Annotated in this window: 104 protein-coding genes, 1 tRNA gene, 1 pseudogene and 1 CRISPR repeat array (2 of these 107 running past the window's edge); of the genes and pseudogenes, 57 read left to right on the forward strand and 49 right to left on the reverse strand. The window is 62.4% G+C overall.

Going from position 1 to position 113394, the window contains the following annotated elements:
* The 4 genes in view from glgB to treY are tightly spaced (at most 2 nt apart) and all read left to right on the forward strand, a layout consistent with a single transcriptional unit that may run on beyond the window.
* A protein-coding gene (gene glgB / locus Q0603_RS04915) for a 1,4-alpha-glucan branching protein GlgB (RefSeq protein WP_298722918.1) crosses the window boundary here: on the forward strand, positions 1 to 1402 show its 3' portion. Its footprint begins 746 nt before the window's first position; the window shows 1402 of its 2148 coding nt (coding positions 747-2148); its start codon lies off the left edge, out of view; its stop codon occupies positions 1400 to 1402.
* Positions 1403 to 1404: 2 nt separating this feature from the next.
* On the forward strand, positions 1405 to 3483 hold the full coding sequence (gene glgX / locus Q0603_RS04920; protein ID WP_298722920.1) for a glycogen debranching protein GlgX: 2079 nt from the start codon (positions 1405 to 1407) through the stop codon (positions 3481 to 3483).
* A complete protein-coding gene (gene treZ / locus Q0603_RS04925) occupies positions 3480 to 5273 on the forward strand; it encodes a malto-oligosyltrehalose trehalohydrolase (RefSeq protein ID WP_298722922.1) in 1794 nt (597 codons plus the stop codon). The genes glgX and treZ overlap by 4 nt, the downstream gene beginning before the upstream one ends.
* Positions 5274 to 5275: 2 nt before the next feature.
* A complete protein-coding gene (gene treY / locus Q0603_RS04930) occupies positions 5276 to 8002 on the forward strand; it encodes a malto-oligosyltrehalose synthase (protein WP_298722925.1) in 2727 nt (908 codons plus the stop codon).
* A 36-nt stretch (positions 8003 to 8038) separates the two neighbouring features.
* Here treY and Q0603_RS04935 read toward each other — a convergent pair whose 3' ends face one another.
* Positions 8039 to 8182, reverse strand: coding sequence for a hypothetical protein (locus Q0603_RS04935; protein ID WP_298722927.1), 144 nt, complete (start codon positions 8180 to 8182; stop codon positions 8039 to 8041).
* 199 nt (positions 8183 to 8381) lie between these two features.
* Here Q0603_RS04935 and Q0603_RS04940 point away from each other — a divergent pair, with 199 nt between their 5' ends.
* The 13 genes from Q0603_RS04940 to Q0603_RS05000 are packed head-to-tail and all read left to right on the forward strand — an operon-like array spanning position 8382 to position 22265.
* Positions 8382 to 9236, forward strand: a complete 855-nt coding sequence (locus Q0603_RS04940) for a GntR family transcriptional regulator (protein ID WP_298722931.1) — start codon at positions 8382 to 8384, stop codon at positions 9234 to 9236.
* A complete protein-coding gene (locus Q0603_RS04945) occupies positions 9226 to 10461 on the forward strand; it encodes an ABC transporter substrate-binding protein (RefSeq protein WP_298722934.1) in 1236 nt (411 codons plus the stop codon). The genes Q0603_RS04940 and Q0603_RS04945 overlap by 11 nt, the downstream gene beginning before the upstream one ends.
* Before the next feature lie 57 nt (positions 10462 to 10518).
* A complete protein-coding gene (locus Q0603_RS04950) occupies positions 10519 to 11391 on the forward strand; it encodes a branched-chain amino acid ABC transporter permease (RefSeq protein WP_298722937.1) in 873 nt (290 codons plus the stop codon).
* A 2-nt stretch (positions 11392 to 11393) separates the two neighbouring features.
* Positions 11394 to 12374: a branched-chain amino acid ABC transporter permease gene (locus Q0603_RS04955; protein ID WP_298722940.1), complete on the forward strand. Its 981-nt coding sequence runs from the start codon at positions 11394 to 11396 to the stop codon at positions 12372 to 12374.
* Positions 12367 to 13119 (forward strand): ABC transporter ATP-binding protein, encoded by a 753-nt coding sequence (locus Q0603_RS04960; RefSeq protein ID WP_298722943.1) that lies wholly within the window; start codon positions 12367 to 12369, stop codon positions 13117 to 13119. The genes Q0603_RS04955 and Q0603_RS04960 overlap by 8 nt, the downstream gene beginning before the upstream one ends.
* Positions 13112 to 13813, forward strand: coding sequence for an ABC transporter ATP-binding protein (locus Q0603_RS04965; RefSeq protein WP_298722946.1), 702 nt, complete (start codon positions 13112 to 13114; stop codon positions 13811 to 13813). The genes Q0603_RS04960 and Q0603_RS04965 overlap by 8 nt, the downstream gene beginning before the upstream one ends.
* A 14-nt stretch (positions 13814 to 13827) precedes the next feature.
* Positions 13828 to 15093 carry a 3-isopropylmalate dehydratase large subunit gene (locus Q0603_RS04970; protein WP_298722949.1) on the forward strand — a complete coding sequence of 422 codons (1266 nt, stop codon included), beginning with the start codon at positions 13828 to 13830 and terminating at the stop codon, positions 15091 to 15093.
* Positions 15090 to 15608: a 3-isopropylmalate dehydratase gene (gene leuD, locus Q0603_RS04975; protein WP_298722952.1), complete on the forward strand. Its 519-nt coding sequence runs from the start codon at positions 15090 to 15092 to the stop codon at positions 15606 to 15608. Before Q0603_RS04970 ends, leuD begins: the two co-directional genes overlap by 4 nt.
* On the forward strand, positions 15605 to 16486 hold the full coding sequence (locus Q0603_RS04980; protein WP_298722954.1) for an isocitrate lyase/PEP mutase family protein: 882 nt from the start codon (positions 15605 to 15607) through the stop codon (positions 16484 to 16486). The genes leuD and Q0603_RS04980 overlap by 4 nt, the downstream gene beginning before the upstream one ends.
* Positions 16483 to 18168 (forward strand): hydantoinase B/oxoprolinase family protein, encoded by a 1686-nt coding sequence (locus Q0603_RS04985; RefSeq protein ID WP_298722957.1) that lies wholly within the window; start codon positions 16483 to 16485, stop codon positions 18166 to 18168. The genes Q0603_RS04980 and Q0603_RS04985 overlap by 4 nt, the downstream gene beginning before the upstream one ends.
* Positions 18165 to 20237, forward strand: a complete 2073-nt coding sequence (locus Q0603_RS04990; protein WP_298722959.1) for a hydantoinase/oxoprolinase family protein — start codon at positions 18165 to 18167, stop codon at positions 20235 to 20237. Before Q0603_RS04985 ends, Q0603_RS04990 begins: the two co-directional genes overlap by 4 nt.
* The gene (locus Q0603_RS04995) at positions 20234 to 20848 is read left to right on the forward strand and encodes an isochorismatase family cysteine hydrolase (protein ID WP_298722962.1); all 615 of its coding nucleotides are present in this window, start codon (positions 20234 to 20236) and stop codon (positions 20846 to 20848) included. The genes Q0603_RS04990 and Q0603_RS04995 overlap by 4 nt, the downstream gene beginning before the upstream one ends.
* Before the next feature lie 10 nt (positions 20849 to 20858).
* Positions 20859 to 22265, forward strand: a complete 1407-nt coding sequence (locus Q0603_RS05000; protein WP_298722964.1) for an FAD-dependent oxidoreductase — start codon at positions 20859 to 20861, stop codon at positions 22263 to 22265.
* A 64-nt stretch (positions 22266 to 22329) separates the two neighbouring features.
* Here Q0603_RS05000 and Q0603_RS05005 read toward each other — a convergent pair whose 3' ends face one another.
* The gene (locus Q0603_RS05005) at positions 22330 to 23112 is read right to left on the reverse strand and encodes a MetQ/NlpA family ABC transporter substrate-binding protein (RefSeq protein ID WP_298722966.1); all 783 of its coding nucleotides are present in this window, start codon (positions 23110 to 23112) and stop codon (positions 22330 to 22332) included.
* 194 nt (positions 23113 to 23306) lie between these two features.
* Positions 23307 to 24101, reverse strand: coding sequence for a MetQ/NlpA family ABC transporter substrate-binding protein (locus Q0603_RS05010; RefSeq protein ID WP_298722967.1), 795 nt, complete (start codon positions 24099 to 24101; stop codon positions 23307 to 23309).
* A gap of 351 nt (positions 24102 to 24452) precedes the next feature.
* Between Q0603_RS05010 and Q0603_RS05015 the strand changes: the two genes are divergently transcribed.
* Positions 24453 to 25802, forward strand: coding sequence for a phenylacetate--CoA ligase (locus Q0603_RS05015; RefSeq protein WP_298722969.1), 1350 nt, complete (start codon positions 24453 to 24455; stop codon positions 25800 to 25802).
* 22 nt (positions 25803 to 25824) lie between these two features.
* Here Q0603_RS05015 and Q0603_RS05020 read toward each other — a convergent pair whose 3' ends face one another.
* The 6 genes from Q0603_RS05020 to Q0603_RS05045 are packed head-to-tail and all read right to left on the reverse strand — an operon-like array spanning position 25825 to position 31464.
* A complete protein-coding gene (locus Q0603_RS05020; RefSeq protein WP_298722970.1) occupies positions 25825 to 26562 on the reverse strand; it encodes an aspartate/glutamate racemase family protein in 738 nt (245 codons plus the stop codon).
* Positions 26562 to 27401 (reverse strand): GNAT family N-acetyltransferase, encoded by an 840-nt coding sequence (locus Q0603_RS05025; RefSeq protein WP_298722973.1) that lies wholly within the window; start codon positions 27399 to 27401, stop codon positions 26562 to 26564. Before Q0603_RS05025 ends, Q0603_RS05020 begins: the two co-directional genes overlap by 1 nt.
* An 8-nt stretch (positions 27402 to 27409) precedes the next feature.
* A complete protein-coding gene (locus Q0603_RS05030) occupies positions 27410 to 28252 on the reverse strand; it encodes an ABC transporter permease (protein ID WP_298722974.1) in 843 nt (280 codons plus the stop codon).
* Between the two features lie 2 nt (positions 28253 to 28254).
* On the reverse strand, positions 28255 to 29106 hold the full coding sequence (locus Q0603_RS05035) for an ABC transporter permease (protein ID WP_298722977.1): 852 nt from the start codon (positions 29104 to 29106) through the stop codon (positions 28255 to 28257).
* A gap of 46 nt (positions 29107 to 29152) precedes the next feature.
* A complete protein-coding gene (locus Q0603_RS05040; protein ID WP_298722980.1) occupies positions 29153 to 30454 on the reverse strand; it encodes a PotD/PotF family extracellular solute-binding protein in 1302 nt (433 codons plus the stop codon).
* A gap of 38 nt (positions 30455 to 30492) precedes the next feature.
* Positions 30493 to 31464, reverse strand: a complete 972-nt coding sequence (locus Q0603_RS05045; protein ID WP_298722983.1) for an ABC transporter ATP-binding protein — start codon at positions 31462 to 31464, stop codon at positions 30493 to 30495.
* Between the two features lie 431 nt (positions 31465 to 31895).
* Between Q0603_RS05045 and Q0603_RS05050 the strand changes: the two genes are divergently transcribed.
* Positions 31896 to 32189 carry a hypothetical protein gene (locus Q0603_RS05050; RefSeq protein WP_298722986.1) on the forward strand — a complete coding sequence of 98 codons (294 nt, stop codon included), beginning with the start codon at positions 31896 to 31898 and terminating at the stop codon, positions 32187 to 32189.
* 116 nt (positions 32190 to 32305) lie between these two features.
* Positions 32306 to 33289 carry a transcriptional regulator GcvA gene (locus Q0603_RS05055; protein WP_298722989.1) on the forward strand — a complete coding sequence of 328 codons (984 nt, stop codon included), beginning with the start codon at positions 32306 to 32308 and terminating at the stop codon, positions 33287 to 33289.
* Position 33290: 1 nt separating this feature from the next.
* On the opposite strand, the gene Q0603_RS05060 is transcribed toward Q0603_RS05055, so the two are convergent.
* Complete coding sequence (locus Q0603_RS05060; RefSeq protein WP_298722993.1) at positions 33291 to 34154, reverse strand: TauD/TfdA family dioxygenase; 864 nt, start codon at positions 34152 to 34154, stop codon at positions 33291 to 33293.
* A 174-nt stretch (positions 34155 to 34328) separates the two neighbouring features.
* Here Q0603_RS05060 and Q0603_RS05065 point away from each other — a divergent pair, with 174 nt between their 5' ends.
* The 10 genes from Q0603_RS05065 to Q0603_RS05110 all read left to right on the forward strand — a co-directional run bounded on the left by Q0603_RS05065 (position 34329) and on the right by Q0603_RS05110 (position 44464).
* On the forward strand, positions 34329 to 35342 hold the full coding sequence (locus Q0603_RS05065; protein ID WP_298722995.1) for an ABC transporter substrate-binding protein: 1014 nt from the start codon (positions 34329 to 34331) through the stop codon (positions 35340 to 35342).
* 4 nt (positions 35343 to 35346) lie between these two features.
* Positions 35347 to 36180, forward strand: coding sequence for an ABC transporter ATP-binding protein (locus Q0603_RS05070; RefSeq protein ID WP_298722997.1), 834 nt, complete (start codon positions 35347 to 35349; stop codon positions 36178 to 36180).
* Complete coding sequence (locus tag Q0603_RS05075) at positions 36167 to 37051, forward strand: ABC transporter permease subunit (RefSeq protein WP_298723000.1); 885 nt, start codon at positions 36167 to 36169, stop codon at positions 37049 to 37051. The genes Q0603_RS05070 and Q0603_RS05075 overlap by 14 nt, the downstream gene beginning before the upstream one ends.
* Before the next feature lie 26 nt (positions 37052 to 37077).
* A complete protein-coding gene (locus tag Q0603_RS05080) occupies positions 37078 to 37953 on the forward strand; it encodes a TauD/TfdA family dioxygenase (RefSeq protein WP_298723003.1) in 876 nt (291 codons plus the stop codon).
* Between the two features lie 42 nt (positions 37954 to 37995).
* Complete coding sequence (locus tag Q0603_RS05085; protein WP_298723006.1) at positions 37996 to 39006, forward strand: sulfate ABC transporter substrate-binding protein; 1011 nt, start codon at positions 37996 to 37998, stop codon at positions 39004 to 39006.
* A 2-nt stretch (positions 39007 to 39008) separates the two neighbouring features.
* Positions 39009 to 39863: a sulfate ABC transporter permease subunit CysT gene (gene cysT, locus Q0603_RS05090; RefSeq protein WP_298723009.1), complete on the forward strand. Its 855-nt coding sequence runs from the start codon at positions 39009 to 39011 to the stop codon at positions 39861 to 39863.
* Positions 39864 to 39865: 2 nt separating this feature from the next.
* Entirely contained in the window at positions 39866 to 40750 is an 885-nt protein-coding gene (gene cysW / locus Q0603_RS05095) for a sulfate ABC transporter permease subunit CysW (RefSeq protein ID WP_298723012.1), read from the forward strand.
* An 18-nt stretch (positions 40751 to 40768) separates the two neighbouring features.
* A complete protein-coding gene (locus tag Q0603_RS05100; RefSeq protein ID WP_298723015.1) occupies positions 40769 to 41815 on the forward strand; it encodes a sulfate ABC transporter ATP-binding protein in 1047 nt (348 codons plus the stop codon).
* A gap of 102 nt (positions 41816 to 41917) precedes the next feature.
* On the forward strand, positions 41918 to 43375 hold the full coding sequence (locus tag Q0603_RS05105) for an FAD/NAD(P)-binding protein (protein ID WP_298723016.1): 1458 nt from the start codon (positions 41918 to 41920) through the stop codon (positions 43373 to 43375).
* An 87-nt stretch (positions 43376 to 43462) separates the two neighbouring features.
* Positions 43463 to 44464 carry an ABC transporter substrate-binding protein gene (locus Q0603_RS05110; RefSeq protein ID WP_298723019.1) on the forward strand — a complete coding sequence of 334 codons (1002 nt, stop codon included), beginning with the start codon at positions 43463 to 43465 and terminating at the stop codon, positions 44462 to 44464.
* 142 nt (positions 44465 to 44606) lie between these two features.
* Here Q0603_RS05110 and Q0603_RS05115 read toward each other — a convergent pair whose 3' ends face one another.
* Entirely contained in the window at positions 44607 to 45746 is a 1140-nt protein-coding gene (locus Q0603_RS05115; protein WP_298723022.1) for an FAD-dependent oxidoreductase, read from the reverse strand.
* A 407-nt stretch (positions 45747 to 46153) separates the two neighbouring features.
* Positions 46154 to 51545: a CRISPR direct-repeat array (repeat unit 32 nt; unit sequence GTTTCAATCCACGCCTCCGCGCGGGAGGCGAC).
* A 244-nt stretch (positions 51546 to 51789) separates the two neighbouring features.
* On the opposite strand from Q0603_RS05115, the gene Q0603_RS05120 reads away from it, so the two are divergent.
* Both Q0603_RS05120 and Q0603_RS05125 read left to right on the forward strand, forming a co-directional pair.
* On the forward strand, positions 51790 to 52431 hold the full coding sequence (locus Q0603_RS05120) for an IS1595 family transposase (RefSeq protein WP_298723025.1): 642 nt from the start codon (positions 51790 to 51792) through the stop codon (positions 52429 to 52431).
* Between the two features lie 161 nt (positions 52432 to 52592).
* A protein-coding gene (locus tag Q0603_RS05125) for an IS630 family transposase (protein WP_298723028.1) occupies positions 52593 to 53535 on the forward strand; the annotation gives its coding sequence in 2 pieces (ribosomal slippage) (positions 52593 to 52928 and positions 52930 to 53535; 942 coding nt in all).
* A gap of 26 nt (positions 53536 to 53561) precedes the next feature.
* On the opposite strand, the gene cas2 is transcribed toward Q0603_RS05125, so the two are convergent.
* From cas2 to Q0603_RS05160, 7 genes are all read right to left on the reverse strand, one after another.
* Positions 53562 to 53852, reverse strand: coding sequence for a CRISPR-associated endonuclease Cas2 (cas2, locus tag Q0603_RS05130; RefSeq protein WP_298723031.1), 291 nt, complete (start codon positions 53850 to 53852; stop codon positions 53562 to 53564).
* 3 nt (positions 53853 to 53855) lie between these two features.
* Positions 53856 to 54896 (reverse strand): type I-C CRISPR-associated endonuclease Cas1c, encoded by a 1041-nt coding sequence (cas1c, locus tag Q0603_RS05135; RefSeq protein ID WP_298723033.1) that lies wholly within the window; start codon positions 54894 to 54896, stop codon positions 53856 to 53858.
* Between the two features lie 26 nt (positions 54897 to 54922).
* Positions 54923 to 55567 carry a CRISPR-associated protein Cas4 gene (cas4, locus tag Q0603_RS05140; RefSeq protein ID WP_298723035.1) on the reverse strand — a complete coding sequence of 215 codons (645 nt, stop codon included), beginning with the start codon at positions 55565 to 55567 and terminating at the stop codon, positions 54923 to 54925.
* 3 nt (positions 55568 to 55570) lie between these two features.
* Positions 55571 to 56509: a type I-C CRISPR-associated protein Cas7/Csd2 gene (gene cas7c / locus Q0603_RS05145; RefSeq protein WP_298723038.1), complete on the reverse strand. Its 939-nt coding sequence runs from the start codon at positions 56507 to 56509 to the stop codon at positions 55571 to 55573.
* Positions 56506 to 58338, reverse strand: coding sequence for a type I-C CRISPR-associated protein Cas8c/Csd1 (cas8c, locus tag Q0603_RS05150; RefSeq protein WP_298723041.1), 1833 nt, complete (start codon positions 58336 to 58338; stop codon positions 56506 to 56508). The genes cas7c and cas8c overlap by 4 nt, the downstream gene beginning before the upstream one ends.
* A gap of 4 nt (positions 58339 to 58342) precedes the next feature.
* On the reverse strand, positions 58343 to 59005 hold the full coding sequence (gene cas5c, locus Q0603_RS05155) for a type I-C CRISPR-associated protein Cas5c (RefSeq protein ID WP_298723044.1): 663 nt from the start codon (positions 59003 to 59005) through the stop codon (positions 58343 to 58345).
* A gap of 108 nt (positions 59006 to 59113) precedes the next feature.
* Complete coding sequence (locus tag Q0603_RS05160) at positions 59114 to 61462, reverse strand: CRISPR-associated endonuclease Cas3'' (protein WP_298723046.1); 2349 nt, start codon at positions 61460 to 61462, stop codon at positions 59114 to 59116.
* Between the two features lie 197 nt (positions 61463 to 61659).
* Here Q0603_RS05160 and Q0603_RS05165 point away from each other — a divergent pair.
* Positions 61660 to 62270: pseudogene (locus tag Q0603_RS05165) on the forward strand (integrase core domain-containing protein); the annotation flags it as partial.
* A gap of 723 nt (positions 62271 to 62993) precedes the next feature.
* Here the strand turns inward: Q0603_RS05165 and Q0603_RS05170 are convergent.
* Both Q0603_RS05170 and Q0603_RS05175 read right to left on the reverse strand, forming a co-directional pair.
* Positions 62994 to 63067: transfer RNA gene (locus Q0603_RS05170), tRNA-Gly, on the reverse strand.
* Positions 63068 to 63149: 82 nt separating this feature from the next.
* The gene (locus Q0603_RS05175; protein WP_298723049.1) at positions 63150 to 63914 is read right to left on the reverse strand and encodes a helix-turn-helix transcriptional regulator; all 765 of its coding nucleotides are present in this window, start codon (positions 63912 to 63914) and stop codon (positions 63150 to 63152) included.
* A 444-nt stretch (positions 63915 to 64358) separates the two neighbouring features.
* On the opposite strand from Q0603_RS05175, the gene Q0603_RS05180 reads away from it, so the two are divergent.
* On the forward strand, positions 64359 to 64625 hold the full coding sequence (locus tag Q0603_RS05180; RefSeq protein ID WP_298723052.1) for a DUF1127 domain-containing protein: 267 nt from the start codon (positions 64359 to 64361) through the stop codon (positions 64623 to 64625).
* A gap of 52 nt (positions 64626 to 64677) precedes the next feature.
* Here the strand turns inward: Q0603_RS05180 and Q0603_RS05185 are convergent, their stop codons facing one another.
* On the reverse strand, positions 64678 to 65199 hold the full coding sequence (locus Q0603_RS05185; protein ID WP_298723054.1) for a PaaI family thioesterase: 522 nt from the start codon (positions 65197 to 65199) through the stop codon (positions 64678 to 64680).
* Between the two features lie 118 nt (positions 65200 to 65317).
* Here Q0603_RS05185 and Q0603_RS05190 point away from each other — a divergent pair, with 118 nt between their 5' ends.
* Positions 65318 to 65857, forward strand: coding sequence for a MarR family winged helix-turn-helix transcriptional regulator (locus Q0603_RS05190; protein WP_298723056.1), 540 nt, complete (start codon positions 65318 to 65320; stop codon positions 65855 to 65857).
* A gap of 225 nt (positions 65858 to 66082) precedes the next feature.
* Positions 66083 to 68026, forward strand: a complete 1944-nt coding sequence (acs, locus tag Q0603_RS05195; protein ID WP_298723058.1) for an acetate--CoA ligase — start codon at positions 66083 to 66085, stop codon at positions 68024 to 68026.
* A 96-nt stretch (positions 68027 to 68122) separates the two neighbouring features.
* Here the strand turns inward: acs and Q0603_RS05200 are convergent, their stop codons facing one another.
* Positions 68123 to 70285, reverse strand: coding sequence for an FUSC family membrane protein (locus tag Q0603_RS05200; RefSeq protein ID WP_298723060.1), 2163 nt, complete (start codon positions 70283 to 70285; stop codon positions 68123 to 68125).
* A gap of 108 nt (positions 70286 to 70393) precedes the next feature.
* Here Q0603_RS05200 and Q0603_RS05205 point away from each other — a divergent pair, with 108 nt between their 5' ends.
* Positions 70394 to 70561, forward strand: coding sequence for a hypothetical protein (locus Q0603_RS05205; RefSeq protein WP_298723062.1), 168 nt, complete (start codon positions 70394 to 70396; stop codon positions 70559 to 70561).
* Between the two features lie 21 nt (positions 70562 to 70582).
* Here Q0603_RS05205 and Q0603_RS05210 read toward each other — a convergent pair whose 3' ends face one another.
* From Q0603_RS05210 to Q0603_RS05230, 5 genes are all read right to left on the reverse strand, one after another.
* Positions 70583 to 71353, reverse strand: a complete 771-nt coding sequence (locus tag Q0603_RS05210; protein ID WP_298723064.1) for an SDR family oxidoreductase — start codon at positions 71351 to 71353, stop codon at positions 70583 to 70585.
* 200 nt (positions 71354 to 71553) lie between these two features.
* A complete protein-coding gene (locus Q0603_RS05215) occupies positions 71554 to 72081 on the reverse strand; it encodes a GNAT family N-acetyltransferase (protein ID WP_298723066.1) in 528 nt (175 codons plus the stop codon).
* Between the two features lie 2 nt (positions 72082 to 72083).
* Positions 72084 to 72590 carry a GNAT family N-acetyltransferase gene (locus tag Q0603_RS05220; protein ID WP_298723068.1) on the reverse strand — a complete coding sequence of 169 codons (507 nt, stop codon included), beginning with the start codon at positions 72588 to 72590 and terminating at the stop codon, positions 72084 to 72086.
* 30 nt (positions 72591 to 72620) lie between these two features.
* The gene (locus Q0603_RS05225; RefSeq protein WP_298723071.1) at positions 72621 to 73295 is read right to left on the reverse strand and encodes a trimeric intracellular cation channel family protein; all 675 of its coding nucleotides are present in this window, start codon (positions 73293 to 73295) and stop codon (positions 72621 to 72623) included.
* A gap of 144 nt (positions 73296 to 73439) precedes the next feature.
* Entirely contained in the window at positions 73440 to 74294 is an 855-nt protein-coding gene (locus Q0603_RS05230; protein ID WP_298723074.1) for a sulfite exporter TauE/SafE family protein, read from the reverse strand.
* 243 nt (positions 74295 to 74537) lie between these two features.
* Between Q0603_RS05230 and Q0603_RS05235 the strand changes: the two genes are divergently transcribed.
* Together Q0603_RS05235 and Q0603_RS05240 are read left to right on the forward strand one after the other, a co-directional pair.
* Entirely contained in the window at positions 74538 to 75158 is a 621-nt protein-coding gene (locus tag Q0603_RS05235) for a DUF938 domain-containing protein (RefSeq protein ID WP_298723077.1), read from the forward strand.
* Positions 75159 to 75997: 839 nt separating this feature from the next.
* Positions 75998 to 77131, forward strand: a complete 1134-nt coding sequence (locus tag Q0603_RS05240; protein ID WP_298723080.1) for a PQQ-dependent sugar dehydrogenase — start codon at positions 75998 to 76000, stop codon at positions 77129 to 77131.
* A 40-nt stretch (positions 77132 to 77171) separates the two neighbouring features.
* Here Q0603_RS05240 and Q0603_RS05245 read toward each other — a convergent pair whose 3' ends face one another.
* The gene (locus tag Q0603_RS05245) at positions 77172 to 78035 is read right to left on the reverse strand and encodes a helix-turn-helix transcriptional regulator (RefSeq protein ID WP_298723083.1); all 864 of its coding nucleotides are present in this window, start codon (positions 78033 to 78035) and stop codon (positions 77172 to 77174) included.
* 107 nt (positions 78036 to 78142) lie between these two features.
* Positions 78143 to 79540 (reverse strand): aspartate aminotransferase family protein, encoded by a 1398-nt coding sequence (locus Q0603_RS05250; RefSeq protein ID WP_298723086.1) that lies wholly within the window; start codon positions 79538 to 79540, stop codon positions 78143 to 78145.
* 117 nt (positions 79541 to 79657) lie between these two features.
* Here Q0603_RS05250 and Q0603_RS05255 point away from each other — a divergent pair, with 117 nt between their 5' ends.
* Complete coding sequence (locus Q0603_RS05255; RefSeq protein ID WP_298723088.1) at positions 79658 to 80593, forward strand: alpha/beta hydrolase; 936 nt, start codon at positions 79658 to 79660, stop codon at positions 80591 to 80593.
* Positions 80594 to 80596: 3 nt separating this feature from the next.
* On the opposite strand, the gene Q0603_RS05260 is transcribed toward Q0603_RS05255, so the two are convergent.
* The 11 genes from Q0603_RS05260 to Q0603_RS05310 all read right to left on the reverse strand — a co-directional run bounded on the left by Q0603_RS05260 (position 80597) and on the right by Q0603_RS05310 (position 89203).
* Positions 80597 to 81121: a MarR family transcriptional regulator gene (locus Q0603_RS05260; protein ID WP_298723090.1), complete on the reverse strand. Its 525-nt coding sequence runs from the start codon at positions 81119 to 81121 to the stop codon at positions 80597 to 80599.
* Positions 81122 to 81141: 20 nt separating this feature from the next.
* Positions 81142 to 81534, reverse strand: coding sequence for a response regulator (locus tag Q0603_RS05265; RefSeq protein ID WP_298723092.1), 393 nt, complete (start codon positions 81532 to 81534; stop codon positions 81142 to 81144).
* Positions 81535 to 81643: 109 nt separating this feature from the next.
* On the reverse strand, positions 81644 to 82693 hold the full coding sequence (locus tag Q0603_RS05270) for a chemotaxis response regulator protein-glutamate methylesterase (protein WP_298723094.1): 1050 nt from the start codon (positions 82691 to 82693) through the stop codon (positions 81644 to 81646).
* 33 nt (positions 82694 to 82726) lie between these two features.
* Positions 82727 to 83605 (reverse strand): protein-glutamate O-methyltransferase, encoded by an 879-nt coding sequence (locus Q0603_RS05275; protein ID WP_298723096.1) that lies wholly within the window; start codon positions 83603 to 83605, stop codon positions 82727 to 82729.
* A gap of 22 nt (positions 83606 to 83627) precedes the next feature.
* Positions 83628 to 84170, reverse strand: a complete 543-nt coding sequence (locus Q0603_RS05280; protein ID WP_298723097.1) for a chemotaxis protein CheW — start codon at positions 84168 to 84170, stop codon at positions 83628 to 83630.
* Positions 84171 to 84187: 17 nt separating this feature from the next.
* Entirely contained in the window at positions 84188 to 86449 is a 2262-nt protein-coding gene (locus tag Q0603_RS05285; protein ID WP_298723099.1) for a chemotaxis protein CheA, read from the reverse strand.
* A 42-nt stretch (positions 86450 to 86491) separates the two neighbouring features.
* On the reverse strand, positions 86492 to 86857 hold the full coding sequence (locus tag Q0603_RS05290; RefSeq protein ID WP_298723101.1) for a response regulator: 366 nt from the start codon (positions 86855 to 86857) through the stop codon (positions 86492 to 86494).
* Positions 86854 to 87168 carry an STAS domain-containing protein gene (locus Q0603_RS05295; RefSeq protein ID WP_298723103.1) on the reverse strand — a complete coding sequence of 105 codons (315 nt, stop codon included), beginning with the start codon at positions 87166 to 87168 and terminating at the stop codon, positions 86854 to 86856. Before Q0603_RS05295 ends, Q0603_RS05290 begins: the two co-directional genes overlap by 4 nt.
* Positions 87169 to 87349: 181 nt before the next feature.
* Complete coding sequence (locus tag Q0603_RS05300; RefSeq protein ID WP_298723105.1) at positions 87350 to 87943, reverse strand: hypothetical protein; 594 nt, start codon at positions 87941 to 87943, stop codon at positions 87350 to 87352.
* Between the two features lie 110 nt (positions 87944 to 88053).
* Positions 88054 to 88620, reverse strand: a complete 567-nt coding sequence (locus Q0603_RS05305; protein WP_298723107.1) for a hypothetical protein — start codon at positions 88618 to 88620, stop codon at positions 88054 to 88056.
* A 76-nt stretch (positions 88621 to 88696) separates the two neighbouring features.
* Entirely contained in the window at positions 88697 to 89203 is a 507-nt protein-coding gene (locus Q0603_RS05310) for a hypothetical protein (protein WP_298723108.1), read from the reverse strand.
* Between the two features lie 336 nt (positions 89204 to 89539).
* Here Q0603_RS05310 and Q0603_RS05315 point away from each other — a divergent pair, with 336 nt between their 5' ends.
* From Q0603_RS05315 to Q0603_RS05330, 4 genes are all read left to right on the forward strand, one after another.
* A complete protein-coding gene (locus tag Q0603_RS05315) occupies positions 89540 to 90748 on the forward strand; it encodes a pentapeptide repeat-containing protein (protein WP_298723111.1) in 1209 nt (402 codons plus the stop codon).
* Positions 90749 to 90758: 10 nt separating this feature from the next.
* Positions 90759 to 91406, forward strand: a complete 648-nt coding sequence (locus Q0603_RS05320) for a chemoreceptor glutamine deamidase CheD (RefSeq protein ID WP_298723114.1) — start codon at positions 90759 to 90761, stop codon at positions 91404 to 91406.
* A 26-nt stretch (positions 91407 to 91432) separates the two neighbouring features.
* A complete protein-coding gene (locus Q0603_RS05325) occupies positions 91433 to 91984 on the forward strand; it encodes a response regulator (RefSeq protein WP_298723117.1) in 552 nt (183 codons plus the stop codon).
* A gap of 102 nt (positions 91985 to 92086) precedes the next feature.
* Positions 92087 to 92503 carry a DUF2794 domain-containing protein gene (locus Q0603_RS05330; protein ID WP_298723120.1) on the forward strand — a complete coding sequence of 139 codons (417 nt, stop codon included), beginning with the start codon at positions 92087 to 92089 and terminating at the stop codon, positions 92501 to 92503.
* A 127-nt stretch (positions 92504 to 92630) separates the two neighbouring features.
* Here the strand turns inward: Q0603_RS05330 and Q0603_RS05335 are convergent, their stop codons facing one another.
* The 3 genes from Q0603_RS05335 to Q0603_RS05345 form a co-directional block, all read right to left on the reverse strand.
* The gene (locus tag Q0603_RS05335) at positions 92631 to 93938 is read right to left on the reverse strand and encodes a tetratricopeptide repeat protein (RefSeq protein ID WP_298723124.1); all 1308 of its coding nucleotides are present in this window, start codon (positions 93936 to 93938) and stop codon (positions 92631 to 92633) included.
* Between the two features lie 16 nt (positions 93939 to 93954).
* Positions 93955 to 95439: a M81 family metallopeptidase gene (locus Q0603_RS05340; RefSeq protein ID WP_298723127.1), complete on the reverse strand. Its 1485-nt coding sequence runs from the start codon at positions 95437 to 95439 to the stop codon at positions 93955 to 93957.
* Positions 95440 to 95685: 246 nt separating this feature from the next.
* Positions 95686 to 96411: a Bax inhibitor-1/YccA family protein gene (locus Q0603_RS05345; RefSeq protein ID WP_298723131.1), complete on the reverse strand. Its 726-nt coding sequence runs from the start codon at positions 96409 to 96411 to the stop codon at positions 95686 to 95688.
* 228 nt (positions 96412 to 96639) lie between these two features.
* Between Q0603_RS05345 and Q0603_RS05350 the strand changes: the two genes are divergently transcribed.
* The gene (locus tag Q0603_RS05350; protein WP_298723134.1) at positions 96640 to 97812 is read left to right on the forward strand and encodes a Bcr/CflA family multidrug efflux MFS transporter; all 1173 of its coding nucleotides are present in this window, start codon (positions 96640 to 96642) and stop codon (positions 97810 to 97812) included.
* Here Q0603_RS05350 and Q0603_RS05355 read toward each other — a convergent pair.
* Genes Q0603_RS05355 through Q0603_RS05365 form a run of 3 tightly spaced genes read right to left on the reverse strand, consistent with a single transcriptional unit; the run spans position 97809 to position 101712 of the window.
* The gene (locus Q0603_RS05355; RefSeq protein ID WP_298723137.1) at positions 97809 to 98372 is read right to left on the reverse strand and encodes a class I SAM-dependent methyltransferase; all 564 of its coding nucleotides are present in this window, start codon (positions 98370 to 98372) and stop codon (positions 97809 to 97811) included. The two genes, Q0603_RS05350 and Q0603_RS05355, sit on opposite strands and share 4 nt — an antisense overlap.
* Positions 98373 to 98430: 58 nt before the next feature.
* Positions 98431 to 100944, reverse strand: coding sequence for an FtsX-like permease family protein (locus tag Q0603_RS05360; protein ID WP_298723140.1), 2514 nt, complete (start codon positions 100942 to 100944; stop codon positions 98431 to 98433).
* Positions 100945 to 100956: 12 nt separating this feature from the next.
* Positions 100957 to 101712, reverse strand: a complete 756-nt coding sequence (locus Q0603_RS05365; RefSeq protein ID WP_298723142.1) for an ATP-binding cassette domain-containing protein — start codon at positions 101710 to 101712, stop codon at positions 100957 to 100959.
* A 34-nt stretch (positions 101713 to 101746) separates the two neighbouring features.
* Here Q0603_RS05365 and Q0603_RS05370 point away from each other — a divergent pair, with 34 nt between their 5' ends.
* The 4 genes from Q0603_RS05370 (at position 101747) to cobB (ending at position 105001) form a co-directional block, all read left to right on the forward strand.
* Positions 101747 to 102442 (forward strand): arylesterase, encoded by a 696-nt coding sequence (locus Q0603_RS05370; RefSeq protein WP_298723145.1) that lies wholly within the window; start codon positions 101747 to 101749, stop codon positions 102440 to 102442.
* Between the two features lie 93 nt (positions 102443 to 102535).
* Entirely contained in the window at positions 102536 to 103594 is a 1059-nt protein-coding gene (locus Q0603_RS05375) for an NADP(H)-dependent aldo-keto reductase (RefSeq protein ID WP_298723148.1), read from the forward strand.
* A gap of 74 nt (positions 103595 to 103668) precedes the next feature.
* Positions 103669 to 104298 (forward strand): RNA 2',3'-cyclic phosphodiesterase, encoded by a 630-nt coding sequence (gene thpR / locus Q0603_RS05380; RefSeq protein ID WP_298723151.1) that lies wholly within the window; start codon positions 103669 to 103671, stop codon positions 104296 to 104298.
* Positions 104288 to 105001 (forward strand): Sir2 family NAD+-dependent deacetylase, encoded by a 714-nt coding sequence (gene cobB / locus Q0603_RS05385; protein WP_298723154.1) that lies wholly within the window; start codon positions 104288 to 104290, stop codon positions 104999 to 105001. Before thpR ends, cobB begins: the two co-directional genes overlap by 11 nt.
* Before the next feature lie 79 nt (positions 105002 to 105080).
* Here cobB and Q0603_RS05390 read toward each other — a convergent pair whose 3' ends face one another.
* Positions 105081 to 105485: a metallopeptidase family protein gene (locus Q0603_RS05390; protein WP_298723157.1), complete on the reverse strand. Its 405-nt coding sequence runs from the start codon at positions 105483 to 105485 to the stop codon at positions 105081 to 105083.
* Between the two features lie 42 nt (positions 105486 to 105527).
* Here Q0603_RS05390 and Q0603_RS05395 point away from each other — a divergent pair, with 42 nt between their 5' ends.
* From Q0603_RS05395 to Q0603_RS05425, 7 genes are all read left to right on the forward strand, one after another.
* On the forward strand, positions 105528 to 105917 hold the full coding sequence (locus Q0603_RS05395; protein WP_298723160.1) for a 4a-hydroxytetrahydrobiopterin dehydratase: 390 nt from the start codon (positions 105528 to 105530) through the stop codon (positions 105915 to 105917).
* A complete protein-coding gene (locus Q0603_RS05400; protein WP_298723163.1) occupies positions 105914 to 106528 on the forward strand; it encodes an SCO family protein in 615 nt (204 codons plus the stop codon). Before Q0603_RS05395 ends, Q0603_RS05400 begins: the two co-directional genes overlap by 4 nt.
* A 282-nt stretch (positions 106529 to 106810) precedes the next feature.
* A complete protein-coding gene (phaZ, locus tag Q0603_RS05405; RefSeq protein ID WP_298723166.1) occupies positions 106811 to 108040 on the forward strand; it encodes a polyhydroxyalkanoate depolymerase in 1230 nt (409 codons plus the stop codon).
* Between the two features lie 73 nt (positions 108041 to 108113).
* Complete coding sequence (locus tag Q0603_RS05410) at positions 108114 to 108581, forward strand: YcgN family cysteine cluster protein (RefSeq protein WP_298723168.1); 468 nt, start codon at positions 108114 to 108116, stop codon at positions 108579 to 108581.
* A gap of 182 nt (positions 108582 to 108763) precedes the next feature.
* On the forward strand, positions 108764 to 109111 hold the full coding sequence (locus tag Q0603_RS05415; protein WP_298723170.1) for a hypothetical protein: 348 nt from the start codon (positions 108764 to 108766) through the stop codon (positions 109109 to 109111).
* A gap of 110 nt (positions 109112 to 109221) precedes the next feature.
* Positions 109222 to 109719 carry an HAD-IIIA family hydrolase gene (locus tag Q0603_RS05420; RefSeq protein ID WP_298723173.1) on the forward strand — a complete coding sequence of 166 codons (498 nt, stop codon included), beginning with the start codon at positions 109222 to 109224 and terminating at the stop codon, positions 109717 to 109719.
* A 64-nt stretch (positions 109720 to 109783) separates the two neighbouring features.
* Positions 109784 to 110686 carry an SDR family oxidoreductase gene (locus tag Q0603_RS05425; RefSeq protein ID WP_298723175.1) on the forward strand — a complete coding sequence of 301 codons (903 nt, stop codon included), beginning with the start codon at positions 109784 to 109786 and terminating at the stop codon, positions 110684 to 110686.
* Positions 110687 to 110787: 101 nt separating this feature from the next.
* Here the strand turns inward: Q0603_RS05425 and Q0603_RS05430 are convergent, their stop codons facing one another.
* Positions 110788 to 112056, reverse strand: coding sequence for a 3-deoxy-D-manno-octulosonic acid transferase (locus Q0603_RS05430; RefSeq protein WP_298723179.1), 1269 nt, complete (start codon positions 112054 to 112056; stop codon positions 110788 to 110790).
* A gap of 140 nt (positions 112057 to 112196) precedes the next feature.
* On the opposite strand from Q0603_RS05430, the gene Q0603_RS05435 reads away from it, so the two are divergent.
* Positions 112197 to 112970: a crotonase/enoyl-CoA hydratase family protein gene (locus Q0603_RS05435; RefSeq protein WP_298723182.1), complete on the forward strand. Its 774-nt coding sequence runs from the start codon at positions 112197 to 112199 to the stop codon at positions 112968 to 112970.
* Here Q0603_RS05435 and mutY read toward each other — a convergent pair.
* Positions 112927 to 113394, reverse strand: partial view of an A/G-specific adenine glycosylase gene (mutY, locus tag Q0603_RS05440; RefSeq protein WP_298723185.1) — the end only. The gene runs 639 nt beyond the window's last position; the window shows 468 of its 1107 coding nt (coding positions 640-1107); its start codon lies off the right edge, out of view — the gene reads right to left on this strand; it ends in the stop codon at positions 112927 to 112929. The two genes, Q0603_RS05435 and mutY, sit on opposite strands and share 44 nt — an antisense overlap.

The following is a 113394-nucleotide window of genomic DNA, read 5'->3' on the forward strand; positions in this document are numbered from 1 at the left end:
GGCTGAGGACAATCGCTGGCTGACCTATCGCGAACTGGCGGAGCAGTTGCCGGCCTATGCTGCCGATATGGGATTTACCCATGTCGAATTGCTGCCGGTGATGGAGCATCCATTCGACGGGTCCTGGGGATACCAGCCGACGGGCCTATATGCGCCGACGAGCCGCTTCGGCCCGCCGGAGGATTTCGTCGCTTTCGTCGATGCCTGCCATGCGGCGGGGCTTGGTGTGATCCTGGACTGGGTGCCCGGACATTTCCCGGATGATCCGCATGGCCTGGGCTGGTTCGATGGCACTGGCCTCTATGAGCATGCCGATCCGCGGCAGGGCCGCCATCTGGATTGGGGTACGCTGATCTACAATTACGGCCGCCGCGAGGTTGTCAATTTCCTTCTGGCGAATGCGATCTTCTGGCTCGACCGCTACGGGATCGATGGCTTGCGCGTCGATGCGGTGGCTTCAATGCTTTATCTGGATTACAGCCGGCCGCAGGGTGGCTGGGTGCCAAATGCCCATGGCGGGCGCGAAAATCTCGATGCCATCGCCTTCCTGAGGCAGGTCAACACGGCCGTCTTCGGCGATTTTCCCCATTCGACCACCATGGCCGAGGAATCCACCGCCTGGCCACTGGTATCCCAGCCGGTCGAGATGGGCGGGCTGGGCTTCGGCTTCAAATGGAATATGGGCTGGATGCACGACAGTCTGCATTACATCAGCCGCGATCCCATCCACCGCAGCCATCATCACGGCGAGATCCTGTTCGGGCTGCATTACGCATTCTCGGAAAATTTCGTGCTGCCGCTCTCGCATGACGAGGTCGTGCATGGCAAGGCCTCGCTATTAGGCCGCATGCCCGGCGATCAGTGGCGGCGATTTGCCAATATGCGCGCCTATTTCGGCTTCATGTACGGGCATCCCGGCAAGAAGCTTCTGTTCATGGGCGGGGAATTCGCCCAGGAGCGCGAATGGAATCACGACCAAAGCCTGGACTGGCATCTGCTGGACCAGCCTGAGCATCGCGGCATCCAGAATCTGCTGCGGGATTTGAACCACCTTTATCGGGAGCTTCCTGCCTTGCATGAACTGGATTGTGAAGCATCGGGTTTCCAATGGCTGATCACCGATGACAGTGCCCATAGCGTCTTCGCCTGGCTGCGGCGGGGGCGGAAGGTCGAGGATGTCTGCCTGGTGGTAGTGAACTTCACCCCGGAAATCTGGCACGACTATCGCGTACCGGTTCCTGCGACAGGAAGTTGGCGCGAACGGCTGAATACGGATTCGGCTTTCTATGGCGGCAGCAATTGCGGCAATGCAGGCGTCGTGGTCACGCAGGACGGCGAATACGGGCCTGAGTTGCGGCTTGAAATTCCGCCGCTGGCCGCCCTGTTTTTCATGCCGGGCTGACCATGCGGGTCAAAGCAGGCTATGCCGATACATTGGGCGCGACCTGGGACGGCCGCGGGGTCAACTTCGCACTCTTTTCCGCCAATGCCGAGAAGGTCGAACTCTGCCTGTTCGACAGCCAGGGGCGGCGGGAGCTGGAGCGCGTGCCGCTGCCGGAACGCACGGATGATGTCTGGCATGGCTATCTGCCGGACGTCTCGCCGGGACAGCAATATGGCTATCGCGTCTATGGTCCCTATGATCCGGCACGCGGCCATCGCTTCAATCACCATAAACTGCTGCTTGACCCTTATGCCAAGCGCGTAGCCGGACGGCTGGTCTGGTCGGATGCACATTTCGGCTACCGGGCCGGCAGCCCGCGAGCCGATCTGTCCTTCGACCGCCGCGACAATGCGCGCGGCATGCTGAAATCCGTCGTCATCGACGAGGCGTTTACCTGGGGCAACGACCGGGCGCCAAGAATCCCCTGGGGCAAGGCCATCTTCTATGAAGCGCATGTGAAGGGGCTGACCAATCTGCGGGAGGATATCCCGCCGGCCTGGCGCGGAACCTTCCGGGGCCTGGCGGCGCCCAAGATGATCAAGCATCTCAAGCGCCTGGGCGTGACCTCGCTGGAGCTTCTTCCCATCCATGCCTTCATCGACGACCGGCATCTGGTGGAGCGAAGCCTGAAGAATTACTGGGGCTACAACACCATCGGCTTCTTTGCGCCGGAACCGCGTTACGGATATGAGAACACGCCGGCGATCCTGAAATCGACCATCGCGCGGCTGCATGACGCCGGAATCGAGATCATCCTCGACGTCGTCTACAATCACACGGCCGAGGGCAATCAACTAGGGCCGACATTGTCGTTCCGCGGCATCGACAACGCCGTCTATTACTGGCTGCGGCCCGACAATCCCCGCTATTACGAAGACTTCACCGGCTGTGGCAACTCCCTCAACCTGACCCAGCCTCATGTGCTGCAGATGGTAATGGATTCCCTGCGCCACTGGGTCCAGAACTATCACGTCGATGGTTTCCGCTTCGATCTGGCCACGACTTTGGGGCGCCAGCCCGATGGCTTCAACCGGCAGGCGGCGTTCTTCGCCGCCGTGCGGCAGGACCCGGCGCTGTCGCAGATAAAGCTGATCGCAGAACCCTGGGATCTGGGGCTGGGCGGATACCAGGTCGGCGGATTTCCGGATGGATGGTCGGAATGGAATGATGCCTATCGCCAGAACCAGCGCAGCTTCTGGCGCGGCGAGAAGGGGCTGATTGGCGACCTCGCCAGCCGGATGACCGGCTCTGCCGATATCTTCGATCATCATGGCCGCGGTCCCCGCAGCAGCGTCAATCATGTCACCGTCCATGACGGTTTCACGCTGATGGATCTGGTCAGCTACGAGGAAAAGCATAACGAAGCCAATCGCGAAGAGAACCGCGATGGCAGTGATCACAACATCAGCAGCAACAGCGGCGTTGAGGGGCCGACGGATGATCCCGAGATCAACAGGGCCCGCCTGCGGCTGCGCCGTAATATGCTTGCCAGCCTGATTCTGGCGCAGGGTGTTCCGCTTCTTCTGGCAGGCGACGAAGTCGGCAACAGCCAGGGCGGAAACAACAACACCTATTGTCAGGATAACGAGATCGGCTGGATCGACTGGGAGAAGCTCGGCGATAGAGAGCAGGACCTGTCCGATTTCATCGGCGAACTGGTCAAGCTGCGGCGCCGCTTCCCCCAGCTTGCCACGCAGCGATGGATGGTCGGCGGCAAGCCGGGGCAACGCAATGCCATTCACTGGTTGCGGCCCGATGGCACGGAGATGAAGCAGGATGACTGGTATTTCCCCGACGCCCGTTTCCTTGCCTATTCTATTGGACCGCTGGATGCGTCCGGCGTGCCGATCCTGATCGTCATCAACGGATCGGCTGAGGCGATTGCTTTGAAGCTGCCCTCTTGGCGTACTTACGCCGGCTGGCGATGCGCTTTTTCAACCGCGACCGGCGATGAAGCGCCGTTCCGCGGCATGCTGGAGCCCGGCGAGACCTTCGCCGCACCAGACTGCTCGATTTCGGTGCTGGAGGGCATCGCATGAGCGGCGAGCTATTCGGTCCGCGTCTCCTGCCCGACGGCGGCGTGGAATTCCGCCTCTGGGCGCCAGCGGCAAGGCAGGTCGATCTGGTGATCGCCGAGCCTCGGCCGATGACACCAGCGGAGGACGGATGGTTCAAGCTGGCGGTTAGCGATGCCGGGCCCGGGACGCGCTACCGGTTCCGGATCGATGGTGAGCAACTCGTTCCCGATCCCGCATCGCGCTATCAGCCGGAAGATGTCGATGGTCCGAGTGAAGTGGTCGCGCAAGACTTCGACTGGAAAGCCAGCGACTGGCGCGGCCATCCCTGGGGCGAGGCAGTGTTTCTTGAGCTGCATCTGGGGGCCTTCTCCAAGGAAGGCACATACCAAGGCGCGATGGCGCATCTCGATCATCTGGTCGAAACCGGCATCACGGCAATCGAGCTGATGCCGCTGGCTGATTTCGCCGGCAGCCGCAACTGGGGCTATGACGGCGTGCTCCTCTATGCGCCGGATTCCAGCTATGGCCGTCCGGAGGATTTAAAGGCGCTGATCGATGCGGCACATCAGCGCGGACTGATGGTGTTTCTCGATGTTGTCTACAATCACTTCGGCCCGAAGGGAAATTACCTCCACCAATATGCGCCGGACTTCTTCTCCAGGGATCATCAGACGCCCTGGGGCGGCGCCATCGATTACCGGGTCCCGCAGGTCCGCAGTTTCGCCATCGAGAACGCCTTATACTGGCTGCGAGAGTTCCGCTTTGACGGCTTACGGCTCGATGCCGTCCATGCCATCCGTGAGCTCGGCTCGCCATCTGTTCTGGAATCGCTAAGCCATGCCGTGGGCAGGTTTGCCCGCCAAAGCGGCCGGCATATTCACCTCGTTTTAGAAAACGACGATAATGCGGCCACTTTGCTCAATCCGGCCGAGGATATTCCGGATGGCCGCTATCGCGCCCAGTGGAACGACGATTATCACCATGCCTGGCATGTCCTGCTGTCCGGAGAGCAGGTCGGCTATTACGAAGATTATGCGACCGCGCCGCAGGGATTTCTGGAACGGTGCCTGAGTGGCGGTTTCGCGTATCAGGGCGAGGTTTCTGCGCATCGCGGTGGCGAACTGCGTGGCGAACCGACAGACGCGCTACCCAGCACCGCTTTTGTGAACTTCCTGCAAAATCACGACCAGATCGGCAACCGGCCCTTCGGCGAGCGGCTGGAGGCTCTGGCGCCGCCAGAGGCTATCGAAGCAGCCTTGGCAATCACGCTGCTGTTGCCCATGATCCCGCTGCTGTTCATGGGAGAAGAATGGGGCGCCAGGCAGCCGTTTCCCTTCTTCTGCGATTTCTCTGGCGATCTCGCGCAGGCCGTGGAAGAAGGGCGGCGCCGGGAATTTGCGCCCATCTACAAGTCACTGCCGCCGGGAAAGGACATTCCCAGCGCTTTGGCTGAGTCGACTTTTCTTTCCACCAAGCTGGATTGGAGCGAGCCTAACGGGAAGGGGAAGGCGCGTCTTCAGCTTGTGCGCCATCTGCTGAAGATGCGACAGAAGTTCATCGCACCACGCCTAAAAGGTCATCCGCAGCAATCCAAAGATGTGCGAATCAAGGATGGCGTGGCGGCGGGAACCTGGATCCTCGGCGACGGTAGCAGGCTGCATCTGCGGGCCAACCTCACCGGACGCGAGACCGTAGCGCCATCCTGGCCGTCGGGTGCCACCGCGATCTGGCCCGTGCAGGAGAGTGGTCAGGCCGATCCATCGGCGCGGCTTTCGCCCTGGTCGGTGGTCTGGCTGCTTGAGGCGGTCTGACGATGGTTTCGGTGCCCAATGCCACCTACCGGCTGCAACTGACTGAATCCTTCACCCTAAACGATGCCGCGGCCTTGGTTCCTTATCTGCAGCGACTGGGGATCAGTCACGTCTATCTCTCCCCCATCCTGCGGGCACGCAGCGGCTCGACCCATGGTTACGACGTCGTCGATCCCAACCAGATCGATCCTCGCCTGGGCGGCGAAGAGGGATGGGCGCAGCTTCGCGCCGCTCTGACCGAGGCGGGGATGGGGGCGATCCTCGATTTCGTGCCCAACCATATGGGCATCGGCAAAGCCGACAACGATTGGTGGCTGGATGTGCTGGAATGGGGAATGGCCTCCCCTTATGCGCGCTTCTTCGACATCGATTGGCATCGCCCGGAAGGGCGTGCGAGGCCGGTTCTCGTTCTGCCAATCCTTGGAAAACCTTACGGCGAGGCGTTACGCGATGGTGACATCCAGCTGAAGTTCGACCGCGAAAGGGGCAGCTTCTCCTTCTGGTATTTCGAGCATCGCCTGCCGGTGCGCGTGAAGGATTATCTGACTATTTTGCGCCCTCTCTCGGCTTCGGTCCAAAATGCGCGGACACTTGTGGAGCAATATGAAAAGGCAGGGACGGGCCGTGACGCCGGCCAGAGGCTGAAAGCCGCTATGGCTGGATGCGCGGAACTGGGCGATGTTCTGACGGCCGAGCTGAAGAAATGGAATGACAAAAAGCAGCGCTCCGATCTGCACCGGCTGCTGCTCAGGCAGCACTACCGGCCCACCTTCTGGCGCAGCGGCACTGCCGCGATCAATTACCGCCGCTTCTTCGACATCAACGATCTAGCAGGACTGCGCATCGAGGATGCCGGCGTCTTCGATGCCGTTCACAAGCGGATATTCGAATTACTCGGCGGGGGCGGCATTCAGGGCATTCGCCTCGATCATGTCGATGGCCTGCAGGACCCCATTGCCTATTGCCGGGAACTGGGGGAGAGATCCGCCCGGATTGCTCCGGCGCCCTACATCCTGATTGAGAAGATATTAGGCGAGCATGAATCGCTGCCGGATTTCCCGCACGTCGCGGGAACGACGGGTTATGAATGGATGAATGTCCTCTCGCAGGTTCTGCTCCAGGGCGCGGGCATGCCGCGGCTGGAGCAGACCTGGCGCCATTTCACAGGCGAGAGGCGTCCCATCGACGAAATAATCGCAAAGGCCAAGGCGGAAACGCTGACCAATCTTTTCGATGCGGAATTCACCACGCTGATCCGGCTGCTGCATCGCATAGCCTTGGCAAGGCCGGACAGTCAGGACTTTTCTGCGGAGCAGCTGAGCGCTGCACTTCGTGCCTATATCATTGCCCTGCCGGTTTACCGGACCTATATGTCGCTCACGCGCGAGCCCAGTGCTCAGGACCGAGCGATTATCGAAAACGCCATTGTCGAAACCGGGTATCAGCTGCCCGGCATCGATTCATTGCTGCTCGATTTTCTGAAAGACCTTCTGTCTCTGGATTTGGTGCGCCGGCCGAAGAGCGGCTACAGCCGGCGCCGGGCGGCCAGCTTCGTTGCCAGATTGCAGCAGCTAAGCGGCCCGGTGATGGCCAAGGCGATGGAGGATACCAGCTTTTATCGCATCCCGCGTTTGCTGGCCTTAAACGAAGTCGGCGGCCATCCGGGCGCACCGGCCATGGAGCTTGCGGATTTCCATGTCGCCTATCGGCGGCGCATTGCGCAGCAACCCTATGGCCTGACGGCCACAGCTACCCATGATACCAAGCGCGGCGAGGATGCCCGCATGCGACTGGTGGCACTCTCGGAACTGGCCGATGAGTGGAGTGAACTGGTTGCGCAATGGAAGCACTGCAACGCTGGTCTGATCGAGACGATCGGCGGCAAGCCTGCGCCCTCACCAGTGCATGAATATCTTCTCTATCAGGCCCTGCTGGGCGGTTGGCCAGTTGACGGTGCACACGAGGATTTCCCAGAGCGTTTCAGCGCCTATGCCGTTAAAGCCGCGCGGGAAAGCAAACTGGAGACCTCATGGCGCGATCTCAATGGCCCCTATGAGGAGACCCTGGTGCGATTTGCCAAGGCTCTGGCCAGCGGCGATCCGGCTTCGGAATTCACAAAAAGCTTCAAACCTTTTGCGGAGCGCGTCGCGTTGCTGGGCGCGCTGAACAGTCTCAGTCAACTGGCCTTGAAGATACTCCTGCCTGGCGTGCCCGATATCTACCAGGGCACGGAATACTGGGATCTGTCCTTCGTCGATCCCGACAACCGCTGCCCCGTCGATTACGCCGCGCGCCAGCGACAGCAAGCAGAACTGATGTCGCCCGGTCAGCTTGTGCAGCATTGGCAGGACGGGAAAATCAAGTTCGCACTGCTGCAGCACCTTCTGCGCCTGCGCGCTGCCAATCCCGAACCGTTCCGGGAGGGTGATATGCAGTTGCTGCAGGTTACGGGCACTTATGCGGACTCCGTCGTTGCCGTAGCCCGGCGGCACAAGGACACTTGCGTCGTCATTGTCGCCGGCAGGCATATGAGTGCGCTGACCGATCAGGGGCGTCACTGGCCCGATGCGGCTGCCTGGGGCGATGCCGCAGTGGTTCTGCCGGATGGCCAGTTTCGGGATCTGCTCGGCGGGAAGAGCTGCAAAACCGGCAAGGCCGTGCTGTCAGAGCTGATGTGGCCCTGGTCGGTTGCTGTGCTTGGCAATGATGGGTTCCGCACCGTGGAATAGCAGCAGGTTATACGGGCCGCTGCGGTCACTATTAATTCAGCTGTAACGCGGCTCTACTTCATTTGCCGACATGGCCGCGTGGACGCCTGCATGCTGCGGGATATCGGAATCCATCAGTGCCGGATCGATCGCAGCGTCCACCTCGGTCTTAAAACGATGCGTTGCCGCCACCGAAATCATGGCGCCAACCAGGAATATGCTTATACCAGCCCATTCCGCGGCCAGAGCGCGCAAAAAATAGTCAATTTCAGAAGGATGATTCGGGCCTCGGCGCCCGCCGCCATTCAAGGCGGTGACGAAGCGGACGCTGGCTATAGTAGATATTGACTCCGTTCATAATGTCATATCAGTATAACAATAGACGGAGCGGGGGCAGTCGATGACCAGGGCAATTTATTCAGATGCGATCAGCGAGCGTTTGCCCACGCCGCTCTATCACCAGATTTTTCTTATTCTGCGCGGCCAAATCCAGGAAGGCCGTCTTCCGCCTGGCGCACTGGTTCCGGGCGAAGAGGAACTGGCGCGGCAATTCAATGTGTCGCGAATCACCGCGCGCCGTGCCTTGGCGGAATTGGCAGCTGAAGGCCTGGTGACGCGTGGCCGGGGCCGGGGGACGCATGTCACCGCCCGTAACGATCCGCCGCCGGTCCGCGCCGGCGTCGAGGGATTGCTGGAAAATCTGCTGGCGATGGGTCTGAAAACCCAGGTCAATCTTCTGGAATTCGCCTATGAACCGGCTCCGCCCGACGTCGCGGCAGCGCTGCAGATCCAGGCTGGTGAAGAAGTGCAGCGTGCGGTGCGCGTACGCTCGCTCGAAGCCGGGCCTTTCTCCTACCTGACGACATACGTACCGGCCGCTATCGGCCGAAAGTTCTCGCGCAAGGAGCTTGCGAGCCAGCCCATGCTTGCATTGCTGGAGCAATCCGGCGTGAGAGTCGGTGGCGCCGAGCAGACGATCGCGGCGACGCTTGCGGATGCTCGGGTTGCGCCGCTGCTGAAAACCGCCGTTGGCGCCCCGTTGCTGCGCATCAGCCGTGTTGTGCAGGACGTTGCCGGTCGGCCGGTGGAGTACATCGTCGGCCTGTATCGGCCGGATCGCTATCAGTTCCGCATGAGCCTCGACCGCGTCCGTGGCGAGGAACAAAACACCTGGTCGGCGCGCGTGGCGCCGGCGGCAGGGGGAAATAGGCCGCCACGCACCAAATCTCGCAGGGAGAAAATTCATGACCGCTGACAAATCTGTATCGCATGTATCTCGCCGCCATTTCCTCGCCGGCACTGCGGTTGGCGCCGCTGCCGGCATCGTCGGCTTTCCCGCCATCCTCAAGGCGCAGCCGAAGAGCATCAAGGTTGGTATCCTTCATCCGGTGACCGGACCGATCGCGCCGTCGGGGCAGCAGAGCCGCCTCGGCGCCAAGCTGGCGATCGACACCATCAACGCCAATGGCGGTATCTCTTCGATGGGCGGCGCCAAGCTGGAGCCGATCTATGCCGATGCGCAGTCCAAGCCCGATGTGGGCGCGGCGGAAGTCGAGAAGCTGAACGAAGCCGGCGTGTCGGCGATCATCGGCCCCTTTGCCTCGGGCATCGCGCTGGCCACCACGCAGGCCGCTGCCAAGCACGGCATTCCGCACATCGTCGACGTCGGCGTCGTTGATCAGGTGGTCACCCGTGGCCTGACCAACACCTTCCGCTTCGGCCCGGGCCTGTCGAAGATCGTCGATACGGCGATGGAGAACCTTGTCACCCTGAACAATCAGGCGGGCAAGCCGGCCAAGACCGTGATGATCGTGCATGAAGAATCGGCGTTCGGTGCCGGCATGGCCAAGACGCTGAATGAGAAGCTGCCGGCTCTCGGCTTCGAGGTGGTGGAAACCATCTCCCATGCCAACCCGACCCGCGACTTCAACAACATCGCGCTCAAGATCAAGGGCCGCAATCCGGACCTCCTGATCCCCTCGAACTACTACAATGAATTCGTGCTGCTGGCCCGCACGCTGCGCCAGCAGAAGATTCGCCCGAAGGCGATCTATGCCGTGCTGGGCGGCGCTGCGTCGCAGTATCGCTTCGTGCAGGAATTCCCGGATGCGGCTGAATTCGTGATGGATTGCAATCACTGGTTCGATCCGCGCAACCCGGTCGCGCTGGAGCTGAAGAAGAAGGTCGAAGCGGAAAAGGCGTTCTTCTCCTACGAAGTCTTCCTCAACTACGAATGCGTCCGGCTGCTGGCCGATGCGCTGGAACGTGCGGCGTCGGCCGACCGCGGTGCGATCACCCAGGCGCTGGCGGCCTCAGGCTGGAGCAACCACTTCATGCCCTATGGCCCGACCAAGTTCGTCAACGGCCAGAATGTCGGCGCGGCTCCGGTGAATACCCAGGTCCTGAACAAGGACATCAAGGTGATCTTCCCGACGGAATTCGCCAACGCCAAGCCGGTCTTCCCGGCGCCAAAGGCCTGATCCATCCAGGTGGCGGCGCCGGCTTCCGGCGCCGCCGCTTCAAGTGCGCGTGACTCGATGCTTGAACTCTCAATCCTGCTGCCTGCGATCCTGAACGGCCTTACGACCGGGGCGATCTATGCTCTGATCGCGCTGGGTCTGACGCTGATTTATGGCGTGCTGCATATCATCAACTTCGCCCATGGCAGCCTGCTGATGCTGGCGCTGTATGGCGTCTTTTTCCTGCATTCGCTGTTCGGGATTGATCCTTATCTGGCGCTGCCCATTGCGGCGGCGGCTTTGTTCGCTGTCGGCTATGGCCTGCAGCGTCTTATCATCGGCCATGCCAGCCATGGCAAGGATGAGAATATCCTGCTGGTGACGCTGGGCCTGTCGGTGATCATCGAGAATCTCGCCCTCTACCTGTGGCGCTCGGATACCCGCACCATCGACACGCCGTATTCCTTCGAGGTCGTCGACTTCGGGGTAGCCTTCATTCCCGTTCCCAAGGTCATTGCCTTCTTCGGCGCACTGCTGGTTGCAGCCCTGCTCTGGCTACTGATGGCCCGCACCGATCTCGGCCGTGCCATCCGCGCGCTGGCCAAGGAGCGCCAGGGCGCCAAGCTGGTGGGCATCAATGTTGAGCATATCTTCGCCATGTCGTTCGGCATCGGCTGCGCCTGCCTCGGCGTCGCTGCCTGTCTGCTGCTGCCAAGCTTCTATGTCAGCCCGCAGGTCGGCCATGCCTTCGTTCTGGTCGCTTTCACCGTCGTGGTTCTGGGCGGCATGGGAAGCTTTGTCGGTGCGCTGCTCGGCGGTCTTATCATCGGCGTGACCGAGAGCCTGGGGGGGCTGTTCCTGGGCGAAAGCCTCGGCCAGCTCGGGATCTTCCTCATCTTCATCATCGTGCTGCTATTCCGGCCCACCGGCCTGCTGGGGCAGAGGGCCTGATCATGCGCAACCTGACAGCCATCATCCTGTTCTGCCTCGTGCTGCTGCCTGCGCCGCTGCTGATCCAGTCCGATTTCTGGATCACCTGGCTCACGCTTGCGCTGTTTTATGCCTATCTCGGACAGGCGTGGAATCTGCTCGGCGGCTATGGCGGTCAATTCTCCTTCGGCCATGCGCTGTTCTTCGGCACCGGCGCCTATTGCACGGCGATCCTGCAGATTCATTTCGGGCTGAATGCCTGGGGCGGTTTCGTGCTGGCCGCCATTGCCGCCGGCCTGGTGGGCGCGGGCACCGGCTGGCTGGTCTTCCGCTACGGACTGCGCGGCTCCTACTTCGCGCTGGTCACGCTCGCCTTTGCCGAAGTCTTCCGCATTCTCGCCAACAGCTTCGAATTCACCGGCGCGGGCGTCGGCCTGCTGGTACCGCTGCAGCCAGGCTTTGCTCAGATGCAGTTTGAAACCAAGGCTGGTTTCTTCTGGCTGCTGCTTGCCCTGGTTGGGGCTTGCCTGCTGTTCACCTACTGGCTGCAGAATGCCCGTTTCGGCGCCCGCCTGATGGCGGTGCGCGAAAATGAAGATGCGGCGCGCGCGCTCGGCGTCGATCCCTTCGATACCAAGCTGCGGGCCATCACCGCGTCTGGCGCCATCGCCGGGTCGGCGGGTGCCGTCTATGTGCAGCTCTTTCTCTACATCGATCCCAACATCGCCTATGGCCCGGCCATGTCGGTGGAGGCCCTGCTGGTGCCGATCATCGGCGGCCTGGGCACGATTTTCGGGCCGGTGCTTGGCGCTTTTGCCCTGCATGCCATTGCCGAAATCGGCCGTCTGGCCTTCGGCGACGCGCCGGGCCTGAACCTCGTGCTTTACGGCATTCTGCTTGTGCTCATGGTGCTGTTCCTGCCCAACGGCCTGTTCGGCCTTGGCAAGGTAAGTTTCGGCCTGGGCAGCCTGCGCCGCCTGTTCAAGGGAGGCGCCCATGCTTGAGGTCAGCCGTCTCTCCAAGCGGTTCGGCGGCCTGGTGGCGACGAACGATGTCAGCTTCACCATCCAGGAAGGCAGCATTTCGGCGCTGATCGGCCCGAATGGCGCGGGCAAGACCACGATTTTCGCGCAGATATCGGGTTTTCATAGGCCCGATGCCGGGGATATCCGCTTCAACGGCCGGTCGCTGGTTGGTCTGACGCCGGAGAAGATTTGCCTTCTCGGCATCGCTCGCACCTTCCAGATCGTGCAGCCTTTCGCCGGCCTGAACGTGCGTGAGAATATCGCCGTCGGCGCTCATTTGCGCCGGGCCGGCCGCCGCGCGGCTTTGGAGCATGCCGAAGCCATCGCGCATCGCGTCGGCCTTGGGCCGCAGCTTGATAAGCCTGCTGCGGCGCTCACCGTTGCCGGACGCAAGCGGCTGGAACTGGCCAAGGCGCTGGCCACCGATCCCAAGCTGCTGCTGCTGGACGAGGTGATGGCCGGTCTCAATCCGGCCGAGATCGACGAGATCATTCCAATCATCCGCGGCATCCGCCAGTCCGGCGTCACCATCCTCCTGATCGAGCATGTGATGCGTGCCGTTATGAATCTGTCGGACCATGCCTGGGTGCTGAACAACGGCGCCTTGATCGCCAGCGGCACGCCTTCGCAGATTGCCGCCAATCCGCAGGTGATCGAGGCTTATCTCGGCCATGGCGCCGCCGCGCGCATGCAGGCTCAGATCCAGGAGGCCCGCCATGCTTGAGGTGCGTGGATTGCATGCGGGTTACGGTCAGGTCGCCGTCCTGCGCGGCGTCGATCTGGATGTCGCCAAGGGTGAAATCGTCGCACTGCTGGGCGCAAATGGCGCCGGCAAGTCGACGCTGAACAACAATCTCTGCGGCATCTATGGGCCGACGGCGGGCCGGATCCGCTTTCTCGGCGAGGATATCTGCGGCGCAGCCACCGACCGCATCGTCGATGTCGGCCTGATCCAGGTGCCGGAAGGCCGACGGGTTTTCCCGAACTTGAGCGTTCAGGACAATCTAGAACTCGGCAGCTATCGCCGCGGCCGCAAGAACCGCGCCCGCAATCTTGAGCGTGTCTACGGCATCTTTCCGCGCCTGAAGGAGCGGATGAACCAGCTTGCCGGCACGCTGTCGGGCGGCGAGCAGCAGATGCTGGCCATTGGCCGGGGGCTCATGGCGGATCCGGAATTGCTGATCCTGGACGAGCCATCGCTCGGCCTCTCGCCGCTGCTGGTGGAAGAGATGTTCGGCCTGATCCAGAGGCTCAACCAGGATGGCCTGTCGATCCTGCTGGTCGAACAGAATGTCGTGCAGTCGCTGGCGATCGCCCATCGCGCTTTCGTGCTGGAGCATGGCGTCATCGCCATGTCGGGACCTGCGGCGGCACTGATGAACGATCCGGGGCTGAAGGCCTCGTATCTGGGGATGTAAGTATGGTTCAAGGAATGACATTAGCCGAAAAGCTGGTGGCCCGCGCGGCGGGAGTGACCCAGGTTCGGCCAGGCGAGGTGGTCATCGCCAAGGTTGACCTTGCCATGATGCATGATTCCGGCGGGCCACGCCGCGTCGCGCCCATGCTGGAACGCCTTCAGGCCAAAGTCTGGGATCCGAACCGTGTGGTGGTGATCTCGGATCACTTTGTGCCGGCGGTGGATGCGGAAAGCGCCAGCATCCTCGATCTCACCCGCAAGTGGGTGAAGGCGACCGGGGTGACGAAGTTCCACGACATGCAGGGCATCTGCCACGTGGTACTGCCCGAACGCGGCCATCTGCGGCCCGGCATGTTCGTGGTCGGCGGCGACAGCCATTCGCCGACCGGCGGCGCGTTCGGTGCCTATATGTTCGGTGTCGGCGCCACTGAGATGTGCGGCGTGCTGGTGACCGGTGAAATCTGGCTGCGCGTGCCGGAGACCATCCTGCTGCACTGGACCGGCAAGCTGGGCCTTGGCATCTCGGCCAAGGACATGATCCTCGCCATGTGCGCCAAGCTCGGCATGGATGGCGGCCGTTATCAGGCGATCGAGTATGCCGGCGAGACCATCTCCACGCTGTCCATGCAGGAGCGCATGACGCTGTCCAACATGGCGGCGGAGCTCGGCGCGCAGGCCGGTCTGATCGCGCCGGATGAGGTGACGCGCGACTATCTGCTGAAAGCGGGTGTGCCGGCTTCCGAGATCGACATCACGACCTGGCAGGCCGATTCCGGTGCCGCGGTTGCCGAGCGGCATGATTTCGATGCCTCGACCCTTTCGCCCATGGTCGCGGCGCCGCATAGCCCCGCCAACAGCGCGGCAGTCACTGAACATAAGGACGTGACTATCCATCAGGCCTATATCGGTGCCTGCACCGGCGCGAAGATCAACGACCTGCGCATGGCCGCCAGTGTGCTGAAGGGCCGCAAGGTGGCGAGCAGCACGCGGCTGCTGATCGCGCCGGCCTCGACGCGCACGACCGCGGAAGCTGCCGCCGATGGCACTTTGGCCACGCTGACCGAGGCGGGCGCCATCCTGCTGGCTTCCGGCTGTGGCGCCTGCGCCGGCTACGGTGCCGGCGTGCTGGCCGAAAACGAGACCTGCATTGCCTCCACCGCGCGCAACTTCAAAGGCCGCATGGGCGCAGGTTCGTCCAAGGTCTATCTCGGTTCGCCCTACACGGTTGCGGCTTCCGCCATCGCGGGCCGCATCGCCGATCCACGAGAGTTTCTGTCATGACGGCAAGCATCACCGGCCGGGTTTGGAAATTCGGCGATAATATCGATACCGACGTGCTGGCGCCGGGGCTTTACATGAAAGGCTCCATCGCCGAACTGGCGAAGCATTGCCTGGAGGCTGTCGAGCCGCGCTTCGCCAAGGAGGTGAAGCCGGGCGACATCGTCGTCGGCGGGCGCAATTTCGGCATGGGGTCGTCGCGTGAGCAGGCGGTGATGGCTCTGCACGAGCTGGGCGTCGGCGCTGTGATCGCACCGTCCTTTGCGGGCATCTTTTATCGCAACGCTCTTAATCTCGGTTTGCTGGCGCTAGTCTGTCCGGAGGCGGGAAAGATCCGTGCCGATGCAACATTGACGGTCGATGCCGTTTCTGCCCAGTTGCGGGATGCGGAGACCGGCGAAACCTATGCTGCCGAGCCGTTGCCGCCGCATCTGCTGCAGATGGTCGCTGATGGCGGACTGCTGTCATATCTGGAAAAGAAGTTGAGAGTACAACAGTCGAGGGAGGCGCAGGCATGAGTCAGCTGCGCGAGCGTTTACGCAGTGGCGGCATCGTCGTCGCTCCGGGAGTTTTCGATGGCCTGAGCGCGCTGGTGGCAAGCCAGGCGGGCTTCGAGGCCCTGTACCTGTCCGGTGCCAGCATCGCTTATACGCGCTTTGGCCGGTCTGATATCGGTCTGGTTTCGATGACGGAAGTGGCCGACACGCTTGGTGCCATCCGCGAGCGTGTGGAGACACCCATCATCGTCGATGCCGATACTGGCTTCGGCAATGCCTTGAACGTGCAGCGGACCGTGCGGCTGTTCGAGCGCAATGGCGCCTCCGGCATCCAGCTGGAGGACCAGTCCAGCCCGAAACGCTGCGGCCATCTCAATGGCAAGAGCCTGATTTCTGCCGCCGAAATGGTGGGCAAGATCAAGGCGGCGCTGGATGCCCGGAAATCCGAGGATACCCTGATCGTCGCCCGCACCGACGCCATCGGCGTGGAAGGCTTCGATGCCGCGCTGGATCGCGCCGGCCGCTATATGGAGGCGGGCTGCGATGTCCTGTTCGTCGAGGCGCCGCGAAGCCTCGACGAGATGCGCAGCATCACTGGCAGCTTCGGGCAGCACGTGCCGCTGCTCGCCAATATGGTGGAAGGCGGCAAGACGCCGCTGCTCTCTGCCGATGAGCTTGAGAAGATCGGCTATCGCCTGGCGATTTTCCCCGGTGGCCTGACCCGCGCCCTGGCGCATGCCATGACCGCCTATTTTGCGTCGCTGAAGCAGAACGGCACCACGGCGCCCTACCGCGACCGGATGCTAGACTTCTCAGCGCTCAACAACCTGATCGGCACGCCGGAGTTGCTGGAGCAGGGCGCGAAATATGATGCCTCCCGTTACGAGGACCGGCCATGATTGACCCGATTACCCTTGCAGTTCTGAAAGGCCGGCTGGAACAGGTCGCCGATGAGATGGACGCGACCCTGTTCCGCTCCGCGTTCAATCCGATCATCGCCGAGGCGCATGACGCCAGCCACGGCCTGTATCACGCCGAGACGGGTGAGACCCTGGTGCAGGGCAAGTCGGGCCTGCCGATTTTTGTCGGCGCCATGGCTTTTGCCGTAAAAGCCGTCATCGACAAGGCGGCCAAGGATGGCGATCTGGCCGAAGGCGACGTCTACATCTTCAACGACCCCTACGATGGCGGCACCCATCTCAGCGACTTCAAGCTGGTGCGGCCTTTTTTCCGTAACGGGAAAGTCTTCTGCTATCTCGCCTCGGTCGGCCACTGGCATGACGTGGGCGGCAACGTGCCGGGAAACTACAACCCGGTCGCCACTGAAGCTTTTCAGGAAGGCATGGTGATCCCGCCGGTGAAGCTCTATGCCGCCGGAAGGCTGAGGCAGGATGTCGTCGACATCCTGCGGGCGAACACCCGTCTGCCGGACAGCCTCTATGGCGACATGAACGGACAGGTGAATGCGCTCGATCTGGGCGCTCGCCGCCTGGCTGCCCTGCTGGATGAGTATGGCGATGACACGGTTGCCGAAGCGCTGGTGGAACTGAAGAGGCGCGCCGCGCTGCAGTTCCGCAGCCTGCTGCGCGAGCTGCCCGATGGCCGCTATGCAGCCGAGGATTTCCTCGACAATGACGGCATCCGCGACGAGGCCCTGCGTATCGGGCTGGAGATCGTGATCGAAGGCGACACCCTGACGCTGGATTTTACGCGCACATCGCCGGCCTGCGCCGGACCACTAAACATCGCGCGATCCACCGCCATCGCCGCCTGCTATGTCGCGATCAAGCATCTCTTCCCCGACGTGCCGGCGAATTCCGGCGTGCTGGAGCCTGTGAAGTTCGTCATTCCGGAGACAAGTCTGATCAGCGTCAAGGCCCCGAAACCGGTTGGCGGTTATACGGAAACCATTCTGCGCGTGATCGACGTCATCTTCGCGGCCTTCGCCCAGATTGCGCCGGACCGCGTCAATGGCTGCGCCTATGGGACCATCAATGCCCTGTCGCTGGCGGGACATCGCAAGGACGGCCGCCGCTGGGTGATGTTCAGCTTCTTTGGCGGTGGCCATGGCGGTCATCCGCAGGGCGATGGCCTCAACCACGGCAATGCGCCGATCTCGATGGCGACAATTCCGCCTTTGGAGATTCTCGAAGCGGCCTATCCGGTGATGTTCACCGAATGGAGCCTGCGTCCCGATAGCGGCGGTGCCGGCAAACATCGCGGCGGCCTCGGCGCGATCTACGAGATCGAGCTGCTGGAGGAAGAGGCCGACCTCTTCCTGTTCGGCGAACGCGGCAAATACGCACCGGCCGGAGTGCTGGGCGGCCATGCGGCGCAGCGCAACCGCTTCCTCTATCCGCATGCCGGCAAGCTGGTGGAGCCCGCCATGGTCTCCAAGCTGCATAACGCCAAGTTGAAGAAGGGCGAGCGAATCCGGCTCGAAACACCCGGAGGCGGCGGCTATGGCCCGCCATCGGAGCGCAAGCCGGAACGGATCGCCGAGGATCTGCGCCTCGGTTATGTGACAGAAGCGGGAGTTGCCCGTGATTATGGCCGCGATGCCAAGGAGGCAGCGGAATGACCGACCAGACTACTATCCCGCGCTTTGCCGTTGGCGTTGACGTCGGCGGTACGTTTACCGACGTGTTCTTTCTCAACGAGGCCGAAGGCCGCATCGATATCGCCAAGGTGCCGTCCACTCGCGGCGATCAGGCGACCGGCTTCATTGAAGGCCTGCGCAGCAAGGCCGAGCCCAAGCAGATAGCCACTGTCGTGCATGGCACCACAGTCGGCACCAATGCGCTGCTTGAGCGCAAGGGCGCGCGGACCGGCGTGATCACCACACGCGGCTTCCGCGACGTGCTGGAAATGCGGCGCCGCGACCGGCCCAGCACCTGGGGCCTGTGGGGCCAGTTCATCCCGGTGGTGCCGCGCGATCTGCGCCTGGAAGTCAACGAGCGCGTGCTGGCCGATGGCACTATCCGTGACGCCGTTGATCCGGCCGAGGTGAAGCGGGTGGCGCAGGAACTGCTCGCCCGAGGCGCTGAAGCGGTCGCCATCATCTTCATCAATGCTTATGCCAATCCGGAAAATGAACGGGCTGCTCTGGCGGCGGTGAAGGAAATCTGGCCGAATGCTTATGTGACGGCCTCGTCCGACATCCTGCCCGAGATCCGCGAATTCGAGCGCAGCTCAACGGCGGCGTTGAATGCTTATCTGCAGCCGCCGGTGGGCAGCTATCTGCGCAAGCTGGAAAACCGCCTGCAGGGCGATGGCTTCAGCGGTCAGCTTCTCATCGTGCAATCGAATGGCGGCGTGATGAGCGTCGACAGCGCTGCCAGCCGGCCGGTGCGTACCGCGCTCTCGGGTCCGGCCGCCGGTGTCATTGCCTGCCAGCATATCGCGGTCGCGGCCGGTTTCCCCAATGTCGTGACCTGCGACATGGGCGGCACCAGCTTCGACGTGTCGCTGATTGCCAAGGGTGAGCCGGCGATGAGCGCGCAGACCTCGATCGATTTCGGCATGGTGGTGCGGGCGCCGATGATCGAAATCACGACCATCGGCGCAGGCGGCGGTTCGATCGCCTGGATCGACCGTGGCGGCATCCTGCAGATCGGCCCGGAAAGCGCCGGCTCCGATCCGGGCCCGGTAGCCTACGGCCTCGGCAACGACCGTCCGACCGTGACGGATGCCAATGTCGTCATGGGCCGCATCGATGCCGAACGCCCCATCGGCGGCAAGCTGAAGCGGCTGGATGTCGAGGCTGCCAAGGAAGCGATCCGCAAGCATATCGCCGAGCCGCTCGGACTCGACGTCATGGCGGCGGCGGAAGCCATCATCAAGGTGGCCAACTCGCGCATGGCCGGCGCCATCCGGCTCGTCTCCATCGAGCGTGGTCACAATCCGCGCGACTTTGCGGCCATGCCGTTTGGCGGTGGCGGCGCGCTGCATGTCGGCGCGCTGATCAAGGAGGTCGGCCTGGCTTCGGCGCTGGTGCCGCGCTTCCCGGGCGTGACGTCGGCGCTCGGCTGCGTCATCGCCGATATGCGCCATGACTTCGTGCGCACAGTGAACAAGACGCTGGACGACATCGATCCTGCTGTCCTCGACGCGGCGATTTCGGAAGCAGCCAAAGAAGGTATGAGCCTGCTTGATCAGGCCGGCATTGCCTTCGAAGGCCGCTCGGTGCTGGTTGAGCTGGATATGTCCTATCTGGGCCAGACCCATACCGTGGCCGCGGCCTTGCCCGGCGATTTCACCAAGCCGGCCAAGCTTACCCGCGATGGCATCAAGGCTGCGTTCGAGGCGGCTTACACCGCCGCCTTTGGCCGCGTGCTGGAAAAGATCGGCATCCGCGTGCTGAACCTGCGCGTGGCCTGCATCGGCAAGCGTAAGAAGTTCGACCTCAGTCTGCTGGCACCGCCGGCGGAAGGCTCGGTCGAGGCGGCCAAGCGCACTACGCGCAAGGTCTGGCTCGACGGCGCCTGGCATGAGGCCGGCATCTATCGCCGCCTGGAATTGCCGCTTGGGGCCGTCATCCCCGGCCCAGCCATTCTGGAACAGCCTGACACCACGATCCTGATTGAAGCTGATCTCGTCGGCGAGGTGGATCGTTTCGGTAACCTGATCGTAAAGCGGAAAGCGGCATGAGCCTAGGCAAGTTGGATATCAGGCGCACGGCGCTGGTCATCGTCGATCTGCAGAATGATTTTCTGCATGCCAATGGCGCCTATGCGCGCGGCGGCGCCAACCTGCCGGGCGCGGCCGAATTGATCGCCAACATGAAGACGGTCACCGACGCGATGCGCCAGGCTGGCGGCTGGATCATTTCGACCCAGTTCACGCTGGTGCCGGGCCGTGGCGGCGAGCCGCTGATCAGCCCGCACCTGAAGCAGCTACGGCCCTTCCTGCAAAAAGGCGATTTCCTGCCTGGTGCCTGGGGGCACAGCCTGATCGATGAACTGGCGCCGGCCGACTTCGTCGTCGAGAAGGTGGCCTATTCGGCCTTCTATATGTCGCGGCTGGAATTCGTGCTGCGCAAGGCCGGCATCGATACCCTGCTGATCGGCGGCATCGTCACCAATGGCGGTGTTGCCAGCACGCTGCGCGATGCCCATGTGCGCGACTTCCATGCCATGCTGCTGACGGATGGCTGCGCTGCGTTCAGCCAGCAGGCTCACGAAGCCAGCATCGCATCGCTCGGCACGGTGGCGCCGAAGCTGACCTGCGCCGAAGCGGTGTCCCTGATCAAGACAGCATGAGGCTGAAGCCATGAGCAAGGTCCTGCCGGCCGCGGGCGTTGAATTCGCGCTGTCCGTTCCGGTGCTGGTCATCGGCGGCGGCGCCTGCGGCCTGGTCGCAGCCTTGGCGGCGCATGATGCGGGCGCGGAAGTGCTGGTGCTGGAGCGCGATCCATCGCCCAGCGGCTCCACCGCGATGTCTTCAGGCATGATCCCGGCTGCCGGAACCAGCCTGCAGAAAGCGCGCGGGGTGGACGACACGCCGGCGATCATGGCTGCCGATATCCAGGCCAAGGCTCATGGCGAGAACGATCAGGCCATGGTGGATGCGGTCTGCGCCGCATCAGGGCCGACCGTCGACTGGCTGGTGCAGCAGCACAAGGTGCCGCTGAAACTGGTCGAGGGTTTCCTCTATCCCGGCCATAGCAAGCCGCGCATGCATGCGCCGGCCTCACGCAGCGGCGCCGACCTGATTGCGGGCCTGCTGGCTGCGGCAAATGCTGCCGGCATCGACATTGTCTGCGACGCGACGGTGACCACGCTGTTCGCCGATCCGGATGGCCGCGTGCGCGGCGTCGCCTTGTCCCGTCCCGACGGCACGACCGAGCAGATCGGCTGCGATGCGCTGGTGCTGGCCTGCTCAGGTTTTGGCGGCAACGCCGATCTGGTAAAGCGCCATATCCCGGAGATCGCCGGCGCGCAGTATTACGGCCATACCGGCAACCGCGGCGATGCCTTGCTCTGGGGCGAGGCCTTGGGCGCTGCCGTGAAACATCTTGGCGCCTATCAGGGCCACGGCTCGCTGGCCATGCCGCATGCCGTGCTGATCACCTGGGCGCTGATGATGGAAGGCGGTTTCCAGGTCAATGCCAATGGCGAGCGCTTCTCCTGCGAGCATGACGGCTACTCCGAACAGGCGATGCGTGTCATCGCCCAGCCGGGCGGCTTCGCCTGGAATATCTATGACGAACGCCTGCACAAGCTGGGCCTGGATTTCGAAGACTACCGCGATGCCATGAATGGCGGTGCGGTGAAGTCTGCCGACAGCATCGAAGCCTTGGCCGCGCTGTGCGGCATGCCGCCAAAAGCCCTGGCCGCTACCTTGAAGGAGACGCAGGCGCTGGCGGCAGGGCAGGGGCAGGATCGTTTCGGCCGCGACTTCAGCAAGAAGCCGGCCCTGGCGCCGCCTTTCTATGCCGTGAAGGTGACCGGCGCACTGTTCCATACCCAGGGCGGCCTGAGCGTCGATACCGAAGCGCGGGTGCTGCGTCCTGACGGTCAGCCTTTGCCCAACCTGCTGGCCGGCGGCGGGGCCGCATGCGGCCTCTCCGGCCGTGGCCGCGACGGCTATCTGTCGGGCAATGGTCTGCTGATGGCGACCGTGCTGGGCGCCAAGGCGGGCAGGTCGGCGGCCGCGATTGCCGCCGGCAGAAGCTAAAACGTCTTTATCGTTGCCACGAATCTGTAAGGCGCGCCATGGCGCGCCTTACAGCATCGATCCCTTACCAGGTCGGCACGTAAGCACCCTTGAAGCGCTCAAGGACGAACGTCTTCACCGGCTCGGAGTGATAAGCCTCGATGAACTGCTTCACCCAGGGCTTGTCCTTGTCTTCCTCGCGCACGGCGATGATGTTCACCCAGGGGCCGTCCGAGGTTTCCTTGGCAATGGAATCGCGGATCGGATCGAGCCCGGCCTGGACCGCGTAGTTGTTGTTCACGGCAGCGGCGTCGACATCCGGCAGTGAGCGCGGCAGCAAGGCAGCGTCGAGTTCCTTGAATTTCAGCTTCTTCGGGTTTTCCGCGATATCGACGATGCCGGCAGTCACGCCGGCACCCTCGCGCAGCTTGATGACGCCGGCGCTGTGCAGCAGGAACAGCGAGCGCGCGGCATTTGTCGGATCGTTCTGGATGGCAATTGTTGCTCCGGTAGGAACTTCATCAAAGCTCTTGTACTTCTTCGAATAGAAGCCCATCGGCGAGGCGATGGTATAGGCCACCTTGGTCAGCTTCCAGCCGGTGCGGGAAATCTGGTTCTTCAGATAGGGCTCGTGCTGGAACGAGTTGATTTCGATCTCCTTGTGGGCCAACGCCTCGTTGGGGATCACGTAGTCGTTGAACTCCACAACCTTAATCTCCAGGCCGCGTTCGGCCGCAACCTTCTTGACCACGTCGAGGATCTCGGCATGCGGGCCGACGGTGCCGCCGACCCGGATTGGCTGGGCCTGCGCGACCGAAACCTGGAGAAGCGTCGCCGCAAGAGCGGCGGCGAGAAATCTGAAACGCATTGCTGATTGTCTCCTGAGGCTTATCAAAGCGGCATCCCGCTATAGGCCCGCAGCGGCACTGCGTAAATTGACGATCATTTGCGCTTCGATGAGATAACTTTTTACAATCCGCCATGTTGAATTTGCGACGCCTGCAAATAGAAACGGCGCCGGAGTAACCCGGCGCCGTTTGAAGCATTGATCTGATTTTTAGCTCACCAGGTCGGAATGATCGTGCCCTCGAACCGGGCGTTGATGAAATCCTTCACCGGCTGCGAGCGGTAGAGCGCGATGAAGCGCTTGATCCGGGGATCGTCCTTGCGGTCCTTGCGGGCGGCCCAGACGAGATGCCATTTCGACTGCTCGTTTTCCAGCGTGATCGACTCCTTCGGCTTCAGCCCCGCCAGCACGGCATAGTTCAGGGTGACCGTTGCGGCCGCGACATCATCCAGGCTGCGCGGCAGCTGCGCCGCATCCAGCTCGATCAGCTTGATGCCGCGCGGATTCTCGGCGATGTCGATCAGCGTCGCATTCAGCGGCGCATCGGCTTTCAGCTTGATCAGCCCTGCCTGCTGCAGCAGGAACAGCGCGCGCGAAGCATTGCTCGGGTCGTTCGGAATGGCGACCTGCGCGCCTTTCGGCAGATCGGCGGCGGATTTGAACTTCTTCGAATAAAGGCCCATCGGCACCACGATGCTGGCATCCAGCGGCACGATGTCATAGCCGCGCTGCTTCACCTGGTTCTGCAGATAGGGAATGTGCTGGAAGTTGTTGGCATCCAGATCGCCGCGGTTGAGAGCTTCGTTAATCTGCACCCAGTCGGAGAATTCGACGATTTCCGCCTTCAATCCCTCTTTGGCGGCGAGGTCGGCAGTAAAGCGCAGGATGTCGCCATAGGGACCGGCCGATACGCCGATCTTCAAAGGCGGCTGGCTCTGTGCCATGGCGGACAAGCCGGAGAGGACAAGGGCGCCCAGGGTAACGGCGGCAAGGACAGTGCGGCGAAGCATGATGATCGACTCCTGAAATGGCGGCCATCAGGCGGACCGCCGGTTTATCTAGGTCTGGGGTTGGGGCGGCCCAGGATGGCCGTACCTGGACATCGTTGTTCACGCCAATCGCCCTGCGGACAACTGAGAAAAAATATAATCAGCGGAAAGAAGAATTTTCGCCAATGCGGCTTGGCGAAAGTCCGCAGCCCGTGGCTAGAAATAGCCATGCCCGGTTTTACTGCCTGCTGTTGTTCATCCGCACGCGATGGCGCAATGGCGTCATTCTTACGCAGTGGGTTACTGGGAATTTAGCCGCTGCGGGCTAGTTTTCTCCTATTATCGCTCAATCCATCTCACCGAGTTCGCATAATGCAGATTTCAACGACATCCGTGCCGCCGTCGTCGCAGCCCTTTTGGGCGCCTGCGCTGGAAACCCAGAATCGTGCAGCCTGGCAGCAGCTTCAGTTCTCGCTGCTGAAAACCCATCTGCAGCATGCCTATGCCAACTCGCCCTATTACCGGGCCAGCTTCGATGCCGCCGGTGTCCATCCGGACCAGCTCCAGAGCCTGGACGACATCCGACGTTTTCCCTTCATCAACAAGAAGATCCTGCGCGAACGCCAGATGGCCGTTCCGCCCTTGGGCGACATTGTCGCAGTGCCCGAACGCGACATCGTCTATATCGCTGCATCCTCGGGTTCGACCGGCGTGCCCACGGCCTCGCCGTTTACGGCGCAGGATTTCGAAAACTGGATGGATTTTGAAGCACGGCTGTTCTGGTCCTCCGGCTTGCGGCCGGAAGACCGCTATTGCCACTCGCTGAATTTCTCGCTGTTCGTCGGCGGTCCCTGCGTGCTGGGCGCGCAGAAGCTGGGCGCCTTGTCGATCCATGCCGGGACCGTGCCGTCCGAGCGCCTGCTGCAGATTCTGCGGCAGTTTCAAGCGACCGCCATCTGGACGACGCCATCCTACGCCTGGTATCTGGGCGAAACAGCACAGAAGGAAGGCATCGATCTGCATAAGGATCTGGCCGTGCGCCGCATCTTTGTTGCGGGTGAGCCCGGCGGATCGATCCCGGAAACACGCGCCCGGCTCGAAGCGCTGTGGAACGCGCGCATCTACGACTATTACGGCCTGTCCGATATTTTCGGCGCCTGCGCTGGAATGTGCGAAGAACGGCATGGCCTGCACTGGGCCGAGGATCACATCCTGGTGGAAGTGCTCAACCCCGATGGCGAGCCGGTCGCTGAGGGCGAGCGCGGCGAGCTGGTGCTGACGACGTTGAAGAAGGCAGCCCGCCCGCTGATCCGTTTCCGCACCGGCGACATTGTCTCCTTCACCACCGAGCCTTGCCGCTGCGGCCGCACCTCCGCCCGCATGCTCGGCGTGCATGGACGGCTCGATGACATGCTGATCATCAAGGGTGTCAATATCTTCCCCAGCGATGTGGAGGAAGTCGCCCGCAAGGATCGCGATCTGACCGGCGAATACAGGCTGGTGGTTGAACGCGACCGGCATCTCGACATCCTCACGGTCGAGATCGAGCGCCGGCATGGCTTTAACGGCACTGACGAGGAACTGGCCGCGCGCTTCACGCGCCAGCTCAAGTCAGTGACCGGCGTGACCGCGAAGGTCGTGGTGCTGCCGCCCAACACCCTGCCGCGCGCCACCCATAAGGCCAAGCGGGTGGAAGACCGCCGCGGCAAGGTCTGGACCTGAGGCCTGTCCAAACAAAACGGAATTATTGTGGAAGTCTTATTGCCAGTTCAGGCGACAGGCCGATGCTGGCGATCGGCGAGGCAGCAGCGCTAGCGCCATTGGTCGCCGGGCGACCGGCTGCCGCAATGCGTTCCGCCATCTGGATCACCGCCACAACGCTGTCGATCAGCGGCACAGGCACGGAATCCTGAATGCGTGGCACCAGTCCGACCAGTCCTGCCCCAGCCAGAATGACATGATCGGCGCCGGCTTTCGCCGCCGCGTTGCAGGCATCGCTGAGGAGTTTCAGGCTGCCCTCGGGATCGCGGGCAATATCGCCGCCGGTCGGCGCAACCGTTTCCACTGTCGCAAGCTGGCCGCCAAGGCCGCGGCTCGCTGCGAACTCGCGCAGCATCGGCCCCCAACGCTCACCGCCGGTGACGATGCCGAAACGCTGGCCAAGCTCTGCCGCCAGATGCATCGAGCTTTCCGCCATGCCAAGTACGGGAACGGGGCAAATCTCGCGCAACGCATCCAGCCCGGGATCACCGAAGCAGGAGAGAACCACCGCGTCGAAAGTGCCGTCATCAGCCTTTGCCCAGGCATCCAGCGCAGCATGGCCTGCGATGGCGTAACTGCTCCGGCTGGCGACATAGGCGGCGCCGAAACGTCCCGTGACGCCGACCAGTTCGGTATCCGGCGCGGCGTGCTCTTGCGCTACCGCAAGAATCCTGTCTGTTACCGCCTGCGTGGTATTCGGATTGATCAGCAGAAGCCGCATCAGCCCAGCTCGAAGGTCGTGATGCCATACAGGCCGGTCATATCGATCTTTGGCGCGGCGCCTCTGTACATGCGTGCCGTCTCGAAGGCAGGTTTCAGCCCTGCCGCCTCGGCGAGCTTCACCGCTGCCGGATTGGTTTCCGGGACATCAAGAAAGACCGGGCCGCTGCATCCGCCAGCGAGAGAGGCGAACAGCGCTTCAGCGATCTGCGGCGTGGCCGCATAGAGGGGACCGACCTTATGCCCCTCGCGGCAGGGCCGGATGGTGCCCAGCCCCTGCAATTCGCCGTTCTGCACCACCGCCAGGCTGCGATGCCCGGGCGCAGTAAGCCAGCCCGAGAGGAATCCATCGCGCGGCGCGGGAAAGAAACGGCGGTCATAGGCCGTCAGTTTGTCGAAGGAAATGGTGGCCGGATCGGCGAGCGGCAATGCCGGTTTCGCAATCTGAGGATGGCCGCCATAGCGGATGTTGCGATGGGCAAGCTGGAAGCCCGAGCGGCGGTAATTCTCCTGCTGGGCCACCACGCCATCGAGCCCGATGGTGCGCGTGCCCAGATGCGCCAGTCCCGCCTGCCAGACGGAGAAGCCTAAACCCTTCCCGCGCCAGGCCGGCAGCGCGATATAGAAACCGAGAAAGCCGTAAGCCTCGCCATAGCGCACGACGGCGATGCAGGCGACCGGTTCACCGTCCACGACGCCGACCAGGAAGCCATGGGGATCGGCAGCATGAAACAGGGCGGCATCGTTCAGGCCCGGGTTCCAGCCTTCGCGCGCTGCCCATTCGACCGCCATGTCGAGCTGGGCGCGGCTCATCACCTGGATGGAAAAATCCTGTGTCATGGCGAAGTCTATACGCCCTTTCCGGCGTCCGAGCCGTGGCGGGCGCGGCGCCAGCGCAGGAAGGTCACCGCCCCGAGCGCCAGCACGATGATGAGGAAGGAGAAGGCGCTGGTGACGGTGCCAAGCGCATAAAGCACCGGCGTCGTCACGTTGGTGGTCATGGCATAGATTTCCAGCGGTAAAGTATTGTCGGTGCCTGCTGTCATCAGCGTGCGGGCGAATTCGTCGTAAGACAGCGTAAGGCCGAACAGCGCGATGCCGATCAGGCTGGGCAGGGTGATCGGAATCACCACATGGCGGATCACCTGCCAGGGTGAGGCACCGAGGTCGCGCGCCGCTTCCTCGTAGGATTTGTTGAAACGGTTAAAGACGGCGAACATGATCAGCAGGCCGAACGGCAGCGTCCATGTCAGATGCGCGCCCAGCGCCGAGCCGTACCAGGTGGTATCCCAGCCGATAATGCGGAATTGCAGGCCGATGCCCAGGCTGATCAGGATCGAAGGCACGATCAGGCTGGCGATCGCCAGATAGAAAATGACCGATGCGCCGCGGAAGCGGTGACGGAAGGCCAGGCCGCCGGACAGCGAGATCGCCACCGTCAGGAACATCACGATGATTCCAAGGACAAAGCTGCGCGTGAAGCTGCCTGCGAAATCGCCCACCATCTGCTTTTCCAGCAGATTGCGGAACCAGGTCAGCGACACGCCGCGCATCGGGAAGGTCAGCCCGCCTTCCGGTCCCTGGAAGGACAGGATGAAGATGGTCGACATCGGTCCGTAGAGAAACAGGACGAACAGGATGAAGAAGGCGCCCAGCAGGTAGAAGCTTTTCGGTCGCTTGCGGCCATGCATGGCTACAGCTCCCGGCGGATGTCGACAATCCGCATCATCGCACCGACCATCAGCAGCACCAGCGCCAGCAGGATAACGGCGTTGGCTGCCGCGGCGGGGTACTGCATCAGGGAGATCGCATTGGACATCATCAGACCGACCGAGGCACTCTGACCACCGCTCATGAAGCGCACGGTGATGAAATCGCCCATGACGAGGGTGACGACGAAGATCGAGCCGATGGCAATACCGGGCTTGCACAGCGGAATGATGATATTGACCAGAACCTGCAGGCCTCTGGCGCCCGCGTCATAGGCTGCCTCGATCAGCGAGCGGTCGATCCGCATCATTGAGTTGAAGATCGGCACGATCATGAACAGCGTGTAGAGATGCACGAAGGCGAGGATCACCGCAAAATCGGAGAACAGCAGGAATTCCAGCGGCTCGTTGACGATGCCGGCGCCAAGCAGGGCGGAATTGAGCAACCCGTTGCGTCCCAGAAAGGGAATCCAGGAAATCATCCGGATGATGTTGGATGTGAGGAACGGCACCGTGCAGATCAGAAAGCAGGCGGTCTGCCAGGTATCGCTGCGCACATGGAAAGCAAGGAAGTAGGCCACGGTGAAGCCGATCACCAAGGTGACCGCCCAGACAATGGCGGCATAGCGTAGCGTGTTGAGATAGGTGCGCAGCGTGACGGGGCTGCTGAGCAGCTCCTGGTAATTGGTCAGGACGAAATCGGGAATGATGCGGGCGAAATCGTAGTCCCAGAAACTGACCACGATGATGGTCAGGATCGGAACGACCAGGAAGGCGCCGAAGACGAAAGCCAGCGGTGCGACCTGCAGATAAGGGATGTAGCTTTTTGTCCGCATCGGAAATGGCCGTGCGGCTGAAACCGCACGGCCCTCACTTCGCATTTTACGCGGCGATGAACTCGTTCCACTTCTGGACCATGTAGCGGTCCTCGTCCATCACGGCATTCCAGCAGGCGACCTTGCCCATGCGGTCCTCGAAAGAGCCGCCGTCGCGCACCGCGCCCGCTTTCTCCAGCAGCTTGCCTTCCGGGCTGAGGATGTCGGCCTTGGCGGGCTTGCCTTCCATCCAGAAGCCCCACTCATCCTCGCTCATATACTGCTTGGCGGTTTCAAGCACCGCCGAGTAGTAGCCCTGGCGGTTCAGATAGGCGCCGACCCAGCCGGAGAGATACCAGTTGATGTATTCGTAGGCCGCGTCGAGTTCGAGGCCGCTGAGATGCTTGGCGATGCCGAGGCCACCGCCCCAGGCGCGGTAACCTTCCGCCAGCGGCTGGTAAACGCAGGGAATGCCCTTGGCGCGAACGGCGGTGACGGCGGGCGACCACATCGACTGGATGACCACCTCGCCCGAGGCCATCAGGTTCACCGATTCGTCGAAGGTCTTCCAGAAGGCGCGGAACTGGCCGGCCTTCTTGGCCTCGGTCAGGATAGCGATGGTCTTGTCGATCTCGGCGCGGGTCATGTTGCCCTTGTCGCCGTATTTGATCTCGCCCATCGCTTCGCAGATCATCGCGGCATCCATGATGCCGATGGATGGGATGTTCAGGATGGACGTCTTGCCCTTGAACTTCGGGTCCATGATGTCCTTCCAGCTCGTGATCGGACGGCCGACCAGATCCGGACGGATACCGAGCGTGTCGGCGTTGTAGATCGTCGGGATCATGGTCATCCACTGGGTCTGCGACTTGGCGAACTTGGTGGAATCCTTGCCCTCGACGAAGCCCACGGTATGCGGCGCGGTACCCTGCGCGACGGCGCTGTCGGGCTTCAGCTTGCCGTTCAGGAACAGTGGCACGATCTTGTCGACATTCTTGATCCGCTTGGTGTCCATCGGCTGCATCACGCCGGCCGGGAACACCTTTTTGCAGATCCAGTATTCGATATCGGCGATGTCGAAGGATTTCGGCTGGGTCACCGCGCGCTGCGCCACGGCGTCGGAATCGAGCGCCGTCATCTGCAGCGTAATACCGGTATCCTGCTTGCACTTTTCGGCGATGGCATTGAGGTTCGACACGCCGGTGCCGAACTGGCGAAGCGTGATGTTCTTGATGTTCTGCGCCCAGATCGTGGGGAATCCGGTGATGGCGCCGCTGCCCGCCGCCAGGCCGACGCTCGCAGCCGCCCCCTTGAGTATGGTCCGGCGATTTATGCCACGCGCTTTCCCCGTCAACTTGTCCTTAGCCATGTCAGCCTCCGCTGTTATATGCGGCTTTAGCCGCGCCTTTATTCCTCGAGGACATGCACGTCTTCGAGTTTCCACGACACCGTGACCGGATCGCCTGGAGCGACCGGGGCGGTGAAGAACCTGTTTTCGGGTATCGCAACGAGGAAACCGTCCGCCTCCGCCGCGCCATTGCCGGCCCGGCTGACGCCAACATGCACGACGCTGCCGAGATATTCGACGGCACGGACGGTGCCCGCAAAACCGCTTTCTCCCGCCGCCGGCGGAGCAAGCGATGCGCGGTCGGCGCGGACCGAGATCGTCCGTCCATTGTCCTGAAGGATGTTGTGGCCGCCGATGAAGCGGGCGACGAAAGCGGTGCGCGGATGATTGAAAACCTCGCGCGCGGTATCCGCCTGCTCGATCCGGCCTTTATTCATCACCACGACCAGATCGGCGAGCGCCATCGCCTCTTCCTGGCTATGGGTGACGTGGATGAAGCTGATGCCGAGCTCTTTCTGCAGGCGCTTCAGTTCTTCGCGCATCTTGGCGCGCAGGAAGGGATCGAGCGCGGATAGCGGCTCATCGAGCAGCAGAACGCTCGGTCCGGTGATCAGGGCGCGGGCGAGCGCCACGCGCTGCTGCTGGCCGCCCGACAGCTGGGATGGCAGGCGCGCAGCATAATCCTGCATGTCGACCAGCCGGAGCATGTCGAGCGCGCGCGCCCGGCGCTCGGTCTTGCCGACGCCTTTCATCTTCAGGCTGAAGGCGACGTTGTCGACGCAGTCCAGATGCGGAAACAGCGCATAATTCTGGAACATCATCGCCGTGCCGCGCCGTGCTGGCGGCAGGTCGTTGACCACGGTATTGCCGAGCAGGATGTCGCCGTCGCTGACATCCTCGTGGCCTGCAATCATGCGCAGTGTGCTGCTTTTCCCGCAGCCGCTCGGCCCCAGCAGACAGCAATAGGTTCCGGCCGGAATTTTGAGGCTGATGGAATCGACCGCTATGGCCTGGCCATAGCGCTTCGTCACAGCCGCAAGCTCTATATCGCCCCTGTTTGCCAACTTGCCCCGTCCGCAGCGTTTCTACGGCGGGGAGCATTGCAAGCCGGATGCCATTTGTTTGAGGACAAGCAATAAGCGAGATAGGAGCAGTATGGGCGCTGTGCAGATGTCTATTTATTGGGCGCTCGCCTAGGATGCGGGCGTTTTATCGCCGCTTCCGTCTGGTTGAACGCTACGTCAAGCCCGCCAGGGCAAGAATATCGAATCCCGTTTGCGCGTCCGGCAAAGAACTCTCATTCAACTTGAGGGATCGCCTCGTCATTATGAATACAGACTATGCCGCCAGACCAACACACAGGTCCAATACGGGGCTTACACTGGGCTAACCCTGGGCGGCGAGCCGGCAACGCTGATCACGGCCTGGCAGGCGTCGTGCTCACTATGAATGGAGCACACAGATGAGCATCAATCGCAATGGCAACGGCCATAACCAAGATGGCCATATGAAAATCGCGAAATCCTCCGGCCGGTCGTCTGAGCGCCGGCCGGGGTTGCCGCAGCGTCTGTCTGCCGCTTACCGCGCCTTCCTCAATCCCAGGCGCCTGGCCCGGCCGGCGAACGATGATTGCTGCGATTCACGGCAGATCGAGATCGATCCGATGTTCCTCACCACCGAGATGCCAGCGATTACGGATCTGATCGGGCTCAGTTTTCTGCCCTTTGACCGGGATGACTACCGGTCGCCCGACTAAAGGGTGTCTCAGTATATTTCACTAAAAGTAAGTGTGATAGATAAAATTTTACGGTAGACAAAGCGCAATAAACGCTGCTTTACTTTCCGCCCAGTGAAGCGAGAGCAGCCGGACACATGTTGCGTTCCTCCAATGTGGTGAAATTCGCCCCTTCGGGCCTGGGCACGCCGCGTATGACGAGACGACGTCTGCCGCCTTTGGTGTCGCTGCGCACCTTCGAGGTCGTGGCGCGGCATCTCAGCATCATCAAGGCGGCCGACGAACTCTGCGTCACGCCCGCCGCCGTCAGCCATCAGATCCGCACGCTGGAGGCGCATCTCGGCCAGGCGCTGTTCCGCCGTTCTGGCCGCAACATCGTGCTGACCGAAGCGGGCGAGGCCTGCCTGCCCGGCATCCGCGATGCCTTCCAGCAATTAAGCGATGCCATTGCGCAGATCGACACCCTGGCCGAGGGCGGGGTGCTGACAGTCAGCGTCGCGCCGTCCTTTGCGATCAAATGGCTGGTGCCGCGTCTGGATCGTTTCCAGCAGAAATATCCTGCCATCGACGTGCGCGTCGCGGCATCCAATCAGCTGTCCAATTTCACCAGCGACAATGTCGATGTGGCGATCCGCTATGGCGGCGGGCGCTATCCCGATCTTTATGTCGAACGCCTGTTGCCCGAAGCGGTTTTTCCGGTCTGCAGCCCCGAGCTATACGCCAGGCACAAGTTCAAGACGCCAGCCGATCTGCATGACGTCGTCCTGCTGCACGACGACAGCCCGGACGACGACCAGTCCTGCCCGACCTGGCAGATGTGGTTCAGCGCCGCCAAGGTGAAGGATGCCGACTGGAATCGCGGTCCGCGCTTCACGCAGTCAAGCCTGGTGCTGGAAGCGGCGATCCATGGCAAAGGTGTCGCGCTGGCCAAGGCCACGCTGGCTGCTGCCGATATCGAGGCGGGCCGCCTGGTGCGGCTATTCAATGACGAAACGCCGATCGACTTCGCCTATTACATCGTCGGCCCGCAGCGCAAGATGGCGCAGCCGAAGGTCGCGGCCTTCGTCGAGTGGTTGCGCAGCGAAGTGGCAGCGCACAACGCCACCCAAGATAACGAATAGCTCAGGCTACCGAAGCGAAAGGCTGCCAGCGCGGATCGAGCGAACGGATCTGCGTGCGGTGCAGGCGACGTCGTGCCGCCGGATCGAAGGCATCGCGGCGATGCATCACGGCAATGTTGTTCCACAGCAGCAGATCGCCGGGCTGCCAGCGGTGCCGCAGAATATGCGTCTCCTGCACGGCATGATTCCATAGTTCGTCCAGCAGGCTCTGTGCCGCAACCTCATCCAGCTGTTCGACGACGCGGTTCAGACGTCGGCCAAGAAACAGAGAGGGCCGGCCGCTGAGCGGATTGCTAATCACCAGACCATGCCAAGCGCCCGCGCCATCGGCGGTGTTGTGCCGGCGCGTGCCCGCGCTGGTATAGCCTGCATCATGGAAAACCCGATGCCGTCCGATGCTGTTGCGCAGGCCCAGCGGCAGCGAGGCATAAGCCGCTTCCAGATTGAGGAAATAGGTATCGCCGCCGCTTTCGGGCAGCTCGCGCGCATGCAGCAGGCAGGCGATTGGCGGGTTGCTCACATAGGTCATGTCGCTATGCCAGCCCAGTTCGCCATCGCCAAGGCCGCCCAGCGGTTCGCCATCCTGCTTCTTGATGTTGGAGACGACGGCGATCTCCGGATAACCCTCCGCATGCGACTGTTTTGTATCGAAGCTGGGCGCCGGATCGAGCTGGCCGAATTGCCGGCTGAACAGCAGAAGATCGGCATCGGTCAGATCGTGCTGGCCGCGGAACACCACGACATGCGCGTCGCGCCAGGCATTGAACAATTGCTGCCAGATGCGGTCGGACAATCCGCGCCGAAGATCAATGCCTTTGATTTCAATGCCGAAATTGGGCGAGAGCGGCGTGATTGCGAGAACCATGGCCGACCAGTCTCCATTCTGAATAGTGATGCAGTCCCTATGAATTGAGCATGTCCGCGGAATTTTTCACGCAAATTTTTGTTGTCTCAGAATTAAGAACGTTTGCTTTTGTAGTTTCGTCCCGCGGCCCTATCACTGGTGATGCAAATTCATCAGCGAATAAGGGGCCGTCACATGCGCTTGCACTCCCGGTTAGCCGCCGTCGCGGCGATTACTGCGTCTCTCGGCCTGGCAACCGCAGCCCAGGCGGAAGTCCGCGACATCCGCATCGCGCGGCAATTCGGCCTGACCTATCTGCCGCTGCTGGTCATCAAGAACCAGAAGCTGATCGAAAAGCATACCGAGCGGCAGGGCCTGCCGGCTGCCAGCGTGTCCTGGGTTCGGCTCAGCGGCGCGGCGGCCACCAATGACGCCCTGCTGACCGGCAGCGTCGAATATGCCGCGGCCGGCATCGCGCCTCTGATGACGATCTGGGACAAGACGAAGGGCAGCGCGATTGAGATCAAGGCCGTCGGCGGCCTCGATGCCTCCTCGGTTTTCCTCAACACCAACAATCCGGCGGTAAAAACGCTGAGGGACTTCACCGAGAAGGACCGCATTGCGCTTCCGGCCGTGAAGGTCTCGGTGCAGTCGACCATGCTGCAGATCGCAGCTGAGCAGGTCTTCGGCAAGGGCCAGCATGAAAAGCTGGACCATCTGACGGTGGCTTTGCCGCATCCGGAGGCGCTGGTGGCTCTGACTTCGGGGAAGTCTGAGATCACCGCCCATTTCGCCACCGCGCCGTTCAATCATCAGGAACTGGCCTCGCCGGGCGTGCGCAAGGTGATCTCCTCCTATGACATCTTCGGCGGTCCGACCACCGTAAACGTGCTGTATTCCTCCAGCAAGTTCCGCAACGAGAATCCGAAAAGCTTCCGTGCGGTGCTGGATGCGCTGCGCGAGGCTCATGGCTTCATCGCGGAGAAGCCGGCCGAGGCGGCGCGCATCTATGTCGATGAGGAAAGCCCCAAGCTTTCCGTCGAGGAGGTCGAGAAGCTGCTGCGCGACCCGACCACCCGCTACACGATCGAGGCACTGAATACGCACAAATTCGCCGACTTCCTGCATCGCGTCGGGCGGCTGAAGAACAAGCCCGAATCCTGGCGCGACTATTACTTTGCCGATCTGCACGATCAGCCGGGAAGCTGAAGCCATGACGCCGGCAACCGTCTCGAAATTGCCGACGCCGCTGCTTTCGGTCCGCGGGATCACCCTGCAATACAAGACCGACCGCAGCCTGGTTACGGCCGTGCAGCGGGCCAGCTTCGATGTCCACGGCGAGGACCGTTTCGTCCTGCTTGGCCCATCAGGCTGCGGCAAGTCCACCCTGCTCAAATCCATCGCCGGTTTCCTGCCGCCGGTGGAAGGCGAGATCGTCCTCGATGGCGCACCGGTCGCAGCCCCCGGCCCGGACCGCATCATGGTCTTTCAGGAATTCGACCAGCTTCTGCCCTGGAAGACAGTGCGCGAGAACATCGTCTTTCCGCTGGTCGAAAACCGCGTGCCGCGCCGTGTTGCGGTCGAGAAGGCGGATTCGCTGCTCGCCCGTGTCGGCCTGACGAAATTCGCCGATGCCTATCCGCATACCTTGTCGGGCGGCATGAAGCAGCGCGTGGCCATCGCCCGCGCCATGGCGCTGGAGCCGAAGGTCCTGCTGATGGACGAGCCTTTTGCGGCGCTCGACGCGCTCACCCGCCGGCAGATGCAGGATGAACTGCTGCGCCTGTGGGACGAGGTCGGCTTCACGCTGCTCTTCGTTACCCATTCCATCGAAGAAGCAATCATCGTCGGCAGCCGCATCCTGCTGCTGTCGCCGCATCCGGGCCGCGTGCGGGCGGAATTGAACGTGCCTGCCAATCTGCAGCAGGGCGGGGGAGAGGCCCAGAGCGCGCTCGGCCGGCGCATCCACGGGATGCTGTTCGGCGAGGATTTGGGGGAAGAATTTGGTGGCGACCGGTCGTGGAGGCGCGTGCATGGTCACGCTTGAGCGAAGTCCCGCCTTGGTCGAGCGGCCGGAATATGTCCGTCCGGTCGAGCAGGCTCTGGGCGATGTCGAAATCAGCCGCCAGCTCAGCTGGCCCGAGCGCGTCTTTCGCATCGATGCCGTGCGACAGGTTTCGCTGCTGATCCTGCTGGCGGCGATCTGGCAGATCTATGCCGCCGCGGTGAGCAATCCGCTGGTCATCCCGACCTTCCGCGACACGATCGATGCACTGTGGCAGGGCATCGTCGACGGGCCGATCCTGCTGCGCGCCTGGACATCGCTGAAGCTGCTGGCGATTGGCTATGCCGCCGGTATCGCGGTGGCCACGATTCTGACCCTGGCGGCGATCTCGACCCGCCTCGGTACGGATCTGCTCAGCCTGCTCACGGCGATGTTCAATCCGCTGCCCGCCATCGCCTTGCTGCCGCTGGCGCTGCTGTGGTTCGGTCTGGGCGAGAAAAGCCTGATCTTCGTGCTGATCCATGCCGTGCTGTGGCCTTTGGCGCTCAATGCCTATAGCGGCTTTCTGGGCGTGAGCACGACGCTGCGGCTGGCGGGCAGAAGCTTCGGCCTGAAAGGGCCGCGCTATGCCTTCAAGCTGCTCATCCCGGCGGCCTTCCCGACCATCCTTACCGGCCTGAAGATCGGCTGGGCCTTTGCCTGGCGCACGCTGATCGCGGCGGAACTTGTCTTCGGCGTCAGCTCCGGCGCCGGCGGGCTGGGCTGGTTCATCTACGAAAACCGCAACCAGCTTGAAATCGCCAGCGTCTTCGCCGGGCTGCTCACCGTCATCGTCATCGGCCTGCTGGTCGAAAGCGTCATCTTCCGCAGCATCGAACGCATCACCGTCCGGCGCTGGGGCATGCAGCAATGATCACCCGCTAGCAGAGGAGTTCCGTCATGGGTGCATGGCAAACCAAACCCGACTTCGCCTATCGCCGCTTCGATGCACCTCTGGGCGGCGAGATCGTCGGCCTCGATCTGTCCAAGCCGCTGAGCGACGATACCTTCACGGCCATCCGCAACGCTTTTCTGGAATCGCAGGTGCTGGTCTTCCGCAACCAGCATGACCTGACCCCTGAGCAGCATGTCGCCTTCAGCCGCCGCTTCGGCGAGCTGCAGATCCATGTGCTGAAGGAATTCCACCTGCCGGGCCATCCGGAAATCCTGGTTGTCTCCAACGTGGTGGAGAACGGCCGCAAGATCGGCCTGGGCGATGCCGGCCGCTACTGGCACTCGGATCTGTCTTACGTGGCTGAGCCCAGCCTTGGTTCCCTGCTGCATGCCCAGGAACTGCCGGAGGAAGAGGGCGATACGATCTTCGCCAATATGTATCTGGCCTATGAGGAGCTGCCGAAGGAAATCAAGCAGCGCATCGCGTCGCGCCGCGCGATTCATTCCTACACGCTGAAATACGACGCGCTGCGGGCGCTTTCCAATGCCCGCAATCCGCTGACCGAGGAGCAGAAGGCGCAGGTGCCGCCGCAAAGCCATCCGGTCGTGCGCACGCATCCGGAAACCGGCCGCAAGGCACTGTTCGTCAGCGAGGGCTTCACCGCCCGGATCGAGGGCATCCCCGAGGCGGAGAGCGAGGAGCTGCTGAAATACCTGTTCTCGCACTCCACCCAGCCGGCCTTCACCTATCGCCATCGCTGGGAGCCGGGCGACCTCGTCTTCTGGGACAACCGCTGCACGATCCATCTGGCCACCGGCTGTCCGCCAGGCCAGCGCCGCACGCTGTACCGCACCACCGTGAAGGGTGACGTGCCCTACTGAACCGCCGGACCAGACACCGCATAACCAGAAGGAAAAAACGCTATGCGACGCACCATCCTGAAAACCCTGCTGGCCGTGGCTGCCAGTGCTGTGCTGCCGCTATCGGCCGCCAGCGCGCAGGAGCTCACCTTTCTGAACGTCTCCTACGATCCGACCCGTGAACTGTATCAGGCGTTCAACGCAAGCTTCGCCAAGGTCTGGCAGGAGCAGACCGGCCAGAAGGTCCAGCTTCGCCAGAGCCATGGCGGCTCGGGCAAGCAGGCCCGCTCGGTGATCGACGGCCTGGAGGCCGATGTCGTCACCCTGGCCCTGGCTTACGACATCGACGCGATTGCGGAACGCGGATTGCTGGCGCAGGACTGGCAGAAGCGCTTTCCGGATAATGCCTCGCCCTATACCTCGACCATCGTCTTCCTGGTGCGCAAGGGCAATCCCAAGGGCATCAAGGACTGGGACGATCTGGTCAAGCCGGATGTGAAGGTGATCACGCCGAATCCGAAAACCTCGGGCGGCGCGCGCTGGAACTATCTCGCCGCCTGGGGCTATGCCGAGCGCAAGACCGGCAGCAAGGAAGAGGCGCAGAAATTCGTCCAGCAGCTTTACCGCAATGTTCCGGTTCTCGATACCGGCGCGCGTGGTTCCACCATCACCTTTGTCCAGCGCGGCATCGGCGATGTTTTCTTAAGCTGGGAAAACGAAGCCTTCCTGGCGATCAACGAACTGGGCAAGGATAAATTCGAGATCGTCGTGCCCAGCGTCTCGATTCTGGCGGAACCGCCGGTTGCCATTGTCGACAAGGTGGTCGACAAGCGCGGCACGCGCAAGCTGGCCGAGGCCTATATCAAGCACCTCTACAGCAAGGAAGGCCAGGAAGTCGCAGCCAAGAACTACTACCGTCCGCGCAACGCCGAGGTGGCGGCGAAATACGCCGATCTGTTTCCCAAGGTGAATCTGTTCAACATCGATGAGCAGTTCGGCGGATGGACTGCCGCGCAGAAGACGCACTTCTCCGATGGCGGCGTATTCGACCAGATCTACAAGCCTGGAAACTAAGGTTGTCCGCTACCATCTCGCGACTGCCGTTCAAGCCTCAGCCCAGTGTGATCCCCGGTTTCGGGATCACACTGGGTCTGACGCTGTTCTGGCTGACCCTCATCGTTCTGATCCCGCTGGTGAGCCTCTTCCTCAAATCGGCGAGCCTCGGCTGGCCGAGCTTCTGGGAGATCATCACGGCGCCGCGCGTGCTGCTCGCCCTGCGGCTGAGTTTCAGCACCTCTTTCATTGCCGCAGCGGTCAACGGCATCTTCGGCCTGCTGGTCGCCTGGGTGCTCGTGCGCTACGAGTTTCCCGGCCGGCGGCTGGTCGATGCCTTGATCGATATCCCCTTCGCCCTGCCGACGGCCATTGCCGGCATCGCCTTGACGACGCTCTGGGCGCAAAGCGGCTGGCTCGGCGCGCTGGTTGCGCCGCTGGGCATCGAGGTTGCCTTCAAGCCGCTTGGCATCGTTATCGCCCTGATCTTCGTCGGCCTGCCCTTCGTGGTGCGAACGGTGCAGCCGGTGTTGCAGGACTTCAACAAGGAGGTTGAAGAGGCAGCCGAAAGCCTCGGTGCCCGGCCCTGGCAGATCTTCTTCAACGTGATCCTGCCCAGCATCATGCCAGCGGCGCTGGCCGGCTTTGCACTCGCCTTTGCCCGAGCTTTGGGCGAATACGGCTCGGTGATTTTCATCGCCGGCAACCTGCCGATGGTGTCCGAGATCGCGCCGCTGCTGATCGTGATCAAGCTGGAGGAATTCTCCTATCCGGAGGCAACCGCCATTGCCGCCGCGATGCTGGTGATCTCCTTCATCCTGCTGCTCATCATCAATGCCCTGCAGCGCTGGGCCGAGCGCCGCGAAAGGCGGAGGTAGATATGGCCGGTCTTGCTTTCACCGCCCGTCCGCGCAAGCCGGGTGCCAACGGTAAACCGGGGCAGCGCGTGACGCAGGCCGTTCTCATTGGCATTGCCGTGCTTTTTCTGGGCATCTTCATCGTCCTGCCTCTGGCAATTGTCTTTTCGATGGCGCTGAGCCAGGGCTGGGCGGCCTATGTGGATGCGCTGGTGGAGCCTGACGCCATCTCCGCGATCAAGCTGACCCTGCTCACTGCCGCGATCACGGTTCCGGCCAATATGATCTTCGGCCTCTTGGCGGCCTGGGCGATCACCAAGTTCGAGTTCCGCGGCAAAAGCTTCCTGATCACGCTGATCGATCTGCCTTTCTCGGTCTCGCCGGTGATTTCCGGCCTCGTCTTCGTGCTGCTCTTCGGCTTGCAGGGCTGGTTCGGCCCCTGGCTGCAGGAACATGATCTGAAGGTCGTCTTTGCCGTGCCGGGTATCGTGCTGGCGACCATGTTCGTTACGTTTCCCTTCGTTGCCCGCGAACTGATCCCGATCATGCAGGAACAGGGCACCGAAGAGGAGGAAGCGGCGTTCACGCTCGGCGCTTCGGGCTGGCAGACCTTCTGGCGGGTCACCCTGCCGAATGTGAAATGGGCTTTGCTCTATGGCGTCTTATTGTGCAACGCCCGCGCCATGGGCGAATTCGGTGCGGTTTCAGTCGTGTCTGGGCATATCCGGGGGCATACCAATACGATGCCGCTGCATGTCGAAATCCTTTATAACGAATATAATTTCGTTGCGGCTTTTGCTGTGGCATCGCTGCTGGCCCTGCTGGCGATCGTGACCTTGATTTTAAAAAGCGTTCTGGAATGGAAATTGGCGCGCGACCGCAAGCAGCCGATCGTCCATACGGCATAAGAAGGGCAGGACGGGGATATGCGTATTGAAGTCGTCGGCGTCAGCCGGCAATTCGGTGAGTTCAAGGCGCTCAAAGATGTCAGCCTTACGATTCAGTCGGGCGAGCTGGTGGCTCTGCTCGGCCCGTCGGGTTCGGGCAAGACGACCCTGCTGCGTGTGATCGCCGGCCTGGACTGGGCCGATGCGGGCGACATCAAGTTCGATGGTGTCAGCGCTTCGACCCGCAGCGTGGGCGAACGCCATGTCGGCTTCGTGTTCCAGCATTATGCGCTGTTCCGCCACATGACGGTGTTCGACAACGTCGCTTTCGGCCTGCGCGTGCGGCCACGCAAGGAGCGTTACTCCAACGCCGAGATCGAGGCGCGCGTCAACGAATTGCTGCAGCTCGTGCAGATCGACTGGCTGGCCGACCGCATGCCAGCGCAGCTTTCCGGCGGCCAGCGGCAGCGTGTGGCGCTGGCGCGCGCGCTTGCCATCGAGCCGCGCGTGCTGCTGCTGGACGAGCCGTTCGGTGCGCTGGATGCGAAAGTGCGCAAGGAGCTTCGCCGCTGGCTGCGCCGCCTGCATGAGCAGCTTGGCATGACCTCGGTCTTCGTTACCCACGACCAGGAAGAGGCGCTGGAACTCGCCGACCGCGTGGTGGTGATGAACAAGGGCCGTATCGAGCAGATCGACACGCCCGGCCAGCTTTACGACAATCCGTCCACGCCCTTCGTCAGCCGCTTTCTGGGCGACAGTAACGAACTCGATTGCCATGTCGCGGCCGGCTCAGTGCTGCTGCCCGGATTGGATACTTCGGCCTTGCCGCGCGTTTCGGTACCGAATGGACCTGCGAAGCTTTATGCACGGCCGCATGATATTGCGATTTCCGCTGCGGAAGACGGCGAGGCCTGCGTCCGCTTCATCTCTGCTGTGGGCGCCAATATCCGCATCGAGGCCGAACTGCCCGATGGTCGAGTCGTCGAACTGACCCGCACGCGCGAGGAACAGGCGGAAGATCCGGTCGCCGTCGGTGCCCGGGTCGGCTTGCGGCTCTACCGTGCACAGGTCTACCCGGCCGGATAAGTCACTGATTCATTATAGACTAGTTCGGGATCGGCAGAGTTCCATCCGCTCGGCAAAAAATTCTAACTATATTTTCCAGCGCGATTGCGTTCTTCTGGACGCATGACGGAGCCTAGCCTACGCACCATAACCGCTTTACGGATCGCCATCGTGGGCGGCGGTCTCAGCGGTGCCGCCATTCTTCTCTCGCTGCTGCGCCATGGCTGCGCCGTGCCGCTCAGCATCACGGTCTTTGAGCCGCGCGGCGTCATCGGCGCTGGCCTTGCTTATGGCGAAGCCGCTTCCTGGCATCTGCTCAACGTTCCGGCCAAGCGCGCCAGCATGACCGACGACGCCGATCACTGGTGGCGCTGGGCGCGCACCAACGGGCCGCGCCATGGCTGGCAGGACTGCGCCGCTGCCGGTCCGGACAGCTATCTGCCGCGGCGGCTCTTCGGCCATTACGTCACCGATATCGTCTCGGCCGCCATCCGTACGCAGCCGTCGCATATGCGCGTCGATCTCAGCCGCGCGCCGGTGCAGGCGCTGCTGCCGAACCGCGATGGTGGCTATGTGCTGCGCACGGAAGATGGCCGCTTCCACGATGCCGATACGGTGATCCTTGCGCCGGGCGCATGCAGTCCGTCGACGCGGCTTGCGGGGCTTGATGCCATCGAAGGCGATCAATTGGTCGACGATCCATGGGATCTGGATCAGCTTGGCCGCATCCGCCGCAATGCCCATGTCCTCATCATCGGTTCGGCGCTGACCATGGCCGATACGGTTCTGTCACTGCGGCGGCTTGGGCATCGCGGCCGCATCGATGTGCTGTCGCGTCACGGCATCGTGCCGGAAGCGCGGCGCGATGTTGCGGCTGAAGCCTCATGCCTGACGCCCGACATAGCGCAGGAAGGCCTGAGCCGTCTGCTGCGGCGCCTGCGCCAGGAAATCCGGTCCGGCGCGCAGGACTGGCAGGCGGTCTTTGAGGGATTGCGCCCGGAGACCCAGGCCATCTGGATGAATCTGCCGCCTGATGCGCGCCGCCGCTTCGCGCGCCATCTGCGCACCATCTGGGATTCGCACCGCTTCCGCATGCCGCCCTCGACGGCTGAAGAACTGGAAGAGCTGCAGGCCGAAGGCATACTTCGCTTTCATACCGGGCGTCTCATATCTGCAACGGCCAGCGAGACCGGCCTTCGCATCGAATATCGCGAACGGTATGGCAGCGTGCATAAGACGCTGCATGTCCAGGCGGTGATCAACTGTACCGGCCCGCGCGGCAGCCGCGCGGACGCGGACACCGTCTTGCTCGCCTCGCTGCGGCAGGAGGGGCTGCTGCAGGACGATGTCTCCGGCCTCGGCTGGCAGGCCACGCCGCTCGGCAACCTGATCGATGCCGCAGGCCAGGTTCAGCCCCGGCTTTTTGCGCTGGGCCCGCCGCTGCGCGGTACCTTGCTCGAATGCACGGCGATCAACGAAATCCGTCAGCAGGCGGAGTTGCAGGCAAAGGCGATCCTGCAAGGCGCTCAGTCCGGCAAGCCGCTTTCCGCGCAGCAGGCGCTGCGGCCGGAATGGGTCTAAAAAACTAAATTCTTGTTTCAGTAAAACTGAATCATTTTTCGGCGCAGCGCCGACTAGTTTGATCCGAAGCTCAGACGGAGGATCGAAATGGTCAAGTTCTTGCGCGCTGCGACATTGGCTTTGTTTGCCGGCCTGCTGGCATCGCCTGGCTATGCGGAGGTCGGCGAGGTGCGTCTCGCCCGCCAGCTTGGCCTTGGCTATTTGCAGCTTTATGTGATGGAGGAGCTGCGCCTGGTCGAAAAGCATGCCGGACAGCGCGGGCTGAAAGACCTCAAGGTGAGCTACAAGCCGCTCGGCAGCCCGGCGGCGATCAACGACGCGCTTTTGTCGGGCTCCGCGGATTACGGTGCCGCGGGCGTTACGCCCTTCATCATTCTGTGGGACAAGACCCGCGGCAATGCGGAGGTTAAGGCGATTGCCGCGCTGAATGCCCAGCCTGCCTTCCTGAACGCGGTCGATCCGCGCCTGAAGTCGCTGCGTGATTTCAAGGATACCGATCGCATCGCGCTACCTTCGGTGAAACTCTCGCTACAGGCCATTCTGCTGCAGATGGCGGCCGAGCAGGTCTTCGGCCCCGGCCAGCAGAACAAGCTCGATCACATCACGGTGTCGCTGGCGCATCCGGACGGCGTGGCGGCACTGACTTCGGGCCGCACGGAAATCAACGCCCATTTCACCAGTCCACCTTTCCAGTACCAGGAGCTGCAGAACGAAAAGGTGCACCGCGTCCTAAGTTCCTATGAGATCACCGGCGGGCCGGCGAGTTTCAGCGCGATCTGGACGACGGCGAAATTCCGCCAGGACAATCCGAATGTCTATGCCTCGGTCCAGGCAGCGGTGGAGGAAGCGACCTCCTACATCAATGCCAATCGCAGCGAGGCAGCCCGCATTTTCATCAAGCGCGACAATTCCAAGCTGCCGCAGGAATTCATCGAGCAGATGCTGAACGATCCCGACATCATCTATTCGACCGCGCCGCAGAATGTGGAAAAATACAGCGACTTCCTGTTCCGCACCGGTGCGATCAAGGCGCAGCCGAAATGGCGCGACCTGTTCTTTCCCGAGCGGCATGCCGAGAAGGGCAGCTAAAGCAGCGTCAGGTCAGCGTCAGCGGAAGCGTTGCGGAAAGTAAGCGGCGTCGGTGTCGGACGGCTGGTTTTCGCCGATCATGGCGATGACCTTGCGTGCCGATGCCGGCGCCATCGCGATGCCCGAATGGCCATGGCCGAAATTAAAAAAGAATGTCGCGGCTGGCGCTGGACCGACCCAGACAGGGCAGGCCGTCCGGCGTCGAAGGGCGGTGGCCCATCCAGCGCGACAGGCGCGGCGCCGCGCATTGTTTCGCCAGCGCCGGGAACACCTTCGGAAGATAGGACAGAAGTATCTCGGCACGGCGCCAGTCGGGTGGCGCGGTCAGGCTCGACAGTTCCACCTGCCCGGCGACGCGCAGTCCCTGATCTGTCATGGTGATCGCCATCTTGCCGTCCCGCGGCATCACCGGATGGCGCGGCACGTAATTGGGATCGGCCAGCACGATGTGATAGCCGCGCTCGCTTTCCAGCGGGACAAAGTCGCCCGCCTGCGATGCCAGCGGCTGCGACCATGCGCCAGCGCAGACAATGGCGATGTCGCAGGCAAGCAAACCACTGTCATGCCTCACAGCCTTCAGGCGGCCGTCGGCCATTTCAAAACCCGTGACCCGCGCCTGCACGAAGTCAGCGCCACGCTCACAGGCATGCGCGACAAGTGCTGCAACGAAGCCGCCCGGATCGGTCAGATGCGCGCCGTCCTCGACTAGAATCCCGAAGCGGTAATGATCGGCCAGCCCCGGCTCCAGCGCGCGCAGCTCATCCTGCTCGATGGGCCGACAGCGCACGCCGCGCACCTTGCGCAGTTCCCATTCCATCGCCTCCTGCGCAAAGTCATTCCGGTCGGCAAAAACATGCAGCAGTCCGTTGGAGACGACAAAGCGCCCAAGGCCCGCCATGCGTGCCGTTTCACGATAGGCTGAAGGTGCATCCTGCAGAAGACGGTTTCGCGCATCGGCAACCGCCTCGACCTTTTGCATCGAAGCGCCGGCTGCAAGGAAGCGCAGCAGCCATGGAGTCAGCTGTGGCAGATGCGTCCAGCGGATGGCAAACGGGCCCAATGGGTCGGCCAGCATGGCCGGCACCTTGCGCCACAGGCCGGGCATCGACATTGGCAGGATCGAAGCGGGGCTGATCCAGGCACCATTGCCGAAACTGGCGGCCCGGTCGGAGCCGGGCTCGGCCGGATCGATCAATGTCACGCGATGACCGGCGCGCAGCGCCTCAAGCGCGGTGAAGGCGCCGACGATGCCGCTTCCGATCACCAAAACACGCAATGTCATGTAAAGGATTCTGTGATCATGTGTGATACAGTTTACGTGTACATTTTCGTGAGGATTTGTCCCATTTAGCAGCGTAGGGAGCGCGTTGTCTATCGCACTCTGGTAGATTTGGCTCACTTGATCAGGTTGCCAAGAAGGGCAGCTTGATGATGGGTTATCACTTAAGGGAACGATCATCCCCAGTGTCTAGCCGCGCAGCCAGGTAGCTTGGCATCTTAGAGATACTGATTATCCCCAATCACTTTGAAGAGCTTATCCAGCGGCTGGGTTGACATACGCCTATATTACATAGGCGCTACCGTCAGAGTCTTCTCGGCCGTCCCGCGCGGCTATAAAAAACAGGCAAATAACTGTTCTTCTCTGGGCTTGGGGATACGCAGTTCCATTGTCCCAGACCGACGAGTAGCGTTTCAATCCACGCCTCCGCGCGGGAGGCGACCTTTGCTCGATGTCCGTGAACATCGCCAGCCGCATGTTTCAATCCACGCCTCCGCGCGGGAGGCGACGGCATGGGAGCGCTGACATGCTGCTGACCGAAGAAGTTTCAATCCACGCCTCCGCGCGGGAGGCGACCGTCAGAAATGGATGCAATGCGGTCGCAGCCGCAGTTTCAATCCACGCCTCCGCGCGGGAGGCGACTGCTTGCGTTCGTGAACAACGGCGGTAACGGAACGTTTCAATCCACGCCTCCGCGCGGGAGGCGACACGGTGGCATCATCGTCAAGCGCAAGACCAACCCGTTTCAATCCACGCCTCCGCGCGGGAGGCGACGAGCAATCCCGCTCCTTTGGGGACAGGCAATGAAGTTTCAATCCACGCCTCCGCGCGGGAGGCGACGTGAAAAACGGTCACGGATCCGGGCAGCGCAAGTTTCAATCCACGCCTCCGCGCGGGAGGCGACCAGCGAGACACCAAACCCAACCGCGACGCAGGAGTTTCAATCCACGCCTCCGCGCGGGAGGCGACTGGCAATTCGCTGGAAGACGCTTGCGGTTACCATGTTTCAATCCACGCCTCCGCGCGGGAGGCGACTGGACGATTTCGACGATTACGAGCTGACCGTCCTGTTTCAATCCACGCCTCCGCGCGGGAGGCGACCCGTCCCCCGGTCCTAGATAGGAGAGAGAGAATGGTTTCAATCCACGCCTCCGCGCGGGAGGCGACTCGGCGGCGGCCACGTCGAACGCGGCCTGATCGGTGTTTCAATCCACGCCTCCGCGCGGGAGGCGACCAGCGGTGGCTACATCTCCGCTCCGAAGCAGCAGTTTCAATCCACGCCTCCGCGCGGGAGGCGACTCTCGCCGTGACGTCTGAAAATCGCGGCACCGTCCAGTTTCAATCCACGCCTCCGCGCGGGAGGCGACTTCAACGATAAGCCGCGTTTTAAGACCCGCAACAGTTTCAATCCACGCCTCCGCGCGGGAGGCGACCCCATCATGCAGGTCTACATGCGGCAGCTGACCGAGTTTCAATCCACGCCTCCGCGCGGGAGGCGACGGCGGTCGATCATGCGGCCCCTTCCCCGGCATCGGTTTCAATCCACGCCTCCGCGCGGGAGGCGACCTGCGGTGTCGCCGCGGTTCAGGGCCTCAATATCCAGTTTCAATCCACGCCTCCGCGCGGGAGGCGACGCGGGTTTTAGTTTGCCTGACCCGTTTACATGGGAGGTTTCAATCCACGCCTCCGCGCGGGAGGCGACCACCGGACGGGTGCGAGATATTGGATAGTCATTGTGTTTCAATCCACGCCTCCGCGCGGGAGGCGACGCTATACACGGTCTCGCGCTACCTGCAGCCGCAGGTTTCAATCCACGCCTCCGCGCGGGAGGCGACTCTCCGGGTCCTTGTAAGGCATCGTGATCTCCAAAGTTTCAATCCACGCCTCCGCGCGGGAGGCGACCCGTAGTCCCAGCCGGTGTTGCGCTTGACCACGCTGTTTCAATCCACGCCTCCGCGCGGGAGGCGACATTGGAGGGTGAGCCATGACCTACTACATTGTTGTTTCAATCCACGCCTCCGCGCGGGAGGCGACGTGAAGGGCTGACCGTCAACTGACCGCCGATGGTGTTTCAATCCACGCCTCCGCGCGGGAGGCGACTCGGGCTCGCACTCGCTTGCCTTGGTAACGGCAGCGTTTCAATCCACGCCTCCGCGCGGGAGGCGACTTCCCCAGGGCCAGAGCCGTCGCAGCCAGTTGCCGTTTCAATCCACGCCTCCGCGCGGGAGGCGACTGCTTGGCTGGGGTGATCGCCTGATCCCCGACAAGTTTCAATCCACGCCTCCGCGCGGGAGGCGACGCAGGCCAACCGGTGATAGGTCCGGGTGCCGGAGTTTCAATCCACGCCTCCGCGCGGGAGGCGACTTGCTGGCCGCTGGCATGACGCGCGACAACGTTGTTTCAATCCACGCCTCCGCGCGGGAGGCGACCCTCGCCGCCACGCAATCCACCGGATACCGGCTGGTTTCAATCCACGCCTCCGCGCGGGAGGCGACCGCGTCGCGTGCAAGCAATGCGCGCCGCCGCGCGCGTTTCAATCCACGCCTCCGCGCGGGAGGCGACTAGCGGATCCAATGTCACCGGCTTCACACTGGATGTTTCAATCCACGCCTCCGCGCGGGAGGCGACCCCAACCCCACGCTAGCCTCCTTTTGTGCTTATCGGTTTCAATCCACGCCTCCGCGCGGGAGGCGACTCCATGCGCTCGGCCTGGCTGATCGGGTTCCAAAGTTTCAATCCACGCCTCCGCGCGGGAGGCGACATGGGGTATCGAAGGGGTATCGGATGCCCTATCGGTTTCAATCCACGCCTCCGCGCGGGAGGCGACGGACCGCCCGTGTGCTGCCCCTCGATCGGTCGGCAGTTTCAATCCACGCCTCCGCGCGGGAGGCGACTTTTCGAGAGCGGCGAGGTCGTCGAGTGCATCGAGTTTCAATCCACGCCTCCGCGCGGGAGGCGACCACTGCTGGCGAACCCGCGTATGTGGCTCGATAAGTTTCAATCCACGCCTCCGCGCGGGAGGCGACCGCCACCAACGACCATAATGACGGCCTGATCACCGTTTCAATCCACGCCTCCGCGCGGGAGGCGACTTAACTCGGGCGGCTTGAGATACCTGCGCCACCAGTTTCAATCCACGCCTCCGCGCGGGAGGCGACTGGCCAGGCGGGCACTCGATCTTGTCGATACCGAGTTTCAATCCACGCCTCCGCGCGGGAGGCGACAGATCGACCTCGACTCCCTGCTGGACTGGGCGACGTTTCAATCCACGCCTCCGCGCGGGAGGCGACTATCGACGCCAGGGATGAAATCTAAGAAGTCATGTTTCAATCCACGCCTCCGCGCGGGAGGCGACACTCCGCCGCATGAAACGGACTGGCACTCAGACAGGTTTCAATCCACGCCTCCGCGCGGGAGGCGACGCAATGGTGCCAATCGGCAGGGCTCCTATAACCGGGTTTCAATCCACGCCTCCGCGCGGGAGGCGACAGTACCGCCCGGCCAATGGGCCGGTGGTCGCGGCGTTTCAATCCACGCCTCCGCGCGGGAGGCGACCAGCGATGGCAAGCTGGATGATGGTGCGCACCATGTTTCAATCCACGCCTCCGCGCGGGAGGCGACGCAGGAGGGCAATCCGAGCAAATCCACGATCATGTTTCAATCCACGCCTCCGCGCGGGAGGCGACAGGCGCTGCAGGACGGCAAGGAGCATCCGACGCAGTTTCAATCCACGCCTCCGCGCGGGAGGCGACTCGCGCGCGCGGCGCGTGCGGCATCATCACGCTGTTTCAATCCACGCCTCCGCGCGGGAGGCGACTGTTGGGATCGATGACCCACAGGCCGTAATCCCGGTTTCAATCCACGCCTCCGCGCGGGAGGCGACGGGTCAGCGCGATCACGCTGCCCAGCATCTCGTCGTTTCAATCCACGCCTCCGCGCGGGAGGCGACATGCGCGTGCCATTGCTCTGCAGGCGCAGGACAGTTTCAATCCACGCCTCCGCGCGGGAGGCGACCTTGGCGAGCGCGAGGCGTGGCCCGTCTGGGCGCTGCAGTTTCAATCCACGCCTCCGCGCGGGAGGCGACTATTTCTCTGTCCGCGACCTCTGCCTGGACGCCAGTTTCAATCCACGCCTCCGCGCGGGAGGCGACGGGGCGTCTGTTCGGTGTCGGCAATGGCGACGTTGTTTCAATCCACGCCTCCGCGCGGGAGGCGACTTCAACGCTTGAACACGGTCGCCAGCCTGCCGAGGTTTCAATCCACGCCTCCGCGCGGGAGGCGACGATATTCGGCGCTGTTATACGGCGCACCACGCAGTTTCAATCCACGCCTCCGCGCGGGAGGCGACGCTCCTGAGAGGTCATGGCGAGACGGCTTGCGCGGTTTCAATCCACGCCTCCGCGCGGGAGGCGACCCGGCTGGTGAACAGCAGGTCGAACGTGCCGTCGTTTCAATCCACGCCTCCGCGCGGGAGGCGACGACGGGCTGGTTAAAAGGCTTGCCGCATAAGCAGTTTCAATCCACGCCTCCGCGCGGGAGGCGACCACTGCTGGCGAACCCGCGTATGTGGCTCGATAAGTTTCAATCCACGCCTCCGCGCGGGAGGCGACCGCCACCAACGACCATAATGACGGCCTGATCACCGTTTCAATCCACGCCTCCGCGCGGGAGGCGACACGGAGGCACATAACCATGACCTACTACATTGTTGTTTCAATCCACGCCTCCGCGCGGGAGGCGACAGTTGGCGATCTGCGGCGGTCATGGGCGGACCTCGTTTCAATCCACGCCTCCGCGCGGGAGGCGACGCGGAGCCTGGCCGTCCGGCGTGCTGGAAGTCGAGTTTCAATCCACGCCTCCGCGCGGGAGGCGACAAGCGACCATCTGCCCGCCTGCCGAACCACTGGCAGTTTCAATCCACGCCTCCGCGCGGGAGGCGACGATGCGCAATCCAGCGGTGTTGGCTGCAATCCGCGTTTCAATCCACGCCTCCGCGCGGGAGGCGACCCGGCGCATTGCTCGCATTCAACGCGGCATTGGCGTTTCAATCCACGCCTCCGCGCGGGAGGCGACGATAATTCTGTTGCTTATGGCAATGGCACTCGAAGTTTCAATCCACGCCTCCGCGCGGGAGGCGACGCGTGCAATTTGGTCCGCAAGCGTGGTTTTGCCGGTTTCAATCCACGCCTCCGCGCGGGAGGCGACCGCCGTTCCAAGTGATCGGCCCGTATCCCGTCCAGTTTCAATCCACGCCTCCGCGCGGGAGGCGACATTAGGCGTCCAGCCCGTCGTATAGAGGACGCGGGTTTCAATCCACGCCTCCGCGCGGGAGGCGACTCCTGATGATTTGCATGATGCGACCGAAAGGATAGTTTCAATCCACGCCTCCGCGCGGGAGGCGACCAGCGGTCATATCCATGTCGGCGGCTCCTTAGACGTTTCAATCCACGCCTCCGCGCGGGAGGCGACGCGCGGCTTCTCCGGCTCGGGCTTCGGGACGACTTGTTTCAATCCACGCCTCCGCGCGGGAGGCGACAGGAGCGCGCAGGGGATTCGTGATCACGGTAGACTTGTTTCAATCCACGCCTCCGCGCGGGAGGCGACCCCAGGCCACGCTGCAGCCCCACTGGCCTAGCGAGTTTCAATCCACGCCTCCGCGCGGGAGGCGACTGGGCGACGGCATTCATGCGGCTTCCTTTCCAGTGTTTCAATCCACGCCTCCGCGCGGGAGGCGACTGCAGTATCCGAAATAGCGCCGCTTGTTGGCCCAGGTTTCAATCCACGCCTCCGCGCGGGAGGCGACCCACTAGTTGTTAAGGCAATGGAATAATTAGGTAAATAGCTGCCGTTATGCGAACGTTTGCAATGGCAGCGCTTAGGACGGTATGGAGCAGTTCTCCAAGGAGCTAAACTATTCACTTATAAAGCATTTGATTTGTCGCGAGTCTCTCGGCCACAAAACTAACGCTTGCACTTCGCACGTGAACCAATCACCGTTTCAGAAGGTAATCCCTAACCAGACGGGCCAAATCCGAGAGGATTTGGCAATGAAACGTTGTCTGTATTGCGGGAAGCGCGGTCCTATCGGCTGGGAGACGGTCGTCTGGAACGCCGAAACTGCGGCCGACGTTTCAACTGGACTTCGGTATGGTCTTCAGTGCGTCTTGCGGATGCCACGAAGCACCGGCGTACTGGACCTGTTTGTGCTCGGCGTGCCGTCTTACTGGCAGCGCTTTCGCGGCGCGGCCAGTTCTGCAGCCCGGGAGCGCTTTTTATCGGCTGCTGGCAAGGTGATCATGTGCGGCCTAGTCAAGCGCAACGGCAAGATCAAGGCGGTGCCAGTCCCAGCGCATAACCAGCTATCGGTGATGCGCGAGATCGAGGCGCATACCTGGGAAGGGGTTTACTATACCGACGAATGGCAGACCTATGCCACACTGAAGCTGCGCGGGGAGCATGTGACGATCCGCAAGGAGAAAGGAAGGTCGGTTGACCGCAACCACATCAATGGCATTGAGGGCTTCTGGTCTTACGCCAAGAACTGGCTCTATCCATATCGCGGTGTGCCCAGGCAATACTTCCATCTTTACCTGGCCGAAATTTGCTATCGCTTCAACCACCGCGACCAGGACCTGAAACCCTTGTGGCTCAAGCTCTTAAAGACAACATCCATCCAACAGATCAGGTAATCCTTGGTCCGGTCTGGCTAGAGCGTAGTTCGATGTCTCTGAATCGTGCCTCGGGACATGTTTGAGACGGTGGTGAGTCCTTTGTGAGTCGGGGCGGATTTCGGGTTTCGGGTTTTCGACGAATCAGATTCACCATTCCTGCTGGTAGGAGGTCAGCAGGGATGGTTCGACCGTATTCGCTGGATTTGCGTGAACGAGTAGTGGCCCGGGTTGCCGCTGGGGAGACCTGCCGCAAGGTGGCGGCAACCTTCGGGGTGAGCGTGGCGAGCGTGGTGAAGTGGTCGCAGCGCTACCGCGCCACCGGGAGTCCGGCGGCCAAGCGGATGGGCAACACGCGACCGCTGCTGCTGCTGGCAGAGCGGGATTGGGTGCTGGGCCGGATTGCCGAGAAATCTGACATCACCCTGCAGGATTTGGTGGACGAGTTGCGTGCGGCGGGCAAGCGGGGCAGCTACGGGTCAGTTTGGCGGTTTCTCAAGGCTGAGGGTATCCGCTTCAAAAAAAAGCCTGCGCGCCAGCGAGCAAGAGCGGCCTGATGTGGCCCGGCGCCGGGAGCGCTGGAAGCGGCATCAGAACAAGATCGATCCGGCCCGCCTGGTCTTCATCGACGAGACCTGGGCCAAGACCAGCATGACCCGCAGCCATGGCCGCTGCGCCAAGGGCCAGCGCCTGATCGGCCGGGTGCCGCATGGCCACTGGCGGACCATGACCTTCCTGGCCGCCCTGCGCTCAGACCGCATCGACGTCCCCTATGTCTTCGACGGGCCGATCAACGGCGAGCGCTTCCGGGCCTATGTGGAGCAATGCCTGGTGCCGACGCTCAAGCCAGGCGACATCGTCGTCCTCGACAATCTCGGCAGCCACAAGAGTGCTGCGGTCCGCAAAGCCATCCGGGCTGCCGGCGCAAAGCTCCTCTTCCTGCCGCCCTACAGCCCCGACCTCAACCCTATCGAGCAGGTCTTCTCCAAGCTCAAAAGCCTGCTCCGAAAGGCAGCTGAACGCAGTGTCGAGGCAACATGGCAACGGATCGGAAGCCTGCTGGACCGCTTCCCGCCACAGGAATGCGCAAACTATCTCAGGAACGCTGGCTATGCTTCGATCTAACGGGATGCCGGTCTAGGAATTACCTTTCAGAATAATAATGGTCCATCCAAATCTATCGTTGGACGGGCACCGACATGCTCCACTCGGCGCTTTCCGTCTGCACCGAGGCGGTAAAAGCGCAGTGAATCCTTTTCGAAGTCAATCTCGTCGATTAGACGTGCGCGCAGGGTTACCCACTGTGCGGGATCGACTTGGCACTCAAAAACAGAGTTCTGCACTCGTTGCCCCAAGTCGCGACAGAGCTTTGCAACCCGACGAAGGCGCCGCCGGCCAGCAGAATCCTGCGTGTTCACATCATAGGTTACCAGCATTAGCATTGCTTATTTCCATAGGAAGGGAGGATATCCGTCGAGATCGCCGCGCAGGTGGCGCGACAGTAGTAGCGCCTGGATATGCGGAACCAGTCCCATCGGCATTGCCTCACCCAGAAACGGATGGCGTATTTCGCGTTTCTTACGTTCTTGCCAAGCTACTAGAACAGCCTTGCGCCCGTCATCGGTCAGCGATACCGCCCCTCCTTCATCAATGCGGAAATCGCGCGTCTTCACCTGTCTCCGGTTAACGAGAGTCAGAACAAGGCGGTCTGCCAGTACCGGCCGCAGTTCTTCCATTAGGTCGAGCGCAAGGCTGGAGCGACCTGGGCGGTCAGTATGAAGAAACCCTACCTGAGGATCGAGCCCTACGCCTTCTAACGCGGATCGGCAATCATGGCCGAGCATCGCATAGAGAAACGATAGTAGGCAGTTAATCCGATCAAGCGGCGGTCTGCGGGAGCGTCCCCGAAACGAAAACGCTTCGCGATCCCCCTGTACCATGGCATCGAAAGTCGCAAAATAGAGTTGTGCTGCCTCGCCCTCGTACCCTCGTAGTGTGGCCACATCCTTGGCATCGGCTGCTAAGCGGGCGACGTGCCAAAGGCGTAATTCTGCTCGTTCAAGCGCAGCTCGTATGTCGGGCGCCATAGTTTCCCCGTGATCTCGGAGTGCGCGGCGCAGCACGGTCCGCTGGTTCGCTGCCTTGGCTGTGACGATACTACGCACGATCGGGGCAGCCTGTATCGGATCGTCGGCAACACGGTACTGTGTACGGCGCAGCAGGACATTGCCAGTGCGTGGACCTTCCACTCGTGCGAGAAACTTGCCTTGAGGTGTCAGAAATGACAGCGTGATCCCCTTCTCAGCGCAAGCCGCCATCAATGTCGGCGAGGCACCTGGACGCGCGAAGCTGACTACACCATCAATCAGGTGCATTGGCACGCGGCCGCGCTCTGCCCCATCGATTTCAATCACGATATTGGCGCCGTCCTTACGCAGCCAACCATCCTCGTTGGTAATGTAGACCGTGTTGAGATGACGGCGCATTGTGGAAGGTCTCCTGCGGCTGGTGCTCAATAGTCCGGCAGGGTTGTAAGCTGGCGTTGCAGCCAGCGACCAACCGACGGCGGTTTTTCGAGCTTCTGCGGACAGCATGCTTGAACGAGTGAGCAGTGACGGCAGGCGGGTGTTGCTTGTGGGGGCGGTGTCCGACCCGAGCTAATCATAGCGCGCGCTTTTGTGGCGATTTGTGCCGTCAGTGCGCGCAATTCCGAATCAAAAGCAATGACATGCCGTTTGTGTGTCTGGCCATAGAACAATGCGCCTTCAGGTACAGGCACTCTAAACATTTCCTCGAGACACAGTGCCTGAGCGCAAAGCTGGACTTCATCTGCGCGGTGCGTTTTGGGTCGTCCTCGTTTGTACTCGACCGGATAAGGCGTCGTCCCGTGGAACTCTACCGCATCGGCCTTACCCGACAGGCCAAGCTTAAAGGAACGTAGCGTCAGCCCACGCACTATCCGGATGCCAGCCCGACGATCAGACCGGCCACTGTCCACCCGAGCGTGTAGCAGTTGCCCTTCGACGGTGGCGCCATCCTCCATCCAGATCCGCTCGATATGAATCAGCGCGCACTGGCGCGAGCAGAACAAATAATGCTGCAGCGCGGACACCGGCACCAGAGCCTCTTCGGCATCTTGGTCCGGGGGAGGCAACATCACTCAGATCCGTTCGATTACCTCGACCCCGACAGGCAATCCATCCCGGTCAATAGTAATGGCATAGTCCGACCAGTGGCGTGCTGGGGGCCAGTTGTCGGTGCCAGGGCTACCTACGGGCCGGGTCGAGCCTTCACGGACTCGCCACGTTTTTACCCGATCGAACAGCGTCTGCGCTGGGGCGTTGCCCAGTGCACTGTCGTGGCGGAATAGGATCAGCTTGCGCGTCGCCATCTCGCCGCGCGCTGCCGAGCGATCATGATCGAACATGTTGCTGAGAGCCAACCAGAGCAGTTCGAGATCATCCTCGGAAAAACCTGTCCCCTTGACCGAATGACTAGCCAGCGGAGCGGAGACGAAACCGTGGGCGCGATAGAGACCATAAGGCACGATATGCTTACGTCCCATGGTGCGTCCCCCCTTGTCCTCGGTGTCCTTCTCAGTCGTCGCAGCCATGCGGGTGATCGACACTTCCAGCGGCAGGATCGGCTCGACCGAACGAGCGAAGGTGAACTGCACCGGACCACGCACCTGACCAGCATTGATGCCAGTCGACATCACTGCACCGAAGGCCCTAATATCCCAGAAATTGGCGCACATCCAACGCGTAATCTCCCGAGCTTTGGCTTCATTCTTGGCGCGACCATCCTTGCGCTTGTCTGTTGGCTTGGCATCAGGAAACACTGCGTTCCAGCCCTTTTCGTGCTGGTTGTTCAGAGTGGCGCCTTCAGACATGTAGATTTCCCGGCCTGGCTGGCCATCACTCACTAAGGCAACATAGTTTCGCACCTTGCGCTTCAATGCGACGTCCGACACAAGCCCCTGATTCGTCTCAGGATCGAGCCGTGGCATGTTGCCCGCGTCAGGATCGCCGTTGGGATTGCCATTCGTCACATCAAAATAGAGGACGAACTCGTAGCGGTTGATGACCGGATTGCTCATTGCTCACCCCCTTCATCTAGTTGATCCTGCGGTTCACCTAAATCTCGATTCTCGTCCTTGTCGTTGGACAGTTTTGTGGCACGCTGATGGTAATAACCGATGGCGAATTCACCTTGATCTTGCAGGCGCAACGAACGCGGCAGAGAGCGAGGCTCTGCAGGCTCAATACGGGAATGAATTTCTTCCAGTTCGCGTTCGATCAGCATAGCCATGCCAGGTTTCTCCTTGCGCAGCTTTGCAAGATGGTTTTGTCCACCACGCACGATCAGTGGGAAAATACTGGCAGGAGTGGAAGAGGCTGCACCGAAGTATTTGTCGCGAATTGTTGCATTCAGGCCAGGCAGCGCTTGACGCTGTGCCAGTTCGTAGACGGCAAATAGTCGACCAAGCTGATAGCCCACATTATTGTGGTCCATTTTTAGGCTCATCGGAGTCTCTCCTTCCTCGGGAATTCCGGAATGACGACGGCCAAGTCGTACGAGCACGGCACGAATGACCGCGGCATGCCACCCCGTCGCCGGGTTATCGCCCGCGCGTAGTCGGATCAACGAGGCAGATAGCAGACTTAGAGGGTAACGGGCCCCAGCTAGCACTGCGCGCATCACCTCGCCTGCGAGCAGTGGTGGAATGTTGTTGAATTCGCGCTGTGCAGCCGTGGTGTTGGCAAGGAGCCGATTGACAGAGGGGGCTATGCCCCAGTTCAACGGCGGTGGCTCGATACGCATATCTTCGTGATGCCGAGCAAGTCGGTATGCAAAAACGTCTATGGTGTCGCTCAGCCAGAAGCGTACCGAAAGCCGCGCCGCATTGGGTGATAGGCCTAGAACATGAAAGCGTGTATCAGGATTGATCTCGGGCAGAACTTCAGAAACCCGTTTGCCTTTGGCAACGGCCTGTATCTGATCGCGCAGCTTGCGTGTTTCGCTTGCGTCCTTATCGGCAGAATCTTCTCCGAGCCAGTTGGCGAACAGTGCATCAGCGGCTTGGCCATTGTTAGCTTCAGCCCAAAATACAACAGTGGCATCCCCAATAGGGCGCAGCAACCGGTTCGGCCCGCCGCGCGTGAGCAGATGATTAAGTGTCGCGCCATAGCGGAAAGCCGCGCCTTTTGAGGTTGGCGCATTGGCTCCTTGATCATTACCATAAGAGCGGGAGCATTGCTGTTCAAAGGCTACAAGGGAAGCGCCCGTAGAATTAGCTCCCTCGACTCCTCTGATATTAGGATGCAATCTTGCAATTGGAGCTTTTTCTCCGGTAATCAGGCACCAGCCGACCTGTTCATCTTGATCTGCCTTGTCGATGCACGCTGCTTCAATCAACCTTCGTGCTGCCACACGTTCGTGCAAATATTCCCTGTCACCATATAGCCGGAACATGACATTGGCATCGGGAACGATGTCTTTGAGGCAGCTCTTCCCAAAGGCGGACGGCTCCCAAGCTTGTAGAAATTTAACGAGAGCAAGAAGACCAGGATCTTCTTGCCCGGATAACCTGGCCAAGTGGTGATCCTTGAAGAGACCATATTGGAAAAGCGTTTCCTTCCAGCCTTTGCCCTCGGCGCCAATGCCTAGAGAATAGGAAGTTTTGTCCCACAAGAAGAAAGGTGGAGGCCTAGTCCCGGAACGCTTGAAGGAAGCCGGAACGGTGAACTCCCGATTTATCGGTTTTTTGCCAAGAAGGTGCCTTAGATCTTCAACTTCTACCGGTTGCCCGTCTTGGCGGAGGACGACGCAAAAGCCGAACTTTTCCCGGCTCCATCCAGGTGGAAAGACCTCGCCGCGCTCAGCCAGTCGGTGATATTGCCGTTCCAAGGCGTGCAGCACACTCACCGCACTACCTCTTCGGCATCGAAGGGGGGACCTCAATTACACCGTTCACCATTTGCGCGCGGAAGAAGCGTGCTTTATTGCCATGAGCAAAGTCGATATCGTGCAGCATCCAGCCTAGGTCGCGATTGCGCTCAGTCAGGGGAGGGTCATAGGCTGGCAGTGGGTCGTCAGGGGCAAGCAGTTCAAACTCGGCAGCAAACTCGCGCGTGCCAAAGCAGGGACGATGGAAGCACTGACCCTGCTGCGCCCGGCGGTTGAACATGGAGATGTGCTTAGCGGGCGTGTCCTCCGGCCCGGCCTTGTCTGTCAGGGTGAAGTGCGCCTCGATCACGTAGGCAACGTTAACCAGCACTAGTGCTGCGCGCGGCTGGCGGTTTTCGTCAACGATGATCCCCAACCCTTTGGTTGTACCGCGTTTCATGGCGATGCGCGCATTGGCCTCACTCGCCTTGGCGCCTACCTCATTGCGCCGCAGTGACTGGAAATGGATCGGCCGCAATACGTGAATACGATCCACATGCCACCGGATCGCCGGTTTCCAATGAATCGCCTCAAGGATGCCGCGCGCCGCCGATGGCGTCATCGCGTCATAACTGACACGCTCCATCTTCATTTCCGGTCGGGTGAAGCAAGCACGCTCCCCCCAAACGTGCAGTCTTATAGACATCTATTGCCCCTAAGTTGGGGGTTTATTACACAACCTATCGTTGAAGTCAATATGGCATGTGTTTTTTATTTTCAGATATCCTCTAGGTTATCGGTTAACTATTTTCGACTAGAGGAAAATGTTACTCTCCGATGAACGGCTTACCGGATCGTCGTGAATTCGTAAGCCAGCGATGCGGTCGTACAAAGGAGGAAGTTCGCCTGGCCGTTCTTCGGTCAGCACAACGAAGCGATCGCCATAATCTTCGGGACGAATAACTTCAATCACACCTTTCGTCAGCCAGTCAGTGCGCAACTTTCCAGGCACGGGCACAACATATTGCTGCAAGCGCCGCTGCACCTCCAACGGTGGGAATTCAGCATTTCGTAGATTGATAATGGCTCTGCGCGCGTCATCATCCCAAGGCACAATAATGGGGTCCATAGTCTCATCGATCAGACGGAAGGCCCGAGCTATCGTTGCAAAAGGAAATGTGGCTTCTTTTGTTGTCTCCCTAATCTCACGCATGATTTCGAGTGTTTCGTCCGGAGCTAGGTGCGCACGGTCGAGCGCGGAATAGCCCTGCGCCCAGTAGAGCCAGCGGTAGTAATCCCGCACCCCTTCCAAGCTCAGAGGGTCTCGGACACTGTCAAGCACTTTGCGTGCAGCTTGATAGAACGGCTTGATCGCGTCAGGGACCTTGCGGTCAGCTGGCTCGAATACTACGGTGCGACCCAGCACCTCGCCCAGTGGTCCCAATTCGCCGCTTCGATTGCAGCGGCCTGCAGCCTGTGCAATATTTGAAAGCCCGCTTACGGCGCGCCACACTTCGGGAAAAGAAATGTCGACGCCGGCCTCAATCAGACTAGTGGCGACAAGTCGTACTGGACGTCCATATTCTAGATCTACACGTAGTTGCGCCAACACATCCCGTCTATGACGGGCGCACATCAATGTGGTAAGATGCGCTACGCCTTCCAAGCCTTTTTCGCGCAGCAGCGTATATAGTTCGTGCGCATGGGCGCGACTGTTGACGATGCAGAGCATCTGCCGCTGCTCAGCAAAGCGTGCCGCGACAGTATGGTCGCATACAGGTTCGCGCAACCATTCAATCTTAACGCGCTTGAGTTTGGCATAAAGCTCCGTCGGATTAGGCGCAAGTTCGCGCTCATCGGAGATTAGTAACCCTTCCCGTACGCCGTTTGGTTTTAATGGTAACGCCCCGTCTTCTATGCGCAGAGCGGGTTGTGTTGCGGTGCACAGCACTGCACTAGCACGATAGTTAAGCGCCAGTTCTTCAATGACCGCCATACAAGGGCGTAATAAGTGGATCGGGATCGATTGTACCTCATCGATCACGATTACGCTGCTGGCAAGATTGTGGAGCTTACGCGCTTTGCTGCTGCGTGCTGCAAAAAGGCTCTCAAAAAACTGAACTGCTGTAGTGACGATAATCGGCGCATCCCAATTTTCTGTATCGCGTCGTAGCTTAGCGAGACCAGCAGCTCCTTCCCCTTCGGCATCATTTCCGCCCGTGGGCTCATATTTTTCAGAGTCGAAGCTGGAGTGATGTTCGAGCACTGCATCTCCAAGCCCTACATCATCACGAAATATTGCCGCAGTCTGTTCAATTATTGATGTGAAAGGAATTACATAAATAATCCGACGAAGCTTGTGCGCTAGGGCATGCTCGGCAGCAAAGCTCAATGATGTTAGTGTTTTGCCTCCGCCAGTTGGCACGGTCAGAGTAAACAGGCCTGGTTGTAAGGCTATCTTGCCGTTGACATGATCAAGAATTGTCGAACGTAAGTGATTGACTGGTGTGTCATGGCGTCGATTCCTGGCGAGGAATGCACGGATGGTGTTGAGATGACCATGTGTTAGAACGCCACCACGCGTCGGTGGAGATTCACCGCGTGAATGAGCGTAAAATCGCTCAGTTTCAAGAAAATCGGCATCAACCAGGCAGGAAAATAGCATACGTACAAAGAAAGCCGCGGAGAAGGTCGGATCAATACTATTTCCCTTGAACAATCGCTGCTCATTAAGTAGGGCGTCCAGTTGTGGCAGTGGACCAGCTTCCATTTCCCACCCTGAATAGTTCTCCACTGTTTTGGCTAGACGCTGATTCAGTCCTATGCCATCCATTAAACCAGAATGGTGTCCCGCAATTCCAAACGCCAACAGGCGACCAAATATGTTGCCATAAGTTGCGCAGGCTTCCTTGGCTCCAGCAGTGCTGTGATCCGGGCCCCTTGCTAATCTGTCATTGGGCTGGCGAATGTAGCGCTGATAAGCGGAGGAACACTTTCCAATGTCGTGGAGCAATCCCATTGCGCGTGCGAACTGTGCGGCGCCAAAATACGAAGCAAATTCTTCCGCACGCTTGCCGACATTTTTCAAATGATCGCCAAGCGGTTCCCATTGTGCCTCTGATTGGTCTGGTACGGAATGAGCGAAGATGCCAGTGCGCTCCATGCCTAATTCCCCTAATAACATGCTTTATCTGTGAAGATGCAATTATTAGTATGCCATGAGAGGGGCATTACTGGACTGTACTATTAGGCCCAGGAAACTGGACCTAGCAAATGGCTGCTTAGAGCGTAAGGTGATTGTCATCCAGCGAATTTAGGTTTCAGCCGCGACTATAAAGTCGCGGTTGTGATTGGGCGCAGCGTTCTGATGATGCCGGGATCCGGGCCCGGTTGCGGGAGCTGGCGGTGGACTGCCGTCGGTTCGGTTATCGGCGGCTTCAAGTCTTGCTTCGGCGGGAAGGCGTGCTGCTGAGCCACAAGAAGCTGCGCCTGCTTTATCTCAAGGAACGGTTGCAGGTGCGGCACCGCAGAGGCCACAAACACGTCCTTGGGACGCGTGCCCCGCTCACCCTACACCAGGGCCCAATCAGCGCTGGTCGCTGGATTTTGTCAGCGACAGCCTGACCGACGGTTGTCGTTCCGGATCCTGGCGGTGGTGGATGATTGCATGCGCGAACACCTGTGCCTGGTGGCAGATATCTCGCTGTTGGGAAGCCGGGGTGCCCGTGAACTGGATGCGCTGATCACCTGACGCGGCCGGCCGCAGGTCTGTGCCTCAGACAACGGAACCGAACTGACCGGTATGGCGATCCTGCGCTGATACTAGGAGCGTCAGCTTGCTTGGCATTGCATTGCGCTCGGAAAGCCACAGCAGAATGCTTTCAATGAGAGTTTCAACGGTCGCCTGCGCGATTAACTCCTGAATGAACCTGTTCACCTCGCTCGGCCATGCGAGGGCGAAGCTCGCCGCCTAGCGGCATGATTATAACACGATCCGCCCGCACGGCTCGCTCGGCAACCGGACGCTGGCGGAATATGGCCGGCTCAACGCCTGCATCAAGCAACCAGGTGAGGCGCCTAAGCAATTGATGGGTTACCTGATTGCTCAACACGCCCAATGGGCTCAAATGGCCATAGGACTCTACTCAGAACTCGGTGAAACTTCGGGCTCACGTCAATGGATGCAGAATAAAGTTTCTATGGGGAAAGCGAGCGCAGCGGGATTGTAACTTCAAAGCGACCAGCTATTGATTTGGTGCGGCGGGATATTGTCGGGTTGAATTTAACGCGCTTCAGTTAAGGAGTTCGATAAGTGTGCAAGTCTTCATCGAGAACCATATGAGGCGGCTATATTACGGCTCCAATATAAGGAGCTGAGCACGTAATATCTGCACAACCCATTATTGGCCCTTTTGATAGTTGCCCAAACTTGCTTTTCACGCACCTTTGTGAAGTTGCTGCCTACGTTCGTGTCTACTTGTACCGGAAGAAGATCAACATTTCGACCGTGTTGACCATTTAACGCCTCGACACCAAAGGGGCAATGAGGCATTTAGCTCGTCTTCTTTACGCACTACGATTGAGGCTGCGTCGCCCTGAGGTAGAGGATTTTGCATGGGCTTGCGCCCTTTTGAGTACCCCCTTGTTTGGGGTGCAATCTGTCACCGATGTGCCGGAATGGACAGGCAACATAATGGAGCGGGTGAGGGGAATCGAACCCCCGTCGTAAGCTTGGGAAGCTTCTGCTCTACCATTGAGCTACACCCGCGCGCCAAGCGCCGATGAGCGGCAAGATAGCGAAGGGGCTGCGGGCTTTCAATATCCGGTTGGAATCGGATGATGGACAAGGTTCAGCGCTGCCGCTCGCCCGTCAACCACGGCGTCATGTCGGTGCCGAACAGCCGCGCCAGGCCCTCTCGGCCCGGTGGGGTCACGGTCACGGCGCGGCTGCTGCCCTGGCGCTCGATCCAGCCCAGCTCGAAGCAGCGATGGGCAATCGCCGCGCCCAGTCCGCCGGCCAGATGCGGCACCCGTTCGCTCCAGTCCAGGCAGGGCCGGGCGAAGCCGCGCCGCTGGCGCGCAACCTGATCGACATCGATGCCCATATCCGCAAACAGGCTGCGCCCGGCCGGTGTCACCGTGAACTCCGTGCCGTCGGTTATATCGCTGGGCCGCAGACAATCCTGCGCCAGCAACTGATCGAAGATGCGCACGCCCAGCCGCCCGGCCAGATGGTCATAGCAGGTGCGCGCCTGCCGCAGCGCATGGGTCAGACCAGGGCTACGGCGATGCGGCGGCATCACCCGCTCGCCGCTCAGTGCCATCAGGCTTTCCAGCGCATTGGCCACCAGCGCGCTGGCCAGGCGGTAATAGCGATGCCGCCCCTGGCTTGCCACCTGCAGCAATTGTCCATCCACCAGCTTGGCGAGGTGGCCGCTGGTCGTCTGCGGCGTTACGCCGGCGGCAAAGGCCAGTTCCTTGGCGGTGCGCGCGCGGCCATCCATCAGGACGCGCAGGATATTGGCACGCGCCGGATCGCCCACCAGTGCCGCAATGGCTGCGAATTGCGGCTCGGTGCTCAGCATCGCGCTGTTCAGTTTGAAAGCCTGGCTCATGCGCCGACTCTAGCAGCCTGGAGGCAGCCGTCCATCCGCAACATTTCGGCCGCGGCCGAATGGAACGGCACCAATTTCTGGAAGTCGAAGGCCATACGGTCACGGACGACCGGCTGAATCAATAATGCCCGCGGCTTGATCATGCCCAAGGCCTGTTCAAACGCCACATTAGATGCGCGTCCTTGTGACCTTATTGAGATTTCATCCGAGGCTATGACGGCCGGTAATTCGCACATCACAGCTCTTGGCTATGGCTGAGCCGCATAACCAGAAACGCCGTCTAGCCAAGAGTTACAAATGCCACAGACAGCCTTGCACACGACAGCACCCTTCGACCGCCACCGTAGCGATGCGCCGCCCTGGCTTGCGCCGGTGCGATACCATGCCCGCCATGCCAATGCGCAGAGGCACAATACCCGATAAAGAGACGATCGCGAGGGTGCCATGACCTGGATGGAACCGATGCTGGAGCCCTATCCGTCGGCGCAATTCTATCTGCCGGGCCCGGCGGAGCGCGTCGGCCGCGCCATCGATAATGTGTTGCGAGCGATGGCTTCCGGCGGCGCGGCGGCGTTCTTCACGCTGATCCAGTGGCAGCGCATGGCGCGCCAGCGCGCCGATCTCGCCATATTGAGCGATGCGCAGCTGAAGGATATCGGCCTGACCCGCGCCGACATCGGAGCCGAATTGCGGCGGCCGTTCTGGCGCTGATGTCTTTCGGATGGCCCTCAGTCCGGAAGGTTTCAGAGCTCTTCCGGAAATTTCAGATCGGAAAGATCAGGCAGGTGGTCGTGCCGGTGGCGTAGATCTTGCCGTTCGCATCCACGATGCGACCCTCCGCCGTGCCGACACGATTGCCGACCTGGATCGTCCGGCCTTCGGCATAGACTGCGCCGATCTGATCGGTGATCGCGCGCACCAGGCTGATCTTGTATTCCAGCGTGGTGTAACCCATGCCCTTGGGCAGCATCGACTGCACCGCGCAGGACATCGCGCTGTCCAGCATCGTGCCGGCAAAGCCGCCATGCACGCTGCCGATCGGATTGTAATGCAGCCGCTCCGGCCGGCCGCCGAAGACCACGCGGCCCGGCTCGGCTTCGTGGATCCACATATTCATCACTTTGGCAATCGGCGCGCCGGGCAGCTCGCCCTTCATGATGCCTTTGAACAGGTCGATGCCCGCCATCTCGCGCAGCCGCTCCACCGGCAGTACGCCGTACTGACCGTTTTCAGGCGGGCGTCCGTCGGCGGGATAGGAGCCGGCTTCTTGGGGCAGCGCGGACATCGGTGTTCTCCTGCTTCAGTGTTTTTTGACTCAATCGTCCGTTTGGAAAACTGGGGAGGCTTAAGCCGTGCCGGGAGGATGGCTTGCCGGACTGGCTCATAACGTGTATATACACTTTATGACCTCAACGCAATCCCCGCGGTCCGTCTTCCCCCGTCCGGCCCCCGACGGGAAGGAGGATTGCATCTGTTTCCTGCTGCGTTCCGCCGCCCGCCGGGCCAGCGCGCTTTACACCCGCCATCTGAAAAAGATCGGGCTCGGCCTGCCGCAGCACAGCCTGATCGGGATGGCGGCCGCCTTCGAGAAGCAGAATGGTCGCCCGGCCACCATCAGCGAACTGGCTCAGGCGCTGGATCTCGACCGCACCACCATGGCCCGCAATCTCAAGCCGATGGTGCAGGCCGGCTATGTCAGCATCGAAAAGGCGTCCGATTGCGGGAACGGCCGCGGATTCGGCCAGGGCGGCCGTGCCAAGGCGGTGCGCGCCACCCGTGAGGGCCGCATGGCCTACCGGGCCGGCGTGGCGCTGTGGCGCCAGGCGCAGGATGAAATGATCGCCGGCTTGGCCGCTGAATACCCCGCGCTGATGGCGGGCCTTGCGGCTGCCATTGCCGCGATTCCGGCAGCATCGCCCGGCGATGCCGCCAACGATGCGTGATCCTCGCACGCGATCCGCCGTCAGACCATTTTGCCTTTCCGGTTTAAGGCTTTAGCCGCCCTATGCTTTAGTCGAAAGCCGCCTGGGCAATGCTTGTTCGCGGCCGCCCTTCCGGGGCATCATCCCCTTGATTAACGCAGCGGCCGGTACGTCCTGGCCGCGCAGGAAAGCCATTGGCAGCGCCCGCGGCGCTGTCGGCAAGAAAGGGAAGAGGGAGAGAGCGTTATGGCGGATAACGAAGTATTTCCGGTCTCGAGCGAGTGGGCAAAGCGCGCCTGGGTCGACGCCGCCAAATACAAGGCGATGTATGAGCAGTCCGTCCAGGATCCGGAAGGCTTCTGGGCCGAGCATGGCAAGCGGATCGACTGGATCAAGCCTTATACCAAGATCAAGGACGTCTCCTACGACAAGAAGGATCTGCACATCCGCTGGTTCTATGACGGCACCTTGAATGTCTCCGCCAATTGCATCGACCGTCATCTGCCCAAGCGGGCCAACCAGACCGCGATCATCTGGGAAGGTGACGACCCGTCGAAGTCGGAGCACATCACCTATCAGAAGCTGCATGACGAGGTCTGCCGCCTGGCCAATGTGATGAAGGCCCATGGCGTCAAGAAGGGCGACCGCGTCACCATCTATCTGCCGATGATTCCAGCGGCGGCCTACGCGATGCTGGCCTGCGCCCGCATCGGCGCGATCCATTCGGTGGTCTTCGGCGGCTTCTCGCCCGACAGCCTCGCCAACCGCATCCAGGACTGCGACAGCCAGTTCGTGATCACTGCTGACGAGGGCCTGCGCGGCGGCCGCACCGTGCCGCTGAAGGCCAATACCGATGCGGCGCTGAAATCCTGCCCGGGCGTGAAGAAGGTGCTGGTGGTCAAGCACACCGGCGGCAGCGTCAACTGGGAAGCTGGCCGCGATATCTGGCTGCATGAAGAAGCGGCGAAGGTGCCGGCCACCTGCGAGCCCGAGCCGATGAATGCGGAAGATCCGCTCTTCATCCTCTATACCTCCGGCTCCACCGGCAAGCCGAAGGGCGTGCTGCACACCTCGGGCGGCTATCTCGTCTTCGCCTCGATGACGCACCAATACGTCTTCGACTATCACGACGGCGACATCTACTGGTGCACGGCCGATGTCGGCTGGGTCACTGGCCACAGCTACATCGTCTACGGTCCGCTGGCCAACGGCGCCACCACGCTGATGTTCGAAGGTGTGCCGAACTATCCGGATGCCTCGCGCTTCTGGCAGGTGATCGACAAGCACAAGGTCAACATCTTCTACACCGCGCCGACCGCCATCCGCGCCCTGATGCGCGAGGGCGAGGAGCCGGTGAAGAAGACCAGCCGCGCCTCCCTGCGCCTGCTCGGCTCGGTGGGCGAGCCGATCAATCCGGAAGCCTGGCTGTGGTATCACCGCGTGGTCGGCGATGGCCGCTGCCCGATCGTCGATACCTGGTGGCAGACCGAAACCGGCGGCATCCTGATCACGCCGCTGCCCGGCGCGATTGCGCAGAAGCCCGGCTCGGCGACGCTGCCCTTCTTCGGCGTGAAGCCGATCATCGTCGATGGCGACGGTAAGGAGCTGACCGGCGCCACCGAAGGCAATCTGTGCATCGCCGATAGCTGGCCGGGCCAGATGCGCACGGTCTATGGCGATCATCAGCGCTTCATCGACACCTACTTCAGCACCTTCCCGGGCAGGTACTTCACCGGCGATGGCTGCCGCCGCGACGAGGACGGCTATTACTGGATCACCGGCCGCGTCGACGACGTGATCAACGTCTCCGGCCACCGCATGGGCACGGCGGAAGTCGAAAGCGCGCTGGTGGCGCACCAGAAGGTGGCCGAGGCCGCCGTGGTCGGCTATCCGCACAACATCAAGGGCCAGGGCATCTATGCCTATGTGACGCTCAAGGCCGGCATCGAGCCGAGCGAGGAGCTGCGCAAGGAGCTGGTCAACCATGTGCGCCAGCTGATCGGGCCGATTGCCTCGCCCGACCTGATCCAGTGGGCTCCGGGCCTGCCCAAGACCCGTTCGGGCAAGATCATGCGCCGTATTCTGCGCAAGATCGCGGAGAACGAGTTTAGCAACCTGGGTGATACTACGACTCTTGCCGACCCCAGCGTGGTTGACGATTTGATCAACAACCGTATGAATCGTGGCTAGGTAACGTCGCAAGTCTGAATCAGGGAGGCGCAGCGACGCCGGGGCGCCTGGAGCAATCCAGGCGCCTTTTTTATGCTCATTCTCTATGCTTCGGTTTTACGCCTTGGCGACGCGGACTTTGCGCAATTGGGCGGCGGTGTCGCTGGTTCTGATCTGCGCCGCCATGTCGTGGATCTGCCGCGCGATCACCTCTGCTTCGCGCAGCCGCCGTTCCAGCGCGGCCGCAGCCGGCCCGGCCGAAGGACTGAGCGGCTCAGCCTCCGAAACCGGCTCGGCGCGGTCGCCTCCGCCAAGCAGCCAGCGCAGCCGCAGGCTTGCTGCCGCAAGCCGTTTGTCGGTTTCCACCGGCGGCAGTTCCGCGCGTCGCCGTCGCAGCATCAGCAGCAGCGCCGCCAGCAAGGCGGTCAGCCGGTAATTCGCCGCCATGAAGCGGAACAGCAGATCGAGATCGTGCTGCCGCGCGCCCGGCTCATCGGAAATGCGGCGGATCATGCCCGCGAACTCGCCGATGGAATCGAAGGCAGCCTTGCGGGCCAGGCGATAGGTCTGCTCCTGCTGATTCAGCCGCAACGTCTGATGCGCGTATTGGCGGTTGGCGCGCAGCATGTCGCGGATACGGTCCTGCAGGCTCTGCCGCTCCCAGGAGGGCAGCATGAAGCTGAATACGAAGGCGATCAGCGAGCCGATGCCGGTATCCAGCAGTCGCTCAATCAGCCCATTCTCCTGCATCGGGTTGAGGAAATGCAGCATCAGCAGCGCCATCACCGCGCCGGCGACCGCGGTGATGCGGTAGCGCACCGCGGCATAGGCATGGGCGATACCGATGGAGATGAAGATCAGCGCCAGCAGCACCAGATCGTGCAGCAGATGCAGCGCCACGGCCGCCACTACGCAGCCGAGCAGATTGCCGATCAGTCGGTCCTTCTGACGCTGTTTGGTGGTGCTGTAGCTCGCTCGCATGATCACCGCGACGGTCAGCAGGATCCAGCTTCCATGGGCGAAGAAATGCGTCATCAGCTCAGCCACGGCAAAGGCGCAGAGCATCGCCGCCGTCAGCCGCAGCGCATAGCGCAGAACCGGCGAGCGCCAGCGCAGCTGCCGCAGCAGCACCCGCCAGCGATAGGGGCGATGCGGCAGGAAGGCGGCTGGATTGATGCGGCGCAGCACGGCCTCGGCTTCCGCCTTGTCACGCATGGCGCGCTGCAGCCGCAGCACCAGATCGAGGCTGTTGCTTAAGCGAACGATCACGGCATTCAGCTCCAGCCGGGCACGTTCGGCTTCCGCCGCATCGTCTGAGGCGGGCGCAGCATCTGCTGCCAATGCTGCAATCTCCGCCCAGCGCGCCTTTAAGAGCTCGGCCGAATGGCTCGGCTTGCCGCTGCGGATCTCGTCAGCGAATTCCATCATCAGATCGGCAATCGCGCCGGCGCCATCCCGGATGGCCGGCAGCACCGCGCTTTTGCCGTAATGACGCCGCAGCATCCAGAAATCCGCCTGGCTTGAAAGCACGCTCTCAAACGCATCGATCAGCAGCGACAAAGCCGCCGCCATGCGCCGGTGCCGCGCGTCGCTCAAATGCCGCAGTGCCAGATTGCGCGCCGTCTGCACCTTCTCCATCAGCGCCACCTGGCGCTCGATCAGCACGCGATAGGTTGCGTCGAGCTCACTGTCGGGATCGTAAAGCTGGCCCTTGCAGCGGATATAGGCGGCGAAGGCCTGCATCGCGTCGATCAGCGCCAGCCGCTTGTAGCGCACCTCCAGCAAATATGCGGCGATCATACCGTAGACGGCGTAGCCTGCGCCGCCCGCGGCCACCAGGGCGGCGCGCTGCAGCGGCTCCAGCGTCCAGTCAACGGCGCCGGGGTTATGGGTGCCGAGCGCGAAGACCATGGCCAGGATCATCGCCATGCACAGCGGCAAAGTCGTGCGGCCATAGGCGGTCACCATGGCGGCGACAAAGCTGGTGGCGCCGACGATGACGGCGGTGAGCACCGGATAATCGATGCTGAGATCGATGGCCAGCGTGATCAGTCCGCCGAAAACGGTGGCGGCGATGAAGCCGGGTGGCTTGAAATCCGGCGGATCGGGAATATCCACGATGCTGGTGCACATGGCGCCGACGACTGCCGCGGCCGCGGCCTCCGTGCCGCCGATCACGCCTGCAGCCACAGCGACCAGCAGCACGCCGATGCCGGCGGTCGCCCCGCTCAGCAATTGCTGGGTGGGCAGCGACAGGCTGTCAAATCGCGACCGGATCATCGTCGTCCTCCCCGCCGGCACCGCATAATCCGTAGCATAGCGCGATAAATTACCCGCGCGCCCGTGAAAAGCGATGGAACCCGCAGGCTGCGCCGCGGTTAGTCCGGTATGACAGACCGACAGGAAAACCGTGCCGAATTCGACACCCGTGAGCGGGTGCTATCCGCCGAGAAGGCCCGCTCGGGCGTGAAGACCGGCCATATGCGCTATGTGGTGATCTTCGGCATCGGCGGTGTCATCATCGGCTTCATCATCGCCTGGCTCATCGGCGTGTAAAGCTTGGCGTATAAAGCTGCGTTACGTCCAGCCGCCATCCACCGTGAAGCTCTGCCCGGTGCAGAGCCGGCTGTCGGCTGCCGCCAGCCATAGCACCAGCCGCGCGATGTCGGGCGGATAGAGCTTCTGTTTGATCGCCTGGTTTTTCATCAGCTCAACCTCGGCTGCGGGCGTCAGCCACAGCTTTTCCTGCCGCTCGGTCATGATCCAGCCGGGCATCACGCAATTCACCCTTATGCCATAGGGCCCGAGCTTGCGCGCCAGGCTGCGCGTCAGCCCGACGACGCCGGCTTTCGCCGCCGTATAAAGCGGCAGTTCCGGCTCGCCCACCACCCAGCTGATCGAGCCCATATTGATGATCGAGCCGCCGCCGGCCTGCTTCATGTCGGGGATCACGGCCTGGGCTGCAAAAACCTGATGGCGCAGATTGATCGCCATGCGATTGTCGAAATATTCGGGCTCGATATCCTCGATATCGTGACGGTCATCATTGGCCGCGTTGTTGACCAGCACTTCCACGCGGCCAAGCGTTTCGCCGATCCCGTCGATGCAGTCGCGCAGCGCCTCGATATCGGTCAGGTCGCAGGGCAGGAAAACAGGGGGCGGATGGCCTTCGGCCTTGATGCGCTCCACCAGACTTTCGCTGGAGGCCCTGTCGATATCGAGAAAGGCCACCTTGGCCTTCTGGGCGCAGAAATGCGCAACGATCGAGGCGCCAATGCCGCTGCCGCCACCGGTAACCACCACCACCTTGTCGCGCAGGCTGGGATAGATCGCGAAATCGCCGCTCATCGTCTGTCATCCGCTGCTGTTGTCTGTTGAACCATTTAGCGCGGCGGTATCGGGTGGCGAATGTGTCCACCCTTACCCTCGCGGCCTCCCCTCCCGCGTGCGGGAGAGTGAGGAGACGGCATGCATATATGAACCCTCTCCCGCCCGCGGGAGAGGGGCATTGCGTAAGCGATCGATGGATGAGGGAATGTCAGCGGCGCTTAGGCGCTGCGCCGCAAATCCTTGTAGAAGAAGGTGCAGCCAGCTGGCTCGCCCTCGGTGGACAGCGCATAGCCGGGGATGACGCCCACCGCGATATAGCCGAGCTTGCGGTACAGCCCCTCGGCCAGGCTGCCCTGCTGGGTGTCCAGCGTCAGCAGATGCCGGCCGCGCCGGCGCGCTTCCTCTTCCGCCGTCAGCATCAGCGCCCGCGCCAGGCCCTTCCGCCGGGCCCGGCGATGCACCAGCAGCTTCTTCACGTCAGTGCGATGCTGCTGGTTGGGCGGCGTATCCAGCCCCAGCATCACCGTGCCGCAGATGCGGCCCTCCAGCCGCGCCACCAGCAGCAGATCGGCGCCCGCAGCGATCCGGGGCATCGCCCTGTGCCAGAAGCCGCGTGCCTCCTCCATGCTGAAGGGTTTGACGAAATTCACGCCCGCGCCGCCATCGACGCAATCCCACAGCACCTCGGCCAGCGCATCCAGTTCGCGTTCTGCCGCCTCGACGGGAAGGATTTCAATCGCGGTCATGGTCACAGCATCTTTTGCAGAAAGACGAGATCGAGCCATCGTTCGAATTTCCATCCGGCCTGGCGGATCGTGCCGGCCGGCTCATAGCCAAACGCGCGATGCAGCCGCAGGCTGGCCTCGTTCTCGGCCGTGATGCCGGCAATCACCGTATGCAGGCCGTTGTCTTTAGCCAGTTGCAGCAGCGGCCCGAGCAAAGCCTTGCCGATGCCTTTGCCGCGCACCTCTGGCGCCACATAGATCGCATTCTCCACCGTGTAGAGATAGGCCGGCCAGGGCCGGAACGGGCCATAGGAGCAGTAGCCGAGCACGGCGCCGTCTGTCTCTGCCACCAGCACCGGCAGCTTTTGCTCGGCCTTCATGCGCAGCCAGTCGATCTGCGCCTGCGCGCTGCGCGGCTCGTAATCGAAGACTGCGGTCGTGTTGACCACCGCATCGTTATAGATGGCGCGGATCGCTTCGGCGTCGTCGAGCGTGGCGTTGCGGATGATTGGGCTAGATGGAATGGTCATGGGAAGAGCATGGACGAAAGGGATGAGCGGTCAGGTTTCATCCTGCTCCGGCGGCCGGCCGGGACGCGAGCGGTAGCGCGGCAGCGACCAGTTCCAGCGCAACGCGGCAAAGCGGATTGCAGCAGCCAGGAAAAATCCGCTGGCCAGGCCGATCTCGCGCGCAACCCCGAAGGCGGACATGGAAACAAACAATGCAGCCCCCGCCAGTGCCGCGGTGGCATAGATTTCCCGGCGCAGGATCACCGGGCTCTCGCCGCCCAGTACGTCGCGCACGATGCCGCCGAAAGTGGCCGTCACCACGCCCATCGCCATGGCAACAACGGGGGCCGCGCCCGCCATCAGCGCGCGCTCGGCGCCTGCCACGGCAAACAGCGCCATGCCGATGGCATCGAACCACAGCAGCAGGCGGTAGCGCGATTGCGGGATATGCGCCAGCAGGAAGGCCGCGGCGGAAACGCAGACGCAGGTGATCAGATAGGCGGGCTTGACGACCCAGAAGACCGGCAGGATGCCCAGCAGGATGTCACGGATGGTGCCGCCACCGATGCCGGTCGCCGTACCCAGCAGCACGAAGCCGACGATGTCCATCTGCTTGCGCGAGGCAACCAGCGCGCCGGTGGTGGCAAAGACGACGATGCCGAACCAGTCCAGCGCCACGGCGAAGCGATCAAAAGCGATGGCATCGGATGCGAAGATGTCGAACATCGCCAGTCCTTGCCTCCCTGCCTCGCTTTCGGCTCCTGAATCTCCGCGTGACCGCGACACCGGTCAACCGGCAGATATAACCCGAACGGATGCGCCTGATTCAATAGAGCCCCGTCAAGAGCCCTGGTTCAATAGAAGCCTGGCTCAGTAGAAGAAGCTGATCACGAAACGGGCGCAGACGAAAAGCAGGAACAGGCCGAACAGGACCTCCAGCTTGCGCTTGGGCAGGGCATGGGCCAGCCGCGCACCCAGCGGCGCGGTCATGATGCTGGTGGGTACGAACATGATGAAGCCCAGCACCGAGACGTAACCCAGCGCCAGCGGGAATTGCAGCGCGGTGACATCCGGGAACTGCGCTGCCCGCGGCCAGCCGGCGTAGATGTAGCTGATCGCGCCGGGGATCGAGATCAGGACGCCAAGGCCCGACGAGGTCGCCACCGCCTGATGGATCGGGCGGCCGTAGAAGGTCATGAACAGGCTGGAAAGCTGCCCGCCGCCGATGCCCATCAGGGCCGACAGCACGCCGATCAGCAGGCCATACAGGCGCATGATGAAGGAGGACGGCATGTCGTCGGCCAGCTTCCAGCTATCCTTGCCGAACAGCAGCCGCACGGCGGAGATGCCGGCCACCACGACGAACACGGTCTTGAACAGATCGGCCGGTGCATAGCGTGCGATCACTCCGCCGGCAATGACGCCCAGCACCACCGGCACCGCCCATATCTTCACGATCGACATGTCGACCATGCCCTTGCGGCGATGCGCGTTGAAGGAGCGGATCGATGTCGGGATGATGACCGCCAGCGATGTGCCGACGCATAACGGCATGCGCACCGGCTCGGGCACCGAAATGGCGATGAACAGCTCATACAGCACCGGCACGATCACCGCGCCGCCGCCAACGCCGAACACGCCGGCCAGAATGCCGGTCACGGCACCGGCCACCAGCAGGGCGATGGCAAGGAAGATCAGTTCAGAAAGGGGGATGCCGAATATCATGGGTCTGAAGCGGGCCTGACGGATCGCGGGCCGATCCGTGCCGCGCGAATTTCAAGGGGGATGCGGAACGATCCTTGCGGACCGGTCCTACTGTCATCGTGGATTGGGGCGGTGTTGTAAAGAGTTACAGATGTCGTCCGGCCCGGCAGGCAGGCCTTTCGGCTGCGCGCTTTGGTGATTAGGATGAAACCGGTTCTCATCCCACGCATTCATTGCGCTGCAATATCATGTCATGAGGTTCCGGTGACCGAGATCGCCAATCGTCCCCATGCACCGGCCACCTTGCGCAATCGCGAACCGATCCTCAAAGCCTTGCGCGGCATCCTGCCGTCATCGGGATTGCTGCTGGAAATCGCCAGCGGCACGGGCGAGCATGCGGCCTATATCGCGCCGCGCCTGGCGGAGAGCTGGATCTGGCAGCCAAGCGAGCCTTCACCGGACGCATTGCCTGTCATTGATGCCTATGCGGCTGAAAGCGACAATCCAGGCCGCATTCGTCCAGCCATTTTTCTCGATGTGCAGGCCGATCCCTGGCCGCTCGATCATGCCGATGCGGTTTTTTGTGCGAACATGATTCACATTGCGCCCTGGCGCGCGGCGGAAGGTCTGTTCCGCGGCGCGTCTGGCATTTTGGCGACGCCCGCGCCGCTCATCCTTTACGGCCCCTTCAAGCGCGATGGCGCGCATACCGCGCCATCCAATGCCGCCTTCGACGACAGCCTGAAGGCCCGCAATCCCGAATGGGGCGTGCGCTGCCTGGACCGCGAGGTCACGCCGCTTGCGCAGAGGCACGGTTTCGCGCGGACCGAGATTGTCCCGATGCCGGCGAATAATCTTGTCGTCGTGTTTCGCAAGACGGCTTAGGCGGCCACGCCTTTTCTCATCCTTCCATCGCCACACTTCGCGCGTCCCGCCTGGGCCGACTTGATGCCCCATGTACTTTATATGTTCTCAAAGATTCAGGGAAGCAGCCATGGACGGACCTCAGGACAGGGCGGCCGGGGCGACGCCGCATGCGGAGCCAAGGCCAGGCCGAAGCGGTTCCCCAAGCATGAAGCGACGTTCCCCAAGCATATCGACTAAAAAAACGCGCCATCCAGATGCTGGCCGGGGGACAGATGCCGGCAGCGGTTGCGAAGGCTTGGGGATTCCGGATGAGCTGCTCTGACGCCTTCTTTAAACCGGCAAGCATTTCCGCATCCTGACGTCCTGATCTGTCAGGCAGCACGCGCTGGCGCCTGCTGCAGATAGCATTGCGCGTGGACGAGGCTGCGCTTCAAAAAAAACTGGCGTGGCGGCCGGATAAACGCTCCGGCGGAATGCGCGGAAAGCGGCGGGAAGAAAAATGGATGAAAATGGATCGAAATGGACTGAACGGTCACGAATGGACTGAAACGAATTCAGATGGGTCCAGACGGACATCAATGAGCGAAATCGATCACCGGCGGATGAAACGGCTCGCAGCGGTCACAAACGGAATGCGGTGATCGAAAACGGATTAACCCGAACGGCTAGCCGCCGTGGCAACAGCTTGGTCACGGGTATTGACCGATCCGCTGTGGAATCATGCGTCATGTCACATCTTTATCCTGTCTGCATTTACTCTTGTCACAGCGCTCTATGTCTTGTGCCGCTCACCCAGTCTTTCCATTTCAGGCTGTTCGTTGATCCGCGCCCGTAAGAAGCGCCCTCAGGAGATACCGATGCGATCCGCCGTCATTGCCTTCCTTGCCGGTCTGGCCTGCCTTGCGCCGTCCGCGATGATTGCGCCCGTCCAGGCCCAGCAGAGCCAGACCATCCGCACGCAGGAAGCCACTGTCCGCGCCGTGACGGTCGCCAAGGGATTGGAAAATCCCTGGGGTTTCGCTTTCCTGCCCGATGGCCGCATCCTGGTCACCGAGCGGCCGGGCCGCATGCGTCTGATCGGCAAGGACGGCAAGCTGTCGGCGCCTGTGGAAGGCGTGCCGGAAGTTTTCGCGCAGGGCCAGGGCGGTTTGCTGGACGTGCGGCTCGATCCCGATTTCACCACCAACCGCACGCTCTACTTCACCTATGCCGAGCCCGGCGATGGCGGTGCCTCGACGGCGCTGGCCAGCGCGCGCCTGATGGACAACCGGCTGGAAACCGTGAAGGTGCTGTTCCGCCAGCAGCCGAAGCTGGGCGGCGGCAATCATTTCGGCAGCCGCGTGGTGATCGGCGGCGACGGCATGCTGTGGCTTGGCCTCGGCGAACGCTTCCGCTTCGACCCGGCGCAGGATCTGAGCAATCATCTCGGCAAGGTGATCCGGCTGGAAAAAGACGGCCGCGTGCCTCCCGACAATCCTTTCGTCGGCCGCAACGATGCGCAGCCGGAAATCTGGTCCTACGGCCATCGCAACATCCAGGGCATGGCGGTGCATCCGGGCACGGGCGTCGTCTGGCTGAACGAGCATGGGGCGCGCGGCGGCGACGAGATCAACATTCCCGAGAAGGGCAAGAATTACGGCTGGCCGGTCATTGCCTATGGCGTGCATTACTCGGGCGAGAAGATCGGCATCGGCACCGAGGCGCCGGGCATGGAGCAGCCGATATTCTACTGGGACCCCTCGATCGCGCCGTCGGGCATGGCCTTCTATACCGGCGACAAGATTCCCGCCTGGAAGGGCAATGTCTTCATCGGCTCGCTGAAATTCGGCGCGGTCTATCGCATCATTCTCGACGGCACGCGCGTCACCGGTCAGGAGAAGATCGATATCGGCGACGATATCCGCGACGTGCGCCAGGGGCCGGACGATCTGCTTTATCTTGCCACCGCCGGGTCGGACGGCCGCATCATCCGGCTCGAACCCACCCGCTGAATTTCAGTGCGGATTCCGGCAGGGACTGAACTGACCTGCGTCAGCCCATCTCGCCGGTATGGGTATTGTAGTTGTTGATGATCCGGTGCAGCACGTCGAGCATGTTGCGCTGGATCGGGTCCTGGCCGTTGAGGATCAGGGTCAGCGCGACGCGCGTGATGCCCAGCTTGGCGGCCACCTGGTCGATGGTGATGCCGCGCGCGCGGCAGGCATAGTTGACCTGGTCGAAGGAACCCTTGTCGAGGAAGACGCGGCCCCAGTTGTCCCTGCCGGTCAGGCGGATCGGCTTGATCTCGGCAACGGGCGGCGTGGCCGCCGTTCTGCGCGCGGCCGGGGTTGCCGCAGCCGCCGGGCGCGGGGCTGCGACGCGCTGCACAGGACGGCGCTGCTGCTCGGGTTCGGGTTCGAAGACTTCAAGCTGCGGTGCCTGTGCCATCAGATGCTCCAGCATCTTGCGCATGTGCTCCAGCAGGCTGTTGGCGGTGCCGTCGGCCTCGGGGCCGTCGATCAGCAGGCCGTTCAGTTCTTCCAGGCGCTTGATACGCGTGGCGAAGAATTCGCGGGCGCCGAAGGGCAGGGCGGCGCGGCTATCGATCAGGTTTTCGAGATAGCTCTGACCGACATCGAGCTCCATCTTGAGGATCTTGGCGCGGATCTGCGCGACATAGCGGCGCAACTCCTCGCGCCGGCCGGTTTTGAGCACCGACAGCCGGCCTTCGGCCATTTCGGCGGCCTGATGGAAATCGTCCACGAGTGAGGCGAACTTGCGAAAGCTTGCAACCGTCGCCCGCTTCTCGTCGGGATCCTCGGTGAACTTGAAGATCTGCATCGCGCGTTGCTCGATGCGCGACACCAGTTCGTTCGCTTCCTGATTATGCGCGTGGTTATCTTTTTCGGTAATCATCCGACACAGTGTCTCGGCTCATGGTTACCTTAAGCTTAACACGGGGTCAGAATACCGTAACCTTACGGTTGTGTCCGATCAGGAAAAACTGTGGAAAACTAAGTGATCTACACCTTTTGGCGCAGGCCCTCGCGCTCGACCAGTGCCGCCGTGCGCTCCAGCGCCCGCTCGAAACGGTCGAACATCTCATCGATCTCGCTTTCGGTGATGATCATCGGCGGGCAGAAGGCCATGCTGTCGCCGGCCACGGCACGCTGGATCAGGCCTTCTTCCTGCGCAAAGGCCATGCAGGCGGCGCCGACGCCGGCCGATGGCGCAAAGGCGCGCTTCGTCGCTTTATCGGCAACCAGTTCGACCGCGCCGATGAGGCCGATGCCGCGCGTCTCGCCGACCAGCGGATGATCGTTCAGCGTCTTCAGCCGCGCCTGGAAGCGGGGGCTGACGCGGTTCACATGGCCGAGGATGTCGCGCTCCTCGTAGATCTGCAGCGCGCGCACAGCCACTGCGGCAGAGACCGGATGGCCGCCATAGGTGAAGCCGTGACCGAAGGTGCCGATCTTGCCGGAATTGTCGCGGATCACGTTGTAGACCTGTTCGGGCACCAGCACGGCGGAGATCGGAAGATAGGCGCCCGAGAGCTGCTTGGCGCAGGACACGAAGTCAGGCTTGTAATCCAGCGCTTCCGCGCCCCACATCCTGCCGGTGCGCCCGAAGCCGCAGATCACCTCGTCCGAGATGCTGAGCACGTCGTGCTTCTTCAGCACCTGCTGGATCGCGGGATAGTAGCCTTTCGGCGGCACGATCACGCCGCCTGCGCCCATCACCGGCTCGGCGAAGAAGGCGGCGATGGTGTCGGCGCCTTCCGCTTCGATGAAGGCGTCCAGATTGCGCGCCAGCCGCGCGACGAAATCGGCCTCGCTCTCGCCCGGCTCGGCGTTGCGGTAATAATGCGGGCAGTCGACATGCTTGATGCCCGCGATCGGCAGGTCGAAGTCGCGCTGGTTGGCCGGCAGACCGGTCAGGCTCGCGGTGGCAACCGTAACCCCGTGATAGCCGCGCATGCGCGACAGGATCGTCTTCTTCTGCAGCTTGCCGCGCGCGTTGTTGTAATACCAGATCAGCTTGATCAGCGTGTCGTTCGCCGCCGAGCCGCCTTCGGCGAAGAAGACCTTGCCGACCGGAACCGGGCTCAGCGCCTTCAGCTTCTCCGCCAGTTCGATCACCGGCGGCGTCGTCTTGTGGCCGAAGCCGTGATAGAAAGGCAGCTTGCGCATCTGCTCGACGGCGGCATCGATCAGCGCCGCTTCGCTGAAGCCAAGCCCAGCGCACCACAGGCCGGCCAGGCCCTCGATATATTCCTTGCCCTGATCGTCATAGACATAGATGCCCTTGCCGCGCTCGATCACCAGCGGACCGGCGGTCTCGTGCTTCACCAGATTGGTATAGGGGTGCAGCACATGGGCAATGTCGCGGGCGGCGAGGGAATTGGGCAATTGCACGGTCATGGCATCCTCCGGAGCGGACCCTCAGTAGACGGCGAAAAAACCGTCCTGTCAAAACTCCGGCGGAACATCCTCCGGATCGGCCTATCCGGTCTCGGCTCGGCTGGCTAAAGTTTCTGGATGCTGCATCCGAACGTAACCCTGACATCGCCGGCCGACGGCATCCAGCTGCAAGGCTATGAATGGCTGCCTGCGGGCACTGCGCCACGAGCCGTCGTGCTGATCGCCCATGGCATGGCCGAACATGCCGGCCGCTATGCCCGTTTCGCCGAAGCCCTGAACGCTGCGGGCTTCGCCGCTTACGGCTTTGACCATCGCGGCCACGGCCATACGGCCCAAAGCGCCAAGGAACTGGGGCATTTCGCCGACCGCGACGGCTGGAACCGCGCGGTTGCCGATCTGGCTGCGGCCGGAGAACTGGCACTGTTGCGCCATCCAGGCCTGCCGCTGCTGCTGTTCGGACATTCCATGGGCTCCTTCATGGCCCAGCAGTTCCTCTATCAGCATGGCGCGCGGCTGAGCGGCTGCGTGCTCTGCGGCTCGAACGGCAAGCCGCCGGCGATTGCCGCGTTCGGACGGCTGTTTGCGCGCTTCGAGCGGTTCAGGCTCGGCAAGCGCGGCATCAGCATTCCGATCCATGTCATGTCGTTCGGCGCCTTTAACAAGCGCTTCCAGCCGAGGCGGACCGATTTCGACTGGCTCTCAAGCGATCCGGCCGAGGTCGACAAATACATCGCCGATCCGTTCTGCGGCTTTCCGCTGACCGTGCAGTCCTGGATCGACCTGCTCGACGGACTGGATGCGATGGCGCAGCCGGCCAATCAGGCGCGCATTCCAAAGCATCTGCCGGTCTACATCATCGCCGGCCGGCACGACCCGGTTTCCGGCGGCGGCAGGGGATTGCAGCAGCTGATCGAAGCCTATCGCGCCGCCGGCCTTACGCATGTGCACAGCAAGTTCTATCCGGAAGCGCGCCACGAATTGCTGAACGAGATCAACCGCAATGAAGTTACAGCCGACATCATTGCCTTCTTCGAAAGCTGCCTGCAGCGCTGACGGCTATTTGCGTTTCGAGGCGGCGGCATCTGCATCGCCGGAGCCAGAACCCGGCGCCGGGATGGCCATCACGTTGTCGTAGAGCTTGTGCAGCAGCGACTTGAGCCGGCTGGCTTCCGCCTTGCTGAAGCCCGACAGCGCCATGCGTTCCAGCTCTTCCGCAGCCGGCGTCAGGTGCGCGGCCAGCGCATCGCCCGCCTTGCTCAGGCGGATGGCGATGGCGCGGGCATCCTCACTGTCGCGTCCGCGAATGACGAGGCCGCTCGCTTCCAGGCCTGCCACAAGGCGCGAGAGGGTCGAGATTTCGATGCTGGTGCGTTCGGCCAGCTCGGTCAGCCGCTGGCCATTGCGCTCGCGCAAAGCGGCCAGCACGCGCCAGTCCTGCAGCGACACGCCTTCGCGCCGCAGCGTGGCACCAAAACGCATCGCCAGCGACATGCCGGCGCGGTTGATCAGATAGGGAAGGTATTGGTCGAGGCGAAGGGGAGGCGGGACGGCGGGTTCTGCGTTCGGCGGCTTGGCGGCCATCGTCCCGTTCCGGATACGGGCTATGAGCCGAGCTTGCCGATGACCGCCTCGATCTTCTGCTTCATGGTCGCGGCGTTGAACGGCTTCACAATGTAGTTGTTAACGCCGGCCTGGATCGCTGTCTTGACCATCTCGGTATCGCGCTGGCCCGTCGCCATGATGAAGGGCATGCGCTTGGTCAGAGGATTGCTGCGGATGGTCTTGAGCAGGGTGAGCCCATCCATCCCATCCATGTTCCAGTCGGAAATGATCAGGTCGAACTTGTTGGAGTTCATGGCGACGAGAGCCTCGGCGCCGTTCTTGGCTTCGACGACATTCTTGATGCCGATTTCCTGCAAGCAGTAGCGGGCAATACCGCGCATGCTCATCTGGTCGTCGACGATCAGTACCCGAAGAGTGCTGGCCGAAGGCATATATTCGCCCCTCGCTGGTCTCCACAACTTACCGGGTTGACCCTCCTGGCTAACCCGGTTTCCTACCTGGATTTTCTATCCCGCTGTTTAGCCTAAAAATCCAGTCTTCTCAACGCTGCTTGCACCGGTTCAGGATCTCGGCGGCGATCTGTCCGATTGCCACTTCCGCCTGCACCGCGCCCATCAGTTTGGCTGCCTTGGGCATGCCGTAAACCAAACTGGTCGACTCGTCCTGCCCGATGGTCTGGGCGCCGGCCTCCAGCATTTTCTTAAGCCCCGCCGCGCCGTCCTTGCCCATGCCGGTCAGGATCACGCCGATGGCGTTATGGCCGGCATGCTCGGCAACCGAATTGAACAGCACGTCCACCGACGGACGATGGCCTGAAACCGGCGGATCATGATTAAGACGGGTGTAATAATGGCCGCCTGAACGGTACAACGTCAGGTGATAGTCGCCCGGTGCGATGTAGACGTGACCAGGGAAGACACGGACGTTGTCCTTCGCCTCCGAGACCGCCACGGCCGAAAGGGAATCCAGGCGGGCGGCGAAGCTGCCGGTAAAGCGCGGCGGCATATGCTGGGTGATCAGGATCGGCGGACTGTCCGGCGGCAGGACCGTGATCACTTCCTTCAGCGCCTCGACGCCGCCGGTGGACGAGCCGATCGCCACGATGATGTCGGTCGAGTTGAAGCCTGGGCCAGGCGTCAGCCGCTTGGGCGGCTGGTCGGTCGGCCGGCTGCGCGCCACCACGCGGGCGGTGGAGGCCATCTTCACCTTCGAGATCAGCTCCTGCTTGATCTCTTCCAGGGCGTGCTTGATGTCGAGGGTGGGCTTGGGCACGAAATCGACCGCGCCCATTTCCAGCGCCTGCATGGTGATCGCCGCGCCCTTCTGGGTCAGCGTCGATACCATCACGACCGGCATCGGCCGTAGACGCATGATCTTCTCCAGGAAGGAGATGCCGTCCATGTTCGGCATCTCGACATCCAGGGTCAGGACGTCGGGATTGAGTTCCTTGATCATGCTGCGCGCGATCAAGGGATCGGGCGCAGCGCCCACGACTTCGATTTCCGGATCGCTCGATAAAGCGCTGGTCAGCAACTGGCGGATCAGCGCGCTGTCATCGACGATGAGGACCTTAATTTTTTTGCCCGCCACTATACTTCCCCCGCCAACCCCTCGTTAAAGGGGTCAGGCAATCTTCCGATGAATGTTACGGCCTAGCAGTTTGAACCGCTCGGTGATGCCAAACAAGTTCTCCGAATGGCCGATGTAGAGAAAACCGCCCGGCACAAGAAGGTTGGCGTAGCGGTCAAAAAGCGTGCGCTGCGTGTCCTTGTCGAAATAGATCACCACATTCCGGCAGAAGATCACGTCGAAGGGGCCCTTCATCGGCCAGTGGCCGATGAGGTTGAGATACTTGAAGCTGACCAGATTGCGGGCATCGGCGCAGAGCTGGACCCTGTCCTCGCCCACAGGCTCGAAATACTTCCTGGCATCAGGCGGCACGCCTTCCAGCGCACTGACCGGATAGATGCCCTCGGCGCCGCGCCGCACCATCTCGGTGTCGATGTCGGTGGCCAGGATCTTGGCATCCCACTGCTTGATGTCGGGCATCGACTGCAGGAGCGTGATCGCAATCGAATAGGGTTCCTCGCCGGAGGAGCAGCCCGCCGACCAGATGCGCAGCCGGCGTCCCTTGGTGCTGGCGCGGGCACGGATCTCCTGCAGCGCGGTGGTGCCCAGATGCTCGAAATGATGGTTCTCGCGGAAGAACTTGGTCAGGTTGGTCGTTAACGCATTCAGCGTCGTGCCAAGCTCGTCGCGGCCCTCATCGGAACCGATGAATTCGATATACTGCCGGAAGCTCTTCATGCCGAGCCGGCGCAGGCGCTTGGCCAGCCGGGCATAGACCATGTTCTGCTTGGTCGGGCCGAGCTCGATCCCGGTGCGCTCCTTCAGCATGGCGCGGAGGAAGGCGTAGTCTTCCAGCGAGAAGCTGAATTCCCGATCCTCCGGCGAGGGCGCTTCGATCGTCCTGTTATCCCGCGTACGGGTTTCGATGGTCATCGCCGGGCCATGGCTGGTTGGGTCAGGCTGCGGCCTCCGCCGGGCCACCGAGCATCGGCCGGTCGACGCCATCGGCGGCTTCCAGCATGCGGCCGGAGAACATCTGCTCCAGGCCGATCAGGCCGACCATGCGCTCGCCGACGGTGATCAGGCCTTCCATGAAGCCGATGCCGTTGACCTGCTCCATGCTGGGCATCGGGCGGACTTCGTCTTCGTTGACGGTGATGATGTCGGACACCGCATCGACCAGGATGCCGACGATGCGCGAGGCCACCGAAACGATGATGACGACGTTGTACTTGGTCGGCTCCGTGCGCGGCATGCCGAAACGGGCGCGCAGATCGAAGATCGGCACGATGGCGCCGCGCATGTTGATCACGCCGCGCACCACTTCCGGCGTGTTCGGCAGCGGCGTGGTTTCCGACCAGGCGCGGATTTCGCGCACCGCCATGATATCGACGCCGTATTCCTCGTTCCCGACAGTGAACGAGACAAGCTGAATGCTGCGGCCGGAACGGCTGCCCTGCTCGTTGGTGTTGTCGTTGCGCGGTTCGGCTGATGCCATGACGACGGCCTCCTGCTTCAGGCGCTGGCCTGCATGGCCGGCGCGGGGAGGCGCGCGGCCTGCTGGGTGGGACGCTGTTGAACTTCGTGTTCGGCGATGTACTTGATGCCGGCCACGTCGAGAATGAGCGACACGCGGCCGTTGCCGAGGATGGTGGCGGCGCCGACACCGCGGATCGGGTCGAAATTCTCTTCCAGGCTTTTGATAACCACCTGCTGCTGGCCGACGATCTCGTCCACCACGAGGCCCATCTTCGAGCCGTCTTCGAGTTCGACGATGATCACCAGGGCCTTGGTCGGATCATCGATGCCGTTCGGCACCTTGAAGATGCGATGCAGGTAGACCAGCGGGACGTATTCGCCGCGGATGCGCAGCAATTCGCTCTGGTTGGCGACGATGTTGATCTGGTCCGGCTCCGGCCGCAGGCTTTCCACGATGTTGGCCAGCGGCAGGATGTAGGACTGCTCACCGACGCGCAGCACCATGCCATCCAGCACGGCCAGCGTCAGCGGCAGGGTGAGGATGAAGCTCGATCCTTGGCCCGGGCGCGACTGGATATGCACGCGGCCGCCGAGCGACTGGATGTTCTGGCGCACCACGTCCATGCCGACGCCGCGGCCGGAAATGTTGGACACCGTGTCGGCGGTCGAGAAGCCGGGCAGGAAGATCAGGTTGTCGATCTCCTCGTTGCTCAGCACCGCGTCGGGGGCGATCAGCTTCTTCTCGATCGCCTTCTTCATCACCTTCTCGCGGTTGATGCCGCGGCCGTCATCCGAAATCTCGATGACGATGCGGCCGCCGCGCTGATCGGCGGAGACATGGATCACGCCCTCAGGCGGCTTGCCGACGGCGATGCGCTCTTCCGGGCTCTCGATGCCATGGTCGCAGGAATTGCGGATCATGTGGGTGAGCGGATCGCCGAGCTGCTCGATCACCGTCTTGTCGATCTCGGTGTTCTCGCCGCTCATGTCGAGGCGGATCTTCTTGTTGGTCATCATCGCCAGCTCGCGCACCAGGCGCGGCAGGCGGGCAAACACGCTCTTCACCGGCTGGGCGCGCATCGCCATCACGCTTTCCTGCAGATCGCGGATGTGATGCGACAGTTCGGCCAGGCCGTTGGCAAGCTCAGGATGCTGATCGGCGTGCAGGTGTTCGGTCTGCTGCGCGATCATCGCATGGGTAATCACCAGCTCGCCGACCATGTTGACCAGCTTGTCGACGCGGTCGAGATCGACGCGGATGGAGCGGACGGTCTTGCTTTCGCCATGCTTGGCTTCGCCGCCAGCCGCGCCGGCGGCATCGGGCTTGGCTGCGGCGGCAGGCTTGGGCGGTACGGCGGCCGCCGTGCTGGCAGCGGCGCTCGGCGCGGCGGCCGGCTTGATCTCCAGCTTCGGCGCGGCGGCGGCGGCTTCAGCTGCAGCCTGTTTGGCCTCGGCGCTTTCGGCCGCGGGCGGATTGAGGCAGGTGATCTCCAGCTCGCAATCGTCGAGCACGAACTCGAAGACGTCGCGGATCGCCTGCTCGCCCTTGTCGGTCTCGATCTCGAATTCCCACTTGATGTAGGCGCCTTCGGGATGGATCTGGTCGAGCGGCGGGATGTTGTCGGCATTGGCGCGCGCCAGGAAGCCGCCCAGCTCCTTCAGCTCGCGGATCAGGATCAGCGGCTCGTTGGCGCGCTGATACAGCGCATCGCGCGGCGTGAACTTGACGAGATACTTCAGCAGCGGCGCCTTGGCCGGAGCCGCCGGCGCAGCAGCGGCAGCCGCAGCCGGCGCGGCCGGGGCATCGGCGGCCGGCGCGTCGTTCATCAGGACATCGGGGCCGCCGGCGGCAAGCTGGGCATCCAGCGCGGCCAGTTCGGCATCGGCGGCATTGGGATCGGCATTGACGCCAACCGTGGCGGCGAGATCGATCAGCGCCTTGCGGCCTTCGTTCTCATGCTCGGCTGGCAGCTCGGTGTCGTTCTGCGCGGCGCGCACCAGGTCGGACAGGATGTCGGCGCAGCGCAGGACCAGCAGGACGGAATCCGGCGTCGGCTCCAGGCGGCCGTCGCGCATCAGGTCGAGAACGGTTTCGAAGATATGGGCGAAATTGACCAGACGGTCGAAGCCGAAGGCACCCGCGCCGCCCTTGATCGAGTGGATGGCGCGGAAGACGGCATGCAGGGTGTTGTTGTCACCCTCGCCGGACTGAAGGGCCATCAGATGGCCTTCCATGTCTCCAAGCAGTTCCTCGCATTCGGCGAAGAAGGTCTGTTTGAACTGGGCTAAATCATCCATAGGGCGCGTCCCGCTTCTGCTCCGCGACTCCGTTCTGCATGCTTAAGGGCTGACCTTGCGGATCACCTCGAGCAGCTTGCCCGGATCAAAAGGTTTCACGATCCAGCCGGTAGCGCCGGCCGCGCGGCCTTCCTGCTTCTTGGCCTGGCTGCTTTCGGTCGTGAGAATGAGCACCGGCGTGGCCTTGTTCTTGGCCTTTTTCCGCAGTTCCTTGATGAAGGTGATGCCGTCCATCACCGGCATGTTGATGTCGGTGATGATGACGTCGACATCGTTGTCGTCGAGGAGGTCCAGCCCTTCCTGTCCGTTCTCGCCCTGGATGACCTGATAGCCGCCCTGCTTCAGCGCGAACTGAAGCATCTGCAGCATGGTCTTGGAATCATCGACGGTAAGAACCGTTTTCGTCATGTTTGTACCGGCCATTTCATGAGATACGAGAACAGGCCCAGATCGTCGAAGGCAGTTACGAAGGAATCGCTGGGTGATTTGATGACGAAGGAGATGCCGTTCTGCTCCATATGCTGGGCAGCGGACAGCAGGATCTGCACGCAGGGAGTGGAGAGGCGGTCCACCGCCGAAGCGTCGATTACCACCTTTCCGCCTTGAGCCATAATCTCGTGGAAACTGTGTAACAGCGGTTCCGCGGCGCGCAAGTCCATGCTCGCCACGAGCCCAAGCTGGGTCACGTCATCCGACCTGGTAATTGTGAACGGCTCCATGTACTTCCCCCTCGACTCCCCCACCAGCGGGAGCCTGCCTACACCGCCAAAAGCGATGCCGGGCGTCGTTCAAATGCAGCCTAGCCGAGGGTGTTTCGGGACGGAAGGGGGATGACGCCGACATTACTAAAAAACCACAACTCCGTCCGAGGGTTCGGAGCCGGGCGGGGGCGCAAAACCCTTACTGGGCGCGGCCCAGATCGATCGTCATGCGCTGGCGCGCCTGCATGGCCAGCTTGATGTCCTGGTAGCGCTGGCGCAGCTCCTGGCGGGTGCCGCCGGCGAGCTGAAACATCAGCATGATGGCGCTTTCCAGGTCATCGGCGCAGCGGCCAATGCTTTCCAGATCGCCGTCAGGCATTTCGGTCACCCCGAGTTGCCGGAGGTAATCCACAATCCATAAAGAGTGAACTGCAAGTTGTGACAGCGACAGCCCGTGAAACCGGGTTTCGGTATTGAAGCGCTCGTTGATGCGCGGCAGCGTCATCGCCGGCGCAGGCGGTTCGGACTCGATATCTTCGACGTCGACATCGATCACCACATCTTCGCGGAAACCGGACGTCTCGAATTCCGATTCGGCCGCGCAGCCGGCATCTTCGGTAAAGGAAGGATCGGACAGATCGGCCGCTTCGACAAGCGCGCCCTCGCGATCATCGAGATCGCGTTCGGCCCGCTCCAAGCACAACCCCTGATCTAAATCCACAGGTATTTCCATCCCTGTCGGTGGAAGCACTGTCAGAATATTTGTCCGCGAATCGGCCGCAGCCGATTGCAAGCCGAAATTACCGTATCGCGAATCGGGGGGTCAAGAATGAACCGCTAGATCACGGGTTTGTCACGCCGCGCGGCCACAATTTCTAGCGATTTGAGCCAAGACCAAGCGACTCAGCCGCGGCCGCTGATTCGGGCGCCGGTTTTCAGCACAACCTTCTCCAGGCCGCTGATCAGTTCGCGGCCCAGCGCGCCGCCATCGCCGCTGACTTTCTGGCTCAGCACCACATACAGCGCATCGATATGGGCGCTGACGATCTGCGAGCTCACCTTGGCGCCTTCATGGTTCAGGCAATGCTCAAGATAATTGCTCAGGATATGCGTGATCTCTGTGATCAGCGGGAAGCCGAAAGTGCCGCCCAGCCCCTTCATGTCCCAGCAGATGCGCAGCATCTTCCTCACGCCATCGGGATCGTCGAGGCTGGTCGAGCGCAGTTTCTCGAAGGTTTGCCGCATGCGGTCGAGATCGGCATCGGCCCATTGCGCATACATCTTGTGGCCAAGCACCTGGATGGCGATTTCGGCTTCCTTCAGCGCTTCCTTGTCGATGCCGCCGACGCCGACCTTCATCTTCAGGTAATTCGGCGGCGTGACGAATTCCGCCTTGCTGCGGCTGTCTGCCTTTGCCTCGGCCGCCGGTTGTTCCCCGGTCGCCGGAATGTTGCGATCTTCGTCAGCCATGACTGCTATCCCCGTCCAATGGCCTGCCGGCATTCCCCCATTGAAACCCCTTCACGGGCAAAGCCCCCCAGCCCGCTTAGAAAAACTCGATGTCCGACCCATTGGCATCGCGGCCGTTGCGCCGGCTGGCCTCGCCGTTTTCCGCCCCGCCCATCAGGAAGTGGTGGAAATGCGTCCGCACCTGCTCCAGCGTCTGGCTGGCGATCAGCCCCTCGCCCCAGCCGGCTGCCCGTTCGGTCAGCTTCGGCGCCCAGTCCCGCCCGGACTGGTCGCGGATGATGTCCTCCACATAGCGCAGGGCGTTGATGACATGCTGCTGCCGCTGGCTGCGCAGGTCGTCGCTCTGCATCAGGCTGACCACCTCGTCCATGACCCGCGAGCCCGGCAACTGCTTGCCCAGCTCGACCAGCTTGGCGGCAAAGGCCTGGGCGGTGTCGCTCTGGGCCTTCTGCAGGTCCTCGATCTCCTCCTTGATGGCAAGCAGGACCAGCGCGACGAAATCGATCAGTTCGCGCGCCGATGCGGACGGAACCGTGGCTGCTTCCGTAGTATCTGGATGCGAACGAAATGTATTTTGTGGCACGCCTGCGCCTTCCCCTCAGGGGCGATTGTTCCATAACCGCGCGCGATTTGCACCATGCGGCGCAATCCGAAGGCAGTTAATTCTCTATACTCCGGCCTGACGGCAATAGGGGATTAATTCTTGGCTATGCGACTTGGGGTTGCTTTCGCCTAAAGTCGAAGCAGGATGCACAGTCATCGCCCATTCTTCGGCGGGCTCGCTTCGGCGGGCGAGCCGCCCGGCCGCAGGCCCGGCCCCGAGGCCGGGGCAGCCCCGCAGGTTATCGTTTGCCAACCCCTTGGACCATATGGCGTCTGGGGAAAACATGGTAACAAGCCGGGTGTAAGGGTAGGCAGAATGGATCCAATCGACATCAAAGAGATGTTGCATCACCACCATCTCTGGCTGAAGGGGATGCCGACTGGTAAGCCGGCAGACTTCTCCGGCCGCGATCTATCCGGTGCTGACCTGTGCAACGTGGATTTGCGGCGCGCCAGCTTTCGCATGGCCAAGCTGCGCGGCGCCAAGCTGAGCAAATCCGTGCTCATGCAATGCGACTTCTTCAAAGCCGATCTGACCGAGGCCGATTTGAGCGAGGCCGATCTCACACGCGCCGATTTCCGCGGCGCTGTGCTGGAAAAGGTCAACATGGCCGGTGCCAATCTCACCGGCGTGAACTTTCGCCGCGGCCTTGAGATCGGCGCCAATCCCGCCGCACCCGTGGCGGTGATGCGCCAGAACGTCACCGGCAGCAATTTTGCCGGCGCGACGCTGGTCGGCGTCGATGCCCTGGGCGCCGATTTCACCGGCAGCAACCTGGCCGGCGCCAATATGCAGGATGCCGCGCTGACCGATTGCCAGCTTGTGGGTGCCGATCTCTCGGGCGCCGATCTGGGCGGGGCGTCGCTGGCCGGCGCCAATCTGGTCGGGGCCGAGCTCAGCGGCGCCAATCTGGCCGGTGCCACCCTGCAGGGTGCGAATCTGACCGACGCGCATCTGCACAATGTCGATTTGAGCGATGTCGAGATCACCGGCGCCAATCTGGCGATGGCGAATCTGGCTGCGGCTCCGGCCGCGCCAGCGCCCAAGCCGATGACCGAAGCCGAGATTCGCGCCGCGCTGGACCAGCACCGGCGCTGGGTCGAAGGCGGGCAGGGCAAACCGGCCAATCTGCGCGGCCAGGACCTGTCCGGCTTCGATCTGCGCAAACTGGACCTGTCCGGCATCAAGCTGCGCGGAGCCGCCCTGCGGGATGCCAGACTGGACGGCGCGACCTTCAAGTTCGCCGATCTCTCCGGCACCGACCTGCGCGGCGCCAGCGCCACTGGCGTGATCTTCGCGGGCTGCAACCTGAATGGCGCGGATTTGCGCCATACACGCCTGACCGGCAGTCGTTTCATGAGCGCCGAGATCCTCAGCCCCAAGGGCGAGCGGACCGGCCGAATCATCTACACCGATCTGTCCAACGCCCGCTTCGGCGGCACCGATTGCGACCAGGTCGACTGGGGCGACGCCATCCTGCGGGATATCAGCGGCCTTGAACCGCAGCAGGATGGCGGTCCATGATGGAGGTTGCATGACTACGACCTCCAGCATCCTGCGTCGGCCTGCGGGCGGCGATCCCGGCGCGGGTCTGGCAGAGCGTCGCCGGTATTTCGACCCTGTGCTGAAAGTGCAGGTCGTGCAGGTCTTCCAGGGCGACTTCTTTGTATCGACCCGCGACGGCGAGATGCTGGCCACCGTGCTGGGATCCTGCGTCGCCGCCTGCATCCGCGATCCCGTCGCAGGCGTTGGCGGGATGAACCACTTCCTGCTGCCTGACAAGGGTGGCGACACCAACCCCGACCTGCCGCTCTCGGCTTCGCTGCGCTATGGCAGCTACGCGATGGAGCAGCTCATCAACGGCATCCTGGCGGCTGGCGGCCGGCGCGAGCGGCTGGAGGTGAAGATCTTTGGCGGCGCCAACGTGCTGGCCGGCCTGCGCGGCATCGGCCATCAGAATGCCGATTTCATCGAACGCTATCTCAAGGCCGAAGGCTTTAAGGTGATGGCCTCCGATCTGCGCGGCACCTTGCCGCGCAAGGTTCAGTATTTCCCGTCGACCGGTGTCGCGCGCGTCAAGCAGATCGACGATGCCAGCGGCAAGGCGGTGTTCCAACGTGAGAACAGCAAGAAGATCACTGCTGTGCAGACGCAGGCAGGCAGTATCGAGCTGTTCGACTGAGGCGGCGTTAAGGGCAGCTTTCGGTCATGGCATACAGGCTGAACAACATCGCTGCTCTTGTGGTCGACAGCAATCACAACCACATGCAGCTTATTAAGGAGGTTTTGCGACCGCTCGGTGTCACGCGCATTGCCGAATGCACCAACGCGCAGGATGCCATCGCTTATCTCGAAAACAACGTCGTCGATATCATCTTCACCGAATGGCACATGGACGGTGAGATGGATGGCATCGGCTTCGTCGAATGGGTGCGCAAGAACCCCGCGTCGAAGAATGTCTTCGTGCCGATCATCATGGTCACCGCGCAGTCGGAAGAATGGAAGGTGAAGCGGGCGCGCGATGCCGGCATCACCGAATTCCTGGTCAAGCCGTTCTCGGCCAAGACGATGGCGCGCCGCATTACCGTCGTCATCGAATATCCGCGCCAGTTCGTGCGCACCGACGATTTCTTCGGCCCCGACCGGCGTCGCCACAAGGTCTCCAATTACACCGGGCCGGAACGCCGCCACGACATGCTCGAAAAAGGCGAGCAGCAGATGCCGGATTCCGCCATCGAAGAGTTGATGAAGGAGCTCTAGGCGCGGCCCGCCTGCAATGTCGGCTTGACGTTGCGCCGCTCTGGCCCCAAGATTCGAACCATACGTTGATCAATCCTGCGGGAGGAGGTTGGCCGTCAGGGCATGACCGAAGTGATCGATTTGCATCAGTATCGGCGTCCGGCGGCGCGGGAGACGGTCTCGCGCGGCACGGGCGCGATCAAAGGTGCCGGCGACAAAGCCCCTGCGACCAGACCCGTCGATCCTCCGGTCTTTTTCGACCGCCACGAATTCCACCTCATTCTCAATCTCTATGCCCGCATGGTGGGGCAGGGCGAATGGCGCGATTATGCCATCGGCCATGACCGCGAAAGCTGCAGCTTCGCAGTGTTCAAGCGCAGCGCCGATGGCGCGCTGTATCGCATCGTCAAGACGCCGAAGCTGGCGCGCAAGCAGGGCGCCTTCGCCATCATTGGTCAGGGCGGCCGCATCATGCGCCGCGGCCGCGACCTTGCCGTGATGCTGCGCTTCTTCGAGCCCAAGCGCGAAGCGGTTTTCTGATCTCACTCCACTGTCGCCCTGGCCCAGCGATGCTGTTCGCATCGCGCGAGCCGGGGCCTCATTTTGTGCGCGAAGACAACGGGGTCTCGGCTCTTTGCTGCGCTGCGGCCGGGATGACGGCCTTGCCTTACCCCAGCGCCGCCAGTTCGCGGCGATGCTTGGCAACCATGGGCCGTTCGGCAGCGCGGCGTTCGAAATAGGGACGTATGGTCGCCACGTCGCCAGCTTTTACGCCGGCGCGCAGCCAAAGCTGCCAGAACAGATCGCGCTGGGCGTGGCTGCCGCCGATCTGCTGCAAGCCGTCTAATGCCGGTTTCAGCCGAGCATAGGCAGTCGGCCAGTCGCCGCGGCCGTAGGCCACGACGCCTTCTGCCAGCGGCAGGCCGGTATTGCGCCAGATCCGCGTCATCAGACGGTCGGGCAGGCGGGCGACGTGATCGCGCAGGCTGGCAAGCAGCGTGCTGGCCGCTGCATCGCGTCCGGCCCGCGTCAGGCCCAGCAGGTAATGCGCATCCAGAAACGGCTCGACATGCTCAGGGCCGCGGCGTTCGATGTGATCGGCGACATCCTGCCAGCGGTCGCCGACATCGAGTCCGGCGAATTCCAGCCGCGCCAGCAAAGCCACGGCATTCACCTGATCCTGGCTGTATTCCTTCCACACGCCCCAGACATGATCGTCATAAAGCTTCAGCGCATCCTGGGGCCGGTCGCTGTCGATGGCAAACAGCGCGGCATGCCACCAGTTGTGGCTCAACATGAAGGAATTGCGGTCGGTCCAGGTATCGGCCAGACCGGTCATGAAGTCGAAGCCTTCTTCGCAGCGTCCCTGCGTTTCCATCACATGCGCGATGGCGTGATGTGCCCATGGCTCGGCGCGCTTCAGCTCGATAGCATGGCGGGCGGCTTCTTCGGCTTCCGCGAGGCGGTTCATCTCCTCCAGCGCGAAGGCGCGCATGCCGTGCATCTCAGCGGTGCTGCGATGGGCGGGCAGGGCGGCCTCGGCAATCTCCAGCATGCCGGCGAGATCGCCGACATGGAACATGTGGAACTGCGTCAGCTTCACGGCCGCGAGGTCTTCGGGCCAATGGGTGACGATCTCGCGGCAGCAGGCAATCGCGCGTTCGGCATCGCCATTTACCCAGGCCTCGGCCTGCGCCAGCCAAAGCTGTTCGCGTTCGGTCGCCTTGGCGGCATGCGGCTGCGCGGCGACAAGCCACGGCCGTGCCTTGGCGGCCGACTGCCCGGTCTGCAGAAACATCTCAAGGCAGGCGGCTTTGGCCTGCGCCATCACGCAGGCCGGATCGGCCTTTGCCGCGTCCCAGACCGCAGCCGCGGTGGTGCCGTAGGTGATGAAGCTGACGTCGAAGGCATTCAGCCCGGCGATCACCTCCGGATCGTCGGTGGCAACAGCCAGGCCCCAGCGGTCGCTCAGCATCGGATCAGCCAGTCGGTCAGGTCTGCCAGTCGTTGATGCGGTCCAGCGGATAGATCGGCCGGCGCACCTTCTTGTAATCCAGGATGCTGTTGTCGGAGGTCGTCACGCCTTCGCCGTCCAGCGTGAAGGTCGCCTTGGCCAGCGGCGCGAAGCCCGCGCGGTAATGGATGCGCGACTTCAGCAGCAGATAGCGCTTGTGGCGCGGATCGATGCCGACCGAGGTGAACACGCCGGTATCCCAGGGCTCGTGATGACGCGAGACGACGACGATCTGCATCCGGCCATCCACCTCCAGCACCGCTGTCGGCCCCATCATCACCTTGTAGCCGTTATACATCGGGCCGCGCACGATCCATTCGCCATCCGTAATGGTGCGCACCTTGCCGGTAACCTTCAGCGGCTTGCCCTTCAATTTTAGCGACGGCATGTCGCTCTTGCCGCCAAGCTCCAGCGTCACCGTGGCGCCGACGCCGGCCTTCTGCATGATCTGCACGGCTTGCGGATCCCAGACCGCGCCGACCGCGACGTCTTCGAGGCCCTGACGCAGCACTTCGTCGATCACCGTCATCACGTCCTGCGTGCCGCCCGAGCCGCAATTGTCGGCGTGATCGAGCAGGATGACCGGGCCATCGGTGATCTGCTTGGCCTTGGCGACCGTCTCCTTCAGGTCGCGGTGGCGGTAGATATGCTGGTCGCGCTTGTCCCAGACGGCAGCAGCGATGCGGTCGGCGGCTTCGTCGGCCTGCTTCTGGTCGTTGCCGATCGTGATCACGGTGGCGCCCGCATCCTTGATATCGGCCATCGCAAAGCCGCCGAACACGGTGGCGGCGGGCAGGCCACGGGCCTCTTCCTCGCGGCAGGCCTGGATCGCCGATTTCATCGGCTCGTCATCGGTACCCTGGCACAGCGTCTGCGAAAGCAGGGGCAACTGACGCAGCGCCATGGCCGGCTTCGGCCGCTTGCCCGCGATCACCTCCATCACCACGCGGCCCACCTGGCGTGCCACCACATCCATGTCGACATGCGGATAGGTCTTGTAGCCGATCAGGCCGGTGCAGTTCTGCACCATCTTGGGCGTGAGGTTGCAATGCAGGTCCAGCGTCACGGCAATCGGCAGGTCGGGCGCGATCTGGCGGATTTTCTCCAGCAGCGTGCCTTCGCCGTCATCGGTGCTTTCGGCAACCATGGCGCCATGCAGGTCGAGCAGGCAGCCGTCGCAGCCCTTCGCCACCGCCTCCAGGATCGGATCGGTCAGGCGCTGGTAGGCATCCGCCGTCACCAGGCCGCCCGGCATCGCTTCCGCCGCCATCGGCAGCTCCACCTCCGCGCCGTATTCCTTCGCGAGCTGCAGATAGACGCCCAGCGGCATGTTGGTCTTGGCATAGGCGTCGATGGCTGCCTGTCCGGTATAGAGACCCCAGGCTTCGAACCGCGCCCAGTCGGTGACGATCGGCGAGAAGGTGTTGGTCTCGTGCTTCATCATCGCCAGGACGAGTTTCATGGGGCTCTGCCTCTTTTTGCTTTGTTGATGTCGGTTGGTGTCAGCGGAAGATCTCAGGAAGGATCGTCGGTATGCGAACGAAAGATTAGAACCACTCGCCCGCCTCTGTCACGCGGCATCTGTCATGCAGCAGTCGTGCTGGCGGCACCGGCCGCGTGTGATGACGCATTGCACAAAATGCACAAAGAAAAGGCCCCGGCGGTTTCCCGCCGGGGCCCTTCCTCTTCTCGGGTGTTTATGCCGGGATCAGTTGTTCCGCTGGCCGAAGAGCTGCAGCAGAGCCATGAAGATGTTCAGGAAGTTCACATAGAGCGAGGTGGCGCCGAAGACCGCCTGCTTGGTCTGGATATCGGCGGGGTCGCCCTCGTAGAACTCCGACTTGATGCGCTGGGTGTCGTAGGCGGTCAGGCCGGTGAAAACCAGCACGGTGATGGCCGAGATGGCGAACTGCAGCGCCGTCGAGCCGAGGAAGATGTTCACCACGCTGGCGATGATCAGGCCGATCACGCCCATGAACAGGAAGCTTCCCATCCCGGTCAGGTCGCGCTTGGTGGTGTAGCCCCACAGGCTCATCGCGCCGAACATCGCGGCGGTGATGAAGAAGACCCGCAGGATCGACTCACCGGTATAGACCAGGAAGATGGTCGAGATGGACAGGCCCATCGTGGCGGTGAAGGCCCAGTACAGAGCCTGCACGGCACCGGCCGACATCTTGTTGGCGCCGAAGCTCATCACCAGCAGCAGGCCAAGCGGCGCAAGCATCACCACGAAAGCCAGACCGCTGCCGAACAGGGTCTGCATCAGAGCCGGCGACTGGGACACGACCAGGGCCACGATGGCGCTCAGCGCAAGGCCAGAGCCCATGTAGTTGTAAACCCGCAGCATATAGGCGCGCAGCGCCTCATCGATCGTCGCACGGTCGATCGTGGTGGCGCCGTAGCCGTAGCGCGGCTGATTGAACGGCGTCGTCATAGGTGGAACCTCCTCAATATCGTTGCGGGAGGTATATTGTCAGGATGGGGCCCGATTTCAAGGTTATTCGCCCCATCAGCCTCTCGATAAGTCATTATACGGCCGTAATTTTCGGCACAGGCGTAAATTTAGCGCGCATAAATGTGGCGGCTGTACTAGTCAGTATGCGAACTATGACCTAGAAGCACGGCTCTCCCCGGCGGATATCCGCCCGATTCGAGGCCTTTCATGAAGCAGTCCATTTTGCGCCTGACCCTGATTCTCGGGGCGCTCACCGCGTTCACGCCGCTGGCGATAGACATGTATCTGCCCGGCCTGCCGGCCCTGGAGCGGGCGCTGTCCACCGATCCCGGCTCGGTCCAGCTTACCCTGTCGCTGTTTTTCCTCGGCCTTGCGGTGGGGCAGCTCTTCTACGGGCCGCTCAGCGACCGCTATGGCCGGCGCGGGCCGCTGCTGGTCGGCAACCTCATGTTCATCGCCGCCTCGGTGGGCTGCGCGCTGGCGGCGCGGATCGAGGCGCTGATCGCGTTCCGCCTGCTGCAGGCGCTCGGCACCAGCGCCGGCATGGTGATCGCGCGCGCCATGGTGCGCGACCTGTTCGAGCCGAAGGAAGGTGCGAAGGTCTTCTCGCTGCTGATGCTGGTCATGGGCGTGGCGCCGATCCTTGCGCCGCTGCTCGGCGGCTATCTGCTGATCTGGTTCGGCTGGGAGGCGATCTTCTGGTTCCTCGCCGGCTTTGGCCTGCTGGCGATGACGGCGGCGCGGCTCTGGCTGCCCGAGACCCATGGCGCCCAGCCGTCCAAGCCGCTCACCTTCGGCTCGGCGCTGCGCAGTTACGGCCAGCTTTTGGCCAAGCGGCGCTATATGGGCTACACGCTGACCAGCAGCTTTGCGATGGCCGGCATGTTCGCCTATATCGCCGGCTCGCCGTTTGTCTTCATCAATCTCTACCATGTGCCGGCCGAGACCTATGGCTGGATCTTCGGCACCAACGCCGCCGGCATCATTGGCCTGTCACAGCTCAATCCCATGCTGCTGCGCCGCTTCACGCTGGACCAGATGCTGACCGTCGGCGTCGCTTTGCTGGCGGTGTCGGGTCTCGTGCTGATCGGCGCGGTGCTGCTGTCCTTCGGCGGCCTGTTCGGCATCTGGCTGCCGGTATTCGCCTATGTGGCCTGTCTCGGTTTCGTGCTGCCCAATGCCTCGGCCAGCGCCATGGCGGGCGAGGCGGCGCAGGCCGGTTCCGCCGCCGGTCTGATGGGCGTGCTGCAATTCGTTGCCGGTGCCCTGGCCAGCGCAGCCGTCGGCGCGCTGCAGGACGGCACGGCTTTGCCGATGACCGGCGTGATCGTGGTTTGCGCGCTGCTGTCTTTCATCACGCGCTGGGTGATGGTGCGTTAAGACCGGAGCTGCGCCAGCCAGACGGTGTGGCCGCCGCAATCGGGGTCATTGGCCTGATGCGCCACGACCTTGAAGCCTTCGGTGGCCAGCAGGCTGCGGTATTCCTCCGGCGCCAGACTGGCGTGATACAGCGGCTCGCCGTTATAGCTGCCGATCGCCTCGCCATGATGCGGCCCGCTGGTGAACATCAGCGCCGCGCGGGGCGCCGCATGCTGGCGGAAGCGGCGGAACATGCCGCGCTGATCATCAAAGGCAAGGTGAAAGAAGCTGTCCCAGGCGAGGACGCCGTCGAACTGGCGCTCCAGCGCCAGCTGCCGCATATCGGCCTCGATCCAGTTCTGCTGCGGAAAACGCTGCCGCGCCAGCGACAGAAGGGTGGGCGAGCTGTCGACACCGGTGACGTCGCAGCCCTGTGCGATCAGCCAGGCCGCGATGGGTTCGGCATGGCCGCAGCCGATATCCAGCACGGTGGGAGAAGCCGGAAGCAGGGCGAGGAAGCGCTCCAGCCAAGCTTTTTTCGAATAACGACCGGCCGCGCTGGGCGTCGAAATCATGCGCATGGCGTTCGTAGAGCGCGACGATCTGCTCGGATGCTGAAGTCATGGAATGGGGCTCTGATCAGGTGGCGCGCAACAGCCGTGCCGGTTTTGCTGAAAGCGCCGGCCAGGCACCGATCAGTCCGAGCAGCAAAGTGGCAATCACGCCGCCGATGGCGGTCATTGCCGCAACGCCGGGTGCGAAGACGAAATTCGCGTTCATCATCAAGGATACCATGGCCCAGGCGGCAAACCAACCGAGCAGGAAGGCAAGGCTTGCGCCGACCAGGCCGACCAGGCCGTATTCGATCAGATGCGCAGCGAGGATATCGCGCCGCGTAGCCCCCAGCGCTTTGAGCACCGCGCTTTCCCGCAGCCGCTTGCGATGCTCGGCGGCAACCGCGCCCGCCAGCACGAACAGGCCGGCGATGAGTGTCACGGCCGCCGCGCCGCGCACCGCCGCGCCCAGTCTGGCGACGATGGCGTTCAGCTCGTTCAGCACGTCCTTCATGCGCACGACCGAGATATTCGGAAACTGCTGCGTCACGCTGCGGAACAGCGCGTTCTCGGCCTCGGGCGTGGCTTTCACGGTGGCGAGCAGGGTATGCGGCGCACGTTCCAGCAGGCCGGGCGAGAAGACCAGCACGAAATTGATGCCGAACGAACTCCAGTCCAGCCGGCGGATGTTGACGATCTCGGCCTCGATCTGACGGCCGAGAATATTGACCGTCAGCTTGTCGCCGATCCATACGCCCAGACCTTTCGCCGCGCGTTCCTCCATCGAGATCAGCGGCGGGCCATCGTAGTTCTCTGGCCACCATCTTCCGGCAACCAGTGTCGAACCCTCGGGTAAAGTACGGGCAAAGGTCAGGCCGCGGTCGCCTTGCAGCACCCAGCGTTGATCGGACGCCGCCTGCACCTGCTCGGCCGGCACGCCTTTGACGCTGGTGATGCGGCCGCGCAGGTTCGGCACGGTCTCCAGGTCGCGCGCGCCCGGCGTTGCCTTCACCAGGGCGACGAAGGCTTCGCTCTGATGGGGCTGGATGTCGACGAAGAAGAAGGCGGGCGCCTCGTCCGGCAGGCGCTCTTCGACCTGCGCATGCAGATTGCTTTCCACCAGCGCGATGGCGACCAGCAGCGTCAGCGAAACGCCAAGCGACAGCAGCAAGGCTGCGGTTGCCGCGCCCGGCCTGTGCAGGCTGGCGACCGCCAGCTTCAGCCTCGCGCCATGCGGCGGCATGGCGCGGCGCGCCAGGAAGGCGACGGCTGCGGCGATTAGACGGAACAGGATGAAGGCGGCAATGGCGGCGACGACGAAGAAGAAGGCAAAGCGCCGTTCGTCCGCGCCGAACACAGCCAAAGCCGCCAGGGCAGCGAACATCAGCAGCATGCCCGCGACATAGGGCCAGCGCGGCCAGCGCTGCAGCGGCGCCACCAGATCGCGGTACAGCGCAGCAGGCCGGATATCGGCAGCGCGCGCCAGCGGCCAGATGGTGAAGGCCAGCGCCACCAGCAGGCCGTAGAGGGCGGCCAAGGCCAGCGGCTGCCAATAGATGCCGGGCACCAGCGGCAGGGGCAGCACCTGGCTCAGCGCGCTGGCCGCCAAATTGGGAACCGCCAGACCGATGGCAAGGCCGATGGCAATGCCGAAGGCGGCCAGCAGCATCGTCTGCCACAGATAGACACGAAAGATCAGCCCGGTTGTCGCGCCGATGGATTTCAAGGTGGCGATGGTCGGGGTCTTGCCGTCGAGATGGGCATGCACGGCATTGGCGACGCCGACGCCGCCGATCAGCAAGGCGGTCAGGCCGACCAGCACCAGGAACAGCGCGGCGCGGTCGAGGAAGCGCCGCACGCCGGGGCTGCCTTCCTTCCAGTCGCGGATGCGCCAGCCGGATTCGGCAAAGGCGCGCTGTGCTTCCGCCTCCACCATGGCGCTGCTGCGCCCCGGCGGCAGCAGGATGCGGTAATGCCAATGCGCCAGGCTGCCGGGCTGCACCAGCCTGGTGGCGGGCAAAGCATCGAGCGCGATCATCACGCGCGGACCCAATGTCAGGCCATCGGTGGCGCGATCAGGTTCGCGCTCGATCACCGCGCGGATTTCAAAACTTGCTTCGCCGATATCGAGGCGGTCGCCGATCTCGGCTTCCAGACGGATCAGCGCCTGCGCATCGACCGCGGCGCCAAAAATGCCCTTGCGGACGGCCAGCGCGGCATCCAGTTCTGTGCCATCTCCCAGCCGCACGGAATCATGCAGCGGATAGGCGCCATCCACTGCCTTGAGTTCGACCAGGGTGCGCTGGTCGCTGCGCACCGCATGCGCCATGGCGCGCATCTGCACGGCTTCTGAGACCTTGCCCTGGCGCTCCATGAAGGCGCGTTCCTCAGGCGTGGCCGCGCGATGGGTCAGGCGGAATTCAATGTCGCCGCCCAGCAGGCTGCGTCCATCGCGCTCCAGTCCGGCGACGATGGCCGACGACAGCGTGCCGATGCCGGCAATGACGGCAACGCCCAGCGCCAGGCAGGCGACGAACAGGCGGAAGCCGCGCAATCCGCCGCGCAATTCGCGCAGGCTGAAACGGAGCGAGATCGGCATGGCGAAGGCCGCCTATTCGCTGCCGGCATGGCGCAGCGGCATCGCTGCGCCGGATTTCGCGATCACGCTTTTCACGCGGCCATCCTCGATATGCACCACGCGGTCGCACAGCGCGGCCAGCTTGTCGTCATGGGTAATCAGGATCAGCGTCGATTTCAGCCGCGTCGCTTCGCCGAACATCAGATCGATGATCGCATGGCCGGTGGTGCCATCCAGATTGCCGGTGGGCTCGTCGGCCAGCAGCAGGGCCGGGCGCGGCGCCACCGCGCGGGCCAGCGCCACGCGCTGCTGCTCGCCGCCGGAAAGCTGCGCCGGATAATGCGTCTCGCGGTGTCCTAAGCCCACCTGATGCAAAGCTGCGCGGGCGCGCTCCATCGCATCCGGCGCGCCAGCCAGTTCCAGCGGCACCGCGACATTCTCCAGCGCCGTCATGGTGGGAATGAGATGGAAGCTCTGGAACACGATCCCCAGCTTGTCGCGCCGCCACAGCGCCAGCTTGTCCTCGTTCATCATGTTGAGATCGGCGCCGGCGACACGCACCTGGCCGCTGGTCACCTTCTCCAGGCCCGCAATCACCGCAAGCAGGGTGGACTTGCCCGAACCCGAAGGGCCGACGATGCCGACATGCTCGCCCTGGCGCACCGTCAGGTCGATGCCGCGCAGGATATTGACCGGTCCCGCCGTGCTGGTGAGAGTGAGCTTGACCTCGGCCAGTTCGACAATCGGCGTGAGATCGACAACCGGCGGCTCCGCCTTAGATGAGGTCATACTCGTTCCTTGTGCGACCATGGATGGGCAATTCGTGAAGACAGTACACGCAGAATATGGACCATTCCTGCGGGGCCGCAACGCGGCATGGGCCGTGCTGGTGATGCTGGTCACGCTGCTGCTGGCCCCGCTGCTGCTGGCCCCGGTGCTGACGGCGGCGCTGGCGAGTCCGGCCAGCGCGGCGCAGAAGCTGCTGGTGCTGGGCGACAGCCTCACCGCGGGCTACAACCTGCCGCCCGGCGATGCCTATCCGGCGCAGCTCGAAGCCGCGCTGAAGGCCAGGGGCGTGAATATGCCGGTGATCAATGCCGGCGTCTCCGGCGATACCACCGCTGCTGGCCTGGCGCGGCTCGACTGGGCATTGGCCGAGAAGCCGACCCATGTCGTGGTCGCGCTCGGCGCCAATGACATGCTGCGCGGCCTGCCGCCGGAACAGGCGCGGCAGAATCTGGATGCCATCATCACGCAGATCAAGCAGGCCGGCGTCAAGGTGATGCTGGCCGGGATGCTGGCGGCGCCCAATCTGGGGGCCGATTACGGCAAGCGCTTCAACAGCATCTACCCCGACCTGGCCGCCAAGCACGGCATCCCCCTCTATCCGTTCTTCCTGGACGGCGTGGTGAGCGATGCCAGGCTCAATCTGGGCGACGGCCTGCATCCGAACCGCGACGGGGTTGCCGTCATGGTGGAGCGGACGTTACCCCAGATTTTGCGGTTCCTGGAGAACTGACCCCAAATCGTAGTTGTAAATTCAAGCATAGGCCGACAATAATGTGCCTGCCAGCAGAGGGGCTGGCGGGGGTGTGGAGTTGGGAGTTTTGTCATGGAGTTCCGTCGTTTAGGGCGCACCGACATTCAGGTGAGCCTGATCTGCCTGGGTACGATGACCTGGGGCGAGCAGAACTCCGAGGCAGAAGCCCATGCGCAGCTCGATTACGCGCTGGATCGCGGCATCAATTTCATCGATACCGCCGAGATGTATCCGGTGCCGCCGCGGGCCGAGACGGCCGGCCGCACCGAGACCTATATCGGCACCTGGCTGAAGGCCCGCAAGAATCGTGACAAGGTGGTGCTGGCTACCAAGGTCGCCGGGCGCGGTGGCGGCCCGCGCGGCTCGTTCGGCTGGCTGCGTGGCGATGGCGTGGAGGCGACCGATCTCAGCGCCAGGCAGATCCGCTATGCGGTGGAAGCCAGCCTGAAAAAGCTGCAAACCGACTATATCGACCTTTACCAGACCCACTGGCCGGACCGCTCGACCAACAATTTCGGCCAGGCAAGCTACGTCCATAGGGAAGAAGAAGCGGTTGCCATCGCCGAGACCGTCGAGACGCTGGCGGCCCTGGTGAAGGAAGGCAAGATCCGCGCCTATGGCGTCTCCAACGAAACGCCCTGGGGCGTGATGGAACATCTGCGGGTGGCGGAAAATAATGGCCTGCCCCGCCTTGCTTCGATCCAGAACCCGTACAATTTGTTGAATCGGTGGTACGAAGTCGGCCTGGCCGAATTCGCCCATCGTGAGGATGTCGGCCTGCTGGCCTATTCGCCGCTGGCGATGGGCGTGCTCAGTGGCAAATATCTCGGCGGCGCCAGGCCGGCCGGCGCGCGCCTGACGCTATTCACCCGCTTCACCCGCTACAGCAATCCGCAGGTGGAGCGCGCAACCGAACGCTATGTCGCGCTGGCGCAGCAGCATGGCCTGGATCCGGCCCAGATGGCGCTGGCCTATGTGAATACCCGGCCCTTCGTGACGTCGAACATCATCGGCGCCACCAGCATGCAGCAGCTCAAGACCGATATCGACAGCATCCAGGTGAAACTGACGCAGGAGGTCATTGACGGCATCGAAGCGATCCATCGCGATCAACCGAACCCGAGCGCCTGATTCCGGCTTTTAGAAGAGCGGAACCAGCGCTCTATTCTGGGCGCCTGACGCCCGCTCCAGCGGAGGGCATAGCCATGATCCGCTTGTTCGTCGCCATCAGCTTCCCCGACGAAATCCGTCGGTCGCTCGCTGCACTTTGCGCCGGGGTTCCCGGCGCCCGTTGGGTCAATCCCGAGCAATTCCATCTCACCTTGCGCTTCATCGGCGAAGTCGACGGGCGTACGGCGCATAGCGTCGCCGAGGAGCTGGGCAGCATCACAATGCCCTTCTTCGACCTGAACCTTTTTGGCGTCGGCACCTTCGGCGACAAGCGCAAGACCCATTCGCTGTGGGCCGGCGTGCGCCCCAATCCGGAACTCAACCGCTTGCAGGAGAAGGTCGACAACGCAGTGCTGCGCGCGGGCCTGCCGCAGGACCGGCGGAAATTCTCGCCGCATGTGACGCTGGCGCGGCTGAACAACGCACCGGTCGACCGGCTCGGCGCCTTCCTTAGCCATCACGCACTTTATACCGCGCCAGGCTTCCTCTGCGACCGCTTCGTGCTGTATTCCAGCTTCCTTTCCAGTTCCGGCGCGATCTACACGCCGGAACGCGTCTACCGCCTGGACGGCACCCATGCCGATGGCGACGAAGAGGACTGGATGTCGGCCGAGGCCGATCATTGGGATGCGCAGGAGGCCGCTGCCTACGGACATGGCGAGTAAAAAATCGATTGTGATTCTGACCGGGGCCGGGATTTCCGCCGAGTCCGGCCTCGGCACCTTCCGCGACAAGGACGGTCTTTGGACCAAATACGATCTGGAAGAGGTGGCGACGCCGCAGGGTTTTGCGCGCAATCCTGTGCTGGTGCATGACTTCTACAATGCGCGCCGCCGCAACCTGATCGAGGCCGCGCCCAACGCTGCGCATTACGCGCTGGCCGAACTCGAGAAGAACTGGGACGGCGATTTCCTGCTGGTGACGCAGAATGTCGACGACCTGCACGAGCGCGCCGGATCGGAGCGCCTCCTGCACATGCATGGCGAACTTCTGAAAATCCGCTGCGAACGCTGCCAGGACGTCGGCCGCTGGACCGGCGATCTCGATCTCGCCACCGCCTGCACCGCCTGCGGCACCAGCGGCAGCCTGCGACCGCATGTCGTATGGTTTGGCGAGATGCCGCTGCACATGGAAGAGATTTACGCCGCGCTGGAGAATTGCGACCTCTTCCTGTCGATCGGAACCTCAGGGCAGGTTTATCCCGCTGCCGGCTTCGTGGCAGAGGTGCGCAAGGTCGGCCGCGCCCATACGGTGGAACTCAATCTTGAGCGGTCGGACGGCTATTCGCTCTTCGCCGAGGGCATCTATGGCCCGGCCACCGAGATCGTTCCGGCCTATGTGCGCAGGCTGCTGAATGGCGGGATTTGAGGCAGCTTCAGTCGTCACTCTCGGGCTGATGGATCAATCCCGCGTCCTGCCCGGGTTGAGCCCGGGCATGACGCGAAGACTACTCCACGCTCGCCTCGATGCGGTCGATGTCCTCGTCGGAGAGGCCCAGATGATGGCCGATCTCGTGGATCAGCACATGGCGCACCACGCGGCGTAAGGTTTCGCCCGTCTCGCACCAGTAGTCCAGCAGCGGCCGGCGGTAGAGGAAGATCATCGCGGGCAAGGTTCCGGTATCGCCGCGCGCCTCCGCCGTGATGCCGCCGCCGCGATACAACCCCAGCAGATCGAAGGGCGTCTCGCAGCCCATTTCCTCCAGTGTTTCGTCATCGGCGAAATCCGTCACCTGCACCGGCACGCCGTCGATGAAGCGCGCCAGCGCCGGCCGCAGGCGGTTCAGCTCCGCCTCGGCGATCTGCGCGATATCGTCCAGGCTGGGCGCAGTCACGTCGGAATTCAACGGCATGTGGCAGATCGTCCCATAGTCACGGTTCGTCGGTTGAAGGGCATGGCCTTGCGCGCTAGCTTCCGCCAGCAACGCTCAGGTTTCACCCAAGAGCGCGCGGAGGAGGATGGCATGGCAATCGCGAGACTGGAAGGCGCCGCCCGGGCGGCCGCGTTGCAATCCCTGCCAGGCTGGCAGCCGGTGGAAGGCCGCGACGCGATTGCGAAGACATTCCGGTTCGCCGATTTCAATGCCGCTTTCGGCTTCATGACCCGCGTCGCATTGATGGCGGAGAAGCTGGATCACCATCCCGAATGGTTCAACGTCTATAATCGCGTCGAGATCACGCTGACGACCCATGATGCCGGGGGTTTGAGCGAGCGCGACATCGCGCTTGCCCGCTTCATCGAGGGCGCGGCTTCGGTCTTTGGCGGAAAGGCAGGTGGGGAATGAGCAATCCGCAGCAGCGCGGCCTGAAACGCGGCCTTGCCATTGTCGCCGCTCTGGTCGTGATCGGACTGGGCGCATTCGCCGCCTATAACTGGCTGGCGCCGTCGAAGGATGAGGGCGGCAGCGGCCAGGTCGCTATCGGCGGCGCTTTCGAACTGGTGGACCATAACGGCCGCGCGGTCACCGATAAGGATTTCGCCGGCCGCCTGATGCTGATCTATTTCGGCTTCACCCATTGCCCCGATATCTGCCCGACCGGATTGCAGACGATTGCGATGGCGATGGACGAACTGGGTTCGGCGGCCGACAAGGTGACGCCGATCCTGATCACCGTCGATCCCGAACGCGATACGCCGGCGGTGATGAAGGAGTATGTCGAAGCCTTCCACGAGCGTCTGGTCGGTCTGACCGGCACGCCGGAGCAGATCGCCAAGGCGGCGCGCGCCTATCGCGTCTATTACCAGAAGGTCGCGCTGAAGGATTCCAGCCTCGGCTATTCGGTCGATCATTCCGGCTTCATCTATCTGATGGACGGGCAGGGGCGTTATCTCAGCCATTTCCGCCACGACGCCACGCCCGAGCAGATAGCCCAGCGCATCAAAAGCAAGCTGTAACGGGTATTGGCTCGCCACTGGCCGCGCCGGCATCGGCGGTTTTTCAAGAAAATTTTGGCAGGTGATTTTTCGCCGTGCAGCGTTAGGTAGTAATGCCGCGGCGCAGAATAAACATGCGCCTACAGACGAATCACTGTATGACAGATCTCTATGACAACCAAGTGACCCGTCAGACCGATGGAGAAGACGAAGGGTTGGTAGGGGTACGACCCTTCGAAGTTAACCGTCTCGCAGTTCACCTGGCGCCATAAACAGCGCGCCATCGCACAGGGGTGGGACCTGATGCTCTACTCGCTTTATGAATTGCAGCATGCGGCGCTGCAGCCGATGCGCGCCCTGGCGGAAGCGCAGTCGCAGGCGCTGAAGCTTCCCTACCTGCCGCTCAACTACACGCCGGCCGCGCGCACGCTCGCCGCCAGCCTTGAAGTCTTTCAGACCATCACCAAGCGCTATGCCAAGCCGGAATTCGGCCTGCACACGACGCTGGTCGATGGCGAGCCGCGCAAGGTGGTCGAGCGCGTTGTGGTCAACGCGCCCTTCTGCCAGCTCAAGCATTTCGAGCGCGAAGGCTGCGAGAAACGCAATGACCCGAAGCTGCTGATCGTCGCGCCGCTTTCCGGGCATTACGCCACGTTGCTGCGCGGCACGGTCGAGGCGATGCTGCCCAATCACGAGGTCTACATCACCGACTGGCGCGACGCGCGCGATATCCCGCTGCGCGAAGGCCCCTTCGAGCTCGACGATTACATCGAATATGTCCGCGAATTCCTCGATATTCTCGGGCCGGGCTGCCATGTGATGGCGGTCTGCCAGCCATCGGTGCCGGTGCTGGCTGCGGTGGCGCTGATGTCCGCTGACAACGATCCGAATGTGCCGCGCTCGATGACCCTGATGGGCGGCCCTATCGATACCCGCATCAGCCCGACCGTGCCGAACAAGCTGGCGCAGGAGCGCTCGATCGAGTGGTTCGAGCATAGCGTAATCGACCGCGTGCCGTTTCCGCATGCCGGCTTCATGCGGCCGGTTTATCCCGGCTTCATCCAGCTCACCGGCTTCATGACGATGAACCTGGACCGCCATGTCGGCGCCCATGTGCGGCTGTTCCATCACCTGATCAAGGGCGATGGCGACAGCGTGGAGGCGCATAACCGCTTCTATGACGAGTATCTCGCCGTCATGGATCTGCCGGCGGAATATTACCTTCAGACGGTGAAGCGCGTGTTCCAGGATCACGACCTGCCGCGCAACACCTTTACCTGCCGGGGTGAGAAGGTCGACACCAGGGCGATCCGCAAGACCGCCCTGCTGACCGTGGAAGGCGAGAAGGACGATATCTCCGGCGTTGGCCAGACCCGCGCTGCTCACGACATCTGTCCGAATATCCCGAATTCCAAGCGCGCCCATCACCTGCAGGAGGGCGTCGGCCATTACGGCGTCTTCAACGGCCGCCGCTGGCGCGAGAATATCGCGCCCAAGGTGGCTGCCTTCATCCGCCAGCACAACAAGGGCTAAGGCCGGCATCGGGCGCTGAATGGCCCCCCGTTAGGCTGGATATTCGCGCCGAGGAGCTTTATGTGTCTCGGCCATGTCCCGCAGCCTGCCCTTCTGGCGCCGCAAGCGCCTCGATCAGATGACGCCTTCCGAATGGGAGGCGCTCTGCGACGGCTGCGGCAAATGCTGCCTCTATCGCCTGGAAGACGAAGAAACTGGCAAGCTGGAGCAGACCAACGTCGCCTGCCGGCTGATGAACTGCGCCACCGGGCAATGCAGCAACTACCCCAAGCGCAAGAAGCTGGTGCCCGATTGCATCCAGCTCACGCCGGCGAAGGTCAGGAAAATGAACTGGCTGCCGAAGACCTGCGCCTACCGGCTGGTGGAGCAGGGCAAGGATCTGCCCTGGTGGCATCACCTGAAAAGCGGCAGCCGCGACACCGTACACCAGGCGGGCATGTCGGTGGCCGGACGCTGCATCTCCGAGAAGGAGGCCGGCGATCTGGAAGACCACATCGTCTACTGGCTCGACCATAAAGGCCCGCCGAAGCCGCGGGGGTGACAGACTTGCCCTCGTCGTCATGCCACGGCTTGGCTGAGGCATCCATGAGTTGTTTTATCGGCCGCCTGATAAAAAGAACTCGTGAATGGCGCGCCTGAAGCGTGCCATGACGATTGAAAAGGGGCGCGACACGGCATCTCTCGTCCATCGAAACGCCGCATTTCTGCGCCATCATGCCTCTCATGCGAAATGCCCTGGCCATTACCCTGTTCATGAGCATCGCGGCTTCTGCCGCCGCGCAGACGCCTGGCCCCAATGAATGGGACCGCCTGCGCCAGGAAGACCGCCGCCTGGAACTGGAGCGCGAGCAGCGCAATCTCGATTCCCAGCGCTTCCGCGACAGCGAGCAGCAGCGCCAGATCGAGCAGCAGCGCCTGCGCTCGGCCGATCCGGACCGCCGCCGCATCGAGGAGATGAACCAGCGCCGTCAGGACGATGCGACGCGGCGCGCGCTGGAGAACGAGCGTCTGCGGCTGGAGAATCAGCGCCGCCAGCTCGAACTCGATCGCAACCGCCTGAATCAGAAATAACGGCCACAATGACGCATGGCCGGCTGACGCGGCGTCACGGCTGGCGTCCGGCCCGGCTTCCGCCTAATCTCCCCCGCCAGAGTTGTTTCACGGAGTTCGCGGGGGATTGAATGCTCGATGCCGACCTCATCGCCAAGTTCCGGCAGGTCAAACTGCTGTCGCTCGATCTCGACGGGACGCTGACCGATGGCGGCCTGTATTACGCCGAGGACGGCTCGGAGCTGCGCAAGTATTTCGTCCAGGACGGCTTCGGCATCGTCGCCGTCATGCAGGCCGGCATCGAGGTGGCGCTGATCACCCAGAGCGACACGCCCTCAATCAGCCGCCGCATCGAGAAGCTGAAAATCCGCCACGGCTATATGGGCATCCACGACAAGCTGCCCAAGCTGCAGGAAATCTGCGCTGCGACCGGCATCGGCCTGCATGAGGTCTGCCATGTCGCCGACGATCTGAACGATCTCGAATTGATGGGCGCCATCGGCCTGCCCGTGGCCGTCGCCAATGCCCGCCCGCAGGTGAAAAAAGCTGCCGTCTATATCACCGAAGCCTCGGGCGGCAACGGTGCGGTGCGCGAGGTCTGCGACCTGCTGCTCGAATACAGAATCTGACGAACCATCTCAGTCGTCAATTCACACAAAAGACATCAGACAAACCACAGACGGAGGAAGATCTATGGCCATCGACTTCAACAACCGCGTTGCCATCGTCACCGGCGCCGGTGCCGGACTGGGCCGCTCGCATGCCTTGCTGCTCGCTTCCCGCGGCGCGAAAGTGGTGGTCAACGATCTCGGCGGCGCGGTCGATGGCAGCGGCGCTTCGTCCAAGGCGGCCGATGCGGTGGTGGCCGAGATCAAGGCGGCCGGCGGCGAAGCGGTAGCGAACTACGACAGCGTTTCTGAGCCGGAAGCGGCGGCGAATATCGTCAAGACGGCGATGGATGCCTGGGGCCGCGTCGATATCGTGGTCAACAATGCCGGCATCCTGCGCGACAAGACCTTCGCCAAGATGGATCTCGCCGATTTTGACACGGTCGTGAAGGTGCATTTCCTTGGCTCGGCTTACGTGACCAAGGCCGCCTGGCCGATCATGCAGCAGCAGAATTACGGCCGCGTGGTGATGACCTCGTCGAATTCCGGCCTGTACGGCAATTTCGGCCAGTCGAACTATGCTGGCGCCAAGATGGGCGTGGTCGGCCTGATGAATGCGCTGAAGCAGGAAGGCGCGAAATACGGCATCCTGGTCAACACCATCGCGCCGGTCGCCGCCACCCGCATGACCGAATCCCTGCTGCCGCCCAAGCTGCTGCCGCATCTGAAGCCCGAATATGTCTCGCAGGCAGTCGCTTATCTTTGCTCGGAGGCCTGCACGACGACGGGCGACATCATCTCGGCCGGCGCGGGCTTCTACGCCAAGATGCAGATCATGGAATCGCAAGGCATGTTCTTCGGCGTCGATGCCAAGGTCACCATAGAGGATTTCGCCGCCAATTACGCGAAGATCACCGACATGTCGAACCCCCAGCATTTCGGCTCCTCCATGGAGGAGGTCGCCCATATCGCCAAGCCGTTCGTGTAAGACACGCTTCGGTGTAAGACACGTATCGCATCCCGGGCGCAGCGCAGCACCAGGTGGTGCGCTGCCGACCCGGGATTTTCCTTAGAAGAAATCCGGATACCTTAAAGGCGCTTCAGCGCCGCCTCGGCCAGCACATCGATCACTTCGTTCTGCGCCGTGGCATAGCGCTGCGCCGCTTCGCCCATCGCCTCTCGGCGCTGCGGCTCGGCCAGCAGAATGCCGGCAGCCGCCGTCAATTCAGCCTCGTCGGCAATCTGCTGCGCGCCATCGGCATGCAGCAATCCGGCGACCGCGTCGCTGAAATTGAACATCGACGGCCCGAACAGCAGGGCGCAATGGAGCCGCGCCGGCTCCAGCGGATTCTGGCCGCCATGCGGGATCAGCGAGCCGCCCATGAAAACCAGCGGGCATAACCGGTACCACAATCCGAGCTCGCCCAAAGTATCGGCGATGTAAAGATCGGTCTGCGGCGTGATCGCGTCATTGCGCGAGCGCAGCGCGAGGGCAAAGCCTTCCTGCGCCAGAGTGTCCGCGATCTCGGGGCCACGCTGCGGATGACGCGGCACGATGAAGGTCAGGAGCTGCGGAAAACGCTGCTTCAGGCTGCGATGCACGCGCGCGATTGCCGTCTCTTCGCCGGGATGCGTGCTGGCTGCCAACCAGCGCGTGCGGCCATCCAGGGCCATCTGCCATTGCACCACGGCATCGTGTTCTGCTGGCAAAGGCGGCGCGGCTTCCTTCAGGTTGCCTGCTTCCAGCACGTCGCTGGCGCCAAGCTGGCGCAGGCGCGCTGCATCCTGCCTGGTCTGCGCATAGATCGCGGTAAAACAGCCCAGCAGCCATTTCGCGGTTTTTGGCACCAATTTCCAGCGCCGGCAGGAGCGGTCCGACATCCGCGCATTGATCAGCAGAACGGGCAGGCCGCGACGGCGCAGCTCGCTCAGGATTCCTGGCCAGAATTCCGACTCCGTCCACAGTGCCAGATCGGGCCGCCAGTGATCGAGAAAGCGGTCGACGGCACCGGGCAGATCGACCGGCACAAACTGATGCAGGATCGCGTTGCCGCCGCGCTGCTGCGCCAGGGCAGCAGACGTTACCGTGCCGGTGGTCAGCAGCAGTGTGATGTCGGGCCGCGTCTCATGCAGATGCTGCAGCAGCGGCAGCACTGATTGCGCCTCGCCGACGCTGGCCGCATGGCACCAGATCAGCTTGCCGTCGGGTCGCGCATGAGAGGCCTCGCCGAATCGCTCGCCCAGCCGCGCCGGATCCTCCTTCCCGGAGGCCGCGCGCCGCTGCAACCAGGCGCGAATGACGGGCTGAATCAGGATGCCCGTGCCGCGCCACAGCGATCTGCGCCAATCAGAAGTCATGGATTTGTCGGTATTCGAAGAGTTTTGTTCGTCAACATTTGCCGGTCGCAGATTGCCGCAACGACAGCCGCAACGGAAGGGCTTGCCCCTGAGCGTTGAGACTGTCAGCCTGCCGTCTCGATTATTAAGGGGAGGGCGCCATGGCGAATGTCGAGATCGAAAAGAAGGGTGCGGTCACCACGGTGATCATCAACCGGCCCGCAGCGCGCAATGCGGTTGATCGCCCGACAGCCGATGCGCTGCGTCAGGCTTTCAAGGATTTCGACGCGGACGATTCCGCGCGCGTTGCCGTGCTGTGGGGCGCGGGCGGTCATTTCTGCGCCGGCGCCGATCTCAAGGCAGTGGCCGATGGCGACAAGCGCAACGATGTCTCGCCGGAAGGCGAAGGCCCGATGGGGCCAACGCGGCTGTTTCTGTCCAAGCCGGTGATCGCCGCCGTGTCGGGCTATGCGGTTGCCGGCGGGCTGGAACTGGCGCTGTGGTGCGATCTGCGCGTGGCTGAGGAAGATGCGGTCTTCGGCGTCTTCTGCCGCCGCTGGGGCGTGCCTTTGATCGACGGCGGCACGGTGCGCCTGCCACGTCTGATCGGTCATAGCCGCGCGCTCGACATGATTCTCACCGGCCGTCCGGTGAAGGCAGACGAGGCCTTGCAGATGGGGCTGGCCAATCGTGTCGTGCCCAAGGGCGAAGCGCGCGCCGCGGCTGAGGCTTTGGCAGAAGAAATTGCGCGTTTCCCCAATGCCTGCATGAAAGCCGACCGTGCCTCCAGCTACCGGCAATGGGATCTTTCGCTCGATGCCGCCTTGCATGATGAGGCCGAGGGCGGCCTGCCGATCATTCAGCAGGAGGCGATTTCCGGCGCCGCGCGCTTCAAGAGCGGGCTGGGGCGGCACGGCGACTTTTCGTCGATTTAGCTGCCGCTTCCTGCGGCAGCAGCCGCAGCATCTTCTTCATCACGGTCGGCAGCGCCGCTTCGCGCGGCTGCTGCCACAGGCCATCCAGCTTGGCCGCCTCGCGCGCGGAGATGCGGCCATGTACGGCTGCGATCTTCAGCGCGAAATGGGTGAAGACATGCTCCGTCTCGCCCGGCATCGGCTGCCAGTCGCAGTCCGTCGGCGCATGCTTCAGCGCTTCGCCATTCTGCCACGGCGTCTCGCGCCAGGGTGCGCTGGGAACTTCCAGCATGCCGCCAAGCAGGCCTTGCGGCGGCCGGCGGCGCAGCAGAACCGCGCCATCGTCGCGTTCCAGCAGGAAGGCCAGCGTATGCCGCACCGGTCGCCCGACTTTGGTGGCCTTGCGCGGCAGCGCCTGGGCGATGCCGGCCTTGCGCGCTTTGCA

This window comes from uncultured Ferrovibrio sp. (assembly GCF_937960835.1).
Classification (GTDB): Bacteria; Pseudomonadota; Alphaproteobacteria; order Ferrovibrionales; family Ferrovibrionaceae; genus Ferrovibrio.

Coding starts and splice junctions, on each gene's coding strand:
- glgX (WP_298722920.1), top strand. CDS start 1,405: ATGCGGGTCAAAGCAGGCTATGCCGATACATTGGGCGCGACCTGGGAC.
- treZ (WP_298722922.1), top strand. CDS start 3,480: ATGAGCGGCGAGCTATTCGGTCCGCGTCTCCTGCCCGACGGCGGCGTG.
- treY (WP_298722925.1), top strand. CDS start 5,276: ATGGTTTCGGTGCCCAATGCCACCTACCGGCTGCAACTGACTGAATCC.
- Q0603_RS04935 (WP_298722927.1), bottom strand. CDS start 8,182: ATGATTTCGGTGGCGGCAACGCATCGTTTTAAGACCGAGGTGGACGCT.
- Q0603_RS04940 (WP_298722931.1), top strand. CDS start 8,382: ATGACCAGGGCAATTTATTCAGATGCGATCAGCGAGCGTTTGCCCACG.
- Q0603_RS04945 (WP_298722934.1), top strand. CDS start 9,226: ATGACCGCTGACAAATCTGTATCGCATGTATCTCGCCGCCATTTCCTC.
- Q0603_RS04950 (WP_298722937.1), top strand. CDS start 10,519: ATGCTTGAACTCTCAATCCTGCTGCCTGCGATCCTGAACGGCCTTACG.
- Q0603_RS04955 (WP_298722940.1), top strand. CDS start 11,394: ATGCGCAACCTGACAGCCATCATCCTGTTCTGCCTCGTGCTGCTGCCT.
- Q0603_RS04960 (WP_298722943.1), top strand. CDS start 12,367: ATGCTTGAGGTCAGCCGTCTCTCCAAGCGGTTCGGCGGCCTGGTGGCG.
- Q0603_RS04965 (WP_298722946.1), top strand. CDS start 13,112: ATGCTTGAGGTGCGTGGATTGCATGCGGGTTACGGTCAGGTCGCCGTC.
- Q0603_RS04970 (WP_298722949.1), top strand. CDS start 13,828: ATGACATTAGCCGAAAAGCTGGTGGCCCGCGCGGCGGGAGTGACCCAG.
- leuD (WP_298722952.1), top strand. CDS start 15,090: ATGACGGCAAGCATCACCGGCCGGGTTTGGAAATTCGGCGATAATATC.
- Q0603_RS04980 (WP_298722954.1), top strand. CDS start 15,605: ATGAGTCAGCTGCGCGAGCGTTTACGCAGTGGCGGCATCGTCGTCGCT.
- Q0603_RS04985 (WP_298722957.1), top strand. CDS start 16,483: ATGATTGACCCGATTACCCTTGCAGTTCTGAAAGGCCGGCTGGAACAG.
- Q0603_RS04990 (WP_298722959.1), top strand. CDS start 18,165: ATGACCGACCAGACTACTATCCCGCGCTTTGCCGTTGGCGTTGACGTC.
- Q0603_RS04995 (WP_298722962.1), top strand. CDS start 20,234: ATGAGCCTAGGCAAGTTGGATATCAGGCGCACGGCGCTGGTCATCGTC.
- Q0603_RS05000 (WP_298722964.1), top strand. CDS start 20,859: ATGAGCAAGGTCCTGCCGGCCGCGGGCGTTGAATTCGCGCTGTCCGTT.
- Q0603_RS05005 (WP_298722966.1), bottom strand. CDS start 23,112: ATGCGTTTCAGATTTCTCGCCGCCGCTCTTGCGGCGACGCTTCTCCAG.
- Q0603_RS05010 (WP_298722967.1), bottom strand. CDS start 24,101: ATGCTTCGCCGCACTGTCCTTGCCGCCGTTACCCTGGGCGCCCTTGTC.
- Q0603_RS05015 (WP_298722969.1), top strand. CDS start 24,453: ATGCAGATTTCAACGACATCCGTGCCGCCGTCGTCGCAGCCCTTTTGG.
- Q0603_RS05020 (WP_298722970.1), bottom strand. CDS start 26,562: ATGCGGCTTCTGCTGATCAATCCGAATACCACGCAGGCGGTAACAGAC.
- Q0603_RS05025 (WP_298722973.1), bottom strand. CDS start 27,401: ATGACACAGGATTTTTCCATCCAGGTGATGAGCCGCGCCCAGCTCGAC.
- Q0603_RS05030 (WP_298722974.1), bottom strand. CDS start 28,252: ATGCATGGCCGCAAGCGACCGAAAAGCTTCTACCTGCTGGGCGCCTTC.
- Q0603_RS05035 (WP_298722977.1), bottom strand. CDS start 29,106: ATGCGGACAAAAAGCTACATCCCTTATCTGCAGGTCGCACCGCTGGCT.
- Q0603_RS05040 (WP_298722980.1), bottom strand. CDS start 30,454: ATGGCTAAGGACAAGTTGACGGGGAAAGCGCGTGGCATAAATCGCCGG.
- Q0603_RS05050 (WP_298722986.1), top strand. CDS start 31,896: ATGAGCATCAATCGCAATGGCAACGGCCATAACCAAGATGGCCATATG.
- Q0603_RS05055 (WP_298722989.1), top strand. CDS start 32,306: ATGTTGCGTTCCTCCAATGTGGTGAAATTCGCCCCTTCGGGCCTGGGC.
- Q0603_RS05060 (WP_298722993.1), bottom strand. CDS start 34,154: ATGGTTCTCGCAATCACGCCGCTCTCGCCCAATTTCGGCATTGAAATC.
- Q0603_RS05065 (WP_298722995.1), top strand. CDS start 34,329: ATGCGCTTGCACTCCCGGTTAGCCGCCGTCGCGGCGATTACTGCGTCT.
- Q0603_RS05070 (WP_298722997.1), top strand. CDS start 35,347: ATGACGCCGGCAACCGTCTCGAAATTGCCGACGCCGCTGCTTTCGGTC.
- Q0603_RS05075 (WP_298723000.1), top strand. CDS start 36,167: ATGGTCACGCTTGAGCGAAGTCCCGCCTTGGTCGAGCGGCCGGAATAT.
- Q0603_RS05080 (WP_298723003.1), top strand. CDS start 37,078: ATGGGTGCATGGCAAACCAAACCCGACTTCGCCTATCGCCGCTTCGAT.
- Q0603_RS05085 (WP_298723006.1), top strand. CDS start 37,996: ATGCGACGCACCATCCTGAAAACCCTGCTGGCCGTGGCTGCCAGTGCT.
- cysW (WP_298723012.1), top strand. CDS start 39,866: ATGGCCGGTCTTGCTTTCACCGCCCGTCCGCGCAAGCCGGGTGCCAAC.
- Q0603_RS05100 (WP_298723015.1), top strand. CDS start 40,769: ATGCGTATTGAAGTCGTCGGCGTCAGCCGGCAATTCGGTGAGTTCAAG.
- Q0603_RS05105 (WP_298723016.1), top strand. CDS start 41,918: ATGACGGAGCCTAGCCTACGCACCATAACCGCTTTACGGATCGCCATC.
- Q0603_RS05110 (WP_298723019.1), top strand. CDS start 43,463: ATGGTCAAGTTCTTGCGCGCTGCGACATTGGCTTTGTTTGCCGGCCTG.
- Q0603_RS05115 (WP_298723022.1), bottom strand. CDS start 45,746: ATGACATTGCGTGTTTTGGTGATCGGAAGCGGCATCGTCGGCGCCTTC.
- Q0603_RS05120 (WP_298723025.1), top strand. CDS start 51,790: ATGAAACGTTGTCTGTATTGCGGGAAGCGCGGTCCTATCGGCTGGGAG.
- cas2 (WP_298723031.1), bottom strand. CDS start 53,852: ATGCTAATGCTGGTAACCTATGATGTGAACACGCAGGATTCTGCTGGC.
- cas1c (WP_298723033.1), bottom strand. CDS start 54,896: ATGCGCCGTCATCTCAACACGGTCTACATTACCAACGAGGATGGTTGG.
- cas4 (WP_298723035.1), bottom strand. CDS start 55,567: ATGTTGCCTCCCCCGGACCAAGATGCCGAAGAGGCTCTGGTGCCGGTG.
- cas7c (WP_298723038.1), bottom strand. CDS start 56,509: ATGAGCAATCCGGTCATCAACCGCTACGAGTTCGTCCTCTATTTTGAT.
- cas5c (WP_298723044.1), bottom strand. CDS start 59,005: ATGTCTATAAGACTGCACGTTTGGGGGGAGCGTGCTTGCTTCACCCGA.
- Q0603_RS05160 (WP_298723046.1), bottom strand. CDS start 61,462: ATGGAGCGCACTGGCATCTTCGCTCATTCCGTACCAGACCAATCAGAG.
- Q0603_RS05175 (WP_298723049.1), bottom strand. CDS start 63,914: ATGAGCCAGGCTTTCAAACTGAACAGCGCGATGCTGAGCACCGAGCCG.
- Q0603_RS05180 (WP_298723052.1), top strand. CDS start 64,359: ATGACCTGGATGGAACCGATGCTGGAGCCCTATCCGTCGGCGCAATTC.
- Q0603_RS05185 (WP_298723054.1), bottom strand. CDS start 65,199: ATGTCCGCGCTGCCCCAAGAAGCCGGCTCCTATCCCGCCGACGGACGC.
- Q0603_RS05190 (WP_298723056.1), top strand. CDS start 65,318: ATGACCTCAACGCAATCCCCGCGGTCCGTCTTCCCCCGTCCGGCCCCC.
- acs (WP_298723058.1), top strand. CDS start 66,083: ATGGCGGATAACGAAGTATTTCCGGTCTCGAGCGAGTGGGCAAAGCGC.
- Q0603_RS05200 (WP_298723060.1), bottom strand. CDS start 70,285: ATGATCCGGTCGCGATTTGACAGCCTGTCGCTGCCCACCCAGCAATTG.
- Q0603_RS05205 (WP_298723062.1), top strand. CDS start 70,394: ATGACAGACCGACAGGAAAACCGTGCCGAATTCGACACCCGTGAGCGG.
- Q0603_RS05210 (WP_298723064.1), bottom strand. CDS start 71,353: ATGAGCGGCGATTTCGCGATCTATCCCAGCCTGCGCGACAAGGTGGTG.
- Q0603_RS05215 (WP_298723066.1), bottom strand. CDS start 72,081: ATGACCGCGATTGAAATCCTTCCCGTCGAGGCGGCAGAACGCGAACTG.
- Q0603_RS05220 (WP_298723068.1), bottom strand. CDS start 72,590: ATGACCATTCCATCTAGCCCAATCATCCGCAACGCCACGCTCGACGAC.
- Q0603_RS05225 (WP_298723071.1), bottom strand. CDS start 73,295: ATGTTCGACATCTTCGCATCCGATGCCATCGCTTTTGATCGCTTCGCC.
- Q0603_RS05230 (WP_298723074.1), bottom strand. CDS start 74,294: ATGATATTCGGCATCCCCCTTTCTGAACTGATCTTCCTTGCCATCGCC.
- Q0603_RS05240 (WP_298723080.1), top strand. CDS start 75,998: ATGCGATCCGCCGTCATTGCCTTCCTTGCCGGTCTGGCCTGCCTTGCG.
- Q0603_RS05245 (WP_298723083.1), bottom strand. CDS start 78,035: ATGATTACCGAAAAAGATAACCACGCGCATAATCAGGAAGCGAACGAA.
- Q0603_RS05250 (WP_298723086.1), bottom strand. CDS start 79,540: ATGACCGTGCAATTGCCCAATTCCCTCGCCGCCCGCGACATTGCCCAT.
- Q0603_RS05255 (WP_298723088.1), top strand. CDS start 79,658: ATGCTGCATCCGAACGTAACCCTGACATCGCCGGCCGACGGCATCCAG.
- Q0603_RS05260 (WP_298723090.1), bottom strand. CDS start 81,121: ATGGCCGCCAAGCCGCCGAACGCAGAACCCGCCGTCCCGCCTCCCCTT.
- Q0603_RS05265 (WP_298723092.1), bottom strand. CDS start 81,534: ATGCCTTCGGCCAGCACTCTTCGGGTACTGATCGTCGACGACCAGATG.
- Q0603_RS05275 (WP_298723096.1), bottom strand. CDS start 83,605: ATGACCATCGAAACCCGTACGCGGGATAACAGGACGATCGAAGCGCCC.
- Q0603_RS05280 (WP_298723097.1), bottom strand. CDS start 84,170: ATGGCATCAGCCGAACCGCGCAACGACAACACCAACGAGCAGGGCAGC.
- Q0603_RS05285 (WP_298723099.1), bottom strand. CDS start 86,449: ATGGATGATTTAGCCCAGTTCAAACAGACCTTCTTCGCCGAATGCGAG.
- Q0603_RS05290 (WP_298723101.1), bottom strand. CDS start 86,857: ATGACGAAAACGGTTCTTACCGTCGATGATTCCAAGACCATGCTGCAG.
- Q0603_RS05295 (WP_298723103.1), bottom strand. CDS start 87,168: ATGGAGCCGTTCACAATTACCAGGTCGGATGACGTGACCCAGCTTGGG.
- Q0603_RS05305 (WP_298723107.1), bottom strand. CDS start 88,620: ATGGCTGACGAAGATCGCAACATTCCGGCGACCGGGGAACAACCGGCG.
- Q0603_RS05315 (WP_298723111.1), top strand. CDS start 89,540: ATGGATCCAATCGACATCAAAGAGATGTTGCATCACCACCATCTCTGG.
- Q0603_RS05320 (WP_298723114.1), top strand. CDS start 90,759: ATGACTACGACCTCCAGCATCCTGCGTCGGCCTGCGGGCGGCGATCCC.
- Q0603_RS05325 (WP_298723117.1), top strand. CDS start 91,433: ATGGCATACAGGCTGAACAACATCGCTGCTCTTGTGGTCGACAGCAAT.
- Q0603_RS05330 (WP_298723120.1), top strand. CDS start 92,087: ATGACCGAAGTGATCGATTTGCATCAGTATCGGCGTCCGGCGGCGCGG.
- Q0603_RS05335 (WP_298723124.1), bottom strand. CDS start 93,938: ATGCTGAGCGACCGCTGGGGCCTGGCTGTTGCCACCGACGATCCGGAG.
- Q0603_RS05340 (WP_298723127.1), bottom strand. CDS start 95,439: ATGAAACTCGTCCTGGCGATGATGAAGCACGAGACCAACACCTTCTCG.
- Q0603_RS05345 (WP_298723131.1), bottom strand. CDS start 96,411: ATGACGACGCCGTTCAATCAGCCGCGCTACGGCTACGGCGCCACCACG.
- Q0603_RS05350 (WP_298723134.1), top strand. CDS start 96,640: ATGAAGCAGTCCATTTTGCGCCTGACCCTGATTCTCGGGGCGCTCACC.
- Q0603_RS05355 (WP_298723137.1), bottom strand. CDS start 98,372: ATGCGCATGATTTCGACGCCCAGCGCGGCCGGTCGTTATTCGAAAAAA.
- Q0603_RS05360 (WP_298723140.1), bottom strand. CDS start 100,944: ATGCCGATCTCGCTCCGTTTCAGCCTGCGCGAATTGCGCGGCGGATTG.
- Q0603_RS05365 (WP_298723142.1), bottom strand. CDS start 101,712: ATGACCTCATCTAAGGCGGAGCCGCCGGTTGTCGATCTCACGCCGATT.
- Q0603_RS05375 (WP_298723148.1), top strand. CDS start 102,536: ATGGAGTTCCGTCGTTTAGGGCGCACCGACATTCAGGTGAGCCTGATC.
- thpR (WP_298723151.1), top strand. CDS start 103,669: ATGATCCGCTTGTTCGTCGCCATCAGCTTCCCCGACGAAATCCGTCGG.
- cobB (WP_298723154.1), top strand. CDS start 104,288: ATGGCGAGTAAAAAATCGATTGTGATTCTGACCGGGGCCGGGATTTCC.
- Q0603_RS05390 (WP_298723157.1), bottom strand. CDS start 105,485: ATGCCGTTGAATTCCGACGTGACTGCGCCCAGCCTGGACGATATCGCG.
- Q0603_RS05395 (WP_298723160.1), top strand. CDS start 105,528: ATGGCCTTGCGCGCTAGCTTCCGCCAGCAACGCTCAGGTTTCACCCAA.
- Q0603_RS05400 (WP_298723163.1), top strand. CDS start 105,914: ATGAGCAATCCGCAGCAGCGCGGCCTGAAACGCGGCCTTGCCATTGTC.
- phaZ (WP_298723166.1), top strand. CDS start 106,811: ATGCTCTACTCGCTTTATGAATTGCAGCATGCGGCGCTGCAGCCGATG.
- Q0603_RS05410 (WP_298723168.1), top strand. CDS start 108,114: ATGTCCCGCAGCCTGCCCTTCTGGCGCCGCAAGCGCCTCGATCAGATG.
- Q0603_RS05415 (WP_298723170.1), top strand. CDS start 108,764: ATGCGAAATGCCCTGGCCATTACCCTGTTCATGAGCATCGCGGCTTCT.
- Q0603_RS05420 (WP_298723173.1), top strand. CDS start 109,222: ATGCTCGATGCCGACCTCATCGCCAAGTTCCGGCAGGTCAAACTGCTG.
- Q0603_RS05425 (WP_298723175.1), top strand. CDS start 109,784: ATGGCCATCGACTTCAACAACCGCGTTGCCATCGTCACCGGCGCCGGT.
- Q0603_RS05430 (WP_298723179.1), bottom strand. CDS start 112,056: ATGACTTCTGATTGGCGCAGATCGCTGTGGCGCGGCACGGGCATCCTG.
- Q0603_RS05435 (WP_298723182.1), top strand. CDS start 112,197: ATGGCGAATGTCGAGATCGAAAAGAAGGGTGCGGTCACCACGGTGATC.